Below are 83554 nucleotides of genomic sequence, written 5' to 3'. Positions count from 1 at the left end.
ACGCGCCCCTCGACGAGGCTGGCGACCCCACCGAGAAGTTCGCGGCCTTCCGCGAGGTCATAGCCAAGTACGCGGCGGTGCCGAGCGAGCCCGTTCCGGACCGTGCGCCCAAACTCGCCTTGCCTGCCGTCGCGTTGAACGAGAGCACTTCGCTGGTCGCGTGCGCGTCCGCATTCGGCGGCGCGCGCGCCTCCCTGCGCCCGATGTCGATGGAGCAGCTTGAGCAGGACTTCGGCTTCGTCCTGTACGAGACCGTGCTGTCCGCCCCCGGGCCCGCCCTGCTCGAGTTCGAGCAGGTATGCGACCGCGCCCAAATCTTCCTCGACGGCCAGCCCGTGGGCGTACTGGAGCGGGAGAACCACGAGCGGGCCCTCGCCTTCACCGTGCCCCACGCGGACACCGTCCTCTCCGTGCTCGTGGAGAACCAGGGACGCGTCAACTACGGACCCGGCATCCATGACCGCAAGGGCCTGATCGGCAAGGTCCTCCTCGACGGCGCGGAGCTCACGGGGTGGACCAGCCGCCCGCTGCCGTTGACCTCCCTGGACGGGCTCCCGTTCGCTCCAACGACGGCCACCCCGACCGGGCCCGCGCTCTACCGCGGCACCTTCGAGCTGGCAGAGACGGCCGACACCTTCCTCCACCTGGACGGCTGGACGAAGGGCAACGCCTGGATCAACGGCTTTGCCCTCGGCCGCTATTGGTCCCGCGGTCCGCAGCGGTCGCTGTATGTCCCCGCGCCGGTGCTGCGCAGCGGAACCAACGAGATCATCGTGCTCGAACTGCACGCGGCACACCGGGCCCGCACCGTGGCCCTGCGGGAGACGCCCGACCTCGGCCCCACCGAGGAGTAGAGGGGCGGGGAACTGACGTACGTCATCGGCCGGGCGCCGGACGTGTCCCGGTACCGCTGGTATCTCGACAGCGCGAACCGGAGGGTTGCGTGGGCGGTTTGCCGGCGAGGACGGGGAGGGGGAGCCGGGGGTGGACGAACGCGCCGGTGCTCAGCGCCCAGATCCCGCGTTAAGAAGTGCCCCGAGCTCAACCGTCAGCTGGCAGTCTGCGGTGCGCGGGGACGGCATTTCCATAACCTGGCGACCGGCGTCTTGGATCTGCAGGGACACCGCGCGGGCTTCGCTGTCGTCGGGAGAGCACACGAACAGCCCGGGTACGAGCACCATGTCGTGAACTCCACCGTCGACTCCCTCGAGCAGACGCTCCAGCTCAGGCAGTGGCCCAGTGAAGCGACGGCCGAACCCCTCGTTGTGCCCTCCTCGCCGTCGCACTCGTCTGCGTCGCCCATTGACTGCACCCGTTCTGTCGTGGTTCATTATGTGAGATTCTGTTGAATAAAGTTCTGTTGAGTGCGTTTCTGCGGGTGAGGTGCTCAGGGTGAAGAAGACGTCGACGCTGCTCGCTGACGGCCGCGAGCTGATCCATTACGACTCCGCGGAAGCCGTCGTGCGTGACGCGGTCGATCAGCGGCCACTGGAGCCTGTTGCCACCACCTCCGAGATCCGCCACGACCGGCTGCTCGGCGACACCGTCACCGTCGCCTCGCACCGGCAGGGCCGCACCTACCACCCGCCCGCCGACCAGTGCCCGCTCTGCCCGTCGAAACCCGGGCGTCTCACCGAGATCCCGGCCGCCGACTACAACGTGGTGGTCTTCGAGAACCGCTTTCCCTCCCTGGCCGGCGCCCAGGGACGCTGTGAGGTGGTCTGCTTCACCTCCGACCACGACGCGTCCTTCGCCGACCTCATCCCGGCCCGCGCTCGCCTGGTGCTCGACGCCTGGACCGACCGCACCCGCGAGCTCTCCCAGCTGCCCGGCGTGGTCCAGGTCTACCCGTTCGAGAACCGCGGTGAGGAGATCGGCGTCACCCTCGGCCACCCGCACGGCCAGATCTACGCGTACCCGTTCACCACCCCGCGCACCGCCCTGATGCTGCGCTCGCTCACCGCCCACCGCGAGCGCACCGGGCGCAACCTTTTCGACGACATCCTCGCCGACGAGCTCGCCGACGGCAGCCGGATCGTGCTGACCGGCGAACACTGGACGGCCTTCGTGCCGTACGCGGCGCACTGGCCGTACGAGGTGCACCTCTACCCCAACCGCCGGGTGCCCGACCTGCTCGGCCTGGACGAGTACGCGCGCGCCGAATTCCCGCACCTGTACCTGGAATTGCTGCGCCGGTTCGACCGGATCTTCGGGCCAGGGCAGCCGCCGACCCCGTACATCTCGGGCTGGCACCAGGCTCCCTTCACGGGGGGCGGACTCACCGGCGCCGACGCGGCCGACCGCCGCGATTTCGCGCTGCACCTGGAGCTTTTCACCATCAGACGTACGTCAGGCAAGCTCAAGTTCCTGGCGGGCTCCGAATCCGGGATGAGCGCCTTCGTCAACGACGTGCCGCCGGAGTCTGCCGCGTTGCGACTGCGAGAGGTAGCGAGTAGGTGACTACCCTGCCCAAGAAGCTGCTGGTCACCGGCGGAGCCGGATACGTCGGCTCAGTGATGGCCGCGCACCTGGTCGCGGCCGGCCACCAGGTGACCGTACTGGACGACCTGTCCACCGGGTCGGCGGACGGCGTGCCCGAGGGTGCCCGCCTCGTGGCGGGTCGGGTGCAGGACGCCGTCACGATCCTCGACCGCTCCTACGACGCGGTGCTGCACTTCGCCGCGTCCTCTCAGGTCGGCGAGTGGGTCGCCGACCCGGAGAAGTACTGGCGCAACAACGTGGCCGGCACCCTCGAACTCCTTGCCGTCATGCGCGCGTCAGGAGTCCGTACCCTCGTCTTCTCCTCCACCGCAGCCACCTACGGCGAACCGGCCGCCATCCCCATCACCGAGTCCGCGACGACTGCGCCCACCCACCCCTACGGCGCGAGCAAACTCGCGGTCGACCACATGATCGGCGGCGAGTGCGCCGCCCACGGCCTGGCTGCGGTCTCCCTGCGGTACTTCAACGTTGCCGGCGCGTACGGCAGACATGGCGAACGGCGCGACCCCGAGTCGCACCTCATCCCACTGGTGCTCCACGTCGCCGAGGGCCGCCGCGCCGCGATCTCCGTCTACGGCGACGACTACCCGACGCCCGACGGCACCTGCGTGCGTAATTACATCCACGTCGCCGACCTCGCCGGGGCCCACCTGCCCGCCCTCGACAAGGCGCCACGCGGACAGCACCTGATCTGCAACCTCGGCAACGGCAGCGGCTTCTCCGTCCGCGAGGTCATCGAGACCGCCTGCTGGGTCACCGGCCACCCCATCCCGGCCACCACCGAGCCGCGCCGGGCCGGCGACCCCGCCGTCCTGGTCGCCTCCGCCGACCGCGCCCGCGACCTCCTCGGCTGGCAGCCCACCCGCACCGACCTGGCGGAGATCATCCGCGACGCCTGGACGTTCACACAATCCCTGGGGGAGGACGCACGATGACGCACGCCGCGTTCGAGATCGCATTCAAGAACGTCTACGGCCGGGAGCCGGAAGGCGCGTGGGCCGCGCCCGGCCGGGTCAACCTGATCGGCGAGCACACCGACTACAACGACGGCTACGTCATGCCGTTCGCCCTCCCGCACACCACCAGGGCCGCGGTCGCCCGCCGCGACGACGGCCTGCTGCGGCTGCACTCCGACGTCATGGACGGCGGCGTGGTCGAACTCCGCCTGGACGACCTCGCCCCCGGTGCCACACCCGGCTGGGCCCGCTACCCCGCCGCCGTCCTGTGGACGCTGCGCGAAGCCGGCCACCCGGTCGGCGGCGCCGACATCCACTACGACAGCACGGTCCCGGTCGGCGGCGGCCTCTCCTCCTCGGCCGCCCTCCAGGTCGCCACTGCCCTCGCCCTCACCGAACTGCACGGCGTGGACCTGCCCCGCCAGGACCTCGCCCTGCTCTGCCAGCGCGCCGAGAACTCCTACGTGGGCGCGCCAGTCGGCGTCATGGACCAGACCGCATCCGCCTGCTGCACCGAGGGCCACGCACTGCACATCGACGTCCGCGCCCGCACCCAGCGCCAGGTCCCCTTCGACCTCGCCGCCGAGGGACTGCGGCTCCTGGTCGTGGACACCGGCGTCAAACACGCCCACGCGGACGGTGCCTATGGACAACTCCGGGTCGGCTGCGAGGAAGCCGCCGCCTTCCTGGGCCTGCCCGCCCTGCGCGACCTGCCCCACGACGGCCTCGACGCTGCCCTGGCCGCTCTCCCCGACGACCGCCTGCGCCGCCTCACCCGCCACGTAGTCACCGAGAACCGCCGCGGGGGGGGGGGGGCCGCCCGCCCCCCCCCCCCCCCCCCCCCCCCGCCCCCCCCCCCCCCCCCCCCCCCCCCCCCCCCCCCCCGCCCCCCCCCACCACCCCCCCCCCCCCCCCCCCGACCGCACCCCCGAGATCGGCTCCCTTCTCACCGCCGGCCACGCCTCCCTGCGCGACGACTTCCGCGTCTCCTGCCCCGAACTCGACCTCGTCGTGGAGATTGCCCTCGCCACCGGCGCCCTCGGCGCCCGAATGACCGGCGGCGGCTTCGGCGGCTCGGCCATCGTCCTTGTGCCCGAAGCCGTGGCGGAGGCGGCCAGCACGGCGATCGCCGCGGCCCTCCCGCAGGCCCGCCAGTTCACCACCACGCCGAGCCCAGGGGCGCGCCGACTCTGGTGAGACGGCGGCATCCGGGCTTCCCGAGAGCGAGCGGCGCACCGCCCAGGAACATTCAGCAATCCAGGTGACAGCACGCTCTGCCCAGTTGCCCGGTGCCGCCGTCGGCCGGGGAGCCGACCTCACCCCGTCGGCGCGCTGATCTCCCTTTTGAGAATCTTGCCGCTGGGGCCGGTCGGCAGCGTGTCCACCAGCCACACTTCGCGCGGGTACTTGTACGCCGCCACCCGCTCCTTGACGAACTGCCGGAGCTCGTCGGGCGTGACCTGCGCCTTCGGGCGCAGCACCACCGCGGCCGCGATCTCCTCGCCCAGAAGCGCGTTTGCTACGCCCACCACCGCGGCCAGCGCAACGGCCGGGTGCTCGTGGAGCACCTCCTCGATCTCGCGCGGGTAGACGTTGTAGCCGCCACGGATGATCATGTCTTTCTTGCGGTCGACGATGTACAGGTAGCCGTCCTCGTCCTGGCGCGCGAGGTCGCCGCTGCGCAGCCAGCCATCCGGGATGGCGGTCGCCGTCTCCTCCGGGCGGTTCCAGTACCCCTTCATCACGTTCGGCCCGCGGACGGCCAGTTCGCCGATCTCGCCGGGAGCCACGTCCTGGCCCTTGTCGTCGAGGAGCCGCACCTCCACGTCCTTGATCGGGGTGCCGATGGACCCGGCCTTGCGCGGCCGGTCGGGGTGGTTGAAGGTGACCACCGGACTCGTCTCGGACATGCCGAAGCCCTCCAGCACCACGCAGCCGAAGCGACGCTCGAAGCCGTGCAGGATCTCCACCGGCAGCGAGGCTCCGCCGGAGACGCACATCCGCAGCGTAGACACGTCGGCCTCCGACGGGTGCTGGAGCAGCGCCGCGTACATGGTCGGTACGCCCTCGAAGATCGTCGCCCGGTCGCGGGCGATGGCGTCCAGCACGGCCTGCGGGTCGAAGCGGGGGATCAGGGTGAGCGAGGCGCCGGCGCGGACGGTCACGCTCATCGTGCAGATCTGGCCGAAGATGTGGAACAGCGGCAGACAGCCCACGACCACGTCCTCCGCCGTCATCCGCTGCACATGGACCGCGTTGATCTCGGTGTTGTGCCGCAGCCCGGCGTGGGTGAGCGTGGCGCCCTTGGGGCGGCCGGTGGTGCCGGAGGTGTACAGCAGCACGGCCACGTCGTCGGCGTCCGGGTCGCTCACCTCCGGCAGCGGCTCGTGACCGGCCAGCAGGCCCGCGAAGGCGGCGGGCTCGACGGCCATGTGCCGCACTCCGGCGGCGGCCGCGCCCTGCGCGCCCTCGCCCGGCGCCTGGTGCCACTCGAAGAGCATCTCCGCGCCCGAGTCGCGCAGGTGGTACTCGGTCTCCCGGGTCTTCAGCAGAGGGTTCATCGGCACGACGACCGCTCCGGCGCGCAGCACGCCGTAGTACAGGACGACGAACTCGGGAACGTTGGGCAGCATCAGAGCGACCCGGTCTCCTGGCCGTACGCCCTCGGCCCGCAGCAGCGCGGCGGCGCGGGCGCTGCGCTCGTCGAGCTCCGCGTAGCTGGTGACCTGGCCCCCCAGTCGCAGCGCGGGGCGTTCCGGCTGTCGCCGTGCCGTCTCCACCAGGAACTCCGCCAGATTGGCCATGACCGCCTCCACGAACGTCGCCGTCGAAATCCGTTGTTCACATTGACGACATCGTGCAGATGTCCGTGGCGACGGCCTATGTGCGGTACGACAGCGTCTGCCCTCCCGGATTGTTCCCGAGTACAAAACAGGGGCGTTACGCTGCGGGAATGAACCTCTCAGGGGTGGTCTCCGCGCTTCATGCGAGTCTGCCGGAACTGGGCGAACGGATGGCGCAGCGCATCCGCTCGGACGTCGATGCCTACAAGGACGAGTCGCTGATCCCCTTCGACTCGCTGCGCCGCTCGTGCACCGCCAACGCGGACCTGCTCCTGAACCAGCTCGGCCGCGCGGGCGCGCAGGACCCGAGCCCGGCCCGGGAGACCGGCCGCCTCCGCGCCGAGCAGGGCGTGCCGCTGGCGGACACCCTGCACGCGTACCGGATCGGCTTCGAGCTCCTGTGGACGGAGGTCCTCGCCGAGGCACGCACCCATCCCGAGGTCACCGACGCCCAACTGGTGTCCCATTCCGCGGAGATCTGGGCCCTGTTCGGCCGTTACGCGGAGGCGGTGGCGGCGGCCTACCGGGAGACGACCGCCGAGCTGACCTCGCGGCGTCAGGCGCGCCGCTCGGCACTGGTGGAGGCGCTGTTCACCGGCGTCATCGCCGACCACACGCTGTGGGAGGCCGCTCGCGAGCTGGGTCTGCCCGACCGCGGGCCCTACGTGGTCGCCGCGGCGGCGGCCGACGCTCCCGGCGAGGAGCCGCTGGCGGGGACGGAAACGGCGCTGCGTCAGGCCCGGGTCCACTTCGCCTGGCGGCTGCTGCCCGACCAGCAGATCGGTCTGGCCGCCGTACCCACGGCGACGGCGGAGAGCACCTGCCTGCGCATCCTGCGCCGCGCGGGCGCCCGCGTAGGTGTCAGCCCGTGCTTTCACTCGCTGCGGGACACCCCCCAGGCTCTGCGCTTCGCCCGTCTGGCTCTGGCCGGCCTCCAGGGCACCGGCCCCGGCGTCGCGCGGTTCGACGACAACCCGCTGGCCATGGTCGTCGCAGCCGCCCCGGCCGAGGCGGCGCACCTCATGGAGGTGGTCCTCCAGCCGCTGCTCGATCTCCCGGCCGCGGAGCGTTCCCGTCTCCTGGAGACCCTGGAGCACTGGTACGCCGCCGCCGGCTCCGCCACGGACGCGGCGCGGAGTCTCTTCGTCCACCCCAACACCGTCCGCTACCGGCTGCGCCGCGTCGAGGAGCTGGCGGACCGCTCCCTGTCCGATCCGCGAGCGGCGGCGGACATCGGCGCGGCGCTCCTTGCGGTGCGTCGGGCGGGCGTGTCATTGGAACCGTTGAACGGCGCAGGACGGAAAGGTGCCGTCTGACCAGCGCAACATGAGATCGGCCTGATCAAAGCCTGTAGTCGTGGTTTTTCGCACAAGCGGTCAGTCCGCCAGAGCGGCTGGACGTACGGCCTTTGGCCCGAAGCGTCGGCGAGCACGGTCTGTGGCTGCTTCGGCCGCGCGAGCACGGGCATCGCCAGGATCCAGAGAAAGCTGCCAGTAGGCGCTGCCGGCCGGCAGCAGACTGTCGACACGGATCGCGAAGGCGCGGACTCTCGCTCGCTGCAGGCCGAGGTCGGTCAGTAGCCCCAGGGCAGCTGCGGCAAGGGCCGGTGAGTGGTTGGTCGGTTCCGGCAGCGTGCGCGTGCGTGTCGTGGAGCTGTGGTCGGCGTACCGCACTGTGAGGGTGAGCCGTCTGGCGATCTGGCTTGCACCGCGCAGGCGTTGGCCGATCTGGTCGGCAAGTCCCAGGACCGATCGGTGATGCCATGCCGGGTCGAGGCAGTCCCGCTCCAGCACCAGGTCGGCGACCAGGTGCGCTGCCGGTTCCGAAGGGGCGACCGGGCGGGGGTCATGGCCGCGGGCGCGTTCGGCCAGTAGCCGGGCCGAGCCGGCTCCGAGGAGCCGTTGCAGGGTCGCCGCGGGTATGTCGGCGACCTGGCCGATGGTGTGCAGTCCGTGTTTGGCGAGAGTGTCCGCCGTGGCGCGGCCGATCCCGGGCAGCGCGGTGACCGGGCGGGGGTGGAGCCAGTCGGCGGCCTGCCCGTCGCGGATCCAGGTGGTGTCGCCCGGCGCGGACGCGTCGGCCGCCATCGCTGCCAGCATCCGGTTGCCCGCGAGCCCGGCGCTGCTGTCGATGTCGTAGAAGAGCTTCAGCCTCATCATCGTCATCTGGACCATGTCGTAGGGAGAGAGGTCGAAGTATCGGAGCGCCGACGTCAGGTCGAGCTGGACGGCGTTGGGCGGGATGGCCTGCACATGAGGCGTGACACCGGACATCAGTTCGATTATGTCCCCGTACTGGGCCTCGGTCAGCCCAGCGAGCAGATGGAGGTGGGCGATGTGCCGCTGACGTGTGCTCATCCCGCACTCCCTGGGCTTCGGTGGCCGAACTTCTTCAGATCAGCCGAGCGGGTGCCGGCGGGCTGGAGGTCGGCGTACGGGTGCAGCCGGGCGCCCGCGGTGCCGTCGGCCAGGGTGCGTTGCGGCTGGGCGGGGGTCGGGTGCGGACGGCTCTCGCCGAGGAGGGCGAGCGCGGCCTCGGGGCCGTTGTCCCGGCGGGCGGCGGCGATCTCGTCCAGGTCCCAGGCCATGGAGCCGACGACGGTACGGCGGGTGCCGCGCACCTGGACCGTGCCGCGCACCAGCAGCAGCCCGCTGTGGAAGACGGTGTGCGCGCAGGCCTGGTGGGAGTCCTCGAAGAAGGCCAGGTCGACCAGGCCGGAACCGTCCTCCAGGGTGACGAAGATGATCCGCTTGCCGCTGGCGATCGGCGGGGTCTGGGTGGAGGCCCGTACACCCGCGACGAGCACCTGCTGACCGGCGCGCATCCCGGCCAGATGCGCCGTGTCGGTCGCGCCGATCTCGCGCAGCAGCCGGTGGTGGTGCTCCATCAGGTGCTTGGAGACATCGATGCCGAGGGTGCTCAGCTCGGCGCTCAGTGCCTCGCGTCCGGTCATCTCCGGCAGCCCGCTCGGCTCCGCCCCACCGACAGCGCCCGCGTCGATGGGCAGTTGCCCGTTGCCGGCCGACCGGGTGCGGGAGGCTCGGTGGAGTTCGGCGATCTGCAGCAGCAGGTCGCGTCGGGTGAGGCGGCCGTCGTGGAGACAGTTCAGGGCGCCGATCTCCGCGAGTCGTTCGGCGACCGGTCTGCTGGGATGGGCCCGCTGCCAGAAGTCGGACAGCGATCCGTACGGCTGCCCCTCCTCGATGCGTGCACACTCCTCCTCGCTGATGCCGTGTACGGCGGACAGTGCCAGCCGCACGCCCCACTGCTCTCCGCTGGACTGCTCCACGGTGTGCTTCACCTTCGAGTGGTTGATGTCGACGGGCAGAACCGGCACGCCACGCCGACGGGCGTCGGAGACCAGGACGCGCTTGGGCCACATACCGGGATCGTGTTCGAGCAGGCCGGCCAGCAGAAAAGCCGGATAGTGCGCCTTGAGCCAGGCACTCTGCAGGGCCGGTACGGCGAAGGCGACCGCGTGCGCCCGGCAGAAGCCGTACGCGCCGAAGGCCTCGACGGTCTTCCAGACCTCGTCCCGGACGGCCGCGCTGTAGCCACGCGCGCGTGCCAGCTCGTGGAACCAGTCCTTGATCCTGGGGAGCCGGTTCTTGTCGCCGAGCGCGCGCCGGGCGATCTCCGCCAGTGCGCGGTCGCAGCCGGTCATCACCGAGAAGGTCTCGATGATCTGCTCGTGCCAGATGGTCACGCCGTAGGTGTCGGCGAGCACCGGCTCCAGGTCCGGGTGGGCGTACGCGGGTGTGCCGCCGTGGCGAGCGGCGATGTACCGCTCGGGCATGCCCCCGGCGACCGGACCGGGACGGAAGAGACTGATGTCGGCAATGACGTCCTGAGGATCGCGTGGCTGCAGTCTGGACAAAAGATCTTGCTGACCAGGTGACTCCAATTGAAATAGGCCCAGGGTCTGGCTCTCCTGGATGAGCTTGAACGCGAAGACGTCGTCGAGCGGCACCTGCTTGGGGTCGTCGAGGTCGATGCGGTTGCCGGTGGTGCGTTCGATCTCGGTGATCGCATGGGCCATCGCGGACTGCATCCGCACGCCCAGGACGTCGAGTTTGATGTTGCCCAGCGCCTCGATCTCCTCCTTCGCCGCCATGGCCATGGGGTAGTCGCCCTGCGGGGTGGGCTGCACCGGCAGCCGGTCCAGGAGGGTGGCGTCGCTGATGACCACGCCGCAGGGGTGCATGGCCATGCCGTGGACCAGGGAGTCGAGACCTTCGGCGAGCTCCCACAGGGGCCCGTACCGGTCCGCCTCGCCCGCGAGCTGCCGCAGTTCGGGCAGTTCGGCGAGCGCGCCGGTGATGTCGGCGGCCCTCAGGTGCGGGAAGCTCTTGGCGATCCGGTCGACCTCCGCCGGCGCGATCCCCAGCGCAAGACCGGTGTCGCGCAGGGCGCGGCGGGCCCGGTAGGTCTCTGGCATGGCGGTGACCGCGACCCGCTCCTTGCCGAACCGTTCGAAGATCGTGTCGTAGCACTCCAGCCGCCGGGCGGACTCCACGTCGATGTCGATGTCGGGCAGCGAGGCCCGGCGCACGCTGAGGAAGCGTTCGAACAGCAGGCGGTGGTCGAGCGGGTTGGCCGTGGCGATGCCCAGCGCGTGGCAGGCCATCGATCCGGCGCCCGAGCCGCGGGCCGCGACCCGGATGCCCTTGGCCCGGATGTCGGCGACGACCTGGCCGACGGCGAGGAAGTACGAGTCGTAGTTCAGCTCGGAGATCACGGCGAGCTCCTGGTCCAGCCGGTCGAGCGCCGTCCGGTCACGGTCCAGGCCGCGCCGGACCAGCCCTTCCTCGCACTGCCGGCGCAGCAGCTGTGCGGCTCCGCCCGCTCCGGGTTCGGCGCCGAAGAGGGACGGTTCCGGGAAGTGCCGGGCGCCGAGCCCGAGGTCCGCGATGGGATCGACGGTGCACCCGACCGCCGTGGCAGCGGTGTCCGCCATCAGGCGCCGCGCCCGCCGGACGTCTCCTCCGGCGCACTCGGCGACCATCCGCGCGACGACCGCCATCTCTCGCTCGCCCTTGAGCCAGCGCTGTCCGCTGTCCAGGTGGCGCCGGTCGATGGGGCGCAGCAGCCGTGCGGCGTCCAGGACGTCGGCGAGGCGGTGCTGGTTCGGGTCGGCGTAGCGGACGGCGTTGGAGAGCACCGCGGTGGTGCGGGTGCGATCGGCCAGCGCCAGGGTGCGGGCAGCCAGCCGAAGCGATCCCGACTCCGTGCCAAAACGTTTCTGCGCAACGATCTCCAGCCGGACTCCCCTCCCGAAGATCTCCCGCCACGGCGCCAGCAGCTTCACCGCGACGTCTTCTCGTCCAGCCGTCAAGGCCCGTACCGGTTCCGAGAGCGGTCCGAGCAGCACAGTCAGGTCAGGGCCGCCGTACTTGCGCAGCGCTTCCCACGGCACCACTGGTGCCGCACCGGCCCCGGCACGGGCATGGGCGGCTGACGTAATGCGGCACAGCCGCGCCCATCCCGCCCGGTTCTGCGCGAGCAGTACGAACCGCAGCGGCGGCTCGACGACATGTGCACCACCGCGCGCCGGAGTGCGGTGCCGCTGGGCAGGCGGCGCGGGCGCAAGAGCCTCCATCGCCAGGTCGATGCCGAAGATCGGCCGAATTCCGGTTCCAGCGCACGCCTGTGCGAACCGGACGACCCCGGTGACCGTGTCCCGGTCGGTGAGCGCGAGCGCCGTCATGCCCCGCTCGGCCGCCCGCCGGACGAGATGCTCGGGGTGGGCGGCACCGTAGCGGGCGGAGTAACCGGACGCGACGTGCAGATGGGCGAAGCCCGCCATGCCGCACCTCCATCACTACACCCCTTTTCGGCCATACATCCGATATGTTCATCGTACGCTCGTTCGATTACTCTAGCCCTATCGGCCCCGGTCAGCGACCAGGTTCGAACGCATCGGCGATTCCTTGGCGAGAGAAGCAGCGGCCGAAACAGGCGCCGCCGTCACCTCCCCAACCGGGCAGCACAGTTGGGGGAAATCGCCCCACGGGGCGCACCACGCAGCCGCCATTCAGCGACCCAAGGGGACGGACGAGCGACGGTTTGCAGCCCGAACGACACTTTCCGTAACGGGTCGAGTCTCAGGTCGGTCGCGTCAGCCCTCGGGATTCACGTCGCGGTCAGATCGGCCGACTTGTTCCATGAGGCGAGGGGGCCGAACCGCCGCCAGCTGGTTGTCGAGCACAGGGAACAGAGCCGTGGGTGCGCCGCCGGGGCGCCCGCTTCATCCTCGTCCACCGACGTGTTGTGCGAGACAGTTCTGACAGGCCGTCGCGACACTCTGAGGCGATCACCGGCCGGGGAGGGCGGATGGCGTTCCGGCTGGTGGTCGCCGAGTGGGGAACTGCGAGGGGCGGCCTGTAGCTGCTCCGCGCAGTACCGCGAGTCACGAATCCTGCTCGGCTCCGGTCATCAGGGCGAGCAGGCTGTGGGGTGCGTCGTCATCGATCATGATCGTGTAGAAGTCGTCGTCGTCTGCTTCTACGGCAGCGGCGCGGGTGAACATGCTCCGTTCGTGCTCGGTGAGCGCGGCCTCCACATCGTCAGGGTGTGCGGCGAGGGCCTGGCCGAGCTCGGCCCGGCACGCGATCCCAGCGGTGTCCGGCCGGCAGCGTGAAGATGCGGCGCAGGACCGGCGGGGTGTCGCTGTCGGTGATCAGGGCGGTGAGTTCGGGGGCCCAGCCGTCGAACTCCTTCGAGACGTCGGTCAGGGTTGCGGCATCGGTGGTGTCGAGGTCGGCGAGCCAGTCCTGGGGCTTCCTCAGCTGCGCGTAGGTGTGCAGGGTTCCGCCGCCCTCGCAGCACGTTGGCCACCGAACAAGCGCAGGGAGCCGCAGCACGTGGACGCTCGTTTCCTTAGCATCGCTGATCTGGTCGAAGCCCCGTCCGTGGCGGTCGTGGTCGACGTCATGCGTGCTTTCACCGTGGCTGCCTGGGCCTTTGCCCAGGGGGCGGAAAAGATCGTTCTTGCTGGGTCGCTGGACGAAGCCCTGGCGCTCAAGGCTCGCCACCCGGATTGGATGGCGCTCAAGGACGGTCCCCCCGCGCCCGGGTTCGACACCGTCAACTCCCCGGGCCTGCTGCGGTCTATTGACGTCGGCGGACGGACCGTTGTGCAGAAAACCACGGCAGGGACGGTCGGCGCCCTTGCGGTCAAGGAGGCGCCGCTGGTGCTGTGCGCCAGCTTCGTGGTGGCGGAGGCAACGGCTCAGCTCTTGCGGACGCGCAAGAGGTCCCGAACCCGCCGCGTGCTCGATCGCCGCAGAACGGGCTTTCAACCGGGACGAGTTGGACCCCGTACGGCATCGCAGGACACTGCTCTCGATCGCCGAGGAACTGGGGCTGAGGATGCGCGCCGAGGGCCAGGTGTGCCGCTCCCTGACCCTCACCGTGCGGTACGTCGACCGGTCCACGACCACGCGGGCGCGCACCCTGCGCGAGCCGACCGCCCACTCCGCGGCGCTCACCGGCGTCGCGTCCGGATCCATGAGTCGCGCGGCCTGCAGCGGGCCCGGGTGCGGAGCCTGTCGCTGCGCGCGGAGGGCCTTACGCCGGTCGAACGGGCCGCCCGGCAGCTGATGTTCGACCCGGGCGGACGAGCGGACGAGCGGGCGCGCAGGATCGAGGCGGTGGTGGACCGGGCGCGGGCGAAGTTCGGGCCGCGGGCGGTGGTTCCGGGCTCACTCGCCGCGTAGATCCGGACGCCGCCCAGTCGCACTCGGACCTGACGAACGACAGGTTCTGCCCCGCCGCCGATGAGGCCTATATCGCAAGCCGCTGCCGCTGGGCGACGAGTGGCCGACTTTTTACCGGCACGTAACTTCCAATCTTTCGTTACTCGTGCGTAAGTTGGCGTGAGCACCACTAATCCAGCCATCGCTACTCCCTTGAGCCGCAAGGAGATTGCCCGATGCTGCCCTGGAAACGTGCCCTCAGACCGGTCGCCGCCCTGCTTCTGGCCGTGTCTGTCGCCCTCACACCTGCCGTCGCGAGCGCCAACCCAGCGCCCAGCAGCGGCTGGAACAACTACTCCTGCAAGCCGTCCAGCACTCACCCCCGCCCCGTCGTCCTCGTCCACGGAACGCTCGGGAACTCCATCGACAACTGGCTCGCTCTCGCCCCGTACCTGGTCAGACGCGGCTACTGCGTCTTCTCCCTGGACTACGGGCAGCTCCCCGGCGTGCCCTTCTTCCACGGCCTCGGTCCGATCGACAAGTCGGCCGAGCAGCTCGACACATACGTCGACAAGGTGCTCGCCGCGACCGGCGCTTCCAAAGCGGACCTCGTCGGCCACTCCCAGGGCGGCATGATGCCGCGCCACTACCTCAAGTTCCTGGGCGGCGCCGAGAAAGTGAACGCGCTGGTCGGCCTCGCCCCCGACAACCACGGCACCACGCTGAACGGCCTTACCAAGCTGCTGCCGTACTTCCCGGGCGCCGAGGATCTGATCAGCGCCCACACCCCGGGGCTGGCCGACCAGATGGCCGGCTCCGCCTTCCTCACGAAGCTCAACGCGGGCGGCGACACCGTGCCCGGCGTGCGCTACACGGTCATCGCCACCCGCTACGACCAGGTGGTCACGCCGTACCGCTCGCAGTACCTGACAGGGCCGGACGTACGCAATGTGCTGCTCCAGGACCTGTGCGCGGTCGACCTGTCGGAGCATGTGGCGATAGGGCTGTTCGACCGGATCGCATACCACGAGGTGGCGAACGCACTGGATCCGGCGGATGCGACGCCGACGACGTGCGCGTCGGTATTCGACTGAGAAACGCGCGACTGCGGCCCGTTCCCTGTCGGGGGAACGGGTCGCAGCGCTGCCTCTTCGTATACGTCAGCGGCTGTGACGGCCGCCGGCGGTCGCCTTGCGGCGGGCGGTGCCGAACATCGCCGCGGCGCCGACGGCGAGGGCGGCGGCGCCGCCGATGGCCATGTACGGGGTGTTGCTGTCGCCGCCGGTCTCGGCGAGGTTGTCGCCGGCGGGGTTCGGGGCGGCGGCGGGCTTGGCGACGCCGTTCGCTTCGGGAGCGTTGCCGGCGGACTCCGCGGCGGGCTGCTCGGCGCTCTCCCCGGCGGGCTTCTCGGCCCCGGCCGCGCCGGTCGCCTCCGCGTGATCGCCACCGTGACCACCGTGATCGACGGTGGACTTGTCCGCGCCGTCCGTGATGTCCTCCTCGGAGGGCGCGGAGGCGGTCGGGGCGGGCGCGCCGCCGACGTTGCCGTTGTCCTGCCCGAACACCACGTCGGAGCAGGTGTAGAAGGCCTCGGGGGAGTCCGAGCGCTGCCAGATCGAGTAGATGAGGTGGCGGCCGGACTTGTTCGGGACGACGCCGTCGAAGACGTACTCACCGTTCTGCAGCGTGGGGTTGGTGACCTTCGCGAACGGCTTCTCCTCCAGGTCCGACCACTTGAGCGGCTTGGTCGGGTCGTAGCCGTCCTTGGTGAGGTACAGCTCGAAGGAACCCTTGTGCGGGGCGGTCGCCTTGTAGTGGAAGGTGCGGTTGCCGGACGCGAGCTTGGAGGACGGCCAGTCGGCGCGGGGCAGGTCGAGACCCTTGTATTTGTCGCGGCCCGCGCTGCACAGCTTCCCGTCCGGGATCAACTGCTGGTGGTTTCCGGCGGCGTTGGCGATGTTGACTTCGTTCCAGTCGTAGAAGGCCTGCGTCCCGCTGGCCGCGACCGCCGCCTTGCACGCCGCCGAATCCGGACTCTCCGGCCCCTCGGCGAAGCAGGCGGACACCCGGCTGACCGGATCCGTCATCGACCCGTGCGCGACGGCCGGCGCGGCAGCCAGCCCGGCGAGCGCGAGCGGCGCGAACCCGAGGGCGGCGACCGAGGTGACCTTACGGCGAGCGGTCATGGTGACGTACTCCTTCAAGAGCGGCATATGGGGGGTCCCGGGGCAGGCTCGAACGGGCGGCGCGGCCCCCCGTAGGACCACAGCGCCGAACGTTCGAACGGGCCCCGGCGATCAGCAAGCTAGCCGCTCACAGCCGCGAAATCGCCTGCTGGGAGGGGGTGATGGCGATCCTTATGCTCGCTTTAAGGAGGCGCTAAGTGGGGGCTCAGGAAGACAGGGCGCCGCGCCGCCGGGCTCAGCCAGTGGCCAGAACGGGGTGTGCCCGGTGCGAGTTCGGCGATCCTCGCAAATCCCTCCTTCCGCACATGTCCGTAAGGGACGATGGGATCCTGTTCCGGTCGGTGCGAAGAGGGGGACGCCGATGAAGAATCTTCCGTTGCTTTCTGACAATGCCATCCATGGGACGGCGCACGATCATTTCGGATTTGTCTCGCACGCCCGCGTCCTGTGCGACGCGTTACAGGGAACCGATGACCTTCCGCTCACTGTGGGGATCTTCGGACCCTGGGGCATGGGCAAGTCGAGCTTCATGAACGTCTGCCGCGATCTCCTGAGAGAACAGAACGTGCCCACGATCTGGTTCAATCCGTGGAAGTACGACCAGAAGGACGAGATCTGGCACGCGCTCATCCAAACGGTTCTCACCGAGATAGCCAGCGACCTGGAGAAGCGCCGGGCAGCGGGCGAGGAACCGTGGCGGGACCGCATGGCCGAGGCGCTGGCCACGGTGCGGCGGCTGAGCCAGGCCGCCGCCTGGCTGCTTGCCCGCAGGGCAACCGGGCCGCTCACGGGAGGCATCCTCGCGGCGGAGGACGTCGATCGCTTCCAGGACGCGCTTGCCGCGCCGAACATGCAGGCATACCTGCACGTCAACCACTTCGAGGAGGACTTCAGGGACGTCGTCCGCAGCTACACCGACGGCGGACGGCTGGTGCTGTTCGTCGACGACCTCGACCGGTGCACACAGGACGCGGCGATCACGGTGCTGGACTCCCTCAAGCTGTTTCTCGGGGAGGCGTCGTGCGTGTTCGTGCTAGCCATGGACCAGCAGGTGATCACGGAGGCAGCGGCCCGAAAACTTGGTGGCGATTTACCGGACCTGGTCAGAGGCCGGCAGTATCTGGAAAAGCTGATCCACTTTCCGTACCACCTGCCCGGAGTACCGTTCGAGGCTCTCTACCGTCAGTTGCGGACGGAGATCCGCCCCCAGGAACTGGCGGACTCGGGTGAACTGTGGGAAATGATCCAGGTCGCCTTCGGAGCCAATCCACGCCGGGTACGCCGTTTCATCAACGGTCTGAATCTGACGGCCGCCACGCTCGCACTGCACCACCCGCCGTCGCTCCGGCGGCTGCTGCACGCAGGCGTTCTGCTGACCCTGCGCATGCTGCACCCCGCCTTCTTTCTCATCCTTCAGGAAGATCCAGGAATCTGGAACCGATTCGATGAGGCAGAGGCGCGAAAAGCGGGGCTTGGCGGGCGGGACGAGGTCGTCGACAAGGAAAATCCGGGGGTACGACGGCTGATGGCGGCCGTATCCACACACCGCGACGGTTTCAACTTCCCGCCGCCACCCACTGCGGACGAGCTCAGGCTGCTGACCGAGGTCCTCACGGTCACCGGCGGGCTGCCCTCGGCGCCGGACGACCAGTCATGAGCGCTCCGGGCGCCGAGCGCGATGCCCGCTACGTCATCGGGCTCGACATCGGCGACGGCGAAAGCGCCCTGTGCTGGCTGCCGACGGACGTTGCGCACATCCGGGATGGGGCCAAGGTCTTCCAACGGGCCACCCAGGAGAAGAGCGTCATCACGGCGACCGCACGCAAGCGCGGCGGATTGGACGAGGCCAACCGCCTCGTCATCGGCGAGGAAGCCGTGCTGTCCGACAACTGCCTCCACTTCAGTGTCAACTTCAAGATCCTGCCCGATCCGCTGGACCTGGCGCCACCGGAGGCGGTGCTGTTCGCCCAGGCGCTGCTCGGCGAGTTCTTCGCCACCCGCCCCGAGGTCCGGCACAAGTGCGTGGTCTACGTCGGGCACCCGGCCGGATGGGCCCCCGAGTCCGTCGCCGCATACGGACGGCACTTCGGCACCCTCGATGTGCCGGTGCACCTGATGCCCGAATCGCAGTCGGCGCTGGTCCACGTCCGGGACCGCCGGGCCGAGCACCGCGAGGGCGAGTACGACAGCCACAGCCTGCGCGAAGTGCTCATCGTGGACGTCGGATCGTCCACCACCGACTTCACTTTCGTGGACGACCTGGTGCCGCGCAATCTCCCGGTGGGGTCATCCCTGGGCTGCCGCCAGATCGACGAGGAACTCGCCGAGCGGGTGCAGGCGGCCTGCGCGGAGGACACGGAGTTCATGGCCGCGCTGCGCGCGCCCGGAGGGAGGGAGATGCTGCTGCTCGTGTGCCGCCGCGTGAAGGAGATGCAGTTCTCGCGCGACAACGCCGACGAGGACAACTTCCGCCGCATGCGCTCCGGTTGCGAAGAACGGTTCGCGCCGATCATCGACAAGGGGCGGGGCTGGCTGCGTGCGGTGGAGATCCCGGAGCAGGTCGTCGCCGCGCCCGGCGGCTGGGCCGATGCCTTCCGGGCCGTCATCGCCGACGTCCGGGAACGGCTCGGCCCGGTCGGCCCCCAGCTGATCGTGCTCACCGGCGGCGGCTCCCGGATGCCCGTGGTCCGCGAGGTCTGCGCCGAGGCCTTCCCGGAGGCCATCGTGGAGAACGACCGCCAACCCGCCTTCACGGTGGCCCGGGGCCTCGCCAGCACCGGACGACACCGGGTGGGGGTGGAGAGTTTCCGGCAGGACATCCGGGCGCTCAAGGACCGGCCCGCATTCAACAAGCTGATCCGCGATGCGTTGCTCGCCTCGTTCGACGAGGTCAGAGCCGTGCTGCGGGAGCGCCTGGAGCGGGAACTGGAGGGGAGCACGAAGCCCGCGAAACTGCTGGACGAGCTGATCCGTGAAATGGCCGGGATGGACGACGTCTTTCGTCGGCTGCGGGTCTCTCTGGAGTCCTCCCTGACCCCCCTCGTACTGGAGATCTGCCGCTCCTACGGTGTCAGGGACGACCGGTTCCAGCTCGATCTCACCCTGCCGGACATCGTCAGCAGCACGATGAAGGCGCGGATACGCACCATCTGGCGCACCGTCGGCTTCTCGCAGGGGGTCCTCGCAGCGGCCACGGAGCTCGGCCAGGGCGGCGGCTTCTTGCTGCACGGCGCCGTGCAGGTGCTCCGTAAGTCAGGCGCTTTCCCGCTGCTCGCAGGGGCGGCGACCGTCGCGGCGGCCGGAGCCGTGGTCGTGGGCGGCGCCAAGGGCGTCGAGCAGCTGGCGCGCTGGCGCCTTCAGAAGATGCTGGAGACGGCGGAGCTGGAGCCGGGGGAGGTGACCCGGCTGGTCGAACAGGTCGCCGAGGCGATCACGGTACAGATGGACGCCCGGGCGGTGGAGATCGAGCGCTTCGTCTTCTGATGCTTCCAACTCTCCTGCGACCCATCGGGATCCGGGGGCGGTGAGTCACTTCTCCGCCCCCGGAGACGGGGCCTCCTCAGGCAGGGGCTGAGCGGGGCCTCAGGCAGCCGGCGCCGGGGGCCATGGGATCTCGGCCAGCACGGGGAGGAGCGACTCCTCCTCGTAGTCGAGGTGCGCCGTCAGTTCCTGCGACATCCGGTCCAGCTCCGTGCGGAAACGCCGGGGGTCGGCGGCGCCGATGTCGGCCAGCAGGGCGAGGAGTTCGCCCTGGACGCGGCTGACCGTCTGGTGTTCGTTGCGGAGCCGGTCGAGGGCGTCGCGCAGGTGGGGGTGGTGAGTCGCGATCGCGGGGAACAGGTGCCCGTCCTCGCTGGTGTGGTGGAACTCCAGGGTCTGGCAGAACGCGAGGCAGTGCTGCCGGATCTGCAGGCCGAGCCCTGGCACCGGCGGCTCGCCGGGGCCGTCGTGGGCCGCCTGCGCGGCGAAGTGGGCGTCGGCCTCGGCGCGCACGTGCCGCAGCTGCGCGCGTAGCCAGGTGTGAACCTCTATCAGCTTGTCCGCGAGGTTGGTGACCTCGCGGGGGACCCCTCCCGCCTCGGGCTCGGCCGCCCGCTCCAGCACTACTACCGGCAGGGCACGGGTGGTCTGGCTCTGGTAGTCGCCATATCCGGGCGCCGTGCGCACGACCTGTGCGAACAGCCGCTCGCGGCGGGCGCCCTCGGCGGGGACGGCGATCGCTTCGAACGACTCGGCGCCGATCTCCACCTGCACCAGGGGATGAGCGAGCACGTTGTGGTACCAGGCGGGATGACTTGGCGCGCCGAGGTTGGACCCGACGACCAGCAGCAGGTCGCCGTCGTGAACGTAGCCAAGGGGAGTGGTGTGCTGCTTCCCCGACTTCGCGCCGGTGGTGGTCAGCAGGAGTAGGTCGCCGCCCTCGAAGGGACCACCGACCTTTCCTCTGTTGGCTCTGAACTCGTCGATGACGGATTGGTTGAAAGGCGTGGGCATACGGTCTCGAATCTCCAGGAGAAGAGTGCGCGGTCCGCGGTGTTGGTGGATGACCGCGGGATGGCGGATGACAGTGCTGAGCGCAGCGCGAAGTGACCGCGCATGAGCCCTTGCCCGGAGACGGACATCGATCGTCGAGCACGCGCAGCCGTGGAGCGGCGGGGGCGCCGGTATGCGGCGGCTGCCCGGGAGGCAAGGCGTACTGACGTCACACGGCGGTGCAGGACACCGCGGAGGACAAGGGACGACGCGCGGACGCGCTTACGTCAGGCGCAGGTTGCGGAGTATGAACTCATGGCATGGCCCCTTGGTGAATGGTGCGCGCCCGATCACCGGCCTGCCCACTGCTCTTTGGCCGGTGTCACGCGACACGCGCACCATTACAACCAGCGCGTAGTTGCCTGTCAACGCGGAGGCATCAGCCCCTGGCGACCGCAGGTCAATTGTCGCCACCGGGTCCCGATCCGCGACGCCGGGCGGAAAGTTCCCGTCGCAGCAACCGCAGCGCGGACGGGGACAGATCCGGCCCGGCGCCCGCGCTGCGGCGGACGCCGGGCTAAGGCAGCCCCGGGCGACGAGCGCCTGTTCAGTCGAGGACGGCGGTGGCTTCGACCTCGACCAGATGGTCGGGTACGTCCAGTGCCGCGACGCCCAGCAGCGAGGCAGGGGGTGTCGCGGTGACCCCCAGCTTCGCGGCCGCCCGACCGAGCCCCTCCATGAGCAGGGGCATCTTGTCGGGGGTCCAGTCGACGACATAGACGGTCAGTTTCGCCACGTCGTCGAAGGAGCCGCCGACCTCGGCCAGGGCGGTGCCGATGTTGACGTAGCACTGCTCGACCTGAGCGGCGAGGTCACCTTCGCCGACGTTGACCCCATCGGCATCCCAGGCGACCTGCCCGGCGATGAAGACCAGCTTCGAGCCGGTCGCGATCGACACCTGCCGGTAGGCGTCGATTTCCGGCAATCCGTTGGGGTTCACCAGGGTGATGGCCATGCTGTCTGCCTCCATTGCTATGAGAGCCGCTCTCTTGCGGTTACTCGGAAACCGTAGGAGAGTGGCCGCTGACATGGAAGAACGCACTTTTCAGTGACTGGGGAACCTGATGGTGACCAAGCAGTTCAGCGGCGCGCCCGAGGATGCGGACGTGAGGCGCGCGGACTCTCTGGCGCGGGAGATCTTCTCGGACGTCGCCAACAAGTGGGCGCTCCTGATCATCGAGTCTCTCGGTGAACGCACCCTGCGCTTCAGCGAGGTGCGGAACGAGATCGAGGGCATCAGCCACAAGATGCTCACCCAGAACCTGCGCATGCTGGAGCGCAACGGTCTGATCGAGCGGAAGGTGCACCCCGTCGTGCCGCCGCGGGTCGAGTACACCCTCACCGAGCCGGGCCAGGCCCTGCGGGTGACGATCGACGGACTGTGCGACTGGACCCACCTGTACCTCGGTCACATCGAGGCCTCCCGCCACCGCTTCGACGACTGACGCATTGAGCACTCGGCTGCCAGTTGATCTGCGCGGATGCCTGTGCGGGCGCGCGCACCGCTGTGGCACCGCCGCGTGGTCGGCAGAAGCAACCCTTCCGGGTGTGCGGCGGTCTTACCGGGTGTCGCGCTCAGAGGGCAACCTCTGTCGACTCGTACTGGTAAACCGACTGGAAAGGGCGCACTCCATGGTGCTCGATCCCAACTTCTGTCTGGACGTTCCGGAGGGCTTCGACGACTCGGACGCCGAGACCGGGGTGCATCCCATGGCCAGGAAGCTGTTCCCCGCCGCAACTGCCGCGGAAGCCTTCAAGAAAGCCCATGAGTGGGTGCGGGAACAGAGCATCCGCCTGTCAGACGTGTCGTGGGATTTCTTCCACGACGAGGACGAGCCCTACTGCCTGAGCATCTACTTCACCTTCGAGCTGGATCCCGAAGACACCTGACCACGACTGTGCAGAGCTAGGGTGCGGCTGTCATGGATCCCATGAGCAGGACCGCACGACGCCTGCTCAACCCCCGGCCCAGGCTCGCCATCACGCGGTTGAGCCGGCCGGAGACGACGCTCGGCGGTGGTGTGCGGCGGTCGAGGGCCCGCAGCGCCGTCGCCACGACCTCCCCAGGGGACTGGCGTTTGGAGCCGCCGTCCGCGGCATCCGTACCGATGACGTCGAAGAACTCGGTGCTGGTCGCGCCGGGAGACAGTGCGAGCACGCGCAGCCCGGTGCCACGGGACTCCTGCCACAGGGCCTCGGTGAAGCTCAGCACGAAGGCCTTGGCCGCCGCGTAGACGGCCATGTTGGGGACGGGCAAGTACGCGGCCATGCTCGCGACATTGATCAGCACCCCTGTGCCGGCGGTCCGCAGCGGCTCGATGAACGCCCGGCTGATGTCGATGACGCCGGCGACGTCGACGCTGATCTCCTCCCGCAGGCGTTGCGGGTCCTCTCGATGGAACGGCCCGAAGGTGCCGAACCCTGCGTTGTTCACGACGCTCGTCACGGTCAGGCCGCGCCGCGCCACCTCCTCGGCGAGGGTCTGCCCCGCGGCGGGCAGGCTCAGGTCGAGCGGTATGACCGTGGTTTGGACGCCGTGGGCCGCGGTGAGTTCGGCGGCCAGCTTGTCGAGCCGTTCCTGGCGCCGGGCGACGAGGATGACGTGCGATCCGCGCTGGGCGAGCCGGCGGGCGAACTCTGTACCGATGCCGGCGCTGGCACCGGTGATGAGGGTGGTCTGACCGCGGTAGTCGACGGCGCTCATGGCTGCTCCCGGAAGACGGCGGATACGCTGATGGTGGCACTGTAAGCCTAAACTGTCACCCGGTGTCAATATGGGCACTCGGTGTAGAAGGTGGTAGGCTCCTTACCCATGAACGATCACGAGGGCCGCCCGGCCGGACTGCGAGAGCGCACCCGGCGAGCAGTGCAGGCCGAGATCGTTGCCACCGCGATGAGGCTGTTCCTCGAGCGCGGTTTCGAGGCCACGACCATGGAGCAGATCGCGGGCGAGATTGGCATTTCGCGGCGCTCGCTGTTCCGCTACTTCGGCACGAAGGAAGACATCGTGCTGGGTGACCACGCAGAAAGCGGCAGGGTCCTGCAGGCCGCACTGGAAGCCCGTCCGGCGGACGAGCCCCCGTGGGAAGCGCTCCGGGCGGCCCTCAAGACACTCTTTGAGTCGCTCCCGTACTCGCCGGAGGAATTCCTCAAGATCACCAGCATGCTCCACGCATCGCCCTCTCTCCGGGCGCGTCAGCTGGACAAACAGCAGCAGTGGATGGACCTGCTCGTGCCGGACATCGCCAGACGACTGGGTGCCGCGGCGGACCCCATGACCGAGATGCGGGCCCGCGCGCTCGTCGCCTGCGCCCTGGCCTGCTCCGCCATCGCAACGGAAACCTGGGTCCGCAGCAACGGGACGGTCGACATGGAACAGGTCTTCGATGAGGCGGTTGCTGCGGTACGCGGATAGGACGCCGCAGTTGCCGCCGAGGACCTGTGCCGCCGCCCTCTTCCGCGGGATCCGGCCTTGATCGAAGGGGCCAAGGTGCACCACCACCGGCGAGCAGTGGAACGAGGCCGACCTGACCTGTCGGTCAGGGGGACGCCGTAGGGGACAGGTAGGCGCGGTAGTCGGTCCGGGGGCCCAGGTCCGGGAGTGGGTGGACGCGCCAGAGGCGGGCGTACGGCGGTGGGTGTCGGTCGCCGGAGTGCAGGATCGCGACCGGGTTGCGGAGCGCCGAGCCCGCCAGGCCCTCCGGCGTGATGCTGGCGTCGTGGCCGGTGGGCTGGCGGGAGGCGCAGCCGGTGCGGAAGGCGACGCGGATCGCTTCCTCCCCGGTGATCAGGCAGGGCGGGCGTACGCCCTGTGCGCGCAGTTCGGCGGCGATGCGGGTGATGGCTGCTGTGTCCGCGCGTACGCGGTTCACGATCCCGTCCAGCACGCGGTACTGGATCGCGAGGTGTGCGGCAACGGCCACGGCGACGAGGGCGACGGCGGCCGGGCGCCGCCGTGGCCCCGCGCGCCAGGCCCCGAGCAGGCATTGCGCCACGGGCAGGGCCAGCAAGGCGTACGCCGGCAGCAGGAAGCGCGGCGCCGCGTAGTCGACGGTGAACAGATAGGGCGCGGCCAGTGCCAGTCCGACCACGGTCGCGAGGACGATCTCCGCGCGGTGGCGGGTATGGGCCGCGGTCCACACACCGCCCGCGACGAGCAAGGGCAGCGCGAAGAACCAGAGGGCGGTGAGGGGATGCCGCCAGGGCACGTCGCAAGGCCGGCACAGGGCGCGCCCGCCCAGTGCGCGCACGTGGTCGTCAATGGCGACGTGCCAGCCCAAGTGGCCCTGGATCTCGCTGCCTCGCCGTAGCCGCGCGAAGAGGCCGTCGTAACGGACGTACGCCTCGATGATCCACTCGGCGCAGCCCAGGGCCGTGCCCGCCGCAAGCACGACGAGCAACAGCGGCCGACGCCCAGCACGCATCAGCACGGCCGCCACGGCGAGCGACAGGGCCAGCCACACCGCGTCGGACGGACGCATCAGCGCGACGAACGCCACCGCCGCGCCCAGGCCGATCAGTGCCCGGTGGTCACCGGGGTCCCGGGCGGCGCGCAGGAAGCAGCCGACAGCCGTGAGCGCCCCGTAGGCGACCCAGAGGTTGGGCATCGCCTGCGGGCCGTAGAACATCGTGACCCACAGGCTCGCGAACAGAGCCCCGGCGACCGCGAGCACGGGAGCAGGCAGCAGCCGCCGCCATACCCACAGCGCGAGGAACAGCCCGCAGCCGACCAGCACGGCCAGGTAGATGCGGAGCGCCTCGGTGGAGGTGGTCAGCGTCGCTTCGGGAGCGACGAGGAAGGTGATGCCCCGGGCCCGGGGCGCACTGAAGAAGGCCGCGGGGGCATGCGGGCTGACCTGGCTGACGTACACGGTCTCGTCCCAGCCGAGTCCCAGGCCGGGCACCACCAGGACGAGCTGGGTGAGTGTGAAGGCGCCGGAGACGGCCGCCAGCCATAGCAGCGGGCGTCCGGCCGCCCCGGCACGTGGGGCGCGCGCTCCGTGCCGCCGCGTCTCTTCACGCGCATCGTGCGGCACGCCGACCTGCGAGCCGACGGTCAAGCGTGATCCCAGCATGCTCTGGCCTCGCTCGACGGTACGGCGGGGGACGGTTTCCCCCAGCCTGTCCCCTTCACGCTGTGGCTGGTCGCGGCGGGCGGCCAGGCGGGCGCGGCACTCGGCCGAACAGCTTTCCCGAACGAGTGAGACGGCGATTTCCCGTGCTGGGCCCGGCCGGTCCCGGCAGACCCGGGCGGCGGAGTGCGCGCGGACGCGCGGACGCAAGGCGTAGGGGCAGGAGTACGGGCAGCAGTACGGGTGGGAGTACGGCTTGGACTACGGGCAGCAGGACGGGCAGGGTGTACGGGCAGCAGGACGGGCAGGGTGTACAGGCAGGGAGTACGGGCAGCAGTACGGGCGGCAGCAGTACGGGCTGCAGTACGCGCCGGGCCGGCGGCGCGAGCAGCGCGTCGTGTCCCCCCTGGTTAGCATCCGCGCAGGGGCAGCCCACGGATGGCACCGGAGGCCGTCATGCACAAGACACCCGCTCCGCGCCTGTCGAGGAACCGTTCAACGCTCGGGCACAAGGTGCGCTACGCGTTGCGGTACCCGCGACGCGTGCTGCCCTACCTGCGACGGGCGGGCCGGGACAGCTGGCTCCGGTTCCGGCACCGCGGGAGTCACATCGCGTACTACCGGGCGGTCATGGCGTCGGACACGGCGAGGAGCCCGGAGGCGGCCGTCGGCGGCGCGCCGTCGCACGACCGCTGGCTCGCGATCGGACAGCTGCAGTACGACTACCTGGTGCGGCACGGGCTGAAGCCGCAGGACCGGATGCTGGAGATCGGGTGCGGCAACCTGCGGGCCGGGTGGCGGTTCATCGAGCACCTGGAGCCGGGCCACTACGTCGGGATCGACATCTCGCCCGACATCCTCGTCGAGGCCAAGAAGACCGTGGTCCACTACGGCCTCCAGGACAAGATGCCGTATCTGACGCCCGTCGAGAACCTGACGCTGGACTTCCTTCCCGATGCCTGGTTCACGGTGGTGCACGCGCACAGCGTGTTCTCGCACTCACCGCTGGAGGTCATCGACGAGTGCCTCTCGCACGTCGGACGGGTGCTGGCCCCCGGCGGCTTCTTCGACTTCACCTACGACCGCACTGAGGGCGCCGAGCACCAGGTGCTCGGCGAGGACTACTACTACCGCACGGAGACGCTGATCCGGCTGGCAGAGAAGCACGGCCTCGTCGCCGGCTTCATGGACGACTGGGAGCGACTGCCGCACGGCCAGTCGAAGCTCCGGGTCCGCCACCCCGGGCCCGACCGGGTCGTCTGACCCTGCCGCGGCCAGGCCTTTCAGGCGGAGGTGAGGCCGGCGCGCGCTGCCGCCATGAACATGGCCTTGGGCGTCTCGAGGTGCTCGTTCGCCTCGGTGTCGCCGATGTCTCGGCACCCTCGGCGGTCCAGGCCCGCTCCGAGCCACCTCAGCCGATCCGCCGGTACCGCCGCTCCGGCCGCCCCGTCCCCCCGTACCGCAGGGTCACCTCCACCCGCCCCGTCTCCGCGAAGTACTCCAGATACCGGCGCGCGCTGACCCGGGACAGGGAGCCCGCCTCCGCGCACTCCGAGGCCGACAGGTCCTCGCCCGGGTGCTCCCGCAGGATCCGTTCCACCAGTTCCGCGGTGTGTGCCGCCAGACCCTTGGGGAGTTCGCGTGACCCCGGCGGACGGGTGCCGAAGATCTGGTCGACGTCCTCCTGGCGGGCCTCGCCCAGCCGGTCGAAGCGGGACCGCAGCGAGGCCACATGCCGCAGCTGTTCCTGCAGCGCCGCCTGGGTGAAGGGCTTGATCAGGTAGTGGAGGGCGCCCGCACGCAGGGCCGCCCGCACCAGGCCCGCATCCCGCGCGGCCGTGATGAACAGGGCGTCCACGGAGGCACGCCCGTCGCGCTCCTCCGCCGCACGCAGCTCGCGCAGCACGTTGATCCCGTCCATATCGGGCAGATAGATGTCCAGCAGTACGAGATCCGGCCGATGCCGCTCGGCCGCGCGCAGCGCTTCGGCGCCGCTGTGAGCCACCCCGACGACCGTGAAGCCCTCCGTCGCGGACACATAGCGGCTGTGCAGCTTGGCGACCATGAAGTCGTCGTCCACCACCAGCACGTTCACTGGGATTCACCTCGCGAGGACGGTCCGCCCAGCCTTGCGGCCCTGCTTGTCGGCCTGGGGGTCCCCCCATGCCCGAAGGGCGGAGGGGGAGGGTCCGGGGGTTGGACCCCGGGAGAGCACAGCATCACGCCGACACGCTAGGCCGCGACCACAAGGACCACAACGTCCGTTGATTCCGGAAGAGAGACAGCTTCTTAACACGCAGGCAACATGTGGGCCACTTCACACCTTTCCCACTCTCCTTCGAAAGGCGGCTCGCGTGCGATTGCGCACTCCCCTCGCCCTGCTCGGGGCGGCGTTGCTGGTGCTCGTGGGGCCGCCGCTGCTCACCGCAGGCAGCGGTTCCGACACCGGCACGCAGATCCCCGGCCTGCGCTTCATGGTCCCCAATACGCCCGGCGGCGGCTACGACATCACCGCCCGTACGGCAGCCAAGAACGCCGAGGACGCCGAACTCACCCACAACATCGAGGTGTTCAACCTGCCGGGCGCCGGCGGCACCGTCGGTCTGGCCCGTCTCGTCGGCGAGCACGGCAACGGCAGGCTCGCCATGTCCATGGGCCTCGGCGTCGTCGGCGCCGTACACACCAACAAGTCGCCCAAGACCCTCGCCGACACCACCCCGATAGCCCGGCTCACCGAAGAGCAGGACATCGTGGTCGTCAGCAAGGACTCCCCGTACAAGACCATCCAGGACCTGCTCGTGGCCTGGAAGAAGAACCCCGGCAAGCTGCCGGTCGGTGGCGGGTCCTCGCCCGGCGGGCCCGACCATCTCGCGCCCATGCTGATGGCGCAGGCCGCCGGGATCGCGCCCAAGACCGTCAACTACATCCCCTTCGACGGCGGCGGCGAGCTCCTCGCCTCCATCCTCGGCAACAAGGTCGCCTTCGGCGTCTCCGGCGTCGGCGAGTACCTCGACCAGATCAAGTCGGGCGAGCTGCGGCTGCTCGCGGTCACCGGCCCCGAGCGGGTCCCGGGCCTCGACGCCCCCACCCTGCGCGAGGCCGGACTCGACACCGACTTCACCAACTGGCGCGGCGTCGTCGCTCCGCCCGGCCTCTCCGACGCCGAGCGCGACAAGCTCATCGGCCTAGTCGAGAAGCTGCACGACTCTCCCCAGTGGAAGGAGTCGCTGAAGAAGAACGGCTGGGACGACGCCTTCCTCACCGGCGACAAGTTCGGTGACTTCCTCGAAGAGCAGGACAAGAGCGTGGACTCGGTGCTGAAGGAGCTCGGGCTGTGACGACAGAGACGGAAGCAGAGACCGAATCCCCCGCCCCGCGCCGCTCCTGGCAGGAATGGCTGCGTGAACACTCCGAACTCGGCGTCAGCGTCCTGCTGTTCGTCATCGGCGTGTTCGTCCTGACGGACGCGCTGACGATGGACGTCGACATCGCACAGCGCGGGCCCATCGGGCCCAGGACCGTCCCCGTCGTCGTCGGCATCGGCCTGCTGCTCGTCGCCGTACTGCTCGCCGTCGACGTGCTGCGCGGTGGCCGCGGCGAGGCCGAGGGCGGCGAGGACATCGACCTCAGCGAGCCGAGCGACTGGCGTACGGTGCTGCTCCTCGCGGGCGTCTTCCTCGCCTTCGCCGTGCTCATCGGCCCGGTCGGCTTCCCGATCGCCGGAGCCCTGCTCTTCTGGGGCGCGGCCTTCGCACTCGGCAGCCGCCACCTCCACCGCGACCCGCTGATCGCCGCGGTCCTCTCCCTGGTCACCTACTTCGTCTTCAACAACCTGCTCGGTGTTCCGCTGCCGGGTGGCCCGCTGATGGGAGTGCTTTAGCCGATGGACTCTCTCAACTCACTCCTCGACGGCTTCGGCACCGCGCTGACCCCGGTCAATCTGCTCTGGGCGGCGATAGGCGTACTGCTCGGCACCGCGATCGGCGTACTGCCCGGAATCGGCCCCGCGATGGCGGTGGCGTTGCTGCTGCCGGTGACGTACGGCCTTGAACCCACCGGCGCGTTCATCATGTTCGCCGGCATCTACTACGGCGCGATGTTCGGCGGCTCCACCACATCGATCCTGCTCAACACCCCCGGCGAGAGCGCGGCCGTGGTCGCCGCCCTCGAAGGCAATCCGATGGCGAAAGCCGGACGCGGCGCACAGGCCCTCGCGGCCGCCGCCGTCGGTCACTTCGCCGGCGGCATGATCGGCACGATCCTGCTGGTCATGCTCGCCCCGACCGTCGCCGAACTGGCCGTCGACATCGGCGCGCCCGACTACTTCGCGATCATGGTTCTGGCCTTCATCGCGGTGACGTCCGTACTCGGCTCGTCCCGTATTCGAGGGCTGGCGTCCCTGCTCATCGGGCTCACCCTCGGGCTCGTCGGCCTGGACCAGATGACCGGCCAGCAGCGGCTCACCTTCGGCTCGCTCCAGCTCGCCGACGGCATCGACGTCGTCATCGTCGCGGTCGGACTCTTCGCGATCGGCGAGGCACTGTGGGTCGCGGCCCATCTGCGGCGCAGCAGTGGCGAACCCATCCCGGTCGGCCGGCCCTGGCTCGGCAAGTCGGATGTCAGGCGCACCTGGAAGTCCTGGCTGCGCGGGCCCGTCATCGGCTTCCCGTTCGGCGCGATCCCGGCCGGCGGCGCGGAGATCCCGACGTTCCTGTCGTACGTCACCGAGAAGCGGCTGTCCAAGCACAAGGAGGAGTTCGGCAAGGGAGCCATCGAAGGCGTGGCCGGGCCGGAGTCGGCGGCCTCGGCCTCGGCCGCGGGCACGCTCGTCTCGATGCTGACGCTCGGTCTGCCGACGACCGCCGTCGCGGCCGTGATGCTGGCAGCCTTCCAGCAGTACGGAATCCAGCCCGGGCCGCTGCTGTTCGAGCGCGAGCCGGACCTGGTGTGGGGTCTGATCGCCTCGCTCTTCGTCGGCATGGTGCTGCTGCTCGCGCTGAACCTGCCGCTGGCGCCCCTCTGGGCGAAGTTGCTGCGCATCCCGCGCCCGTACCTCTACGCCGGAATCATGTTCTTCGCCGCGGTCGGCGCGTACGCGGTGGGCGGCGAGGCGCTCGACCTGGTGATCCTGCTGATCATCGGTCTGATCGGGTTCGGCATGCGGCGGTACGGACTTCCCGTGCTGCCGGCGGTGATCGGCGTCATCCTCGGCCCGGCCGCGGAACAGCAGCTGCGCCGTGCTCTCCAGATCAGCGACGGAAGCGTGACCGGTCTGTTCAACACGCCGTTCTCGGTGACGGTGTACGCCGTGATCGTAGTCCTGTTGGCCTGGCCCTGGCTGAAGAAGCTGATCATGCGCCGCCGTCACGTGTCGGTATGACACAGGACGCCCTCCCCGCCCACCCCGACGCCCCCGGGCGCGGGGTGGGCGGTTCTACCCGAACGCGCTGATGCGGAGAACGGCCCGGGCGACCGCTTCCGCTACCGCAAGTCGCTCGAACCGGTGTGAGCGAGCAGTACCGTCAACTTTCCCTGCCGGGCGAGGAGTTCGAGCTCGTCCAGGGCCCGGACGGCCTGCTCGGCGGCCGCCGGGTCGCGTGTGGCGAGGCCGCTCGCCTCGAACTCGTCCTCGTCCAGTCGCAGCACCGACGAACTGTCCGCCGACACCCACAGGTCGAGGTCCAGGTCCTCGACGGTCAGCTCGTCGCCGTCGGTCGTGGCGGGGCGGGTGATGTCGCAGTACCAGCCCTTGAGCGCGCCGTCGCCGGTACGGACCTCCTTCACCGCGTACCAGCGGTCCCGCCAGTAGTGCTCGGTGAACACATCGCCCCGCTCGAAGCGTACGAAGCCGAAATCACGCTCATCCTCGCCCGCCCACGGAGCGCGGACCACCAGATGGGCGCCGTCGTCCGCGAGCAGCTGCGCGGCGTAGCGGATCTTGGTCTGGCCCGCCTTGACCAGGATCACCTCAACCGAGCGTGCGGACATGACGTACCTCCGTCGCGCAGATTTCGTAGCCGAACCATCTGTTGACAGCCAGCATGGGGCCATTGTCGGCGTCATTGCTGGTGAACGCGTCCGTGTAGCCCGCCGCGCGGGCGCGGCGCAGCGAGTCCGTCTTGGCGAGCTTCGCGAAGCCCCGGCCGCGGTGGGCGCGCAGCGTGCCGGTCATGCCGGACATATAGCGGGTGCCGCCGTCCGACTGCGCGGCGGTGAACGCCGCGACCTCGCCGTCCACCAGCACCACCGTGGTGAGCTCACGGTCGAGGAGCGGGTTGTTCCAGGTGTGGCGGATCCAGTCGTCGTAGTCGTCGAAGTCCGTACTGATGTCGCCGGGCTCGTCCGAGGTGGCCTCGGCATCGGCATGGAACATCGGCCGCGGATCCGCCTCGAAGTCCGCGGCGGTACGCAGCTCGACGCCGGCGGGCAGCTCCGGCAGCGGGGGCAGCGTGCCGTTCGCCAGGTCAAGACGCTGGAAGTGGGCCGGGCGGGTCGGCCGGTACGCGTGCTTCTCGGCGAAGGCCCGGGACTCGGGGTCGTCCATCACCCAGGCGTACACATTCGCCGCGCCTTCGGCCACCAGATGCTCCTCGGCGGTGCGGAGCAGCAGCGACCCTACGCCGCGCCCGCGGTGGTCGGGGTGGACCTGGGGGGTGGCGTACGACTGGCCGGGCTCGGTGCTGTCGTACGCGATGCCGACGTGGGCCGTGCCGACGATCTCGCCGTCGTGCTCGGCGATCAACAGCCGGTACTTCTTCGCGGGGTTGGCGGTCCGCACGCCGAAGAGGATGGACGCCGGGGTCGTCACCTCGAAGGGAAAGGTGGCGCGGCGCGACCGGGCCACGGCTTGGGCGTCCTCGGCATCATGGGCACGGAAGTCACGGACGATCACGGTCATGGGGACGCACGCTACGCGCGGGGACAGCGCCGCCGCCCCCCATTTTCCGGCGGCCGGCCCGGCGGTGGGGGACAATCGGGCCGTGACCTTGAAGATCGTCATTGACACGGACTCGGCGACTGCGCCGTACGAACAACTGCGCGCCCAGATCTCGACGCAGGCGCGCTCGGGCCGGCTGCCCGTCGGCTACAAGCTGCCGACCGTACGGGGGCTCGCCGAGGAGCTGGGGCTCGCGGCCAACACGGTGGCCAAGGCGTACCGCGCGCTGGAGTCGGACGGCGTGATCGAAACGCGCGGCCGCAACGGCACCTTCGTCGCGGCGGCGGGTGATGCGGCGGCCCGCGAGGCGGCCGCGGCGGCGGCCGCCTTTGCGGAAGAGGTCCACCGCCTGGGCCTGACCCGCGCGGACGCGCAGTCGGCGGTGGACGACGCGCTGCGAGCGGCGTACGGGAAGTAAGGAGGCGGCAGACCTGCAGATGCAGCGGCCTGCTTCTGCAGCGGACCTACAGGTGCAGGGGGCCTCAGGGCAGCGGACCTACAGGTGGAGGGGCCCACAGGGCAGCGGACCTACAGGTGCAGGGGCCCACAGGTGCAAGGGGCACACAGGGCAGGGGCCTGCAGAGCAGCGCGCCTGCAGAGCAGCGCGCCTACAGATAAAGCCCCGCATCCGCCCCGTCGTTCTGCGTCGGCACCGACGCCGGCGTGGTCCCGCGGCGCAGGGCGTACAGCTCCGCCAGTGTCGCGCCCTCGCGGCCCACGCCCTCCTCCGTGCCGAGCCAGTTCACCGACTCGGTGCGGGTCAGCGCGCCGACCTCGATACGGGCCAGGCAGCGGCCCGGGCGGACCACCGCCGGGTGGAGGCGTTCCAGGTCCTCGTTCGTCGTCACACCCACCAGGACGTTGCGGCCCTGGCCCAGCAGGCCGTCCGTGAGGTTGAGCAGCCGGGACAGCGCCTGGCCCGCCGTGTGCTTGGCCTCGCCGCGGATCAGCTCGTCGCAGTCCTCCAGCAGAAGCAGCCGCCAGCGGCCCTTCGACGTGCCCTCGTCCTCGCCGATGGCGATGTCCATCAGATAGCCGACGTCGTTGAAGAGCCGCTCCGGGTCGAGTACGCAGTCGACCTGGCACCAGTCCCGCCAGGAGCGGGCCAGCGTGCGCAGCGCGGAGGTCTTCCCGGTGCCGGGCGGGCCGTGCAGCAGGAGCAGCCGGCCCGCGATGTCGTCCGGCGTCACCTTCATCAGCCCGTCCATCGCATCGGCCACCGGCGCCGTGTAGTTGGACCTGACCTCCTCCCAGGTCCCCGCGGCGATCTGGCGGGTGGTGCGATGGGGGCCGCGCCGCGGCGACACGTACCAAAAGCCCATGGTGACGTTCTCCGGCTGCGGTTCCGGCTCGTCGTGGGCGCCGTCCGTCGCCTGCCCGAGGACCTTCTCCGCGAGCTCGGAGGTGACGGCGGTGACCGTGACGTCCGCGCCGCGGTTCCAGCGGGAGACGAGCAGCGTCCAGCCCTCGCCTTCGGCGAGTACGGCGCTGCGGTCGTCGTCGCGCGCGGAACGCAGCACGGACGCCGCCGGCGGCAGCAGGGTGGCTCCGGGCTTGACGCGGTCGATGGTGGAGCTGTGGGAGTACGGCTGCTCGCCCGTCGCGAAACGGCCGAGGAACAGCGCGTCGACGACGTCCGAAGGGGAATCGCTGTCGTCGACGTTGAGCCGGATCGGCAGAGCGTCCTGAGGCTTGGCAGACATGCGCCCATGATCCGGCACGGGGCCGCCGCGCGCACGGTCTTTTGACCGGTGACGCGCCCGGCCCGGTTCGGCTGCGGGTTTCCGCGCCGACGGCCGGTCGGCGGTCGGACCTCCTAAGACCGGCCGGTCGGCGGCTGTTTCTCCCATGGTCGGCCGTACGCCGACCAGTTCTCCTGCGGGCGGCCGACCGGCGGCTGGTTCGCCCGCGGGCGGCCGTGCGCCGACCGGTTCTTCCGCGGGCAGCCGGTCCGCGGTTGCTTCCCCCGCCGGCTCCGTCGTCAACCCCCGCCCCGGCGGATCAGCCCGGCGGCCCGGCGCGCCCGGCGCACCACGGCGTAACCCTTGGTGAGCGCACGGTCCTTGGCGAAGTTCCGCGCGATCGAGCGGCCTTCGACCAGCCGCTCGAACTCCTCGATGCCGGTGGCGCGCCGCACGGTCACCCGCTGCAGCGCGTACGGCCCCTGCCGCCGCACGGCGAGGCCGTTTCCCACGGCCAGCGACTGCGCGAAACCCGCCTCCCGGACCGTGCTGCGGACCCGGCGGCTGGAGTAGCCGTACGGATACGCGAAGGAGAACGGCACCTCGCCCAGCTCGTCCGCGATGACGTCCCGGCAGCGGACCGTCTCGTACCGGAGCCGGTCGTCGTCGACCTGGTCGAGCTGCGGATGGGTGTGCGTGTGCCCGCCTATCTCGGTGCCCGCGGCGGCCAGTTCACGCACCTGGTCCCAGTCGAGCATGGTGTCGAGCGCGCCACCCTCGTCGTGCGCCCCGCGCAGCCAGCCCGTGGAGACGAAGAGCGTCGACGCGAAGCCGTGCTTGGCGAGGACGGGGAGGGCGTGCCTGTGCACGCCCTCGTAGCCGTCGTCGAATGTGATCAGCACCGGCTGCCGGGGCAACGGCCGTCCGCCCGCCCGCCAGGCGTCCCCCAGTTGTGCGGTGGTCAGGGGAGTGAACCCGCGCTCGCCGAGCAGCTCCATCTGCTCGGCGAAGGCGTCGGGCGAGACGGACAGTCCGTACGCGGCCCTGGCCGACCGGTGTCCGACGGCGTGATACATCAGGATGGGGACAGGCTGGCTCACCCGGACGTACCTCCTGTGCTCGGCGCGGCCGCGATCGGTCCTGACGAGAAGGTCGCGCCGCCCCGACGCGCCCGCACGCTCCCCACCACATAGCCGCCCGCCGCCGCGGCCACCCCGGTGACGATCGCGCCCGCCCGCCCCGCGCCGCCCCGGCGGCCGAGCACCGCGTCGCGCAGCCCGCGTACGACTCCGGCCGGGAGCACCCGGGTGGTGTAGCGGCGCTCCGACTCGAGGCCCTTGCCCGCGCCGACACTCCTGGCCACGAGCGCCTTGGACAGGCCCTCGGCATACGCGCGGGTGCGGAAATACCCGAACCGTTCGCGCGCGGCCGGGACCTTGTGGTGGATCACCGCACGGTCGTCGATCAGCAGCACGGCGTCGGGCAGCGCCTTGGCGAGCCGGATGCACAGCTCGGTCTCCTCGCAGCCCAGCGGCCGTTTGTCGCCGTCGCGTCCGATTCCCGTCGCGAAGCCGCCCGACGCCTCGAACGCGCTGCGCCGGAACGACGCGTTGCCGCCCAGCACATTGCGCACCCGCACCTTGCCGGGAGGCAGGCCGCGGTACGTACAGCCCACGACCCAGTCGAACTCCTCGGGGAACCAGACGGGCCTGCGCCTGGACGCCCAGGCGGCCATGGTCCGCCCTCCGACGGCCATCACCCGCCTGTCGTCGTACCCCTCGGCGAAGTACCGCAGCCAGTCGCGCTCGGCCACGGCGTCGTCGTCGAGGAAGGCCACGAACTCGCCGCGGGCCGCCGCGATTCCGGTGTTGCGGCCGGAGGAGAGGCCGCGGGGGCCCGCATTCGCGAGCACCCGCACTTTCTCCCCGTCCGCCGCGCTCTCACTCTGCTCGCCGTACTCCTTGTACTCCTTGGCGAGCCGGTCGAGCAGCGCCGGATTGTGGTCGACCACGAGCAGCGTCTCCAGGGCCGGCAGCGACTGCCGCCGTACGGAGTCGACGGCCGCGAGGATGTCCTCCCAGCGGTCCTCCGTATAGGCGCAGATCACCACGGAGAAGCGCCCGTCGCTCAAGACGCCCCTCCTCGCGGGATCCCGATGCTCAGCGCCGCCGGACGGCGGCGCGCGGCTCTGCTCACGCCCTTCTCCTTGAGGATCACTCTGAGGACGCGCAACCCGTCCCGTACGGCGCTGAGGTTGCTGACCCCGTGGATGCGGAGGTATTCGTGGCTGGGCACCTCCTGCACCCGCAGCCCGGCCTTGACCACCCTGATGTTCATCAGGGTCTCGATCTCGAAGCCGGTGCAGTCGAGGGTGATCCTGTCCAGGCAGTGCTTCCAGAAGGCGTTGTAGCCGTAGCAGAGGTCGGTGTACCGGGCCCCGAACTTGGCGTTGACGACGGTGCACAGGACCCAGTTGCCGAACTTGCGGATCGGGGTCATGTCGTCGGTGCCTCCGCCGTTGGCGAAGCGGGAGCCCTTGGCGAAGTCGGCGCCCGAGACGAGTGCCGAGACGTACGACACGATCTCCTGGCCGTCCGCCGAGCCGTCCGCGTCGACCATCACGATGATGTCGCCGGTGCAGGCGGCGAATCCGCTGATGAGGGCATCACCTTTGCCCTTGCCGACCTGCTTGACGACCTTGACGTCCGGCCACAGTTCGCGGGCGACCTCAACGGTGTTGTCGCTGGAATTCCCGTCGACCAGGACGACTTCATGAATCCAGTCGGGCAGGGTCTTGAAGACGTACGGAAGATTCTCCGCCTCATTCATGGCGGGGATCACGACGCTCACCGGCGGCGTGATCGCGAGATGTGAGGAGATCGGCCGGTACGCCGCGGCTATTCTGCCGGCTCGGTTCGCTTCCGGTCCGGCTCCTGCTGAGTGGGCGGCCCCGGATTGTGTGGCTGAATCCGTGGCCGACTCAGCGGTGTTGCCATGGTGCGACGGTGCAATGAACGGATCTTGCCCCGGAGCGGCCGGGTGCAGGACTGAGCTCATGAGTCTGATTTCCCTCTCTACCGGTGGACTGCCCGCCCCCGGGCAGTCCGGATGAGTTTCCGGTTCGAAAGGGGGGTTGTTCTCACCCCGGCCATGACGGCACAGCACTCCGTACTTGGTGGGTGAGCTGGCAAAACTGGCCGCGCGGTGTACGGCTCGGATTGAGCGCGAAAACCGAGCACGGCACCCCCCTACCGCGCCCCGCTCCGGACCCATCGCGACGCTCGAGCCCTCCCCTAGAGCCGCTTTGCATGATGGACCGTTGCGGGTGGATGTACGACGGTATTGATGATTAGGACTGTATGGCAAGTCCTGGAACGGGGACTCACTTTTTTACTTTTTTGATACCGATTCGGTGGTCAGATACGGAACCTCCCGATCGGATTCTCTTGATCCTTTTCATCAACCGGTCTGCCGGATCGATGTGTTCCGTATTCCGGATACGCCGTACCGGTGTCCAGAGGAAGAGAAGGGCGGTGATCACGGCGACTGCCGTGATCCCGCCATTGGCCGTCAGGACCCGCGGTGACGAGAGGGATTGGGCGATGAGCAGATCGATGGTCACCGCGCCGGTCGCGGCCACGGTGGCACGGGTGGCCGGATCCAGCCGGTGAAGTACGGCGGCCAGCCCCCCGGCCGGCCCCGCGAACAGGAAGAAGAGGATGAACGGCGCGCGCAGCGGCGACTGCGCGCCGGTGAGCGCCAGTGTGACTCCGGCCCCCGAGACGGCGGACGCGACGCCCGCGAGAGTCGGCAGCAGATCCGTTCGGACTGCTGACGGCTTGTCCCTCGTCGTCTGCATGGCCGACTTTGCCCCCAAGGTGCCGGTTTCCGGGTGTCAATGCTGCGCAGTCGGCGACGCCCCGTCAAGAAGCCGGATGCTCTCGCCGAATCTTTTTTGGCATGGACACTTCCAGTGAAGTATGGGGACTGCTACGACAGTTGTGGCAGAGATCCTGCTAAAGGGAGGTTCCATGAAACTGTCCCGAATCGCGGCATTCTCATCCTCACTCCTCCTCGGCGCCGTCCTCTCTCTCGCCGGAGCCGGCCAGGCTCAGGCCTCGGACACCGCTCTGGCACTGGACTATGTGGCCCTTGGCGACTCGTACTCATCGGGCGTCGGGGCCGGCAGCTACGACAGCAGCAGCGGCAACTGCAAGCGCAGCACCCGTGCCTTCCCCAAGCTCTGGGCGGCCGCGCATTCACCCTCGTCGTTCGCGTTCACCGCTTGCTCGGGCGCTCGTACGGGTGATGTCACGGCCGGTCAGCTCGCCCCCCTCAGCTCCGCGACCGACCTCGTATCCATCACTGTCGGAGGCAATGACGCGGGCTTCGCCGACGTCATGACCACCTGCGTCCTGTACTCCGAGTCCACCTGCATCAACCGCATCAACCAGGCGAAGAGCTACGTCGATTCGACCCTGCCCGGCAAGCTCGACGCCGTGTACTCGGCCATCAGATCCAAGGCTCCGGCGGCGCAGGTCGTCGTCCTCGGCTACCCGCGCTTCTACAAGCTCGCCGGCAGCTGCGCCGCCGGGCTGAGCGAGAACGAACGGGCCGCGATCAACGGCGCGGCCGACTACCTCAACGCCGCCACCGCGAAGCGTGCGGCCGACCACGGCTACGACTTCGCGGATGTCACCCCAACCTTCACCGGACACGAGATCTGCTCCGGGGCGGCCTGGCTGCACAGCGTCAACTGGCTCAACATCGGCGAGTCCTACCACCCCACCGCATCCGGACAGTCCGGCGGCTACCTGCCCGTGTTCACCTCGCACGCCTGAACACGGTCGCGTTCGAGCTGTTCGCCGCGCTCGCGGTGTTCGCAGTGTTCGCAGTGCTCGGTGTGTAGGAGCTCTCGTCCGTCGGGGGCTCCTGCTCGCAGGTGACCGAGAAGTCGATCCAATTCGAGCGCACCTCGACCGGGCTCCGGACCTCCACCCGGATCCGGTCGTGGTGCGTCTCGTTCGCCTTGTACGTCAGCTCGGTGTGGCTGACCTGTTTCTGCTTCGGGCCCCCGGCCGCGAAGTGCAGCGTCTTCCAGCCGGAGCCGGAGCTCTCGCCGCTCTTGGTCGCCCAGCGGTAGTCGACAGCCGCAGGGGTGCGGCGGACCGTGATCGTCGCCCGGAAGGCCGGAGCCTCCGCTTCCGGCGGCGGGCAGGCGCCCGAGTAACTGCCGTGCACAGTCCGGGCGTACACCTTCACGGTCTGCGGCGGCGTGACCGTACCGTCATGGCCCCCGCCCCCATTGCCTCCGTCGTCGCCCCCGCCGTCGGCCCCGTCGGTCGTGCCGCCGTCCGTCCCTCCGCCCGGGGCGGTCGCCGTGCTGCCCGGGCTTGCGCTCGAACTCCCCGTCGCGGGGACCGGGCCGCCGCCGTTGTCGTCCTGGCCGCCCTGGTCCTTGCCCTGGTCGACCAGTGCCCAGGCCAGTCCGCCGACCGCGAGCAGCAGCACGGCCACCCCGGCGACCAGCACCAGCGCTGCCCGCCGCGCGCGGTCCGGCGGCACCCCGGTCGTGGTGGTGGCCGGACCGGGCACGGGAAGCGGCACGAACGGGGCCGGGGGAGTGGCCGGAGTGGGGGACGCGGCCGAGACGGTGGGGCTGTACGGACCGGGCGGCGGCGGAGCGGTACGCACACCGCCGCCCGCGCCGACGACCCGCAGCTGATGCTCGGCCTCCTCCGCCGAGAGCCGTTCCGCCGGATCCTTGCGCAGCAGCCCCGCGATCACCGGCGCCAGCGCACCGGCCCTGCGCGGCGGCGGCAGCTCCTCGTCGACGACGGCCCGCAGCGTGCTCAGGGGGGTGTTCTGGCGGAACGGGGAGTTGCCCTCGACCGCGGCGTACAGCAGCACCCCGAGCGACCACAGATCCGACTCCGGCCCTGGCGTACGCCCCAGCGCCCGCTCGGGCGCGAGGAATTCGGGGGAGCCGATCAGTTCGCCCGTCATCGTGAGGTTGGAGGTCCCCTCGACCGTGGCGATGCCGAAGTCGGAGAGCACGACGCGGCCGTCATTGGCGATGAGTACGTTCCCCGGCTTCACATCCCGGTGCAGTACGCCCGCCTCGTGCGCGGCGCGCAGAGCGGCGAGGATCTCCGCCCCGATGTGCGCGACGCGCTGCGGGGGCAAGGGCCCTTCCGCATCCAGCACATCGGAGAGCGCCAGGCCGCGCACCAGCTCCATCACGATCCAGGGCCGGCCGTCCTCGGTCGCCACGTCGTAGACGGTCACGACATTGCGGTGCGAGATCCGGCCGGCGGCCCAGGCCTCCCGCTCAAGACGCGCGTACAGCCGCCGCTCGTCGGTTGTGCCGAGAGCGGCGGGGGCACGTACCTCCTTGACCGCCACCTCGCGGGCCAGCATCTCGTCGCGGGCGCGCCACACCACGCCCATCCCGCCCTCGCCCAAGGGGCTCAGCAGTCGGTAGCGTCCCGCCACCAGCCGCTCATCGCCCGGCACTTCGCTCACAGCGAGCCCCCATCGGTAGCAGAGCAACTACCCCAAGTTAGCTCACGCAAGAGCTGTTGCCGCCCCCTTGAGCGCCAATCCGCATCCGAGGGCGAGGACTATGCAGGCCGTGCCCAGCGGCATCACGCGCTGCGCGGCGGAGAAGACCCGCCCCTTGCGACGGCTCCGATCGGCCAGCAGGCGGGTGGCGCGGGCGCCGAGGCGGACCGCGGCGAAGCCTGCCGCGGCGAGGGTGAGGGCGAGCCCGACGCCGTACGCGAGGACGAGCAGCAGACCGAACCAGGCGCGCCCGAGGGCGGCGGCGCCGACGAGCACGACGACGGCTGAGGGACTGGGGACGAGTCCGCCGGCAAAGCCGAGCAGGAGGGTTGAACGGACGCCCAGGGGGCGGTGGTCGTGGCTGTGCGAGTGCGAGTGCGGATGGCCGTGGCTGTGGCTGTGGCCGTGAGCGGCGCCGGACTTGTCGCTGTCGCCGCGCCCGGCCTTGTGCGCCTGGTCGTCCTCGTGGCCGAGGTTGTGCCCGGGTCCGTGCTCGTGCTCGTGCCCAGGCCCGTGCTCCCGCCCACTGCCGTGGCCGTGCGGGTGGCCGTGGCTGTGCCCGTGTCCATGTCCGTGGCTGTCGTCGTGGGTGTGCCCATGCCCATGGCTGTGCCCGTGCACATCACCACGGTTCTTCCACGCCCTTCGTACGAGCACCGCTCCCGCCCCCGCCACCAGCGCCCCGCTCGCGACGCCCAGCCATGCCACCACCGACGGTGCGGCCGCCGAGCCCAGCGCGATCAGGCCGCCGAGCGCGAACACCCCGAGTGTGTGCGTGATCGTCACCGACGCCCCCAGCGAGAGGACGTCGCGCAGGGAGTTGCGCCCGCCCGCCGCCGCGGCGGCGGCCATCACCGTCTTGCCGTGACCCGGCGCAAGCGCGTGCAGCGCGCCGAGCAGCACCGCCGTCGCCAGTGCCAGCGCGGCGAATCCCGCGGTCAGTTCGCGCCGGGACACCAGACCGGTCAGCGCCTGCGTCCAGCGGTCGGCCCCGCGCGGCAGCACAGAGGCCGGGGGCGCCGCCGCCTCCGACCGGTCCGCCGCCGGAGCCCCGCCGGGTGTGACCGAGAGACCGGCCGTCCTGCGGTCCAGCGGTGAGGAGAGCTGCCCTTCCGGGTACCCCGCCAGCCGCCTGGACACGGACGTCCTCGGTACGTCGGACGAGGTGAGCGTCATCCGGTCGCCGCCGGCCGTGATCTCCCGCCAGCCCGGCCCCTGCCCGCCGCCCGCCGCCCGGAAGGCGATCGTCTGCCGCCCGTCGGGCAGTTCGGCCGTCAGCCTGCACTCGACGCGCAGCGTCGGCAGCCCGGCCTGCCCGGGGCGCACCTCCGCGTGGCCCGCGCCGGGCGTGAGCGGAATCGCGCGGCGTCCGACCACGACCTCCGTGTCCCGCGCCGCGTTACCGCAGCGGCCCTGGGCCCACTCGGACAGTTCACCGGTGGACATCTCCCGGTCGCCGTTCCGGTCGATCTTCGAACGCGACTGGGCGGCCGGTATCTCCGCCAGATCCTCGACATGGTCGACGCTCAGCCGGCCGGGCGAGACGAGGAGCCCGTCATAACGGTTGACCGTGAAGTTCCCCAGGGGATGCGCGACGGCGCTCCCCGCGGGCAGCACGGCGAGCGCCGCCCCGGCGACGAGGACCGCCGCGCCGACGGCGGTCGTACGCCTCTTCATGACGCCTCCAGAGCCTGCAGCGCGGTCCGTGCCGCGCGTGAACCGGTGGGGGAGAACCCCGGGTTGATCTTCAGCGCGGCGGCGAGCGAACCGCGGGCCGCCGCCGTCCTGCCCGCGGCACGTTCGATCATGCCGCGGTGGTAGACGAACAAGGCGTTGCGGCAGCCCGTCGGTGCGGACGTCCCCACGTACGAAAGGGCTTCCGCAGAACGCCCGTTGACGTGCAGGGCCCAGGCGAGCGCGTCCGCCGTGTGCACGGTCCGGCGCTTGCGCCACTCGGCGCGTGCGGCGTCCAGCGCCTGGGCCCGGTCACCGTGGTCGGCCAGGGCGAGAGCCGTGTCCAGGTCGGTGTCCACACCGTTGGCGCGGGCCAACTCGGTCCAGGTCCCGATGAGTTCGTACTGGGCGCGGGCATCGGCCTTGCGCCCGATCGCCTCGTACAGCTCACCGAGCGCGACGAGCTGTCCCGGCAGCGGCAGCCGGTTCACCACCGCTTCGAGCTCGGACACGGCGGCCTTGGTCTCGCCGCGAGCGGCCTGCGTGCGGGCACGGCCCTCCAGCGCGGGCAGATACGCCGGGTCCGCCTTCAGAGCGGTCGCGAAGTGCCGCAGGGCCGGGGCGTACGCACCCTGGCCCCACTCCAGCTGGCCCAGGGCGGTGGCCACATACGCCGTGTCACCGGGGGAGGAGGCCGAGTCCAGTGCCCGCACGAGCACCCGGCGGGCCCCCGCGATGTCGCCGCGCAGCTCCAGTACGTACGCGTAGCGCGTGAAGACGGGAATGCCGGGGCGGTGGCGGTCCGCCTCCTCGGCCGCCGCCAACGCCTTCGGATAGCTGCCCAGTTCGACGAGCGCGTCGATCCGGGAGGCGAGCGCGCGCTCGCTGTACGGATTGACCTTCAGCGCCGCCTCCGCCTCCCGCAGCGCCCCGCGGAAGTCGTGCCGCGCCGCCGCGAGCGCGGCCCGCCCCGCGAGTGCCGCTTCATTGCCCTGCGGCTGGAGAGCCAGGGAACGGGCGAGCGCCTTGTCCGCCTGCGGGTACCGGGTCGGGTCGCCGCCGGTCCTGGCCTGCTCGACATAGGCGGCGCCCAGCGTCGCCCACCCCCGGGCGTCCTTGGGCTGCGCCCGCAGATGCGCCTGGAGGCCGGTGACCCCGCGGGCGAGGTCACCGGTGCCGATCCGGTCGAACGGCGCGTCCGCCACGGGAGCCGCGGCACTGGCCGCCGGGGGTACCTGGTCCGCCCGGCCGGCCACTACGGCGCCCGCGGTGATCGCGACGGCCAGCGCGCCGGCGGGAAGGAGGATTCCCCACCGCCGGGCGCCCGCCCCTGATTCCCTTCGCAGGGACATGTGAACTGCCCTTTCCGCTCGTAGCTGCGTCCGTCGTGGATGCGTCCGGCTCAGCTGTACGGACTCCGTCGCCGCATCCGCCACCAGTTGAGGCCAAGGGCGACGAGCAGCACCCCCACGCCCGCGGCGGCCGCGGATGCGATCAGCGTGGTGCTGGTGGCGTCACTGTCGGAGGCGGCGGACGACGCGCCACCGGAGAGCAGGTTGCCCTGGGCGTCCTTGGTGCCGCCTTCCGTGGCGAGCGGCCCCCGGGAGCCGGACGTCGGGAGCGCCACGTACGGGAAGGTCTTGCCGAACTTCTGGTCGTTCTCGTTGACCGCGTCGCCCAGGTCGTTCTTCTGGCCGAGCAGTTCGCCCTCTACGACCTGGAGCGCGATGTCCAGCACGTCGTCCGTCAGCCGCCGCCCGTTGGGGAATCCGGCGTTGTCGCCGTCCAGCACGCCCAGCCTCTTGGGCTCGGCAGTCGGCTGGATGGAGGTGTTGAGCCGCAGCATCTCCGCGGGGCGGACATGCGGCGGCTTGTTGAGCTTGTCGACGCCGGTCAGAAACACCGAGACCAGGTCGTTGCGCGGTTCGGCCGGGGCCTTGATCTTGTAGATGCCCTCGATCAGCTTCGGCAGCTCCGGCTTGGTGACGAAGTTCAGGAAGTCACCGTCGTTCCACGGGTGGGACGCGTTGAACTTGTCCTTGTCCTTCACGGGGATGACGACCTCGTTGACCAGCGGCATACCGAGCCGGGACACCTGGGTCCAGTGACCGTTCGCCCCCTTGCGCTGGGTGGTCGACCAGATGCCGACGATCGGCTGCTTCTCCGACTCCCGGATGTACGCGGTCGGCACCTGCAGGGCCATGGAGTTGACGCTGTAGCCCTTGAGCGTGTCGTTGCCGACCTCGGAGAGGTTTCCGCCGTAGAGCAGGTCGAAGACGCGCAGATCGAGGAAGAAGGGGTCGTCCGCCTGGCCCGCGAACGCCGTGGAACCACCCGGGAGTTGGTGCACGGCCTGGTCGCGCAGGCCCTGGTAGTCCGGCATGGAGGCCTTGCCCACGTTCGACGGCGCCACCGGCAGATCGTCCGCGATCTTCGTGGTGTGCATCACACGCTGGTTCTTCAGCCTCAGCAGCTCGATGTCGTACGTCTGCGTGATGTTGAGGTCCGGGTCGTCGAGCGCAGTGACGGGACCGGTGTTGAAGAGGAACGTGTCGCCGTTCTTGACGTGTTCCTTGAAGGTCCACCGGTAGATCAGGTCGCCTTGGGCGTCGCCGTCACTGTCGATGTGGATGTCGTACTGCGCGTCGTCGGCGAACTTGAAGAAGTTCGGGCCGCCGGCCGGTTCCTGGAACGGCAGCACGTTGGCGACGAGCGTCGTGGTGTCAGGCTTGTCGGGGCTGACGAACGCGTACACGTCCGTGTTGTCGTACTGCGGCTGTCCGGAGATCAGTGGGGCCTCGCGGTGGCTGGAAGCCTTGGCCGTGCCCGGCTCCAGCCCGGTCACACCGGAAGCCACGAGCGTCCCGCCGGCCAGCGCGACGCAGGTAAGAGCGGCGAGCCTCCTGGGCCCCCGCCCGCTGCTGCTCATTGCGGTCATCGAATCCGTCCTTCGCGAGTGCTGGTCTTGCTTCGATGCCAGCCATTCGGTGCGGAGGGCTGTTCGGATTGGTCGGGAGGCCGGGAAGTTTTTCCTGACGTACTGTCCAACTCGCCCTGGAATCGCATGGATTCGGTGAGTAGTCGTCAACTCACGTACGGGTGTGGTGAATCCTGTGACCGGAATACACGAGTGTCACTGTGGGGCGATAGGGTTAACCTGCCCGGGCCGGGTGCCCTCGTACGGGTGGGGAGTGACATGGAACAGATAACGGTGCGCAGCAGGGCGCGAGTGCCTGCGATCACGTGTGGGAGCAGTGCGACCAGCACGCGTCTCGACCGCCATCTCTCAGTGCTTGGCGGCCCTGCCGTCCCGCAGGGTGAGTCGGCCGAGGCGACGTCGCTGATGCTCGAGCTCACCTCACGTGATGTCGCGCACACCCGCAAGAGCAAGAGCGCGCGTGTCTCGCTCTTCGCGCCGCTGCGGCGGTTGCGTCGCTCACTCTTCGGCAGCCGCGGCTGACCGACCTCCAGGACGCCCTCTCCTACGCGAACGCGCTCAGGCGACCACACCGTCCCGGTGCAGCGCCGCTGTCCCCTCATCCGTCATCCCCAGGGCCTTCAGCAGCGCATCGGTGTGCTCGCCGAGTGCGGGAACCGCGCCCATCCGCGCCTCCGGCCCGCCCGGCAGAGTGATCGGCGGCAGCAGCGCCCGCAGTGGCCCGACCGGCGAGTCCACCTCCCGCCAGCGGTCCCGCGCGGCGAGTTGAGGGTGCCTGGCGACATCCGTGACGCTGTTGAGCCGGGCGCACGCGATTCCCGCCGCCTCCAGTCGGCCGATCGCCTCCTGTGTGCCGAGGCGGGCCAGCGCCTCGGCCACCACCGCGTCGGTCTTCTCCCTGTTAGCCGTACGGGCCGTGTTGGTCGCGAAGGCCGGATCGCCCCCCAACTCGGGCCGGCCGAGCACCTGGTCGGCCAGCCGCTGCCACTCCCGGTCGTTCTGCACCGACAGCAGCACCTGCCCGCCGTCAGCCGTGGCGTAGGCGTCGTACGGCGAGATGACGGCGTGCGCGACCCCCGTGCGCGCCGGGGTTTCACCCCCATGCATCCCGTAGTGCAGCGGATGCCCCATCCACTCCGCCAGCGACTCCAGCATCGAGACCTCCACGGGGCCGCCGACGCCCGTGGCCCCGCGCCGCAGCAGCGCCGCCAGCACCCCGGAGAAGGCGTACATCGCCGCCGCGATGTCGGCCGCCGGAATGCCCGCCTTGACGGGCTGCTCCGCGGTCCCGGTCACCGAGACGAGGCCCGCCTCGCACTGGACGAGCATGTCGTACGCGCGCTTGTGGGCGTACGGCCCCTCCGCGCCGTATCCGGAGATGTCCACGGCGATCAGCCGCGGGTGCGCGGCGCACAGAGTGCCGGCGTCCAGACCGAGCCGGGCGGCCGCGCCCTGGGCGAGGTTCTGTACGAACACATCGGCGTCCGCGACGAGTTGACGCACGATCTCCAGGCCCCGCGGGTCCTTGAGGTCGACGGCGATGGACTCCTTGCCGCGGTTGCACCAGACGAAATGCGAGGCGAGCCCGGCGGCGGCGGTGTCGTAGCCGCGCGCGAAGTCGCCGCCGTCGGGACGCTCGATCTTGATGACGCGGGCGCCGAGGTCGGCGAGCTGGCGCGTGGCGAAGGGCGCCGACACGGCCTGTTCGACGGCGACGACCGTGATCCCGTCGAGGGGGAGAGGGTGGCTCATGAGCCGTGCCTATCGTGTACGTACCACCTTTGTCACCCCCTGGTCCGCGTACCGGCCGCTCGATGGGTCGGATTGCCGGAGATGGTCTGATCGTCGATAGATTGCTCGCTTATGTCAGGTTCGCTTGATGGCTCGCGTGGAGAAGGGAACCACTACGTGACTGACGTGGCTGACGAGACTGACGTGACGGCACAGGGCCTGGGGCGCAGGCGGGTGCTGGGGCTGGCCGCGGCCACGTTCGTGTCGTCGCAGTCGTGGATCGGTACGGCATCGGCCGCGCAGTCCGGCGCGTTACGCGGTGACCGGCCGACCGGGAAGGTGCGGGAGGAGTGCGGCGTCGACGTGCCTGCCGAGAACTCCCTGCCGGGAGATCGTGACTGGCGGATCACCCGGGCGGGTGCGGCCGGCGCCATTCAGGGCTTCGCCGAGCGCGTCAGTGTGCGCTCGGGGGAGGTCGTAGCGCTGCGCGTGTCGACGACGGCTGCGGCCTACACCGTCTCCGCGTACAGGATGGGCTGGTACGGCGGAGCGAGGGCTCGTCTCGTCTGGAGTTCGGGCATTCTGCCGGGGGTGCTGCAGCCTCAGGCGCTGCTCGATGCCGGCACACGGATGGCGCGTGCCGACTGGCGGCGAACGGCGGAGGTGGACACCTCGGGCTGGCCGGAGGGCTGCTACCTGCTGAGGCTGGACGCCGAGGACGGCCGGGGGCAGAGGTTCGTACCGCTCACCGTCCGGTCCTCCTCCGCGGCCGGTCGTACGGTCGTGGTCAATTCGGTGGCCACGTGGCAGGCGTACAACCGGTGGGGTGGCGCCGACCTGTACAAGGGCACGACCGGCAAGAAGGGTTCGCGATCCCTCGCGGTGTCGTTCGACCGTCCCTACGCCGGCGGTCATGGGGCGGGCCAGTACTTCGTCTACGAGGCGCCGTTGGTCGCGCTGGCCGAGCGGATGGGGCTTCCGCTGGCGTACACCACGGGAGTGGACGTGGCCCGTGAGCCGAGGTTTCTGGGCGGGGCCGTGGCCATGCTCTCGCTGGGGCACGACGAGTACTGGAGTCCCGAGCAGCGGCGGCACGTGACCTCGGCGCGCGACGAGGGAATGAACCTAGCCGTGCTCGGGGCCAACTGCTGCTACCGGCGTGTCCGCTTCGAGCCGTCCGCCGTGGGAGCGGACCGGATCGTGGTCTGTTACAAGGACGACTACGCCAAGGACCCAGGTTTCCAGCGCGGGTGCCCTCCGACGAACGACTTCCGGCGTATGCCCGCACCCGATCCCGAGAGTTCCCTGTTAGGGGTCATCTACGACGGCTACCCGGTGGACGCGCCGTTCGTGGTGTCCCAGCCGGATCACTGGCTACTGGAGCGCACCGGGGCGCGGCTGGGCGACTCCTTCCCCCACCTGGTGGGTGTCGAGTACGACCGGGTGAACCCGGCTCATCCCACCCCTCGGCCGATCGAGATCCTGGCGCATTCGCCGGTGGTGTGCAAAGGGCGCCCCTCGTACGCCGACATGGCCTACTGCTCTCTGCCGGGCGGGGCGGGCGTCTTCGCCACGGGCACGATGCGCTGGGTCGAGGCGCTGGAGGCGACCGGCCCGGGCGGGGGCAAGGCGAACCACGGACTGGACGCGCGGGCAGGGGAGTTCACCCGTACCGTGACGGCTAACCTCCTGCGGGCGTTCGCGCAGGGGCCGACGGGGCACGCGAGACCCGCGAGGGACAATCTGGCCGACCAGTACGGGAAGGGAGCCCCAACCGCCGGCGCGTAGCGCGGGCGCTGCTCCCCCTGCCGTGGCCGGCCCGGTGGGCACGCAGGCCGCCTGGGCCGCGGGTCGCGGGGCGTCACAACAGGGCGAACTGACCCTCCGGCCCCTCCTCGCGATGGTCGAGTACGGAGGCGGGCCGCCGGGTCACGTCGCTCGGCGGCAGGACACCCGGGAGCTCGGTGATCTCCATCTCCATCCCCTTCAACTCCTGCTTCTGAAGCCGGAGTCGGCCCAGCAGTGCCAGCACTGTGATCAGCTCCAGCAGCTCGGAGGTCCACTCCTGCGGCCACATCGCAGGCCGGATCGCCTCCAGCGTCCCGGGCTCGGCCTCGGCGGTACGGCGCTCGAACCAGAGCTCCAGCACGCGTACGCCGCCCACCTCGAAGTCCCAGGCATCCGCGGGCACGGGCGAGATCCGGCCGGTCCCGAGGCTGAGTACCTCCTCCTCGGCGTCGTACGCGATCGCGTCGGGCCGTGCGGGCACAGCCGCCCGCACATACGGCCGCCGCCCCCCGGGCAGCCGGGGCCGCTCGCCGCCCCGGGCCCCGCGTAGCTGGACCTCCATCATCCGCCGCCCCAACTCCACGCCGTTCAGCCACACATGGGGGTCGGCGGGCAGCGGCACCACGCATCCGGCTGCCGACGACTCGGCGGCCGCGACGATCCAGGCAACGACGTCGTCGGCGTCGACCTCGCGGCCGTACCGGCTCCCCAGGGCGGACAGCAGGCCGGGCGCGAGATTGGGCTCGACGCCACCGGGCCGCCGGTAGAGGGGCCGAATCCGCCCGGGCCTTCCCGCGGGGGAGCGGCCGTCAGGCAACAGGGCGGAGAGGACCACGGCAGGCCCCGACGCGTCGGCCACCCACCCCTGCTCGACGACGAACACCTGCCGCTCATCGGCGACCCGCCACAACTCGGGCCGTGCGGAGTCGATGAGCCGGTGGTCGGGAATCAGCCACTGCTCGTCGAAGGCCCCGTGCAGCACCCGCACCGGCGCGGGACACCGCCCGTCCTCCCGGACGAATCTGCCCGTCCCGGTGGTCTGCCCGGGCAGCTGGGCGACGGCGCTGCGCGGCGTACGGGCCCGAGTGCATTCGAACAGGCCGTCGCGCTCGACGCCCTCAACGCGCACAAGAGCATCCCACCGGGCCTTGAGAGAGCCCGCGTCCGGGGCCATCACCCACGCCCGCCCCAGCCGCAACGGGGGTACGCCCCACGGCATGAGCTCGTCCAGCATCGGCATGCGGAAATGCTAACCGGGGGCCCGGAGGCCCGTCCCGGGCCCACCCCAGGACCGGCACCGGGGCCGGACGGTCACTGGGCGGAGAGCCGCTGACCGGACGGTCACTCCGCGTCGACCGTCACCGAGAACGAGAACCGGTCCCCCCTGTACCGGATCCGCGCCACATCCACCACCCGCCCGCCCTCGTCGTACGTCACCCCCGTGTAATGCAGGATCGGGCTGAGCAACGGCACCCTCAGCAGCTCCGCCGTCGGCGGGTCCGCCAGTCGCGCCTCCACCGTGTCCGTGATCCTGCTGATCCGCACCCCCAGCGAATCCCGCAGTACCTTCGTCATCGGCCAGCGCTCCAGATCGGCGACGTCCAGCCCCGCCGCCACCTCCGGGTGCACCGCGTTCTCCGCCCAGTTGGTCGGCTCTCCGCTCTCGCCGTCGCAGCGCAGCCGCCGGTACGTCACCACCTCATCCACACCGGGGAAGTACTCCGCGAGGTCGCCCGGCACCGGCTCGGGCCCGTGCCCCAGGATCGTCGTCCGCTCGCCCGACTGCTGGGCCACGATCGCGTCGATCGAGCCCAACAGCCGCCTCGGCGCGCCCCGCCGCGCCCCCGGCTCGATGAAGGTGCCGCGCCGCCGGTGCCTGCTGATCAGGCCCTCCTCCTCCAGCTCCTTGAGGGCCTGGCGCATGGTCAGCACGCTGACGCCGTAGTGCGCGGCGAGCTGCTCCTCGGTCGGCAGCCGCAGCGACGCCTCGGGCGCTCGGCCCAGTATGGAGGCGCGCAGCGACTGCGAGACCTGGTACCACAGCGGCAGCTTGCGGTTCAGGACCAGAGAGTCGGGGGCAAAGGCGGTCACGGGTACTCCGTACTACGACCGGAAGTGGCGCTCAAGACCCTGCCACACGTCGTCGTACCCCTTCTGCAGATGGTCCGCGTTCGCCGCCTGCGCGGTCGCCGTCACCGGCCAGCGGGTCTCGAACATGAACGCAAGCCCGTCGTCGATCTTCTGCGGCTTCAGCTCGGCGGCGCTCGCGCGGTCGAAGGTCTCCCGGTCGGGGCCGTGCGCGGACATCATGTTGTGCAGCGAACCGCCCCCCGGCACGAAGCCCTCGGCCTTGGCGTCGTACGCGCCCTCGATCAGGCCCATGTACTCGCTCATCACATTGCGGTGGAAGTACGGCGGCCGGAAGGTGTCCTCGCCGACCAGCCAGCGCGGCGCGAAGACGACGAAGTCCACTCCGGCCAGGCCCGGGGTGTCGCTCGGCGACGTCAGCACGGTGAAGATCGACGGATCCGGGTGGTCGTACGAGATCGTCCCGATCACATTGAAGCGGCGCAGGTCGTAGACGTACGGAACATGATTGCCGTGCCAGGCGACGACATCGAGCGGCGAGTGGTCGTACGTCGCGGCCCAGAGGTTCCCGCAGAACTTGTTGACGACCTCGACCGGGCCCTCCACGTCCTCGTAAGCCGCCAGGGGCGCGAGGAAGTCCCGGGCGTTGGCCAGGCCGTTCGCACCGATCGGCCCGAGGTCGGGCAGCTGGAAGGGCTGACCGTAGTTCTCGCAGACGTAGCCGCGAGCACTGACGTCCAGCAGATCGACCCGGAATCGGACCCCGCGGGGGATCAGCGCGACCTCGCCGGGCCGGGCGGCGAGCAGCCCGAATTCCGTACGGAGCAGCAGGCCGCCGCGCTCGGGCACGATCAGCAGCTCGCCGTCGGAGTCGCTGAACACCCGGTCCGTCATGGCGGAGTTGGCGTGGTAGAGGTGCACGGCCATGCCGGTGCGCTGGGTCGCGTCGCCGTTGCCGCCGATCGTCCACAGACCGGCCAGCCAGTCTGTGCCGGGCGCGGGCTCCGGCAGCGGGTTCCAGCGGAGCCGGTTGGGGTCCGGCACGGACTCGGTGAAGGGCGCGCTGCGTACGCCGCCGTTGCCGATGCGGACGAACGGCGGATGGGCGGCGGACGGGCGGATCCGGTACAGCCAGGAGCGGCGGTTGTGGGCGCGCGGCTCGGTGAAGGCGCTGCCGCTCAGCTGTTCCGCGTACAGCCCGAGGGGTGCCCGCTGCGGTGAGTTGCGCCCGTGCGGAAGGGCGCCCGGCACGGCCTCCGAGCTGTGCTCATTGCCGAAGCCGGGCGAGTGCCCGAGGTCTTCGGCGGTCTTCCGCGCCTGCTCGATGCCGTTCATCGTCCGCTCCCGGTGCTGAAGGATTCCTATGCTCAACCGTAGGATTGCGGGACCGCCCCGTCAACGGCAACGGGGCGGCATGATGGGCCGCGTGTCCCAAGCCCATCTCCGCCGTACGCCCGTGCAGCAGCGCAGCGCCGAGCGGCTCGCCCGGATCCTGGACGCGTGCGCCGAACTGCTCGACGAGACCGGTTACGAGGAGCTGTCCACCCGGGCGGTGGCCGCCAGAGCCGGCGTCCCCATCGGTTCCGTCTACCGCTTCTTCGGCAATAAGCGTGCCCTCGCCGACGCTCTCGCCCACCGCAATCTGGACATTTACGCCGAGCGGATCAGTGGCCGTATCGCCTCGCTCGGCGCGGGCGACTGGCGCGGCGCACTCGATGCCGTACTGGACGAGTACCTGGCGATGAAGCGCACCGTCGCCGGCTTCGCGCTGATCGACTTCGGCTACCGGATCCCGGTCGGCGCACCTGCGGTCGGAGCGAACCACCAGGTCGCCGACCGTCTCGCCGGACTGCTCGCGGGCCATCTGGGGCGAGGCGTCGACGATGAGCTGCGGCGGGCGGTGCTGGTCTCCGTCGAGGCGGCGGATGCGTTGCTGCAGCTTGCCTTTCGGGTGGAGCCGGAGGGGGACGAGGGGATCGTGGCGGAGACGCGGGAGTTGCTGCGGGCGTATCTCGGACGGGTCCTCGACTAGGCGGGGGGCGGTGCGGGTGCGGGTGCAGGTGCGGGTGCGCCTGCGGCGGGCTTGCCCCTCCTCGCCGGCGATTGAGGCGCGGGGTTCGGGGCGGAGCCCCGGTCAGGGCCGCACTAACAGCCCCGCCGTTCGGGAAGAGCGCTCGCACCCCTCCCCTCCGTGCATACCGGTCGGTATGCTCGGCCCCGTACCGCGCCACCGCCGTCGCCCCGGGGAGAGCCCATGACCCGCACAGCTGCCACCCGCACCGCACTGCGCATCTGTCCCCTCTGCGAGGCCACCTGCGGACTGACCCTCACCATCGAGGGCACCCGCGTCAGCCGCGTCCGCGGTGACCGCGACGACGTCTTCAGTAAGGGCTTCATCTGCCCCAAGGGTGCCTCCTTCGGGGAGCTCGACGCCGACCCCGACCGGCTGCGCACCCCCCTCGTACGCAGGAACGGCGAGCTCCAAGAGGCCAGTTGGGGCGAGGCCTTCGACGTGATCGCGGCCCGGATCAGGCCGCTGATCGAGGAGCACGGACCGAATGCCGTGGGCGTCGTACTCGGCAATCCGAACGTCCACACGATGGCCGGCGCGCTCTATCCGCCCGTACTGCTCTCGCTGCTGCGAACCCGCAATCTCTTCACCGCCAGCACCCTGGACCAGATGCCCAAGCATGTCTCCAGCGGGCTGCTCTTCGGTGACCCCGTCGCCATCCCCGTCCCCGACCTGGACCGCACCGACCATCTGCTGCTCCTCGGCGCCAACCCCTTCGACTCCAACGGCAGCCTGTGCACCGCGGCCGACTTCCCGGGCAAGCTCAAGGCGCTGCGGCGGCGCGGTGGCACGCTGACCGTCGTCGACCCGCGCCGCACTCGCACCGCGCAGCTCGCCGACCGGCACATCGCCATCCGGCCCGGCGCCGACGCCCTGCTGCTCGCCGCCATCGCCCAGACCCTCTTCGAGGAGAAGCTCACCGACCTCGGGGCGCTCGAAGCGCATGTCGAGGGAGTGGCTGAAGTCGCCGAAGCGGTACGGGAGTTCACGCCAGAAGCGGTCGCCGGTGCCTGCGACATGGACGCCGAGGAGATCCGTACGGTCGCCCGCGAGCTCGCCGCCGCGCCCACCGCCGCCGTATACGGACGCGTCGGCAGCAGCACCGTCGAGTACGGCACCCTCACCAACTGGCTGGTCGACGTCCTCAATGTGCTCACCGGCAACCTCGACCGTCCCGGCGGCGCGCTCTTCCCGCTCTCCGCCACCGACCGCGCGCCCCGCCCCGCCGCGCCCGGCAAGGGCTTCGCCCTCGGCCGCTGGACCAGCAGGGTCAGCGGCCACCCCGAGGCCAAGAGTGAACTGCCCATGGCCGCGCTCGCCGAGGAGATCGACACCCCCGGGGACGGGCGGATCCGCGCGGTGATCTCGCTCGCCGCCAACCCGGTGCTCTCCGCGCCCGACGGCGACCGGCTCGACCAGGCGCTTGCCGGACTCGACTTCATGGTCAGTGTCGATCCGTACCTCAATGAGACCTCGCGCCACGCGGACGTGCTGCTGCCCCCGCCGCCGCCCTCCCAGAGCGCGCACTTCGACTTCGCGTTCAACGCCTTCGCCGTACACAACCAGGCTCGCTACAGCCCGGCGGCAGTCCCCCTGGAAGAGGGCCGTCTGGGCGAGTGCGAGATCCAGGCCCGTCTGGTGCTCGCCGTCGGCGGCATGCACGGCGCGGACCCGGGCGCCGTCGACGACATGGTCATCGAGCGCACCCTCACCAAGGCCGTCGCCGATCCGCACTCCCCGGTCCACGGCAAGGACGTGAAGGAGCTGACCGCACAGCTCACCGGCGGCAGCGGGCCGGAGCGGCGCCTGGACATGATGCTGCGCCTCGGCCCGTACGACCTCACTCTCGACAAGCTCCTGGAACAACCGCACGGCATCGACCTCGGCCCGCTTCAGCCCCGGATCCCGCAGGTCCTCAAGACCCGCAGCGGACGCGTCGAGCTGCTGCCGGGACCCATCGCCGCCGATCTGCCGAGGCTGCGGAGCGCGCTGGGGGCGCCTTCCGGGCGAAGCTCCGGGGGAGAGCGGCCCGCCGCCCTCGTCCTCGTCGGCCGCCGCCATCTGCGCTCCAACAACAGCTGGATGCACAACGTCGCCACGCTCAACGGCGGTTCCAACCGCTGCACTCTCCAGATCCACCCGGCCGATGCGGCCCGGCTCGGTCTCGAGGACGGCGCGCAGGCCCGGATCACGGCGGACGGAGGGGAGGTCGAAGCGCCGGTGGAGATCACCGACGCCGTACGGACCGGAGTGGTGAGCCTGCCGCACGGCTGGGGACACAGCCGGCCGGGCACCCGGATGTCGGTGGCCGCCGCGCGCCCCGGAGTCAATGTCAATCAGCTGCTCGACGGCTCCCGGCTCGACCCGCTGTCCGGCACCGCCGTGCTCAACGGCTTCCCCGTCGAGGTATCACCTATGCGATGACCTGGGGTTTTGCTCGTATTGCTCACGCGTCAACACCTTGTTAACGGCTGTTGGCGCGACCTACCGTCATCGAAACCGCCGCTCCGGTGGGAGTTCAACGGTGAACGATAGGTGTCCCAAATGCTGACAATCCTTGGCTTCGCCATGATTGCGACTTTCCTGGTCCTGATCATGATGAAGAAGATGTCGCCGATCGCGGCGCTGGTCCTCATCCCCGCCCTCTTCTGCGTATTCGTCGGACAGGGCGCGCACCTCGGCGACTACGTCATCGAAGGGGTCGGCACGCTCGCCCCCACCGCGGCGATGCTGATGTTCGCGATCGTCTACTTCGGCGTGATGATCGACGTGGGGCTGTTCGACCCGATCGTCCGCGGCATCCTGCGCTTCTGCAAGGCGGATCCGATGCGCGTCGTGGTCGGTACGGCGCTGCTCGCCGCGATCGTCTCGCTGGATGGCGACGGCTCCACCACATTCATGATCACCGTCGCGGCGATGTATCCGCTCTACAAGCGCCTCAAGATGAGCCTGGTCGTGATGACCGGAGTCGCCGCCACGGCGAACGGCGTCATGAACACGCTGCCCTGGGGCGGCCCCACCGCCCGCGCCGCCACCGCCCTCAAGCTCGACGCGGCCGACATCTTCGTCCCCATGATTCCCGCGCTCGCCGTCGGACTGCTCTTCGTCTTCGTCCTCGCCTACGTACTGGGCCGCCGCGAGCGCAAGCGCCTCGGCGTGCTCACGCTCGACGAGGTGCTGGAAACCGATTCCGAGACCGTCTCCGAGACCGTGCTGGTCAAGGCGGGCGGCGGTGGTTCGGAGCAGCGCGAGGCAGTCATCGGCGGCACCGGCGACGCCCCCGGCGCGCCGGAGAAGGAGGAGGGCGAGGAGGACGAGGAGGACGAAGAGGACGCGCGTCACCAGGGCCTCGACCCGAACCGTGCCACGCTGCGCCCCAAGCTCTACTGGTTCAACGCCGGGCTCACCGTCGCTCTGCTCACCGCGATGATCATGGAGTGGCTGCCTATACCGGTGCTCTTCCTGCTCGGCGCGGCCCTCGCCCTCACGGTCAACTTCCCGAAGGTCGCCGACCAGAAGGCCCGGATCGCCGCCCACGCCGACAACGTCCTCAACGTCACCGGCATGGTCTTCGCCGCCGCCGTCTTCACCGGCGTCCTGACCGGCACCGGCATGGTCAAGCACATGGCCGACTGGCTCGTCGGCGCCGTCCCCGAGGGCATGGGCCCGCACATGGCCATCGTCACCGGTGTGCTGAGCCTCCCGCTCACCTACTTCATGTCGAACGACGGCTTCTACTTCGGCGTCCTGCCCGTCCTCGCCGAGGCGGGCGCGGCCCACGGCGTCTCCCCGCTGGAGATCGCCCGCGCATCCCTCGTCGGCCAGGCGCTGCACATGTCGAGCCCGCTCGTCCCCGCCGTGTACGTCCTGGTCGGCATGGCCAAGGTCGAGTTCGGCGACCACACCAGGTTCACGGTCAAATGGGCCGCGCTCACCTCACTGGTGGTGCTCGGAGCCGGAGTCCTCTTCGGCATCATCTGATGCCGGTCACCCCGGCACGAGGCTGGCTGCTGCGCCTCGTCATCGCCTCGGCTTCGCGCAGGGTGCGGTGTCGATGGCGCGGCCGGCCGTCTCCTACCGGGCGCTGGCCCTGGGCGCGGACGAGCGCGCGATCGGCGTGATCGCGGGTGTGTACGCGCTGCTTCCCCTGTTCGCCGCCGTACCGCTGGGGCGCAGGACGGACTACGGGCGCGGCTTCTGCCTGGGCGTCGGGCAGCCGCTGTCGATGACGACGGTCGTCCAGGCGGCCCCGGCCGGTACACGCTCAACTGCGCTCGCCCTGAGGCTGACCGGTAACCGTCTCGGGCAGGTCGCCGCACCCGCAACGGCCGGACTGGTCGCGGGGGTGGCGGGCACCGCGGCCCCGTTCGCCAAGCTGGGCGCACTTCTGCTGGCCGCGGCCGGGCTGGCCGCACGTCAGCCAACCCGCCCGCGGGACAACGGAGTTCACGGCACGGGCACCATCTCTCGGCAACGCCCGCCGACAGTGGACGGCTCCGTACAAAAAGGCCGTCCCAAACCTGCGCGCGAGTCATTCCCTGACCGGGAGTAGTCGGCTAGTTTCAGGCGTCTCAGCCGCTCCCCTCTTCCCCCGGCGGAACCATATGAGTCGCGCCATCACGCTTCGCAGCGTCAGCAAGAGGTACGAACGCACCAATCGCGCCGTCGACCGTTTCACTCTCGACATCGAGCCGGGGGAGTTCGTGGTGCTGCTCGGCCCTTCGGGCTGCGGCAAGTCGACCGTGCTGCGCATGATCGCCGGTCTCGAGGACATCACCGAGGGGGAGTTGCTGCTCGACGGGGAGTACGCCAACGACATCCCGCCCCGCGCCCGCGCCATGGCCATGGTGTTCCAGAACTTCGCCCTCTACCCGACCATGACCAACCGCGACAACATAGGCTTCCCGCTGCGGCTGGAGAACCCCCGGCTGGACTGCCGCCCGCAGGTCGAGGCCACCGCCCGGATGCTCGGCATCGAGGACGTCCTGGACCGCTACCCCAGCCAGCTCTCCGGCGGCGAACGCCAGCGGGTAGCGATGGGCCGGGCCATCTCCCGGCGGCCCTCCGTCTTCCTGATGGACGAGCCGCTGTCCAACCTCGACGCGAAGCTGCGCAACCGCCTGCGGGCCGAAATCGCCCAGCTCACGGCCGAGTTGGGGGTGACCACCGTCTACGTCACGCACGACCAGGCCGAGGCGATGTCGCTCGGCGACCGGGTCGCCGTGATGCGCGGCGGGGTGCTCCAGCAAGTGAGCACCCCTCGCGATATGTACGCCCTGCCCGAGAACGTATTCGTCGCCGCGTTCATCGGCACGCCGCGCATCAATCTGTTGCAGGCCGTCGTCTACGCGCCGCTGGACGGCCGGATGTCGATCGACCTCGGCAAACAGCGGCTGCCGCTGCCCGAACCCCTCAGCACCGACCACCAGTTGCTCCGCATCCAGCAGGGCCGGCAGATCATCGTCGGCCTGCGCTCCGAAGCCACCCGGATCGCCCCGCCGAGCCAGGCCCGCCCCGGCGAGGTCGCCCTGACCGGGATCGTCGAGCACATGGAGTACCAGGGGCATGAGGCGCTGGTGCACTTCAACACCGGCTCGCAGCCCGCCGTGGTCGCCGATCTGGAGTCGCCCAGGCCGCAGGCCCCCGCGCGAAGGCGCAGAAGCAGAAGCGGCGGCCCCAGCGTCCTGACCCGGATCAGGGGGCGCGCGGTCGGTCATGTCTCGGGGCCCGTCGTGGCGCTCGACGACCCGGAGCCGGGGCCTCGTCCCGTCGCCGCCGAGCGCCCGTCCGTCGCGGCGAGCGATCTCGTCGTGCGGACCGGTCCCGATGTGCGGCTGCGCACCGGCGCTCAGGTGCCGCTCCTCGTCGACCTCGCGCATCTGTACGTCTTCGACCACCACGGCCGCAGGATCTGTCCTGCTCCGGCGGACCTCCCGGGCCTGGACGCCTGACGGGCCCGGCTACGCTCCAGGTGCCCCTGGCGTCCAAAAACTAACACCGCTAGTTTGGGGTGCGGACGACTACCGCAGGCTCTGGAGGAGTGCCATGAAGGCCCACGACGGGATGTACATCGGCGGTCAGTGGCGGCCCGCCACAGGCCCGGACACCATCGCCGTGGTGAACCCGGCGGACGAGCAGGTCATCGCCCATGTCCCGGCGGGCACCGCCGAGGACGTCGACGCCGCCGTACGCGCCGCCCGCGCCGCGTTCCCCGGCTGGGCCGCCACGGCGCCGGCCGAGCGCGCGGCCCGGATCGCCGCACTGCGCGATGTGCTCTTGGCCCGGGCGGACGAGATCGCAGAGACCGTCACCGCCGAACTCGGCGCGCCGCTCGCCCTGTCGCAGACGGTCCACGCGGGCCTGCCGGTCATGGTCGCCGGTTCGTACGCGGAGCTGGCCGCCTCGTACTCCTTCGAGGAGAAGATCGGCAACTCCACGGTGCTGCTGGAGCCGGTCGGCGTGGTCGGCGCCATCACGCCCTGGAACTACCCGCTGCACCAGGTCGTCGCCAAGGTGGCCCCCGCTCTCGCGGCGGGCTGCACCGTGGTCCTCAAGCCCGCCGAGGACACCCCGCTGACCGCGCAGCTCTTCGCCGAGGCCGTCGACGAGGCCGGACTGCCCGCCGGGGTGTTCAACCTGGTGACGGGCCTCGGCCCGGTCGCCGGACAGGCACTCGCCGCGCACGAGGGCGTGGACCTCGTCTCCTTCACCGGCTCCACCGCCGTCGGCAGGCAGATCGGCGCGACGGCAGGGGCCGCGGTCAAGCGGGTCGCTCTGGAGCTCGGCGGCAAGTCCGCCAATGTCATCCTGCCGAGCGCCGACCTGGCCAAGGCCGTCAACGTCGGCATCGCCAACGTGATGTCCAACTCCGGCCAGACGTGCAGCGCGTGGACCCGGATGCTGGTCCACAAGGACCAGTACGAGGAGGCGGTGTCACTCGCGGCTGCCGCGGTCGCCAAATACGTACCGGGCCAGCGGGTCGGCCCGCTGGTCAACGCCAAGCAGCAGCAGCGCGTACGCGGCTATATCGAGAAGGGCGTCGCCGAGGGCGCCCGCCTTGTCGCGGGCGGTCCCGCCGCCCCGCACGAGACGGGCTACTACGTCAGCCCCACCGTATTCGCCGATGTCACGCCGGAGATGACCATCGCCCAGGAGGAGATCTTCGGCCCGGTCGTCTCCATGATCGAGTACGTCGACGAGGAGGACGCGCTCCGCATCGCCAACGGCACGGTCTACGGCCTCGCGGGTGCGGTCTGGGCGGCCGACGAGGCGGAGGCCGTCGCCTTCGCCCGCCGGATGGACACCGGACAGGTCGACATCAACGGCGGCCGCTTCAACCCGCTGGCCCCGTTCGGCGGTTACAAGCAGTCGGGTGTGGGCCGCGAGCTCGGCCCGCACGGTCTGTCCGAGTACCTCCAGACCAAGTCCCTCCAGTTCTGAGCCGGGAGCCCTGCACCATGGTCCGCGCCGCCGTACTGCCCGCCGTCGGCTCTCCGCTGGAGATCACCGACATCGAACTGCCCGAGCCCGGCCCCGGCCAGGTGCGGGTGCGCCTCGCCGCCGCCGGGGTCTGCCACTCCGATCTGTCCCTGTCCAACGGCACGATGCGCGTGCCGACGCCCTGCGTCCTCGGCCACGAAGGTGCGGGCACGGTCGTGTCCGTCGGCGAGGGCGTCACCCATGTCGCCGTCGGAGACGGCGTTGTCCTCAACTGGGCCCCTTCCTGCGGGAGTTGCCACCACTGCGGGATCGGCGAGGTCTGGCTGTGCGTCAACGCACTGGCGGGCGCGGCGAGCGTCTACGCCCGCACCGCCGACGGCGCCGAGCTGTACCCGGGTCTGAACGTCGCGGCCTTCGCGGAGGAGAGCGTCGTCGCCGCGAACTGCGTCCTGCCGGCCCCTGACGGCGTCCCGCTCACCGACGCCGCGCTGCTCGGCTGCGCGGTCCTCACCGGGTACGGCGCGATCCACCACGCCGCACGCGTCCGCGCGGGCGAGTCGGTGGTGGTCTTCGGCGCCGGCGGCGTCGGCCTCGCCACCCTCCAGTCCGCCCGGATCGCGGGCGCGTCGACGATCATCGCGGTCGATGTGTCTCCGGAGAAGGAGGAGCTGGCGCGGCAGGCAGGCGCGACGGAGTACGTCGTCGCCTCCGACACCACGGTGAGGCAGATCAGGGCGCTCACCGGCGGCCGGGGCGCGGACGTCGCGATCGAGTGCGTGGGCCGGGCCGCCACCATCCGCACCGCCTGGGAATCCACCCGCCGCGGCGGCCGCACCACGGTCGTCGGCATCGGCGGCAAGGACCAGCAGGTCACCTTCAACGCGCTGGAGATCTTCCACTGGGGCCGCACGCTCTCCGGCTGCGTGTACGGCAACAGCGACCCGGCGCGTGACCTGCCGGTGCTGGCGGACCACATCCGGGCGGGTCGGCTGGACCTGGGTGACCTGGTGACCGCGCGGATCGGACTCGCCGGGATCCCTGCGGCCTTCGAGGACATGCTCGCGGGCAAGGGCGGCCGGGCGCTGGTCGTGTTCTGACCGGGGCGCTGCCCGTGCTCTGCCCGGGGCTCCGCGCCTCAAACTCCCCCTGACTTCGTCCGGGGGGAGAACCCCCACGAGGCCGAACATTCGGCCCTGACCACCGGGGCTCCGGCTCCGCCCCGGACCCCCATAGCCGCCCGAGGCACCGGCAACACCGCCTCGCCTTCGGAGTACTGCACCTCCAACCCTTCACTTCGACGAGATCGAGGACCGCCTGCCAGTCCTCCACCGAGGCGGGTAAACAGCTCACGTCCTCCCACAGCACCCCGAACGGCCGACAGACCCGGGAACGGTTGCGGGAGGGTCGATCGTCCCGATCGGAGTGCGGCACCAGCCGGGGCTCCCTAGGGTTGTGGCCATGGCGAGGCGCAGGGGGGCGGGTGGTGTGTCGTGGCGCACGGTGGTGCTCGTACTCGGTCCGCCAGCAAGCCGGGGACGCGCTTGCCCTCGCTGCCGACCTGTGCGCGCTGAGAGATCGTTAAGCGAGAAGAGGTAGGTGCCCGGACAACTCGCTCGGCAACGATCAATAACCGCGTGAGCCACGCACGGATGTGGTCTTTTCCGGTTCTTCGTCGCCATTTTCAGCCAATTTCGGTCCGCGCAATTGATCAATTTCGAATGCTGGACACCGTGTGTCCTCAGTTTTTCGTGGAACTATTCGAAGCCGCGCGGACTTGGAATCGAAGATCCACCTGGTAAAATTTCCGTTTCGGCCGTAGAAAGGTCGAAGTGTGGATTCCGGCTGGGGGGCTCGATGGGTGACATGCGCGATCTTTTAGGCCGGTTGACGGGGTCACCCACGCGGGGCACCAATCGCAGGAAGGTGTTACTCGCCGTTGCGATCAAGGCGGATACGCAGGTCGGCATCGCACGCCGCACTCTGCTGTCCCAGGCCACGGTATCGGCCGCAGTGCGGGACCTCGAAGCGGCCGAACTCGTGCACGGCGTCAGGGCGGAGGGGAAGGGGCGCGGCGGCAAGGTCTGCCTTGTCCCCGTCGAGAACGTCGGTGTGGGCGTACACCTTGGGTACAACCACGTCACGGTGGTCGCCCGCAGACTCGACAAGGAATTCGATCAGGTGGCCGTGCGGGTCAACGCGGAAGGTGTCAGCAGGGGGTGGCACAGGGCGCTGCCGGTCGTGAGGGACATGATCATCGACGCGGTCGACGCGACGGGACAGCGGCGGAATGATGTGTTCTCGCTCGGCATCGCCGTGCCCCGGATGATAGACCCGCGCACCGCCGCGTTCACTCCGCCGATCCTGCATCCGTGGCGGGCGGAGGACGACCCGGCGGGGGACCTGGGAGCCCTGCTGGGCGTGCGCGCGGTCATCGACAACGACGCCAACCTCGGCGCACTGGCGGAACAGACGTACGGCACGCGTGAGAGTGCCGAGACGGTGGTCTACGTGAAGGCGTCGACGGGCGTCGGGGCCGGGATCATTGTGCACAACAGCGTGCTGCGCGGTCATCGCGGGATGGCCGGGGAGATCGGCCACCTGACCGTGGACCCGGACGGCGCGGTGTGCCAGTGCGGCGGGCGCGGCTGTCTGGAGACGGTGATCGGCGCCGAGGCACTGATCGCGCAGGTCCGCGCCGCGCGCGCCAGGAACAGCGCGGCCGGTCCTGAGCAGCTGGAGGACATCATCAGGGCGGCTAACGCGCAGGACGCGGTCTGCATGCGGGTGATCCAAGATGCCGGACGCACCCTGGGCCGCTCCCTCGCCCAGCTGTGCAACATGTTCAACCCCGACCTCATCGTGGTCGGCGGTCAGCTCGCCGAGTGCCAACACCTGCTGCTAGAGGGCTGCAAGGAGTCGCTGCGCCGCTTCGCGCTGCCCGGCGCGGTCGCCAGCAGCTCCGAGTTCGCCCTCACGCTCAGCGAACTGGGCACCAAGGCGGAGGCGCAGGGCGCCCTCGTCCTCGGACTGCGAGGCCAGGAGAGCGCGGAGAACACGGAGACCACGGAGACCACGGAGAACACGGAGCCGTAACGATCCCGGGTCCTCGGGCGCTCCGGGCCTGTCGTATGGCGGCTGGAGAAGGCGCGTAATGTCCGGGCCCCCCTTTTCGACCAGCCACATCTTCGACGTGATGAAGAAGTTCCCGGATTCACCGCGTTACCTCTTCGAATGAGCAGGCGCCGTTCGTCAATTAGGGAAACCGGTGTGTGGCCTGGTATGGCGCTGAGTAGGGACTCTGCCGGCCGTTATGGCGACGGGGGATGAACTGCCAGGCCAACACGCTGCGCATGCGGTCCAGTTCGATACCTGCCGGAGCGCGGAGGTGGTTAGAATCCGTTGTCGCTCGAGTGGAATGGCGTACGCCACTCATGCACCTATTTTCCGGGGCAGTTGCCTGCCCCCGACCCGAGGCGGCCCGATGGCTCATGACACTTTCGCCGAATTCCTGTGCGGCGATTCCGAAGGCGAGCGGCAAGCGGAGAACCCCGGTGTGGTGCCGTCCCCTTGTGAGCAGGCGGCCTACGAGTCACCGTTGCTGGTCGATCTCGGCCATGTCCGCGAGGTGACGCTTGGCAGCTCGCCCAGTGGTAACGCCGACGCCAACGCGCAGTACTACTGGTAGCTCTGCGGATCGCCGTCATGCCTGCCCCTACGCCTGTCGCCCTCTCGGACAACCGCGGCCCCCGCCTTGCTGTCCGCCTCCCTCACGGCCCCGCGATCGCCGGGTTCCTTTCGCCGACGTGGCCCCCCCTACCGGAACCGGCCGCCAGGGTGTGGCCCGCTGAACGCCGGCTGTGGTCTTGGGGACCCTGGCACCCCGGTGAGGTGAGCACTGCCGAGTGTGCGCGCGCACGGCTGCTCGCGGTCGGCCAGTGCCTCGCCGACGCACGAACGATGCGGGAGGACCTGGAGCGTGCGACGAGGGACGGCCGCTGGGAACGGCTGACGCAGTGGCCTGGCGCATATCTGCTCGTGGTCATACATGACGGTGACCGCCTCACCGCGTATGTCGACCCGGCGGGTCAGTTTCCCCTCTACTACGCGCAGCGCGGCGACCGTACGGCCCTCTCCACGCGGGCGACGGCCGCAGCGGTCCTGGCGGGGACAGGCGGCGCCGCCGACGCGACGGCGCTCGCCGCGCAGATCGTCTGCCCCGGAGTTCCCGAACTCACCGAAGCGCGCTCGGCGTTCGCCCAGGTGCGGCGACTCGGCGGCGGGGAAGCGCTACGGATCGAACCCTCCGGAGTCCTCACCCACTGGACGTACGAACGGCTCAGTCCCGACAGCGGCGCCGACTTCAAGGAGAGCGCAGCACGACTGCGGTCGTCGCTGACGCGCGCGGTCACTCTGCGCGCCGACGGCCCCAGGCGGGTCACCTCCGACTTCAGCGGGGGAATGGACTCCACCTCGCTGGCCTTCCTTGCCGCCCGTGGGGCCACCGAACCGCTGGACGCGTTCGTCTACCACCACCCCGACGCGTCGGCGGGCGACCTCGATCACGCACTGCACTACGCTGCGGAGACACCCGCGATCCGACTGGATGTCACCCGGGGTAGCCTCGCGTCGCTGCCCTATCGCGGCCTGGAGTCCCAGGGCCCTGTGGACCAGCCTGACCCGGCAGCCGTGACCGGCTCGCGGCTGCGGTTGCGCCTCGCGCATATCGCGCGCGACGGCGGCAGCGTCCACCTGACTGGGGAGGGCGGTGACGCTCTGCTGGCGGTGCCACCCGCCTACCTCGGTGACCTGGCGGCTGCCGTGGGACTGCGTCGACTCGCTCACGACGCACGCGCCCTCGCCAGGCTGCGCCAGCTCTCCCCTGCGAGAGTGGCTTTCCGGGCGCTTCGCCTGGCGCATACGCCTGCGGACCGGGCATTGCGTGAACTGGCCGTGCTGCTGGAAAATCCGGTGCAGCGTCCAACACAGTGGCTGGACGCGGTCGCCTGGTGGTCGCCCCCAGGGCCGGAGGCCGCCTGGCTGACCACTCGCGCGCGCCGGCACCTTGCCGAACTAGCCCGGGCACGTTCCGAGTCGGCCTCTTGTGATCCGGTGCTTTTGACACCGGGCACCCGAGCGGTCCTCTGCGATTTGCGCAACTCCGCGGCGGTGCAAGGCCAATTCACGTCCATAGCACGCGAGTTCGGTGTGTGGCCCCAGGCACCCTTCCTCGACAGTGAGGTCGTACGGGCCTGTACGAGCCTGCCGCTGCCTCTCAAAGCCGATCCGTTCACCGTCAAGCCGCTGCTGGCGGCCGGACTGGCCGGACTGGTCCCCGACCCCGTGCTGCGGCGGCGGACCAAGGGCGACTACGCGGCCGAGGACTACTGGGGCGCCCGCCTGTCCGCTGCGGAACTGCGAGCACGTCTTGTCCGGTCGCCACTGGCCGACCTCGGCATCATCGAACCATCGCGGGTGATCGCTTCACTCGACCGTGCCGTCGCGGGGCTATCGGCGCCGTTCCCGGCGCTCAACCGCCTACTGGGCGCGGATATGTGGCTGGCGTGCTGTGAAAGCGGCGAGGAGCTGCCATGACCTGGTTGAGTGTGCCCGAACACGTCCGTGAGAGTTCCGCACCGCATGGCGGGACCGTGCTCCTCGACGTGCGCTCCGGCCACTGCTTCGCGATGAACCCCATTGCGCGGGCCCTGTGGCAGGAGTGGCGCCGCAGCCGGGATTTCGACTCCGCGGTGCACGTGATGGAGAGCCGCTACCCCGAGCCGCACCATGAACGGATCCGCCAGGACGCCCGGCGGCTCGCGGACGATCTGATCAGCCGTGGCCTGCTCACTGTCGGCGGCCCGGAGGAGGAGACCGAAGAAGCGGGGATCCCGGAACGAGTGATCTCGAGACCAGTGAACCCGGCACCGGCAACCCTCCAACTAGTTCCTGCGGCAGCGACGTTACAGACGCGCGCGCACCGCAGGTCCGGCGGCCGAGGTGCACCAGGACCTGTGATCCCCTCGGCCGCTGCGGAGATGCTGATGGCCGCGACTCCGGTACGGCCGGCAGGTACCCGCAAAGGCCGCGGCGCGCCCGCGGTGGTCGTCGGCCTGCTCGGTCTCCTGCTGGCGCTCTTCCTGATCCGGCTGCCGTTCCGGATCGTCTTTCGCGTGGTGAGGTGGACCGCACGTGGGTGGTGCCGACGGGAGGCGACCCCGCGTCAGGCGGCGGCCTCGCTCACAGCGGTGCGGCGCGCCGCGGGGCTGTACCCTGGGCGGGCCGCCTGCCTGGAGGTGTCCCTCGCCACCCTTGCGGTCCTGGCGTTCACCGGGCGGCGGGCGATGTGGTGTATCGGCACGGCCGATGATCCCTACCGCTTCCACGCCTGGGTCGAGGCGCAGGGAGTCCCGGTCACGCCGCCGGACGAGTACGGCAACGGCGCTTTCCGCCGGGTCCTTTCCGTATGATCACGTATTCCGTGGTCGGGGAACCGGGCGCGCGTCTGCATCTCCGCACCCCTCCCGCTGCCGTGTATTCAATTCGTATTGGTGTGACACCCAGATCGTCTGCTACCGGATAGTTCCAAGAACGCTCTGGGGGTATGGCGCAGAAACCTCTTCAGCGACGGGTAGTTGTGCGCTAACCTGAAATGTGAAGGGGCAGCTACTGGTCTCCCGGCAACCGCCCCCACTTGAGGGATCAGCGCTTCCCTCAGACGCGCGGCAAAAGCGCGTCGAACAGTGTCGTGTCACCGTTTCCATGAGTCAGCACACTCAGGATCACGAGGACGACGACAATGATGACCACCCGCACGTGCTTCCAACGCACGGAGATCGAGCAGCGGGTAGTCATCGCAATGTTCATGCCCATGTGTCTCGTCACCTCCATCCCCACGCGAGCCCGGCGCCCGTTTCTGAGGAATACGGGAATGCGGCATCGGTTCCGTGTGGATACAAGTGTTGTCCGCAACTCGGTCGAAATCAACGGCCATTGAATGGGCCGTCGACAGGACTCATACGCCCCGGCCAGGGGCATTCACCGAACCGAATGGTTCAATTCGCAGCGGTACGCTGATGTTGTGGGTTCCCGGCCGGTGAACCGAACGCAACCGATCACCAGAAGCGGTGCCCGCATGTGCTGACGTTGTCGACGTGAACCCTCGCCTACGGCGGGCGGTGGTGACTGCCCGATATCGTCAGGGCGGCGCGCCGAGCGCGCCGTTTCGTCCGAATCGAAGGTGATCCGCGGGTCGGTGTCCGCCGCATGCCTCGAATGGAGCGGCGGGCGGCCTGCGCAGACGGCCTGCCGCCTACGGACGGGCGTCCTGCACTCCCTCGATTGTGACGCACATCACAAGAAGTTCAGATCCTGATGCAGCACCAGACGGCGGAAGCCATGAGCGACGGTGGCGTCTGCGTGCCTGTTCAGTGCGAGGCACGGATGCTGCGCGCTGACCTCCCGCGGGGGCCCCTTCTCGCTGCGTTCCAGTCGCGACCCGACTGCGAGTCCTCCGTCTTGCCGCTGTTCCGGCGGGAGTTCGGCGATGACGCCTTGCGCGCGTTCCTGCTCGCTCAAGACGTCGTGTACGTGGGTGACGGCAACACCGTGAACCTGCTGGCGGTCTGGCAGCACGCACGGCGTGGATCGATTGCTGCGCGAGGCCTACGGCCTCGGAACGCTGTTGTGCGGAATCAGTGCCGGCGCCAACTGCTGGGCCGAGGGGTCTCATACCGACTCTTTCGGGCCGCTTGGTTTCCTGCCGGACGGGTTGGGCCTGTTGCCGGCTCGGTCTGCCCGCACTACGACGGTGAGCCGGGCTGTCGCCTCTCCTACCAGGCAGCCGTGGCAACCGGGGCCCTTCCGGCGGGCTGGGCGTTGGAGGACGCAGTTGGAGGGCTTTTCATGGACGGCCTTCCGGCGGAAACGGTTACCCGCGCTCCAGGGGCCCACCTGTACCAGGTGGAGCGGACGGGCTGAGCGGAGCCAGCGAGCGAGCATTTCCATGCCGCCTGCTCACAGAGGTGTCGTGATCGTGCTGTTCATCGCCTTCCGGCAGTCCGCTGGCAGGGAGGGGGCGGGCGCCGTCGACGGGCCAGGACACACGCTCCGTCGTGCCGGATCGCTCCCGCCACGATCGCGTCTCGGTAGCCGACGAGCAGGTCCATGGTCTGCCGGGCTCGCTCGGCGAGCCCCACCACGCGTCGCGAGCCCGGGCGACGGCGTCGCCGAAGAACCAACCTTCGGGCATGGAGGTGCCCCCACCCCCTACGCCCTGCGGGCGTGGGGGGACCCCCAGGACACGGCCGGAGGCCCCACGGGGGTCCGGGGGGGCGCAGCCCCCGGTTACGAGTGAGCCCTTCGGCTGCGCAAACCGTTGACCCCATACCCACCGGTCGGTATGGTCCCCGCACTCCTCGTCCCCGCACCCACCGGAGTGTGCACGCATGGACACCGCCCCACAGCTCACCAGCACCGACGCGCCCGCCGATCCCCGTCGCCGTCGCGTCGCCACCGCCGCCGCCCTCGCCTCCGCCGTCGAGTGGTACGACTACTTCGTCTTCGGCATCGCCGCCGCCCTCGTTCTCGGCGATCTGTACTTCCCCGCCGGCAGTTCGTCGGCCGGCGTGCTCGCCGCCTTCGCGACGTTCGCCGTCGGCTTCCTCGCCCGCCCCGTCGGCGGCATCATCGCGGGCCAGCTCGGTGACAAGCACGGCCGCAAGCCGATGCTGGTCCTCGCGCTGACCCTGATGGGCCTCGCCACCACCGGAATCGGTCTGCTCCCGACGTACGAGACCATCGGCATCGCCGCCCCCGTGCTGCTGGTGCTGTTCCGCGTCCTCCAGGGCATCGCGGTCGGCGCCCAGTGGGGCGGCGCGATGCTGATGGCCACGGAGTACGCCCCCGAGGGCAAGCGCGGACTGTACGGCAGTCTCGTCCAACTCGGCGTCCCCATCGGCGTGGTGAGCGCCAACACCGTCTTCCTGGTCGCCGGAGCCGTCACCAGCGACTCCAGCTTCGCCGCCTGGGGCTGGCGCGTCCCCTTCTTCGTCGGCTTCCTGGTGCTCGCACTCGCCTGGTTCATCCACACCCGGGTTGAGGAGACCCCGGCGTTCCGCGAGGCCGAACGCGCCCTGGCCGCACAGGAGAAGAGCGAACCCCGCTCGCCGCTGCGTACGATCCTGCGGGAGCACCTCGGCACCGTCTTCCTGGCCGGCGGCTCGTTCGCGGTCAACACCGCGACCTTCTACATCATCATCACCGGCGTGCTCGACTACGCGACCCGCGAACTCGACATGAAGCGCAGCGCCGTGCTCACCGTCTCGCTCTGCGTCAGTCTCACCCAGCTGGTGCTGATACCCGCGGCGGCCGCGCTGTCCGACCGCATCGGGCGGCTGCGTATCTATGCCTTCGGCGCGGTCGGCCTGCTGGTCTGGGCGATCCCGATGTTCCTGCTGATCGACACCAAGTCGCTGCTCTGGCTGGGCGTCGGCACCTTCGTCACCAGCTGTTTCCTGAGCATCATGTACGGGCCGCAGGCCGCGCTCTTCGCCGAGCTGTTCACCGCCGAGATGCGCTACACGGGAGCCTCGCTCGGCTACCAGATCGCGGCGGTGTTCGGCGGCGGACTGGCCCCGTTCATGATGGTCCTGCTCCTGGAGGCCACCGGCACGTCCATGGCTGTGTCCGCCTACATCATCGGCCTGGCTGTCGTCGCCCTCGTCTCGATCAGGATTCTGGCCAAGCGGGCCGCCGCCCGGACTGCCGACGGGGCCGCCGCCCAGGAGTGAACCGCTCGCGATTCACTCACGTGAGACCCCTGTGTGCGGCCGTCCCGACTTCCCCGCGGGACGGCCGCATTCACTCACGTCGCACGGATACATCGCCCGGCGCCGGAGAGCGTCTGTCAGCTCCGACGGCCCCGTCCCCCGGGCGCGTCGACGTCCGGAGTCCCGGCGTCCGGAGTCCCGGCGTCCGGAGTCCCGGCGTCCGGAGTCCCGATGTCCGGCGTCCCGGTGTCCGCGGCTGTGGGCTCCCCCGCCAGGGCCCGTGAGGGCGAGACCGGGGCGGCCACTCGCCGGGACCGGCTGCGGGAGACGGCCACTCCGGCCAGGCACAGCGCGCCGCCCGCCATGGTCAGCCAGCCCGGCACCTCGTCCAGCGCCAGCCACGACATCAGCACGACCAGCGCCGGTACGGCATAGGTCGTCGCGCCCATCCGTCCAGCGGTCGTACGGGCCAGGGCGTACGCCCAGGTCGTGAACGCCAGGGCGGTCGGGAACACGCCCAGATAGACCATGTTGAGCGTGGCAGAAAGCGGCGCGCGCTCCGCCTCGGAGACCAACTGCCCGATGAACGGGAGACAGGCCACCGCACCGACCAGACAGCCGAACGTCGTCACCTGGAGCGCGCTCGCATGCGCCAGCGCGGGCTTCTGGCCCACCACCCCGCCCGCGTACCCCACCGCCGCCAGCAGGCACAGCAGCACTCCCAGCGTGGAGGCGCTGCCCTTGCCCGACATCGAAAGTCCCACGGTCACCGCTCCCGCGAAGGACACCGCCATACCGGCCAGCAGCCGCGGCGGCAGTGCCTCGCCCAGCAGCCGCGCGCCGAGCAGCGCGATCAGGACCGGACCGATGTTCACGACCATCGCCGCCGTGCCCGCGTCGACCTCCTGCTCGCCCCAGTTGAGGGCCACCATGTAGACGCCGAACCAGAGCAGCCCGGATATGGCGATTCCGGGCCAGGCGGCACGCGGCGGCAGCCCCTCGCGCCGGATCAGCAGGACGCAGCCGAGAGCCAGAGACCCGGCGAGCAGCCGTCCGAGGGCCAGCGCGCCGGGGGAGTACGCAGCACCGGCGCTGCGGATCGACACAAAGGCGGAGGCCCACAGGACGACGGTGACCCCCGCGGCGGCCAGGGCGGGCCACTGCGAGCGGTCGGCGGAGGGCGAGGGGTTCGTCATGGGCCGACCGTAGGGCCTCGACGCTTCGGCGCTCACCGCAATATCCCGGGCTCGATGCCGAGCAGGTCGTGCAGCGCCCGCTCGCCGTCCGCGGTCACCCTCACGGCCCGCTCGGACCCGATCCGTACGCACCAGCCGGCGTCCAGCGCATGGCGGCACAGTTCGGCTCCCGCGGTCCCCGCGAGATGCGGTTTACGCTCGGTCCAGTCCAGGCACGACCGTACGAGCGGCCGACGCCCCCTCCGCTCCAGCGGGAGCCCCAACTCGCCGAACCAGCCCACCCCTTGAGAGGTCAGTGCGAATCCCGTGTCCTGGTTCAGCAGCCCGCGCGCGGTCATCGCCTCGGTGATCGCGATGCCGAGCCGCCCGGCGAGATGGTCGTAGCAGGTACGCCCCCGGGCCATGGCGCTGCGCGCGCTCGCCGCCCGCAGTGTGCCGGCAGGCGCGTCCGGCGCGGGCGCGGAGTGCGAGGCGAGCTCCTCGACGAGATGCGCAACGCGTTCGTCGGCGAGGCGCACATAGCGGTGCCGCCCCTGCCGCTCCTCGGCGAGCAGCCCGCCCGCGACGAGCTTGCCCAGATGCTCGCTGGCGGTCGAAGGCGCCACGCGCGACTGCCGCGCGAGCTCGCCTGCGGTCCAGGCGCGCCCGTCGAGCAGCGCGAGACAGAAGGCGGCGCGCGTCTCGTCGGAGAGGAGCGCGGCCAGGGCTGCGAGGTCTCTGGATTGCATGCCTCCAGGATCCGCCATCCACCGTTCGGCGGCGGCCGAAGCGTCGCGTCGTATCTCGTACGCCGCGCGGGTCTCGTACGCCGCGAGGATCACGCTCGCTGGGTGTCTCCGCCGTGCGGGTCAGGCGTTCGCCAGCGCCGCGTACTGCACGGCCAAGCCGTCGATGAGCGCGCGCAGCCCGGTCTCGAAGGCGCCCTCGTCCACCTTCTGCTGCCGCTCGGCCAGCAGATGCGCCTGGCCGAGGTGGGGATAGTCGGCCGGGTCGTACGCCGTCTCGTCGTCGACGAAGCCCCGGGCGAAGGAGCCGAGCGCCGAGCCGGTGATGAAGTAGCGCATCAGGGCGCCGATGTACGTCGCCTGGGCCGGTGGCCAGCCCGCGCGGACCATCGCGCCGAAGACCGCGTCAGCCACCCTGAGGCCGGCCGGGCGACGTCCTGGACCGCGGGCCAGGACCGGGACGGTGTTGGGGTGGGCCGTCAGGGCGGCGCGGTAGGAGACGGCCCAGTCGTGCAGCGCGGTGCGCCAGTCGCGCTCGTCGCCCTCCTCGAACATCGACAGATCGACCTGCGCGCTGACCGCGTCGGCGACGGCGTCGAGGATCTCGTCCTTGTTGCGGAAGTGGTTGTAGAGGGAGGGGCCGCTGACGCCGAGCTCGGCCGCCAGCCGCCGGGTGGAGACGGCCTCGAGACCCTCGGCGTCCACGAGAGCGCTCGCCGTCTCGACGATGCGTTCTCGGCTGAGGAGGGGCTTGCGCGGGCGGGCCATGCGGCACATAGTAGGGCCTGCAGACAAGAAACTAGCAGTGATAGTTAAAATCGGGGTGACCTGGCGGGTCGCCGACCTGCTCGACCGGGGCGAGGACTTCGCCACCGCCGCCTCCCAGGCCAAGCTCTTCGCCTCCGAGGCGGCGGTGCGCGCGGCCGCCGCGCGCTGACCGGAGTCTCGGCCTTCTGAGTGCCTGAGTAGGTGAGTGAGTACGGGAGCGGATGTGGTGCGGGCCACAACCGCCGATCCTGACGTGCATGAGTGAGACACCGGTCAAGCAGCAGAGCACGACGGCCTTCTACGGACAGTCGGTCGCCTCCTTCACCGTGGCCCTGGCGGCCGTCGGCCTCGGCATCCTCTATCTCGACGCGGACGCCTGGGTGCGCGGCTTTCTCGCCATCGCCGTCCTCTATCTCACGACGTCGGCGTTCACTCTGGCCAAGGTGATCAGGGACCGTCAGGAGGCCGGACAGATCGTCAGCCGCGTCGACCAGGCCAGGCTGGAGAAGATGCTCGCCCAACACGACCCCTTCCAGAAGCTCTGACCCAAGCGCTAAGCGCTTGCTCACCGGCGAGGTAGGGTGTGCTTTCTGCTGAACGGAAGGGGCGAGCGATGAGTACGGCGGAGGACACGGCGGGCGAGGACATGCCGTGGGACGAGGTCACGCCCGAGGCGGCGAAGAAGCTGCTCGTCGCTGCCGTCGGGGCCTTCGCCGAGCGGGGCTATCACGCGACGACGACCCGGGACATCGCGGGCCGCGCGGGGATGAGCCCCGCCGCGCTCTACATCCACTACAAGACAAAGGAAGAGCTGCTCCACCGGATCAGTCGGATCGGGCATGACAAGGCCCTGGAGATCCTTTCGGCGGCGGCGGACGCCGAAGGCACACCCTCCGAGCGGCTCGCCGACGCGGTGAGCTCGTTCGTCCGCTGGCACGCCGGGCGGCACGACACCGCGCATGTGGTGCAGTACGAGATCGACGCGCTCTCTGACGACCACCGTACGGAGATCCTCGAGCTGCGTCGCCGGAGCGACGCCGTCGTGCGCGGGATTCTGCGCGATGGTGTGGAGTCGGGGGAGTTTGACGTTCCGGACATTCCCGGCACCACGGTCGCGGTGCTGTCGCTCTGCATCGACGTGGCGCGCTGGTTCAACACCAAGGGGCGCAGGACGCCCGACGAGGTCGGCGCGCTCTACGCCGACCTCGTCCTGCGGATGGTCACCGCTCGGAAGTAGTCCGGTGACTCAGAAGAAGTAGCGGGACACCGACTCGGCCACGCATACCGGCTTCTCGCCGCCCTCGCGCTCGACCGTGATGAGGGCGGTCACCTGCACGCCGCCGCCCGCCTCCTCGACGCTTTGCAGGACCGCGGTCGCGCGCAGCCGCGAGCCCACCGGCACGGGGGCGGGGAAGCGGACCTTGTTGGCCCCGTAGTTGATGCCCATCTTCATGCCCTCGACGCGCATGACCTGCGGCACGAAGGTCGGCAGCAGCGAAAGCGTGAGATAGCCGTGCGCGATCGTCGTGCCGAAGGGGCCGCTCGCCGCGCGCTCGGGGTCCACATGGATCCACTGGTGGTCGCCCGTGGCCTCGGCGAAGAGATCGATCCGCTTCTGCTCGATCTCCAGCCAGTCGCTGTAACCCAGCTGCTCGCCGACCCCGGCGCGCAGTTCGTCGGGGGAGGTGAAGATCTTCGGCTCAGCCATGTCCCTGGTCCCTGCCTCTCAAGCGTTCAAGCTCTTGTCTAAGCGCTTGCTCAGCATGGTTGGATGTGCGCGCCCTGTCAACGGACGACAGGCGGTGAACGACGAGTGGCGAACGACCCGTGGCGAACGACGAGTGCCGGACCACCAGTAGGCTTCGAGGAGTGCCACAGATTCCCGAGACGATTCACGAGCTCACGGTCGGCCAGTTGTCCGCGCGCAGTGGCGCGGCGGTGTCCGCCCTCCACTTCTACGAGTCCAAGGGCCTGATCAGCAGCCGCCGGACCAGCGGAAACCAGCGCCGCTACAGCAGGGACGCGTTGCGCCGCGTCGCCTTCGTCCGCGCCGCGCAGCGCGTTGGCATCCCCCTCGCGACGATCAGGAAGGCCCTCGCCGAACTCCCGGAGGAGCGCACGCCGGACCGGGAGGACTGGGCCCGGCTGTCCGAGGCATGGCGCACGGAACTCGACGAACGCATCCAGCAACTCGGCCGCCTCCGCGACCACCTCACTGACTGCATCGGCTGCGGCTGCCTCTCGCTGGAGACCTGCGTACTGTCCAACCCGGACGACATCTTCGGCGACCGGATGACGGGCTCCCGCCTGCTCCCGGAGGGCCGCAAGCCGGCGAAGGGCGAGGCCTAGGCGAGAGCGGGCACCGGTTCGAGAGCGGGCACCGGTGCGAGCGCGGCCGCCTGCGCGAGCACCGGCGTACGACGTGAAAGGCGGGCCCGCACCCCCGTGACGGGCCCACCCTTTCCGCGGAACATGCGCGGGCCCGCACCCCCGGGGGCGGGCCGACGCGGTCCGGCGGGCTCACTCGTACTCCGTGCCGCCCTTGCGGGTCAGATACGCCGGGCTCACCGCCTTCGCGATCGCCCTGCCACCCACCACCGAGCTGTAGCGCTCCGCGGCGGGGCGGATCACGACGCCCTCGCGCAGATGCAGCTCGCGGCCCGACACCGTCTCCCGGCCGCTCGCCAGCTCCAGCACCTTGGCGATGTCGTACGGGCCCTCGTACAGCCGTGGCACCAGCGGCAGTTCGCCCTGCAGCAGTTCTGCCGGGCCCAGCCAGCCGACCTGGCCGGATATCTCCGCCGATACGTCGAAGACGGCGTAACCCAGTGCCTCGGAACGGGCGTTGGCCCCATAGCCCAGGTCCTGCACCCCCGCGCCGTACACCTCGCCGAAGAGTCCGACCCGGCTCGCCCCCAGCTTCTCGGCGAGGCGCGCCGCGACCGCCGGGACGTCATGGGCCAGCACCGCGCGCCAGTAGAGATTGCGCGGGTCCTCCTTGAGCGCGAGGCCCTTCGCGCCGAAGCCCTTCGACGACACCTGGACCTTCCCGCCATCCGCGACGCTGTACGTCAGCAGGCAGGCCGAGCCGTGCAGCTTCTCGGTCAGGACCACCGGCTCACCGGGCGTGAAGATGTCGGGGTAGCGCTGGATGTTCTCGATGTCGACCCACGGCAGCAGATCGGGCGCGGTCTCCACGTCCCCGCTCATCGTGGGCGGGATCGGCGGCGACCACTTGGTGATCGAGAGCAGCTCGGCGAAGTCCGTGCCGTCGGCGGCCGCCCGCGCCAGATCGATCTCCGCCAGCGCCCGCGGCCGGCACACGATGCCCTGCGACAGCTCTCCGCGCAGCCGCACCGCCTTGACCCGGTCGGACGCCTTCCCTGCCAGCCGCCCCGTCAGCCCGAGCTCCTCGATCAATGCGGCCGGGAGCACGGCCTGTTCCGGGATGTAGACGGCCGCGTCACCGCTGCGGTAGGCGCCCTTGGCGACGACCGCGCGGTACAGGCCCACCTGGGCCAGTTCGAGCGCGTCGGCGTTCGGGTGCTTGTGGACGGTCAGCAGCTCTGCGGTGACACGCAGCGTGGACATCGGCGTCTCCTCGGTTACGGATTTCCGCAACCACTGTGCGGGCCACCCCCATCACGCGGCCACCGAATATCCGCGATGTCCCGGGCCGCGCGCACCAGTTCGGCGTTTGACGCGGCACGCCGCCCGTCTGGCAGGAAGAGCACATCCTCCAGGCCGATCCGGGTGTCCAGACCGGACTGCCGTGCGAGCCGCAGCACCGGCCACGCCCCGCCGTCCTCGCCGTGCAGGAGCAGCGGTAACCCATGGGCCGTGCCCAGTTCGGCGAGGAGTGAGCGGGCCGACTCCCCGGCCGTGCCGGGATCGGTGTCCATCACCTCGGCGAGCATCCGCAGCACACGCGGCGCCAGCTCAGACGCCAGAAAACGCCGCGGTCCGTCCGTCCCCGACCACAGGCCCGCCTCCACGCCGACCCCGCGCTCCAGCAGGACCCCCGCGACCAACTCCGCACCCGGCTCGTGCCAGTTGACCGAGGCGTGGTCGGGCAGCACGGTCCAGGAGCGGACGCGCTCCACCCGGCGCCCGGGGTCGGGCTCGGCCCAGGCGCCCGTGCTCACCCCGACGGGAACGTCCACCACGGCCCGTATCGCCATGAGCACCTCGGCCAGGGCGCGAGGCGACAGGGTGTCGTCGCCGCACGGTGTCTTGGGGTGCACATGCACCTCGGCGGCGCCGGCCGCGACGGCTTCCGCCGCCGACTCGGCCATCGCTCCGGGCGAGAGCGGCACGGCAGCGCCGTCACTGGCCGAAAGGGGCCCGTTCAAGCAGACCTGGATCATGTCGTCGATGGTGCCGGTCGCCACTGACAGCGCCACTGACGGCGCCGCCGATGACGCCACTGACCACGCCACCGACGGCGCCACTGACAACGCGGGGGCTCAGCGACTGCGTCGACCGCCCCCGCGCGCATCAGGCGACCGACGCCAGTTCCTTGCGGCCCGCCCGCTTGGCCGCCGCCACAGCCTCGGTCGTCAGAACGGGCTGCGGCACGACGATGCCGCAGCCCGTGCAGACCGGCCCGAACCACGGCTCGTTCGCGAGATCCTGCCGCCACACGATGTGCGTCCCCCCGCACACCGGGCAGGCAGTGCCCGGTTTCGTCTCCAGCGCCGCTATCAGCCGCCGCAGCACCTCGTCGAGCGGCGCCGAAGGGTGCGCGGCCGGCCTGTCGCAGCGCGCGACGCCGTTCCCGCCCCAGGTCCGCCGGTGCCAGTCGTCTATGGACGCCGGCCGTCGCAGCCCGTCGTGCTTCTCGCGCTTGCGGCGGTCCGCGAAACCCTCTTCGTACGCGAGCCAGACCGCCCGCGCCTTCTCCAGTTCCTCCAGCGCGGCTACCAGCCGCGCCGGATCCGGTGCTCGGTCCTCGGGTTCGATGCTGTGCCTCGCGCACAGATGATCCCAGGTCGCCCGGTGCCCATAGGGGGCAAATCGCTCAAGGCACTTGCGCAGTGAATAGCGCCTGAGCGCCAGATCGCACCGCGCGTCGCGCACCTGTCTCGCAAGACTCCGGAAACCTGCCATCGCCCTGCCACCTCCGTCGCTCGTACTTCGGCGTCATGGAATGGACGTACGTGTGCCCGATCCGGCTCCATCGAAAATTCGATGGCGGTCATCAGCCGGATTTCGCCTACGGTGCCGGGCGCAGCGGGGGAGAGTTCGACCTTCACTGTCGGGTCCGGGCAAAGCGCCCCATTCCGCCCTCCGTAGGCCAGTTGACCGATCCGGGCAGCAGGCGGCGGGCGGGGCCCTCCCTCCCCCGTCGCGCTGATGGGGCGGGGCGCGGCATGTGCCGGTGCAGCGATCCGGAAAAGGTGACGCATGTTCACCTCACTCGCGAGTCATACCGCCAGTAACGTCCGCCGCATCGGCCTCCCCGAGGAGCATTCATGCGACGACGCATCGGAAGACTCAAAACCGCCACCGACGCCGCGGTGTTCGCGCTCGCCGCCGGTCTGCCGGCCCCCCTGCCACAGCAGGTGGTCGAATTCCCGTCCCGCCGGTGACAACCGGGCAGTGACAACAGCCGTGGGCCGTACGGGCGTTGAGTGGCGACTCAGCGTCCGATGCGGCCCGCGGCCAGCACCACCCGGGCCAGCTCCTCATGGCATATGTCGCTGTGCGCACCCGCCGGCGGCCCGCCGCGCCGCACCACCGACGCCGTGTCCACACTCACGCAGCCCGAGCCGGGAATCCCCTGCCGCAGCGTCTCCTCCAGGGTGAGCCGGACCAGCGGCCGGACGGCCTGGATGCCGCTGTGCCCCATCGCCCACCAGCGCTTGTCGAGTCCGACCGCACTCGCGTCGTCCCCGGCCAGGCTCGCCGCCAGCGGATAGATCACCCCGAGCGCGCTGTCGTGCCGCGAGTAGCAGGCCACCACGGGACCGTCGACCCGCTGCTCCATGCCGCGCAGAGCGCCACCGCTGTGCGTCGAATGCGGCAGGCTCTGCGCGAACGCATAGTGCGAAAAAGCTCCCTGAAGGAGCGTCAGCGACTTTACGTTGTGTGCCCCGTCGGGCAGTCCGCGCAGCGCGAACGACACCAGCCGCGCCCCCTGGCTGTGGCCGACCAGATGGACGCGCACACCGGGGGACGACCGGGCCAGCTGCCCGAGCAGCGGGCCCAGGCCCAGCTCGCCCACCGTCCCGGCGCGCCGCTTCATCGCGTAGTACGTCGTCTGGCGCAGCAGCTCCTTCGCGCCCTTCCACACCTTCTTGAGCCCACCGGCGAAGGAGAAGGACGAGAGGGCGGGCTCCTTCTCGGTCACCTCACCGGTCTCCTCCAGCGCCAGCGTGAACCTCCGGCACATCGTGAGGGCGTCCTCGTACAGCACGGCGGGCGGGCCTTGCTCGTCGTGGGGCAGATCGTCCGTGAAACAGGTCCCCTCAAGACCGCCGGCCGGTGCCTCGGCCAATTGCCGTGCCAGCGCTCCGAACTCCGCGAACGCCGCCTCCGACTCGGGCTGTTCGTCGAGCAGTTGGGCCAGCCGCGCGACCGTCGCGTCGTGCCCGGGAAACAGCTCGACCAGGGCGTGCCGCGTCGCCTCGTCCAGCCCGGAGTCCAGCGGCGAAGCGACGGCCGAGGGCTGGAAGTCGGGGATCGGCTCGTCCGTGAACTTCATGGACGGCCATACGACGCCCACATATCCGAGCCGTACCTCGGGAGCGGCCGCCAGCAGCCCCGGAAACGGCGCGAAGAAGGCCGAGTACAGCCGGTTCGCGATGGCGGGCGAGTTGTTCCACCCGTGGGCGAACATGACCAGATCGGTGACGTCCATTTCGGCCAGTCGCTCGCGCTGCGCGGTGTCGACGTCGCCGTCCTTGTCGAAGGTGATGTCCCGGTACGGATGCACACTCATCTGCGGCATGGCCTGCCCCTCCCCGTTGTCCCCGTTCCAGCCCCTTGGGCAACAGCATCCTGCGCAAGGGGAGAGACGGCCATACCTGTGGCGGCAGTCGGCCGCGCTCGGTCACGGCCGGTCCCGGACGGTCAGACCCGGTCGGCGGAGCGGACCCGGGCCGGCTCCGGCGCCCCCGTCAGTACCGCAGATACCTCTTCCGTACGGCGCGGAACGCGGCCAGCTCGTCCCGCCACGCCCCCACCACCTCGTCGGTCCCCGCCCCCGCGTCGATCATCGTGCGGACCTTTGCCGAGCCCGTCAGCTTGTCGATCCAGTTGTCCGGCCGCCAGGCGAAGCCGCTCCATGTCCGCTTCGCCGTCACCAGCAGGCCGATCCCGGTGCGCACCGGGTCATACGACTCCCGGTCGTGGACGTGCAGTTGAACCCCGCCGACGGTCTTGCCCTGGAACTTGGAGAACGTCGGCGCGAAGTACGCCTCGCGGAAGCGGACGCCCGGCAGCTCCAGCGCGTTCGCGGCCTGCGCCCAGCGGCGGTCGATGCCCTCCGCGCCCAGCAGTTCGAACGGGCGCGTCGTGCCGCGCCCCTCCGAGAGGTTTGTGCCCTCGAAGAGACAGGTGCCCGAGTACACCAGCGCGGTGTCCGGCGTCGGCATGTTGGGGCTCGGCGGCACCCACGGCAGGCCCGTCGCGTCGAAGAAGTCCGAACGCCGCCAGCCCGACATCCGTACCGTCTCCAGCTCCACCGGCTGCGTCAGGAATTCGCCGTTGAACAGCCCCGCCAGCTCGGTGACCGTCATGCCGTGCGCCTGCGCGATCGGCTCGCGGCCCACGAAGGTCGCGAAGGCCTTGTCCAGTACGGGACCGAGCGCGGCCCGCCCGGTCACCGGATTCGGCCGGTCCAGCACCACGAAGCGTTTGCCCGCGAGCGCGGCCGCCTGCATGCAGTCGTACAGCGTCCAGATGTACGTGTAGAAACGCGCGCCGGCGTCCTGGATGTCGAAGACGATCGTCTGCACGCCCGACGCGGTGAAGATGTCGGCGAGCGGCTGCCCGCTCTTGAGATACGTGTCGTACACGGGCAGCCCGGTCGCCGGGTCGTCGTAGCGGCCCTCGGAGCCGCCCGCCTGGGCCGTGCCGCGGAAGCCGTGCTCCGGGCCGAAGACGGCGACCAGGTTCACCCGGTCGTCCGGGTGCATGACGTCCACGATGTGCCGCGCGTCCCGGGTGATCCCGGTCGGGTTGGTGACCACTCCGACCCGCTCGCCGGACAGCAGCCGGTAGCCGTCGGCGGCCAGCCGGTCGAAGCCGGTGCGGACCCGGCCGCGGCCCGAGCGGGCTGAGGCGGGCGATACGGTCGCGGCTCCCACCGGGGCGGCGGCAGTGACCGCGCCGCCGGCAGTCACCGCGCCGGCGGCGGCCAGCAGGCCCCGTCTGGACAGGCTCATCGGGTTACCTCCGTGATCGCTGTCTGTCATGGCCACGCACGCTAGCGCGCACGGCGGGCACGGGGAACGACCCCGGCGCCACGGTTCGCGTCCGGCACCCCGGCCCGGCACCCGACGGTGCCCGCGCCGCCCGCCCCCTTCCCCCGCCACATACCGACTGGTTAGTCTGCACGGATGGTCGGCACGCGGAGAGGCGGAGCTTGATGGGTACGGTGCAGGGCGCTGGAGTGGTGGTCACGGGTGCGGGCGGCGGCATAGGCGCCGCACTGGCCCGCCGGTTCGCGGCGGAGGGCGCCCGCGTCGTGGTCAACGATATCGACCCCACGAGGACCAAGACGATCGCCGACGAGATCGGCGCGACCGCGGTCCCCGGCGACGCCTCCGAGATCGTGGCGGAGGCCCGCGACGCACTGGACGGCACCGTCGACGTCTACTGCGCCAACGCGGGCCTCGCCTCGCCCGGCGACGCCTTCGCCGACGAAGGAGTCTGGGCCGCCGCCTGGGACGTCAATGTCATGGCACACGTCCGCGCCGCCCGCACCCTGCTGCCCGACTGGCTGGAGCGCGGCAGCGGACGCTTCGTCTCCACCGTCTCCGCCGCCGGGCTGCTCACCATGGTGGGCGCGGCACCGTACAGCGTCTCCAAGCATGGCGCGTACGCCTTCGCGGAGTGGCTGTCCCTCACCTACCGCCACCGCGGCCTCAAGGTCCACGCCATCTGCCCGCAGGGCGTGCGTACGGACATGCTCACCGCGGCCGGATCGGCGGGCGAACTGGTCCTCGCGCCGACCGCGATCGAGCCCGAGGACGTCGCCGACGCGCTGTTCGAGGGCATCGAAGCGGACCGCTTCCTGATCCTGCCGCACCCCGAGGTCGCCGGGTACTACGAGGCCCGCGCCGCCACTCCCGACCGCTGGCTGGCCGGTATGAGCCACCTCCAGCAGAAGTGGGAAGGGACCGGCCGGTGACCTCGATCTACGCGGCCAGGCCCTGGCTCGGCCGGCTCGGCGAGGCCCAGCGCGCCTTGATCACCGCGCCCCCGATCGTCGTCCATTCCTTCCGCGCCGCCGTCGGCCGCGTGGCGGTCATGCTGCGTATGTGAGTCTGCGTCCGGGGGCCGCCGCCGGACCGGCCGAGATCTCGGCGTACTGTGCGGAACGACTGGCGGCGTACAAATACCCCGGCGAAGTCGAGATCCTGCCGGAGCTGTCGAAGACCACAAGTGGGAAGATCCTCAGGCGGGAACTGCGTTTTCCCGGATAGACGCAAGGAATTGACGAGAGGCGGGTGGCGGCAATGGCCAGGACGACGGACGGGGACGGAACCCCCGTCCCGCAGAGGCTGCTGGCCGCCGCCACCCGGCTCTTCGCCGAGCGAGGATACGACCGGACTTCCGTCCAGGAGATCGTCGAGGCGGCCGGTGTCACCAAGGGCGCGCTGTACCACTACTTCGGCTCCAAGGAAGACCTGCTCCAGGAGGTCTACGCGCGGGTGCTGCGGCTCCAGCAGGAGCGGCTCGACGCGTTCGCGGACGCCGACGAGCCGGTCGAGTTGCGGCTGCGCGGCGCGGCCGCCGACGTGGTCGTCACCACCATCGACAACCTCGACGACGCCGCGATCTTCTTCCGCTCCATGCACCATCTGAGCCCGGAGAAGCACAAGCAGGTACGCGCCGAGCGCCGCCGCTACCACGAGCGGTTCCGCGCGCTGGTCGAAGAGGGCCAGAACAGCGGGGTCTTCTCCTCTGCCACGCCCGCGGACCTGGTGGTGGACTACCACTTCGGGTCGGTCCACCATCTGTCGACCTGGTACCGGCCGGACGGCCCGCTCACCCCGCAACAGGTGGCGGACCACCTGGCGGACATGCTGCTGCGGGCGCTGCGCCCGTAGCTTTTTCCTGTCCTCAATCGCCGGGGGGGGGGGGGGGGGGGGGGGCGGGGGGGGGGTGGGGGGGGGGGGGGGGGGGGGGGCGCGGGGGGGGGGGGGGGGGGGGGGGGCCCGCCGGC

The 83554-nt window shown here is 70.4% G+C and carries 71 protein-coding genes and 7 pseudogenes; 42 read left to right on the top strand and 36 right to left on the bottom strand.

Features of this window, described 5'->3' with window-relative positions; genetic code table 11:
- From ACFYWY_RS31430 to galK, 4 genes and pseudogenes are all read left to right on the top strand, one after another.
- Nucleotides 1-854, top strand: an 854-nt coding sequence (locus ACFYWY_RS31430) for a beta galactosidase jelly roll domain-containing protein (RefSeq protein WP_389192569.1), incomplete at its 5' end; no start/stop codon positions are given.
- A 538-nt stretch (nucleotides 855-1392) separates the two neighbouring features.
- Nucleotides 1393-2460, top strand: coding sequence for a galactose-1-phosphate uridylyltransferase (galT, locus tag ACFYWY_RS31425; RefSeq protein WP_389192566.1), 1068 nt, complete (start codon nucleotides 1393-1395; stop codon nucleotides 2458-2460).
- 5 nt (nucleotides 2461-2465) lie between these two features.
- Nucleotides 2466-3437 carry a UDP-glucose 4-epimerase GalE gene (gene galE, locus ACFYWY_RS31420; RefSeq protein ID WP_389192592.1) on the top strand — a complete coding sequence of 324 codons (972 nt, stop codon included), beginning with the start codon at nucleotides 2466-2468 and terminating at the stop codon, nucleotides 3435-3437.
- Nucleotides 3434-4655, top strand: a pseudogene (gene galK, locus ACFYWY_RS31415) (galactokinase). The gene galE and the pseudogene galK overlap by 4 nt, the downstream one beginning before the upstream one ends.
- A gap of 119 nt (nucleotides 4656-4774) precedes the next feature.
- Here galK and ACFYWY_RS31410 read toward each other — a convergent pair.
- Complete coding sequence (locus tag ACFYWY_RS31410; protein WP_389192563.1) at nucleotides 4775-6262, bottom strand: long-chain fatty acid--CoA ligase; 1488 nt, start codon at nucleotides 6260-6262, stop codon at nucleotides 4775-4777.
- A gap of 164 nt (nucleotides 6263-6426) precedes the next feature.
- On the opposite strand from ACFYWY_RS31410, the gene ACFYWY_RS31405 reads away from it, so the two are divergent.
- Entirely contained in the window at nucleotides 6427-7617 is a 1191-nt protein-coding gene (locus ACFYWY_RS31405; RefSeq protein WP_389192589.1) for a PucR family transcriptional regulator, read from the top strand.
- A gap of 60 nt (nucleotides 7618-7677) precedes the next feature.
- On the opposite strand, the gene ACFYWY_RS31400 is transcribed toward ACFYWY_RS31405, so the two are convergent.
- The 3 genes and pseudogenes from ACFYWY_RS31400 to ACFYWY_RS31390 all read right to left on the bottom strand — a co-directional run.
- Entirely contained in the window at nucleotides 7678-8658 is a 981-nt protein-coding gene (locus ACFYWY_RS31400) for an ImpB/MucB/SamB family protein (RefSeq protein WP_389192561.1), read from the bottom strand.
- Complete coding sequence (locus ACFYWY_RS31395; protein ID WP_389192557.1) at nucleotides 8655-12107, bottom strand: DNA polymerase III subunit alpha; 3453 nt, start codon at nucleotides 12105-12107, stop codon at nucleotides 8655-8657. The genes ACFYWY_RS31400 and ACFYWY_RS31395 overlap by 4 nt, the downstream gene beginning before the upstream one ends.
- A gap of 603 nt (nucleotides 12108-12710) precedes the next feature.
- Nucleotides 12711-13122 (bottom strand): annotated as a pseudogene (locus tag ACFYWY_RS31390) (FAD-dependent monooxygenase); the annotation flags it as partial.
- Nucleotides 13123-13164: 42 nt separating this feature from the next.
- On the opposite strand from ACFYWY_RS31390, the pseudogene ACFYWY_RS31385 reads away from it, so the two are divergent.
- The 3 genes and pseudogenes from ACFYWY_RS31385 to ACFYWY_RS31375 form a co-directional block, all read left to right on the top strand.
- Nucleotides 13165-13551 (top strand): annotated as a pseudogene (locus tag ACFYWY_RS31385) (2-phosphosulfolactate phosphatase); the annotation flags it as partial.
- 25 nt (nucleotides 13552-13576) lie between these two features.
- Nucleotides 13577-14019: pseudogene (locus ACFYWY_RS31380) on the top strand (hypothetical protein); the annotation flags it as partial.
- A 215-nt stretch (nucleotides 14020-14234) separates the two neighbouring features.
- Nucleotides 14235-15092 carry a lipase family alpha/beta hydrolase gene (locus ACFYWY_RS31375; RefSeq protein ID WP_389192554.1) on the top strand — a complete coding sequence of 286 codons (858 nt, stop codon included), beginning with the start codon at nucleotides 14235-14237 and terminating at the stop codon, nucleotides 15090-15092.
- A 66-nt stretch (nucleotides 15093-15158) separates the two neighbouring features.
- Here ACFYWY_RS31375 and ACFYWY_RS31370 read toward each other — a convergent pair whose 3' ends face one another.
- A complete protein-coding gene (locus ACFYWY_RS31370; RefSeq protein ID WP_389192551.1) occupies nucleotides 15159-16184 on the bottom strand; it encodes a lytic polysaccharide monooxygenase in 1026 nt (341 codons plus the stop codon).
- 256 nt (nucleotides 16185-16440) lie between these two features.
- Here ACFYWY_RS31370 and ACFYWY_RS31365 point away from each other — a divergent pair, with 256 nt between their 5' ends.
- Nucleotides 16441-17841, top strand: coding sequence for a P-loop NTPase fold protein (locus tag ACFYWY_RS31365; protein WP_389192548.1), 1401 nt, complete (start codon nucleotides 16441-16443; stop codon nucleotides 17839-17841).
- On the top strand, nucleotides 17838-19667 hold the full coding sequence (locus tag ACFYWY_RS31360; RefSeq protein ID WP_389192545.1) for an Hsp70 family protein: 1830 nt from the start codon (nucleotides 17838-17840) through the stop codon (nucleotides 19665-19667). The genes ACFYWY_RS31365 and ACFYWY_RS31360 overlap by 4 nt, the downstream gene beginning before the upstream one ends.
- Before the next feature lie 99 nt (nucleotides 19668-19766).
- On the opposite strand, the gene ACFYWY_RS31355 is transcribed toward ACFYWY_RS31360, so the two are convergent.
- Nucleotides 19767-20678, bottom strand: a complete 912-nt coding sequence (locus ACFYWY_RS31355; protein WP_389192542.1) for a nitroreductase/quinone reductase family protein — start codon at nucleotides 20676-20678, stop codon at nucleotides 19767-19769.
- Between the two features lie 586 nt (nucleotides 20679-21264).
- The gene (locus ACFYWY_RS31350; RefSeq protein ID WP_389192539.1) at nucleotides 21265-21672 is read right to left on the bottom strand and encodes a RidA family protein; all 408 of its coding nucleotides are present in this window, start codon (nucleotides 21670-21672) and stop codon (nucleotides 21265-21267) included.
- 109 nt (nucleotides 21673-21781) lie between these two features.
- Here ACFYWY_RS31350 and ACFYWY_RS31345 point away from each other — a divergent pair, with 109 nt between their 5' ends.
- Nucleotides 21782-22162: a winged helix-turn-helix transcriptional regulator gene (locus ACFYWY_RS31345; protein WP_389192537.1), complete on the top strand. Its 381-nt coding sequence runs from the start codon at nucleotides 21782-21784 to the stop codon at nucleotides 22160-22162.
- A gap of 187 nt (nucleotides 22163-22349) precedes the next feature.
- Nucleotides 22350-22607, top strand: coding sequence for a hypothetical protein (locus ACFYWY_RS31340; RefSeq protein ID WP_389192535.1), 258 nt, complete (start codon nucleotides 22350-22352; stop codon nucleotides 22605-22607).
- A 16-nt stretch (nucleotides 22608-22623) separates the two neighbouring features.
- Here ACFYWY_RS31340 and ACFYWY_RS31335 read toward each other — a convergent pair whose 3' ends face one another.
- On the bottom strand, nucleotides 22624-23421 hold the full coding sequence (locus tag ACFYWY_RS31335) for an SDR family NAD(P)-dependent oxidoreductase (RefSeq protein ID WP_389192532.1): 798 nt from the start codon (nucleotides 23419-23421) through the stop codon (nucleotides 22624-22626).
- Nucleotides 23422-23529: 108 nt separating this feature from the next.
- Between ACFYWY_RS31335 and ACFYWY_RS31330 the strand changes: the two genes are divergently transcribed.
- The gene (locus ACFYWY_RS31330) at nucleotides 23530-24132 is read left to right on the top strand and encodes a TetR family transcriptional regulator (RefSeq protein WP_389192529.1); all 603 of its coding nucleotides are present in this window, start codon (nucleotides 23530-23532) and stop codon (nucleotides 24130-24132) included.
- A 124-nt stretch (nucleotides 24133-24256) separates the two neighbouring features.
- On the opposite strand, the gene ACFYWY_RS31325 is transcribed toward ACFYWY_RS31330, so the two are convergent.
- Nucleotides 24257-25792, bottom strand: a complete 1536-nt coding sequence (locus ACFYWY_RS31325) for a hypothetical protein (RefSeq protein ID WP_389192526.1) — start codon at nucleotides 25790-25792, stop codon at nucleotides 24257-24259.
- A gap of 453 nt (nucleotides 25793-26245) precedes the next feature.
- Between ACFYWY_RS31325 and ACFYWY_RS31320 the strand changes: the two genes are divergently transcribed.
- Nucleotides 26246-27052 carry a class I SAM-dependent methyltransferase gene (locus tag ACFYWY_RS31320; protein ID WP_389192523.1) on the top strand — a complete coding sequence of 269 codons (807 nt, stop codon included), beginning with the start codon at nucleotides 26246-26248 and terminating at the stop codon, nucleotides 27050-27052.
- 148 nt (nucleotides 27053-27200) lie between these two features.
- On the opposite strand, the gene ACFYWY_RS31315 is transcribed toward ACFYWY_RS31320, so the two are convergent.
- Nucleotides 27201-27878, bottom strand: a complete 678-nt coding sequence (locus tag ACFYWY_RS31315) for a response regulator (protein ID WP_389192586.1) — start codon at nucleotides 27876-27878, stop codon at nucleotides 27201-27203.
- 265 nt (nucleotides 27879-28143) lie between these two features.
- Between ACFYWY_RS31315 and ACFYWY_RS31310 the strand changes: the two genes are divergently transcribed.
- The 3 genes from ACFYWY_RS31310 to ACFYWY_RS31300 are packed head-to-tail and all read left to right on the top strand — an operon-like array spanning nucleotide 28144 to nucleotide 31169.
- Nucleotides 28144-29127, top strand: a complete 984-nt coding sequence (locus ACFYWY_RS31310; RefSeq protein ID WP_389192520.1) for a Bug family tripartite tricarboxylate transporter substrate binding protein — start codon at nucleotides 28144-28146, stop codon at nucleotides 29125-29127.
- Nucleotides 29124-29669 (top strand): tripartite tricarboxylate transporter TctB family protein, encoded by a 546-nt coding sequence (locus ACFYWY_RS31305; RefSeq protein ID WP_389192518.1) that lies wholly within the window; start codon nucleotides 29124-29126, stop codon nucleotides 29667-29669. The genes ACFYWY_RS31310 and ACFYWY_RS31305 overlap by 4 nt, the downstream gene beginning before the upstream one ends.
- 3 nt (nucleotides 29670-29672) lie before the next feature.
- Entirely contained in the window at nucleotides 29673-31169 is a 1497-nt protein-coding gene (locus ACFYWY_RS31300) for a tripartite tricarboxylate transporter permease (RefSeq protein WP_389192515.1), read from the top strand.
- Between the two features lie 101 nt (nucleotides 31170-31270).
- Here the strand turns inward: ACFYWY_RS31300 and ACFYWY_RS31295 are convergent, their stop codons facing one another.
- Both ACFYWY_RS31295 and ACFYWY_RS31290 read right to left on the bottom strand, forming a co-directional pair.
- Entirely contained in the window at nucleotides 31271-31777 is a 507-nt protein-coding gene (locus tag ACFYWY_RS31295) for a DUF402 domain-containing protein (RefSeq protein WP_389192512.1), read from the bottom strand.
- Nucleotides 31758-32687: a GNAT family N-acetyltransferase gene (locus tag ACFYWY_RS31290; RefSeq protein ID WP_389192509.1), complete on the bottom strand. Its 930-nt coding sequence runs from the start codon at nucleotides 32685-32687 to the stop codon at nucleotides 31758-31760. The genes ACFYWY_RS31295 and ACFYWY_RS31290 overlap by 20 nt, the downstream gene beginning before the upstream one ends.
- An 82-nt stretch (nucleotides 32688-32769) precedes the next feature.
- Between ACFYWY_RS31290 and ACFYWY_RS31285 the strand changes: the two genes are divergently transcribed.
- Complete coding sequence (locus ACFYWY_RS31285) at nucleotides 32770-33144, top strand: GntR family transcriptional regulator (protein ID WP_389192507.1); 375 nt, start codon at nucleotides 32770-32772, stop codon at nucleotides 33142-33144.
- A gap of 190 nt (nucleotides 33145-33334) precedes the next feature.
- Here ACFYWY_RS31285 and ACFYWY_RS31280 read toward each other — a convergent pair whose 3' ends face one another.
- From ACFYWY_RS31280 to ACFYWY_RS31260, 5 genes are all read right to left on the bottom strand, one after another.
- Nucleotides 33335-34429 carry a DUF5925 domain-containing protein gene (locus ACFYWY_RS31280; RefSeq protein WP_389192504.1) on the bottom strand — a complete coding sequence of 365 codons (1095 nt, stop codon included), beginning with the start codon at nucleotides 34427-34429 and terminating at the stop codon, nucleotides 33335-33337.
- A 278-nt stretch (nucleotides 34430-34707) separates the two neighbouring features.
- Nucleotides 34708-35484: a polysaccharide deacetylase family protein gene (locus ACFYWY_RS31275; protein ID WP_389192583.1), complete on the bottom strand. Its 777-nt coding sequence runs from the start codon at nucleotides 35482-35484 to the stop codon at nucleotides 34708-34710.
- Between the two features lie 20 nt (nucleotides 35485-35504).
- Nucleotides 35505-36539: a glycosyltransferase family 2 protein gene (locus ACFYWY_RS31270; RefSeq protein ID WP_389192501.1), complete on the bottom strand. Its 1035-nt coding sequence runs from the start codon at nucleotides 36537-36539 to the stop codon at nucleotides 35505-35507.
- Nucleotides 36536-37465: a glycosyltransferase family 2 protein gene (locus ACFYWY_RS31265; protein ID WP_389192498.1), complete on the bottom strand. Its 930-nt coding sequence runs from the start codon at nucleotides 37463-37465 to the stop codon at nucleotides 36536-36538. Before ACFYWY_RS31265 ends, ACFYWY_RS31270 begins: the two co-directional genes overlap by 4 nt.
- 325 nt (nucleotides 37466-37790) lie before the next feature.
- The gene (locus ACFYWY_RS31260) at nucleotides 37791-38267 is read right to left on the bottom strand and encodes a hypothetical protein (protein ID WP_389192496.1); all 477 of its coding nucleotides are present in this window, start codon (nucleotides 38265-38267) and stop codon (nucleotides 37791-37793) included.
- A gap of 172 nt (nucleotides 38268-38439) precedes the next feature.
- Between ACFYWY_RS31260 and ACFYWY_RS31255 the strand changes: the two genes are divergently transcribed.
- On the top strand, nucleotides 38440-39249 hold the full coding sequence (locus tag ACFYWY_RS31255) for an SGNH/GDSL hydrolase family protein (RefSeq protein ID WP_389192493.1): 810 nt from the start codon (nucleotides 38440-38442) through the stop codon (nucleotides 39247-39249).
- Here the strand turns inward: ACFYWY_RS31255 and ACFYWY_RS31250 are convergent.
- Genes ACFYWY_RS31250 through ACFYWY_RS31235 form a run of 4 tightly spaced genes read right to left on the bottom strand, consistent with a single transcriptional unit; the run spans nucleotide 39233 to nucleotide 45584 of the window.
- Nucleotides 39233-40933, bottom strand: coding sequence for a serine/threonine-protein kinase (locus ACFYWY_RS31250; protein WP_389192490.1), 1701 nt, complete (start codon nucleotides 40931-40933; stop codon nucleotides 39233-39235). The two genes, ACFYWY_RS31255 and ACFYWY_RS31250, sit on opposite strands and share 17 nt — an antisense overlap.
- A gap of 42 nt (nucleotides 40934-40975) precedes the next feature.
- Entirely contained in the window at nucleotides 40976-42649 is a 1674-nt protein-coding gene (locus ACFYWY_RS31245) for a sulfite exporter TauE/SafE family protein (protein WP_389192487.1), read from the bottom strand.
- Nucleotides 42646-43998: a hypothetical protein gene (locus tag ACFYWY_RS31240; protein ID WP_389192484.1), complete on the bottom strand. Its 1353-nt coding sequence runs from the start codon at nucleotides 43996-43998 to the stop codon at nucleotides 42646-42648. Before ACFYWY_RS31240 ends, ACFYWY_RS31245 begins: the two co-directional genes overlap by 4 nt.
- Nucleotides 43999-44048: 50 nt before the next feature.
- Nucleotides 44049-45584: a DUF4331 domain-containing protein gene (locus ACFYWY_RS31235; protein ID WP_389192481.1), complete on the bottom strand. Its 1536-nt coding sequence runs from the start codon at nucleotides 45582-45584 to the stop codon at nucleotides 44049-44051.
- A gap of 258 nt (nucleotides 45585-45842) precedes the next feature.
- On the opposite strand from ACFYWY_RS31235, the gene ACFYWY_RS31230 reads away from it, so the two are divergent.
- A complete protein-coding gene (locus tag ACFYWY_RS31230; protein ID WP_389192478.1) occupies nucleotides 45843-46106 on the top strand; it encodes a hypothetical protein in 264 nt (87 codons plus the stop codon).
- A 36-nt stretch (nucleotides 46107-46142) separates the two neighbouring features.
- Here the strand turns inward: ACFYWY_RS31230 and ACFYWY_RS31225 are convergent, their stop codons facing one another.
- Complete coding sequence (locus ACFYWY_RS31225; RefSeq protein ID WP_389192476.1) at nucleotides 46143-47336, bottom strand: CaiB/BaiF CoA transferase family protein; 1194 nt, start codon at nucleotides 47334-47336, stop codon at nucleotides 46143-46145.
- A 165-nt stretch (nucleotides 47337-47501) separates the two neighbouring features.
- On the opposite strand from ACFYWY_RS31225, the gene ACFYWY_RS31220 reads away from it, so the two are divergent.
- Nucleotides 47502-49103 (top strand): N,N-dimethylformamidase beta subunit family domain-containing protein, encoded by a 1602-nt coding sequence (locus tag ACFYWY_RS31220; protein ID WP_389192473.1) that lies wholly within the window; start codon nucleotides 47502-47504, stop codon nucleotides 49101-49103.
- Between the two features lie 73 nt (nucleotides 49104-49176).
- On the opposite strand, the gene ACFYWY_RS31215 is transcribed toward ACFYWY_RS31220, so the two are convergent.
- The 3 genes from ACFYWY_RS31215 to hmgA all read right to left on the bottom strand — a co-directional run bounded on the left by ACFYWY_RS31215 (nucleotide 49177) and on the right by hmgA (nucleotide 52526).
- The gene (locus ACFYWY_RS31215) at nucleotides 49177-50343 is read right to left on the bottom strand and encodes a type ISP restriction/modification enzyme (protein ID WP_389192470.1); all 1167 of its coding nucleotides are present in this window, start codon (nucleotides 50341-50343) and stop codon (nucleotides 49177-49179) included.
- A 101-nt stretch (nucleotides 50344-50444) separates the two neighbouring features.
- Nucleotides 50445-51194 (bottom strand): GntR family transcriptional regulator, encoded by a 750-nt coding sequence (locus tag ACFYWY_RS31210; RefSeq protein WP_389192467.1) that lies wholly within the window; start codon nucleotides 51192-51194, stop codon nucleotides 50445-50447.
- A 12-nt stretch (nucleotides 51195-51206) separates the two neighbouring features.
- A complete protein-coding gene (gene hmgA, locus ACFYWY_RS31205; protein ID WP_389192580.1) occupies nucleotides 51207-52526 on the bottom strand; it encodes a homogentisate 1,2-dioxygenase in 1320 nt (439 codons plus the stop codon).
- A gap of 82 nt (nucleotides 52527-52608) precedes the next feature.
- On the opposite strand from hmgA, the gene ACFYWY_RS31200 reads away from it, so the two are divergent.
- The 11 genes and pseudogenes from ACFYWY_RS31200 (at nucleotide 52609) to ACFYWY_RS31150 (ending at nucleotide 67169) form a co-directional block, all read left to right on the top strand.
- Nucleotides 52609-53223: a TetR family transcriptional regulator gene (locus tag ACFYWY_RS31200; RefSeq protein WP_389192577.1), complete on the top strand. Its 615-nt coding sequence runs from the start codon at nucleotides 52609-52611 to the stop codon at nucleotides 53221-53223.
- A 222-nt stretch (nucleotides 53224-53445) separates the two neighbouring features.
- Nucleotides 53446-55686: a molybdopterin oxidoreductase family protein gene (locus ACFYWY_RS31195; RefSeq protein ID WP_389192464.1), complete on the top strand. Its 2241-nt coding sequence runs from the start codon at nucleotides 53446-53448 to the stop codon at nucleotides 55684-55686.
- 120 nt (nucleotides 55687-55806) lie between these two features.
- A complete protein-coding gene (locus ACFYWY_RS31190; RefSeq protein WP_389192461.1) occupies nucleotides 55807-57243 on the top strand; it encodes a CitMHS family transporter in 1437 nt (478 codons plus the stop codon).
- Nucleotides 57243-57814 (top strand): annotated as a pseudogene (locus ACFYWY_RS31185) (hypothetical protein). The gene ACFYWY_RS31190 and the pseudogene ACFYWY_RS31185 overlap by 1 nt, the downstream one beginning before the upstream one ends.
- A gap of 52 nt (nucleotides 57815-57866) precedes the next feature.
- Nucleotides 57867-59213 (top strand): ABC transporter ATP-binding protein, encoded by a 1347-nt coding sequence (locus tag ACFYWY_RS31180; protein ID WP_389192458.1) that lies wholly within the window; start codon nucleotides 57867-57869, stop codon nucleotides 59211-59213.
- Nucleotides 59214-59307: 94 nt separating this feature from the next.
- The gene (locus tag ACFYWY_RS31175; RefSeq protein WP_389192456.1) at nucleotides 59308-60702 is read left to right on the top strand and encodes an aldehyde dehydrogenase family protein; all 1395 of its coding nucleotides are present in this window, start codon (nucleotides 59308-59310) and stop codon (nucleotides 60700-60702) included.
- A 17-nt stretch (nucleotides 60703-60719) separates the two neighbouring features.
- Nucleotides 60720-61799: a Zn-dependent alcohol dehydrogenase gene (locus tag ACFYWY_RS31170; RefSeq protein WP_389192453.1), complete on the top strand. Its 1080-nt coding sequence runs from the start codon at nucleotides 60720-60722 to the stop codon at nucleotides 61797-61799.
- An 826-nt stretch (nucleotides 61800-62625) separates the two neighbouring features.
- Complete coding sequence (locus ACFYWY_RS31165) at nucleotides 62626-63795, top strand: ROK family transcriptional regulator (RefSeq protein WP_389192450.1); 1170 nt, start codon at nucleotides 62626-62628, stop codon at nucleotides 63793-63795.
- 388 nt (nucleotides 63796-64183) lie between these two features.
- A complete protein-coding gene (locus tag ACFYWY_RS31160) occupies nucleotides 64184-64387 on the top strand; it encodes a lasso RiPP family leader peptide-containing protein (protein ID WP_389192447.1) in 204 nt (67 codons plus the stop codon).
- 17 nt (nucleotides 64388-64404) lie between these two features.
- Entirely contained in the window at nucleotides 64405-66294 is a 1890-nt protein-coding gene (locus ACFYWY_RS31155; protein WP_389192444.1) for an albusnodin/ikarugamycin family macrolactam cyclase, read from the top strand.
- Entirely contained in the window at nucleotides 66291-67169 is an 879-nt protein-coding gene (locus tag ACFYWY_RS31150) for a lasso peptide biosynthesis B2 protein (RefSeq protein WP_389192441.1), read from the top strand. The genes ACFYWY_RS31155 and ACFYWY_RS31150 overlap by 4 nt, the downstream gene beginning before the upstream one ends.
- A gap of 244 nt (nucleotides 67170-67413) precedes the next feature.
- On the opposite strand, the gene ACFYWY_RS31145 is transcribed toward ACFYWY_RS31150, so the two are convergent.
- A complete protein-coding gene (locus tag ACFYWY_RS31145; RefSeq protein WP_389192438.1) occupies nucleotides 67414-67572 on the bottom strand; it encodes a hypothetical protein in 159 nt (52 codons plus the stop codon).
- Nucleotides 67573-68175: 603 nt separating this feature from the next.
- Here ACFYWY_RS31145 and ACFYWY_RS31140 point away from each other — a divergent pair.
- Nucleotides 68176-68732: pseudogene (locus ACFYWY_RS31140) on the top strand (Type 1 glutamine amidotransferase-like domain-containing protein); the annotation flags it as partial.
- A 414-nt stretch (nucleotides 68733-69146) separates the two neighbouring features.
- Nucleotides 69147-70490, top strand: coding sequence for an MFS transporter (locus ACFYWY_RS31135; protein ID WP_389192436.1), 1344 nt, complete (start codon nucleotides 69147-69149; stop codon nucleotides 70488-70490).
- 116 nt (nucleotides 70491-70606) lie between these two features.
- Here ACFYWY_RS31135 and ACFYWY_RS31130 read toward each other — a convergent pair whose 3' ends face one another.
- The 3 genes from ACFYWY_RS31130 to ACFYWY_RS31120 form a co-directional block, all read right to left on the bottom strand.
- Nucleotides 70607-71665: a DMT family transporter gene (locus ACFYWY_RS31130; RefSeq protein WP_389192433.1), complete on the bottom strand. Its 1059-nt coding sequence runs from the start codon at nucleotides 71663-71665 to the stop codon at nucleotides 70607-70609.
- A gap of 32 nt (nucleotides 71666-71697) precedes the next feature.
- Nucleotides 71698-72393: an ArsR/SmtB family transcription factor gene (locus ACFYWY_RS31125; RefSeq protein ID WP_389192430.1), complete on the bottom strand. Its 696-nt coding sequence runs from the start codon at nucleotides 72391-72393 to the stop codon at nucleotides 71698-71700.
- 120 nt (nucleotides 72394-72513) lie between these two features.
- On the bottom strand, nucleotides 72514-73158 hold the full coding sequence (locus ACFYWY_RS31120) for a TetR/AcrR family transcriptional regulator (protein ID WP_389192429.1): 645 nt from the start codon (nucleotides 73156-73158) through the stop codon (nucleotides 72514-72516).
- Nucleotides 73159-73195: 37 nt separating this feature from the next.
- Here ACFYWY_RS31120 and ACFYWY_RS31115 point away from each other — a divergent pair, with 37 nt between their 5' ends.
- From ACFYWY_RS31115 to ACFYWY_RS31105, 3 genes are all read left to right on the top strand, one after another.
- Nucleotides 73196-73327: a hypothetical protein gene (locus ACFYWY_RS31115; protein WP_389192595.1), complete on the top strand. Its 132-nt coding sequence runs from the start codon at nucleotides 73196-73198 to the stop codon at nucleotides 73325-73327.
- 88 nt (nucleotides 73328-73415) lie between these two features.
- Nucleotides 73416-73703 carry a YiaA/YiaB family inner membrane protein gene (locus tag ACFYWY_RS31110; RefSeq protein ID WP_389192426.1) on the top strand — a complete coding sequence of 96 codons (288 nt, stop codon included), beginning with the start codon at nucleotides 73416-73418 and terminating at the stop codon, nucleotides 73701-73703.
- A gap of 68 nt (nucleotides 73704-73771) precedes the next feature.
- Nucleotides 73772-74395: a TetR/AcrR family transcriptional regulator gene (locus ACFYWY_RS31105; protein WP_389192423.1), complete on the top strand. Its 624-nt coding sequence runs from the start codon at nucleotides 73772-73774 to the stop codon at nucleotides 74393-74395.
- A gap of 9 nt (nucleotides 74396-74404) precedes the next feature.
- Here the strand turns inward: ACFYWY_RS31105 and ACFYWY_RS31100 are convergent, their stop codons facing one another.
- Nucleotides 74405-74866 carry a MaoC family dehydratase gene (locus ACFYWY_RS31100; RefSeq protein ID WP_389192421.1) on the bottom strand — a complete coding sequence of 154 codons (462 nt, stop codon included), beginning with the start codon at nucleotides 74864-74866 and terminating at the stop codon, nucleotides 74405-74407.
- A 161-nt stretch (nucleotides 74867-75027) separates the two neighbouring features.
- Between ACFYWY_RS31100 and soxR the strand changes: the two genes are divergently transcribed.
- Nucleotides 75028-75507, top strand: a complete 480-nt coding sequence (gene soxR / locus ACFYWY_RS31095; protein WP_389192418.1) for a redox-sensitive transcriptional activator SoxR — start codon at nucleotides 75028-75030, stop codon at nucleotides 75505-75507.
- Here the strand turns inward: soxR and ACFYWY_RS31090 are convergent.
- The 6 genes from ACFYWY_RS31090 to ACFYWY_RS31065 all read right to left on the bottom strand — a co-directional run bounded on the left by ACFYWY_RS31090 (nucleotide 75504) and on the right by ACFYWY_RS31065 (nucleotide 81548).
- Entirely contained in the window at nucleotides 75504-75632 is a 129-nt protein-coding gene (locus tag ACFYWY_RS31090; RefSeq protein WP_389192415.1) for a hypothetical protein, read from the bottom strand. The two genes, soxR and ACFYWY_RS31090, sit on opposite strands and share 4 nt — an antisense overlap.
- Before the next feature lie 46 nt (nucleotides 75633-75678).
- Complete coding sequence (locus ACFYWY_RS31085; protein WP_389192412.1) at nucleotides 75679-76749, bottom strand: RNA ligase (ATP); 1071 nt, start codon at nucleotides 76747-76749, stop codon at nucleotides 75679-75681.
- Nucleotides 76750-76763: 14 nt separating this feature from the next.
- Nucleotides 76764-77525 (bottom strand): 3-keto-5-aminohexanoate cleavage protein, encoded by a 762-nt coding sequence (locus ACFYWY_RS31080; RefSeq protein ID WP_389192574.1) that lies wholly within the window; start codon nucleotides 77523-77525, stop codon nucleotides 76764-76766.
- 130 nt (nucleotides 77526-77655) lie between these two features.
- On the bottom strand, nucleotides 77656-78267 hold the full coding sequence (locus ACFYWY_RS31075) for a hypothetical protein (RefSeq protein WP_389192409.1): 612 nt from the start codon (nucleotides 78265-78267) through the stop codon (nucleotides 77656-77658).
- A gap of 532 nt (nucleotides 78268-78799) precedes the next feature.
- A complete protein-coding gene (locus ACFYWY_RS31070) occupies nucleotides 78800-80110 on the bottom strand; it encodes a serine-threonine protein kinase (RefSeq protein WP_389192406.1) in 1311 nt (436 codons plus the stop codon).
- A gap of 169 nt (nucleotides 80111-80279) precedes the next feature.
- Nucleotides 80280-81548, bottom strand: coding sequence for an exo-beta-N-acetylmuramidase NamZ domain-containing protein (locus ACFYWY_RS31065; RefSeq protein WP_389192403.1), 1269 nt, complete (start codon nucleotides 81546-81548; stop codon nucleotides 80280-80282).
- A 203-nt stretch (nucleotides 81549-81751) separates the two neighbouring features.
- Here ACFYWY_RS31065 and ACFYWY_RS31060 point away from each other — a divergent pair, with 203 nt between their 5' ends.
- The 4 genes and pseudogenes from ACFYWY_RS31060 to ACFYWY_RS31045 all read left to right on the top strand — a co-directional run bounded on the left by ACFYWY_RS31060 (nucleotide 81752) and on the right by ACFYWY_RS31045 (nucleotide 83438).
- Nucleotides 81752-82516 (top strand): SDR family oxidoreductase, encoded by a 765-nt coding sequence (locus ACFYWY_RS31060; protein ID WP_389192401.1) that lies wholly within the window; start codon nucleotides 81752-81754, stop codon nucleotides 82514-82516.
- Nucleotides 82513-82650, top strand: coding sequence for a hypothetical protein (locus tag ACFYWY_RS31055; protein WP_389192398.1), 138 nt, complete (start codon nucleotides 82513-82515; stop codon nucleotides 82648-82650). Before ACFYWY_RS31060 ends, ACFYWY_RS31055 begins: the two co-directional genes overlap by 4 nt.
- A pseudogene (locus ACFYWY_RS31050) lies at nucleotides 82641-82811 on the top strand (acyl-CoA synthetase); the annotation flags it as partial. The gene ACFYWY_RS31055 and the pseudogene ACFYWY_RS31050, both read left to right, overlap by 10 nt.
- A 33-nt stretch (nucleotides 82812-82844) precedes the next feature.
- The gene (locus ACFYWY_RS31045; RefSeq protein ID WP_389192395.1) at nucleotides 82845-83438 is read left to right on the top strand and encodes a TetR/AcrR family transcriptional regulator; all 594 of its coding nucleotides are present in this window, start codon (nucleotides 82845-82847) and stop codon (nucleotides 83436-83438) included.
- Nucleotides 83439-83554 lie beyond the last annotated feature (116 nt).

The organism is Streptomyces sp. NPDC002870 (genome assembly GCF_042888505.1).
Lineage (GTDB): Bacteria > Actinomycetota > Actinomycetes > Streptomycetales > Streptomycetaceae > Streptomyces.
Note: the sequence above shows the minus strand (reverse complement) of the source record. Positions and strands in the feature narration are given on the sequence as shown.

What these genes read in the sequence shown, in the direction of transcription:
- ACFYWY_RS31410 (WP_389192563.1), bottom strand. Translation starts at nt 6,262, where the DNA reads ATGGCCAATCTGGCGGAGTTCCTGGTGGAGACGGCACGGCGACAGCCG.
- ACFYWY_RS31400 (WP_389192561.1), bottom strand. Translation starts at nt 8,658, where the DNA reads ATGAGCACACGTCAGCGGCACATCGCCCACCTCCATCTGCTCGCTGGG.
- ACFYWY_RS31395 (WP_389192557.1), bottom strand. Translation starts at nt 12,107, where the DNA reads ATGGCGGGCTTCGCCCATCTGCACGTCGCGTCCGGTTACTCCGCCCGC.
- ACFYWY_RS31375 (WP_389192554.1), top strand. Translation starts at nt 14,235, where the DNA reads ATGCTGCCCTGGAAACGTGCCCTCAGACCGGTCGCCGCCCTGCTTCTG.
- ACFYWY_RS31370 (WP_389192551.1), bottom strand. Translation starts at nt 16,184, where the DNA reads ATGACCGCTCGCCGTAAGGTCACCTCGGTCGCCGCCCTCGGGTTCGCG.
- ACFYWY_RS31360 (WP_389192545.1), top strand. Translation starts at nt 17,838, where the DNA reads ATGAGCGCTCCGGGCGCCGAGCGCGATGCCCGCTACGTCATCGGGCTC.
- ACFYWY_RS31355 (WP_389192542.1), bottom strand. Translation starts at nt 20,678, where the DNA reads ATGCCCACGCCTTTCAACCAATCCGTCATCGACGAGTTCAGAGCCAAC.
- ACFYWY_RS31350 (WP_389192539.1), bottom strand. Translation starts at nt 21,672, where the DNA reads ATGGCCATCACCCTGGTGAACCCCAACGGATTGCCGGAAATCGACGCC.
- ACFYWY_RS31345 (WP_389192537.1), top strand. Translation starts at nt 21,782, where the DNA reads ATGGTGACCAAGCAGTTCAGCGGCGCGCCCGAGGATGCGGACGTGAGG.
- ACFYWY_RS31340 (WP_389192535.1), top strand. Translation starts at nt 22,350, where the DNA reads ATGGTGCTCGATCCCAACTTCTGTCTGGACGTTCCGGAGGGCTTCGAC.
- ACFYWY_RS31335 (WP_389192532.1), bottom strand. Translation starts at nt 23,421, where the DNA reads ATGAGCGCCGTCGACTACCGCGGTCAGACCACCCTCATCACCGGTGCC.
- ACFYWY_RS31330 (WP_389192529.1), top strand. Translation starts at nt 23,530, where the DNA reads ATGAACGATCACGAGGGCCGCCCGGCCGGACTGCGAGAGCGCACCCGG.
- ACFYWY_RS31325 (WP_389192526.1), bottom strand. Translation starts at nt 25,792, where the DNA reads ATGCTGGGATCACGCTTGACCGTCGGCTCGCAGGTCGGCGTGCCGCAC.
- ACFYWY_RS31320 (WP_389192523.1), top strand. Translation starts at nt 26,246, where the DNA reads ATGCACAAGACACCCGCTCCGCGCCTGTCGAGGAACCGTTCAACGCTC.
- ACFYWY_RS31300 (WP_389192515.1), top strand. Translation starts at nt 29,673, where the DNA reads ATGGACTCTCTCAACTCACTCCTCGACGGCTTCGGCACCGCGCTGACC.
- ACFYWY_RS31295 (WP_389192512.1), bottom strand. Translation starts at nt 31,777, where the DNA reads ATGTCCGCACGCTCGGTTGAGGTGATCCTGGTCAAGGCGGGCCAGACC.
- ACFYWY_RS31290 (WP_389192509.1), bottom strand. Translation starts at nt 32,687, where the DNA reads ATGACCGTGATCGTCCGTGACTTCCGTGCCCATGATGCCGAGGACGCC.
- ACFYWY_RS31280 (WP_389192504.1), bottom strand. Translation starts at nt 34,429, where the DNA reads ATGTCTGCCAAGCCTCAGGACGCTCTGCCGATCCGGCTCAACGTCGAC.
- ACFYWY_RS31275 (WP_389192583.1), bottom strand. Translation starts at nt 35,484, where the DNA reads ATGTATCACGCCGTCGGACACCGGTCGGCCAGGGCCGCGTACGGACTG.
- ACFYWY_RS31265 (WP_389192498.1), bottom strand. Translation starts at nt 37,465, where the DNA reads ATGAGCTCAGTCCTGCACCCGGCCGCTCCGGGGCAAGATCCGTTCATT.
- ACFYWY_RS31260 (WP_389192496.1), bottom strand. Translation starts at nt 38,267, where the DNA reads ATGCAGACGACGAGGGACAAGCCGTCAGCAGTCCGAACGGATCTGCTG.
- ACFYWY_RS31255 (WP_389192493.1), top strand. Translation starts at nt 38,440, where the DNA reads ATGAAACTGTCCCGAATCGCGGCATTCTCATCCTCACTCCTCCTCGGC.
- ACFYWY_RS31245 (WP_389192487.1), bottom strand. Translation starts at nt 42,649, where the DNA reads ATGAAGAGGCGTACGACCGCCGTCGGCGCGGCGGTCCTCGTCGCCGGG.
- ACFYWY_RS31240 (WP_389192484.1), bottom strand. Translation starts at nt 43,998, where the DNA reads ATGTCCCTGCGAAGGGAATCAGGGGCGGGCGCCCGGCGGTGGGGAATC.
- ACFYWY_RS31235 (WP_389192481.1), bottom strand. Translation starts at nt 45,584, where the DNA reads ATGACCGCAATGAGCAGCAGCGGGCGGGGGCCCAGGAGGCTCGCCGCT.
- ACFYWY_RS31230 (WP_389192478.1), top strand. Translation starts at nt 45,843, where the DNA reads ATGGAACAGATAACGGTGCGCAGCAGGGCGCGAGTGCCTGCGATCACG.
- ACFYWY_RS31225 (WP_389192476.1), bottom strand. Translation starts at nt 47,336, where the DNA reads ATGAGCCACCCTCTCCCCCTCGACGGGATCACGGTCGTCGCCGTCGAA.
- ACFYWY_RS31215 (WP_389192470.1), bottom strand. Translation starts at nt 50,343, where the DNA reads ATGCCGATGCTGGACGAGCTCATGCCGTGGGGCGTACCCCCGTTGCGG.
- hmgA (WP_389192580.1), bottom strand. Translation starts at nt 52,526, where the DNA reads ATGAACGGCATCGAGCAGGCGCGGAAGACCGCCGAAGACCTCGGGCAC.
- ACFYWY_RS31200 (WP_389192577.1), top strand. Translation starts at nt 52,609, where the DNA reads ATGGGCCGCGTGTCCCAAGCCCATCTCCGCCGTACGCCCGTGCAGCAG.
- ACFYWY_RS31195 (WP_389192464.1), top strand. Translation starts at nt 53,446, where the DNA reads ATGACCCGCACAGCTGCCACCCGCACCGCACTGCGCATCTGTCCCCTC.
- ACFYWY_RS31190 (WP_389192461.1), top strand. Translation starts at nt 55,807, where the DNA reads ATGCTGACAATCCTTGGCTTCGCCATGATTGCGACTTTCCTGGTCCTG.
- ACFYWY_RS31180 (WP_389192458.1), top strand. Translation starts at nt 57,867, where the DNA reads ATGAGTCGCGCCATCACGCTTCGCAGCGTCAGCAAGAGGTACGAACGC.
- ACFYWY_RS31175 (WP_389192456.1), top strand. Translation starts at nt 59,308, where the DNA reads ATGAAGGCCCACGACGGGATGTACATCGGCGGTCAGTGGCGGCCCGCC.
- ACFYWY_RS31170 (WP_389192453.1), top strand. Translation starts at nt 60,720, where the DNA reads ATGGTCCGCGCCGCCGTACTGCCCGCCGTCGGCTCTCCGCTGGAGATC.
- ACFYWY_RS31160 (WP_389192447.1), top strand. Translation starts at nt 64,184, where the DNA reads ATGGCTCATGACACTTTCGCCGAATTCCTGTGCGGCGATTCCGAAGGC.
- ACFYWY_RS31155 (WP_389192444.1), top strand. Translation starts at nt 64,405, where the DNA reads ATGCCTGCCCCTACGCCTGTCGCCCTCTCGGACAACCGCGGCCCCCGC.
- ACFYWY_RS31150 (WP_389192441.1), top strand. Translation starts at nt 66,291, where the DNA reads ATGACCTGGTTGAGTGTGCCCGAACACGTCCGTGAGAGTTCCGCACCG.
- ACFYWY_RS31145 (WP_389192438.1), bottom strand. Translation starts at nt 67,572, where the DNA reads ATGGGCATGAACATTGCGATGACTACCCGCTGCTCGATCTCCGTGCGT.
- ACFYWY_RS31135 (WP_389192436.1), top strand. Translation starts at nt 69,147, where the DNA reads ATGGACACCGCCCCACAGCTCACCAGCACCGACGCGCCCGCCGATCCC.
- ACFYWY_RS31130 (WP_389192433.1), bottom strand. Translation starts at nt 71,665, where the DNA reads ATGACGAACCCCTCGCCCTCCGCCGACCGCTCGCAGTGGCCCGCCCTG.
- ACFYWY_RS31125 (WP_389192430.1), bottom strand. Translation starts at nt 72,393, where the DNA reads ATGCAATCCAGAGACCTCGCAGCCCTGGCCGCGCTCCTCTCCGACGAG.
- ACFYWY_RS31120 (WP_389192429.1), bottom strand. Translation starts at nt 73,158, where the DNA reads ATGGCCCGCCCGCGCAAGCCCCTCCTCAGCCGAGAACGCATCGTCGAG.
- ACFYWY_RS31110 (WP_389192426.1), top strand. Translation starts at nt 73,416, where the DNA reads ATGAGTGAGACACCGGTCAAGCAGCAGAGCACGACGGCCTTCTACGGA.
- ACFYWY_RS31105 (WP_389192423.1), top strand. Translation starts at nt 73,772, where the DNA reads ATGAGTACGGCGGAGGACACGGCGGGCGAGGACATGCCGTGGGACGAG.
- ACFYWY_RS31100 (WP_389192421.1), bottom strand. Translation starts at nt 74,866, where the DNA reads ATGGCTGAGCCGAAGATCTTCACCTCCCCCGACGAACTGCGCGCCGGG.
- ACFYWY_RS31090 (WP_389192415.1), bottom strand. Translation starts at nt 75,632, where the DNA reads ATGTTCCGCGGAAAGGGTGGGCCCGTCACGGGGGTGCGGGCCCGCCTT.
- ACFYWY_RS31085 (WP_389192412.1), bottom strand. Translation starts at nt 76,749, where the DNA reads ATGTCCACGCTGCGTGTCACCGCAGAGCTGCTGACCGTCCACAAGCAC.
- ACFYWY_RS31080 (WP_389192574.1), bottom strand. Translation starts at nt 77,525, where the DNA reads ATGATCCAGGTCTGCTTGAACGGGCCCCTTTCGGCCAGTGACGGCGCT.
- ACFYWY_RS31075 (WP_389192409.1), bottom strand. Translation starts at nt 78,267, where the DNA reads ATGGCAGGTTTCCGGAGTCTTGCGAGACAGGTGCGCGACGCGCGGTGC.
- ACFYWY_RS31070 (WP_389192406.1), bottom strand. Translation starts at nt 80,110, where the DNA reads ATGCCGCAGATGAGTGTGCATCCGTACCGGGACATCACCTTCGACAAG.
- ACFYWY_RS31065 (WP_389192403.1), bottom strand. Translation starts at nt 81,548, where the DNA reads ATGAGCCTGTCCAGACGGGGCCTGCTGGCCGCCGCCGGCGCGGTGACT.
- ACFYWY_RS31060 (WP_389192401.1), top strand. Translation starts at nt 81,752, where the DNA reads ATGGGTACGGTGCAGGGCGCTGGAGTGGTGGTCACGGGTGCGGGCGGC.
- ACFYWY_RS31045 (WP_389192395.1), top strand. Translation starts at nt 82,845, where the DNA reads ATGGCCAGGACGACGGACGGGGACGGAACCCCCGTCCCGCAGAGGCTG.